This window comes from Candidatus Zymogenaceae bacterium (genome assembly GCA_016931225.1).
In the GTDB taxonomy this organism is placed as follows: Bacteria; Desulfobacterota; Zymogenia; order Zymogenales; family Zymogenaceae; genus JAFGFE01.
Genome location: JAFGFE010000040.1, coordinates 1 through 115,343, shown reverse-complemented (window position 1 = coordinate 115,343; position 115,343 = coordinate 1). Strand labels below are relative to the sequence as shown.

The 115,343-nt window shown below is 55.1% G+C and carries 102 protein-coding genes, 1 pseudogene and 1 riboswitch (1 of these 104 running past the window's edge); of the genes and pseudogenes, 68 read left to right on the top strand and 35 right to left on the bottom strand.

What is annotated here, in order from left to right; genetic code table 11:
- Together JW885_15955 and JW885_15950 are read left to right on the top strand one after the other, a co-directional pair.
- Positions 1-376: the 3' portion of a DUF192 domain-containing protein gene (locus tag JW885_15955; protein MBN1883662.1), read on the top strand. Its footprint begins 65 nt before the window's first position; the window shows 376 of its 441 coding nt (coding positions 66-441); the start codon falls outside the window, past its left edge; the stop codon is at positions 374-376.
- 165 nt (positions 377-541) lie between these two features.
- A pseudogene (locus JW885_15950) lies at positions 542-652 on the top strand (zinc-ribbon domain-containing protein).
- A gap of 362 nt (positions 653-1,014) precedes the next feature.
- Here the strand turns inward: JW885_15950 and JW885_15945 are convergent.
- Positions 1,015-1,299 (bottom strand): hypothetical protein, encoded by a 285-nt coding sequence (locus JW885_15945; GenBank protein MBN1883661.1) that lies wholly within the window; start codon positions 1,297-1,299, stop codon positions 1,015-1,017.
- Here JW885_15945 and JW885_15940 point away from each other — a divergent pair.
- Together JW885_15940 and JW885_15935 are read left to right on the top strand one after the other, a co-directional pair.
- The gene (locus JW885_15940) at positions 1,298-1,873 is read left to right on the top strand and encodes a tetratricopeptide repeat protein (protein MBN1883660.1); all 576 of its coding nucleotides are present in this window, start codon (positions 1,298-1,300) and stop codon (positions 1,871-1,873) included. The two genes, JW885_15945 and JW885_15940, sit on opposite strands and share 2 nt — an antisense overlap.
- 140 nt (positions 1,874-2,013) lie before the next feature.
- Complete coding sequence (locus tag JW885_15935; protein MBN1883659.1) at positions 2,014-2,388, top strand: PEGA domain-containing protein; 375 nt, start codon at positions 2,014-2,016, stop codon at positions 2,386-2,388.
- A 27-nt stretch (positions 2,389-2,415) separates the two neighbouring features.
- Here the strand turns inward: JW885_15935 and JW885_15930 are convergent, their stop codons facing one another.
- Positions 2,416-3,063, bottom strand: coding sequence for an HAD-IB family phosphatase (locus JW885_15930; GenBank protein MBN1883658.1), 648 nt, complete (start codon positions 3,061-3,063; stop codon positions 2,416-2,418).
- 167 nt (positions 3,064-3,230) lie between these two features.
- On the opposite strand from JW885_15930, the gene JW885_15925 reads away from it, so the two are divergent.
- The 5 genes from JW885_15925 to JW885_15905 all read left to right on the top strand — a co-directional run bounded on the left by JW885_15925 (position 3,231) and on the right by JW885_15905 (position 6,787).
- Positions 3,231-3,518 (top strand): hypothetical protein, encoded by a 288-nt coding sequence (locus JW885_15925; protein MBN1883657.1) that lies wholly within the window; start codon positions 3,231-3,233, stop codon positions 3,516-3,518.
- A gap of 90 nt (positions 3,519-3,608) precedes the next feature.
- A complete protein-coding gene (locus JW885_15920; GenBank protein MBN1883656.1) occupies positions 3,609-4,751 on the top strand; it encodes an acyl-CoA dehydrogenase family protein in 1,143 nt (380 codons plus the stop codon).
- 151 nt (positions 4,752-4,902) lie between these two features.
- Complete coding sequence (gene yidD / locus JW885_15915; protein MBN1883655.1) at positions 4,903-5,139, top strand: membrane protein insertion efficiency factor YidD; 237 nt, start codon at positions 4,903-4,905, stop codon at positions 5,137-5,139.
- Between the two features lie 169 nt (positions 5,140-5,308).
- Entirely contained in the window at positions 5,309-6,256 is a 948-nt protein-coding gene (locus JW885_15910; GenBank protein ID MBN1883654.1) for a TAXI family TRAP transporter solute-binding subunit, read from the top strand.
- A gap of 138 nt (positions 6,257-6,394) precedes the next feature.
- Positions 6,395-6,787 (top strand): hypothetical protein, encoded by a 393-nt coding sequence (locus JW885_15905; protein MBN1883653.1) that lies wholly within the window; start codon positions 6,395-6,397, stop codon positions 6,785-6,787.
- A 49-nt stretch (positions 6,788-6,836) separates the two neighbouring features.
- Here the strand turns inward: JW885_15905 and JW885_15900 are convergent, their stop codons facing one another.
- Positions 6,837-8,294 (bottom strand): hypothetical protein, encoded by a 1,458-nt coding sequence (locus JW885_15900; GenBank protein ID MBN1883652.1) that lies wholly within the window; start codon positions 8,292-8,294, stop codon positions 6,837-6,839.
- A 154-nt stretch (positions 8,295-8,448) separates the two neighbouring features.
- On the opposite strand from JW885_15900, the gene JW885_15895 reads away from it, so the two are divergent.
- Complete coding sequence (locus tag JW885_15895) at positions 8,449-9,465, top strand: endo alpha-1,4 polygalactosaminidase (GenBank protein MBN1883651.1); 1,017 nt, start codon at positions 8,449-8,451, stop codon at positions 9,463-9,465.
- 261 nt (positions 9,466-9,726) lie between these two features.
- Here JW885_15895 and JW885_15890 read toward each other — a convergent pair whose 3' ends face one another.
- Genes JW885_15890 through JW885_15880 form a run of 3 tightly spaced genes read right to left on the bottom strand, consistent with a single transcriptional unit; the run spans position 9,727 to position 13,316 of the window.
- The gene (locus JW885_15890) at positions 9,727-11,325 is read right to left on the bottom strand and encodes an acyl--CoA ligase (protein ID MBN1883650.1); all 1,599 of its coding nucleotides are present in this window, start codon (positions 11,323-11,325) and stop codon (positions 9,727-9,729) included.
- Positions 11,326-11,360: 35 nt separating this feature from the next.
- Positions 11,361-12,794, bottom strand: a complete 1,434-nt coding sequence (locus tag JW885_15885; GenBank protein ID MBN1883649.1) for a hypothetical protein — start codon at positions 12,792-12,794, stop codon at positions 11,361-11,363.
- A gap of 3 nt (positions 12,795-12,797) precedes the next feature.
- Positions 12,798-13,316, bottom strand: coding sequence for a PadR family transcriptional regulator (locus JW885_15880; protein MBN1883648.1), 519 nt, complete (start codon positions 13,314-13,316; stop codon positions 12,798-12,800).
- A gap of 269 nt (positions 13,317-13,585) precedes the next feature.
- On the opposite strand from JW885_15880, the gene JW885_15875 reads away from it, so the two are divergent.
- A complete protein-coding gene (locus JW885_15875) occupies positions 13,586-13,744 on the top strand; it encodes a hypothetical protein (GenBank protein MBN1883647.1) in 159 nt (52 codons plus the stop codon).
- A gap of 204 nt (positions 13,745-13,948) precedes the next feature.
- Here the strand turns inward: JW885_15875 and JW885_15870 are convergent, their stop codons facing one another.
- Complete coding sequence (locus JW885_15870) at positions 13,949-15,613, bottom strand: long-chain fatty acid--CoA ligase (GenBank protein MBN1883646.1); 1,665 nt, start codon at positions 15,611-15,613, stop codon at positions 13,949-13,951.
- Positions 15,614-16,245: 632 nt separating this feature from the next.
- The gene (locus JW885_15865) at positions 16,246-17,433 is read right to left on the bottom strand and encodes a M28 family peptidase (protein MBN1883645.1); all 1,188 of its coding nucleotides are present in this window, start codon (positions 17,431-17,433) and stop codon (positions 16,246-16,248) included.
- A gap of 198 nt (positions 17,434-17,631) precedes the next feature.
- Here JW885_15865 and JW885_15860 point away from each other — a divergent pair, with 198 nt between their 5' ends.
- The 4 genes from JW885_15860 to JW885_15845 all read left to right on the top strand — a co-directional run bounded on the left by JW885_15860 (position 17,632) and on the right by JW885_15845 (position 21,956).
- Complete coding sequence (locus JW885_15860; GenBank protein MBN1883644.1) at positions 17,632-18,987, top strand: MFS transporter; 1,356 nt, start codon at positions 17,632-17,634, stop codon at positions 18,985-18,987.
- A gap of 168 nt (positions 18,988-19,155) precedes the next feature.
- Positions 19,156-19,716 carry a hypothetical protein gene (locus tag JW885_15855; GenBank protein ID MBN1883643.1) on the top strand — a complete coding sequence of 187 codons (561 nt, stop codon included), beginning with the start codon at positions 19,156-19,158 and terminating at the stop codon, positions 19,714-19,716.
- Positions 19,717-19,750: 34 nt separating this feature from the next.
- Positions 19,751-21,154 carry a sulfatase gene (locus JW885_15850; protein MBN1883642.1) on the top strand — a complete coding sequence of 468 codons (1,404 nt, stop codon included), beginning with the start codon at positions 19,751-19,753 and terminating at the stop codon, positions 21,152-21,154.
- A gap of 181 nt (positions 21,155-21,335) precedes the next feature.
- Positions 21,336-21,956, top strand: a complete 621-nt coding sequence (locus tag JW885_15845) for a hypothetical protein (protein ID MBN1883641.1) — start codon at positions 21,336-21,338, stop codon at positions 21,954-21,956.
- Positions 21,957-22,088: 132 nt separating this feature from the next.
- Here the strand turns inward: JW885_15845 and JW885_15840 are convergent, their stop codons facing one another.
- Both JW885_15840 and JW885_15835 read right to left on the bottom strand, forming a co-directional pair.
- Complete coding sequence (locus JW885_15840) at positions 22,089-23,099, bottom strand: alcohol dehydrogenase catalytic domain-containing protein (GenBank protein ID MBN1883640.1); 1,011 nt, start codon at positions 23,097-23,099, stop codon at positions 22,089-22,091.
- A gap of 12 nt (positions 23,100-23,111) precedes the next feature.
- Positions 23,112-24,314, bottom strand: coding sequence for a zinc-binding dehydrogenase (locus tag JW885_15835; protein MBN1883639.1), 1,203 nt, complete (start codon positions 24,312-24,314; stop codon positions 23,112-23,114).
- A gap of 358 nt (positions 24,315-24,672) precedes the next feature.
- A riboswitch (molybdenum cofactor riboswitch) is annotated at positions 24,673-24,803 on the top strand.
- A 288-nt stretch (positions 24,804-25,091) separates the two neighbouring features.
- On the opposite strand from JW885_15835, the gene JW885_15830 reads away from it, so the two are divergent.
- The 11 genes from JW885_15830 to JW885_15780 all read left to right on the top strand — a co-directional run bounded on the left by JW885_15830 (position 25,092) and on the right by JW885_15780 (position 38,953).
- Entirely contained in the window at positions 25,092-26,702 is a 1,611-nt protein-coding gene (locus JW885_15830) for an aldehyde dehydrogenase family protein (protein ID MBN1883638.1), read from the top strand.
- Between the two features lie 444 nt (positions 26,703-27,146).
- On the top strand, positions 27,147-28,559 hold the full coding sequence (locus JW885_15825) for an amino acid permease (GenBank protein MBN1883637.1): 1,413 nt from the start codon (positions 27,147-27,149) through the stop codon (positions 28,557-28,559).
- 60 nt (positions 28,560-28,619) lie between these two features.
- Entirely contained in the window at positions 28,620-29,723 is a 1,104-nt protein-coding gene (locus tag JW885_15820) for a hypothetical protein (GenBank protein ID MBN1883636.1), read from the top strand.
- Between the two features lie 355 nt (positions 29,724-30,078).
- Positions 30,079-31,467, top strand: coding sequence for a sigma-54-dependent Fis family transcriptional regulator (locus JW885_15815; GenBank protein MBN1883635.1), 1,389 nt, complete (start codon positions 30,079-30,081; stop codon positions 31,465-31,467).
- Positions 31,468-31,607: 140 nt separating this feature from the next.
- Positions 31,608-32,375 carry a DUF5058 family protein gene (locus tag JW885_15810; GenBank protein ID MBN1883634.1) on the top strand — a complete coding sequence of 256 codons (768 nt, stop codon included), beginning with the start codon at positions 31,608-31,610 and terminating at the stop codon, positions 32,373-32,375.
- A gap of 3 nt (positions 32,376-32,378) precedes the next feature.
- Positions 32,379-33,116: a hypothetical protein gene (locus tag JW885_15805; GenBank protein MBN1883633.1), complete on the top strand. Its 738-nt coding sequence runs from the start codon at positions 32,379-32,381 to the stop codon at positions 33,114-33,116.
- Positions 33,117-33,131: 15 nt separating this feature from the next.
- Positions 33,132-34,394 carry an ArgE/DapE family deacylase gene (locus JW885_15800; GenBank protein ID MBN1883632.1) on the top strand — a complete coding sequence of 421 codons (1,263 nt, stop codon included), beginning with the start codon at positions 33,132-33,134 and terminating at the stop codon, positions 34,392-34,394.
- A 273-nt stretch (positions 34,395-34,667) separates the two neighbouring features.
- Positions 34,668-36,338 carry a hypothetical protein gene (locus JW885_15795; protein MBN1883631.1) on the top strand — a complete coding sequence of 557 codons (1,671 nt, stop codon included), beginning with the start codon at positions 34,668-34,670 and terminating at the stop codon, positions 36,336-36,338.
- Between the two features lies 1 nt (position 36,339).
- Positions 36,340-37,203: a hypothetical protein gene (locus JW885_15790; protein ID MBN1883630.1), complete on the top strand. Its 864-nt coding sequence runs from the start codon at positions 36,340-36,342 to the stop codon at positions 37,201-37,203.
- 245 nt (positions 37,204-37,448) lie between these two features.
- Positions 37,449-38,732, top strand: a complete 1,284-nt coding sequence (locus JW885_15785) for a hypothetical protein (protein ID MBN1883629.1) — start codon at positions 37,449-37,451, stop codon at positions 38,730-38,732.
- A gap of 71 nt (positions 38,733-38,803) precedes the next feature.
- Positions 38,804-38,953, top strand: a complete 150-nt coding sequence (locus JW885_15780) for a hypothetical protein (GenBank protein ID MBN1883628.1) — start codon at positions 38,804-38,806, stop codon at positions 38,951-38,953.
- A 105-nt stretch (positions 38,954-39,058) separates the two neighbouring features.
- On the opposite strand, the gene JW885_15775 is transcribed toward JW885_15780, so the two are convergent.
- Positions 39,059-39,199 carry a hypothetical protein gene (locus tag JW885_15775; protein ID MBN1883627.1) on the bottom strand — a complete coding sequence of 47 codons (141 nt, stop codon included), beginning with the start codon at positions 39,197-39,199 and terminating at the stop codon, positions 39,059-39,061.
- Between the two features lie 202 nt (positions 39,200-39,401).
- On the opposite strand from JW885_15775, the gene JW885_15770 reads away from it, so the two are divergent.
- From JW885_15770 to JW885_15755, 4 genes are all read left to right on the top strand, one after another.
- A complete protein-coding gene (locus JW885_15770) occupies positions 39,402-41,057 on the top strand; it encodes a hypothetical protein (protein MBN1883626.1) in 1,656 nt (551 codons plus the stop codon).
- A 2-nt stretch (positions 41,058-41,059) separates the two neighbouring features.
- Positions 41,060-42,415, top strand: a complete 1,356-nt coding sequence (locus JW885_15765; GenBank protein ID MBN1883625.1) for a hypothetical protein — start codon at positions 41,060-41,062, stop codon at positions 42,413-42,415.
- Between the two features lie 460 nt (positions 42,416-42,875).
- On the top strand, positions 42,876-46,700 hold the full coding sequence (locus JW885_15760; GenBank protein ID MBN1883624.1) for a PAS domain S-box protein: 3,825 nt from the start codon (positions 42,876-42,878) through the stop codon (positions 46,698-46,700).
- A 142-nt stretch (positions 46,701-46,842) separates the two neighbouring features.
- Positions 46,843-47,487 (top strand): isoprenylcysteine carboxylmethyltransferase family protein, encoded by a 645-nt coding sequence (locus JW885_15755; GenBank protein ID MBN1883623.1) that lies wholly within the window; start codon positions 46,843-46,845, stop codon positions 47,485-47,487.
- A 98-nt stretch (positions 47,488-47,585) separates the two neighbouring features.
- Here JW885_15755 and JW885_15750 read toward each other — a convergent pair whose 3' ends face one another.
- The 10 genes from JW885_15750 to JW885_15705 all read right to left on the bottom strand — a co-directional run bounded on the left by JW885_15750 (position 47,586) and on the right by JW885_15705 (position 58,357).
- Entirely contained in the window at positions 47,586-49,172 is a 1,587-nt protein-coding gene (locus JW885_15750) for a TerB family tellurite resistance protein (GenBank protein ID MBN1883622.1), read from the bottom strand.
- A 448-nt stretch (positions 49,173-49,620) separates the two neighbouring features.
- Positions 49,621-50,805: an acetyl-CoA C-acetyltransferase gene (locus tag JW885_15745; GenBank protein MBN1883621.1), complete on the bottom strand. Its 1,185-nt coding sequence runs from the start codon at positions 50,803-50,805 to the stop codon at positions 49,621-49,623.
- 186 nt (positions 50,806-50,991) lie between these two features.
- Complete coding sequence (meaB, locus tag JW885_15740; GenBank protein MBN1883620.1) at positions 50,992-51,942, bottom strand: methylmalonyl Co-A mutase-associated GTPase MeaB; 951 nt, start codon at positions 51,940-51,942, stop codon at positions 50,992-50,994.
- Positions 51,943-51,948: 6 nt separating this feature from the next.
- A complete protein-coding gene (locus JW885_15735) occupies positions 51,949-53,100 on the bottom strand; it encodes an acyl-CoA dehydrogenase family protein (protein ID MBN1883619.1) in 1,152 nt (383 codons plus the stop codon).
- A 30-nt stretch (positions 53,101-53,130) separates the two neighbouring features.
- Entirely contained in the window at positions 53,131-53,763 is a 633-nt protein-coding gene (locus JW885_15730) for an OB-fold domain-containing protein (protein MBN1883618.1), read from the bottom strand.
- Between the two features lie 18 nt (positions 53,764-53,781).
- Positions 53,782-54,993, bottom strand: a complete 1,212-nt coding sequence (locus JW885_15725; protein ID MBN1883617.1) for a thiolase domain-containing protein — start codon at positions 54,991-54,993, stop codon at positions 53,782-53,784.
- A gap of 40 nt (positions 54,994-55,033) precedes the next feature.
- Positions 55,034-55,444, bottom strand: coding sequence for a cobalamin B12-binding domain-containing protein (locus JW885_15720; protein ID MBN1883616.1), 411 nt, complete (start codon positions 55,442-55,444; stop codon positions 55,034-55,036).
- A 218-nt stretch (positions 55,445-55,662) separates the two neighbouring features.
- Positions 55,663-57,342 carry a methylmalonyl-CoA mutase family protein gene (locus tag JW885_15715; protein MBN1883615.1) on the bottom strand — a complete coding sequence of 560 codons (1,680 nt, stop codon included), beginning with the start codon at positions 57,340-57,342 and terminating at the stop codon, positions 55,663-55,665.
- Positions 57,343-57,452: 110 nt separating this feature from the next.
- On the bottom strand, positions 57,453-57,989 hold the full coding sequence (gene cobO, locus JW885_15710) for a cob(I)yrinic acid a,c-diamide adenosyltransferase (protein MBN1883614.1): 537 nt from the start codon (positions 57,987-57,989) through the stop codon (positions 57,453-57,455).
- Positions 57,986-58,357, bottom strand: coding sequence for a MerR family transcriptional regulator (locus JW885_15705; protein MBN1883613.1), 372 nt, complete (start codon positions 58,355-58,357; stop codon positions 57,986-57,988). Before JW885_15705 ends, cobO begins: the two co-directional genes overlap by 4 nt.
- Before the next feature lie 381 nt (positions 58,358-58,738).
- On the opposite strand from JW885_15705, the gene JW885_15700 reads away from it, so the two are divergent.
- Positions 58,739-58,927 carry a hypothetical protein gene (locus JW885_15700; GenBank protein ID MBN1883612.1) on the top strand — a complete coding sequence of 63 codons (189 nt, stop codon included), beginning with the start codon at positions 58,739-58,741 and terminating at the stop codon, positions 58,925-58,927.
- 17 nt (positions 58,928-58,944) lie between these two features.
- Positions 58,945-59,145, top strand: a complete 201-nt coding sequence (locus tag JW885_15695) for a DUF2065 domain-containing protein (GenBank protein ID MBN1883611.1) — start codon at positions 58,945-58,947, stop codon at positions 59,143-59,145.
- Between the two features lie 92 nt (positions 59,146-59,237).
- Here the strand turns inward: JW885_15695 and JW885_15690 are convergent, their stop codons facing one another.
- Complete coding sequence (locus JW885_15690) at positions 59,238-59,879, bottom strand: TetR/AcrR family transcriptional regulator (GenBank protein MBN1883610.1); 642 nt, start codon at positions 59,877-59,879, stop codon at positions 59,238-59,240.
- Positions 59,880-60,261: 382 nt separating this feature from the next.
- Between JW885_15690 and JW885_15685 the strand changes: the two genes are divergently transcribed.
- On the top strand, positions 60,262-60,960 hold the full coding sequence (locus JW885_15685; GenBank protein MBN1883609.1) for an MBL fold metallo-hydrolase: 699 nt from the start codon (positions 60,262-60,264) through the stop codon (positions 60,958-60,960).
- A 245-nt stretch (positions 60,961-61,205) separates the two neighbouring features.
- Here JW885_15685 and JW885_15680 read toward each other — a convergent pair whose 3' ends face one another.
- The gene (locus JW885_15680) at positions 61,206-64,169 is read right to left on the bottom strand and encodes a hypothetical protein (protein MBN1883608.1); all 2,964 of its coding nucleotides are present in this window, start codon (positions 64,167-64,169) and stop codon (positions 61,206-61,208) included.
- Positions 64,147-65,130, bottom strand: a complete 984-nt coding sequence (locus JW885_15675) for an SIR2 family protein (protein ID MBN1883607.1) — start codon at positions 65,128-65,130, stop codon at positions 64,147-64,149. Before JW885_15675 ends, JW885_15680 begins: the two co-directional genes overlap by 23 nt.
- A 343-nt stretch (positions 65,131-65,473) precedes the next feature.
- On the opposite strand from JW885_15675, the gene queA reads away from it, so the two are divergent.
- The 13 genes from queA to JW885_15610 all read left to right on the top strand — a co-directional run bounded on the left by queA (position 65,474) and on the right by JW885_15610 (position 77,883).
- On the top strand, positions 65,474-66,655 hold the full coding sequence (gene queA / locus JW885_15670; protein ID MBN1883606.1) for a tRNA preQ1(34) S-adenosylmethionine ribosyltransferase-isomerase QueA: 1,182 nt from the start codon (positions 65,474-65,476) through the stop codon (positions 66,653-66,655).
- 129 nt (positions 66,656-66,784) lie between these two features.
- A complete protein-coding gene (tgt, locus tag JW885_15665; GenBank protein ID MBN1883605.1) occupies positions 66,785-67,900 on the top strand; it encodes a tRNA guanosine(34) transglycosylase Tgt in 1,116 nt (371 codons plus the stop codon).
- Positions 67,897-68,244, top strand: coding sequence for a preprotein translocase subunit YajC (gene yajC, locus JW885_15660; protein ID MBN1883604.1), 348 nt, complete (start codon positions 67,897-67,899; stop codon positions 68,242-68,244). Before tgt ends, yajC begins: the two co-directional genes overlap by 4 nt.
- Before the next feature lie 208 nt (positions 68,245-68,452).
- Positions 68,453-70,105 (top strand): protein translocase subunit SecD, encoded by a 1,653-nt coding sequence (secD, locus tag JW885_15655; protein ID MBN1883603.1) that lies wholly within the window; start codon positions 68,453-68,455, stop codon positions 70,103-70,105.
- 13 nt (positions 70,106-70,118) lie between these two features.
- Positions 70,119-71,054, top strand: coding sequence for a protein translocase subunit SecF (secF, locus tag JW885_15650; GenBank protein MBN1883602.1), 936 nt, complete (start codon positions 70,119-70,121; stop codon positions 71,052-71,054).
- On the top strand, positions 70,997-71,743 hold the full coding sequence (locus tag JW885_15645) for a glycosyltransferase family 2 protein (GenBank protein ID MBN1883601.1): 747 nt from the start codon (positions 70,997-70,999) through the stop codon (positions 71,741-71,743). The genes secF and JW885_15645 overlap by 58 nt, the downstream gene beginning before the upstream one ends.
- Before the next feature lie 125 nt (positions 71,744-71,868).
- Positions 71,869-73,215 carry a radical SAM protein gene (locus JW885_15640; protein MBN1883600.1) on the top strand — a complete coding sequence of 449 codons (1,347 nt, stop codon included), beginning with the start codon at positions 71,869-71,871 and terminating at the stop codon, positions 73,213-73,215.
- Positions 73,202-74,059: a hypothetical protein gene (locus JW885_15635; protein MBN1883599.1), complete on the top strand. Its 858-nt coding sequence runs from the start codon at positions 73,202-73,204 to the stop codon at positions 74,057-74,059. The genes JW885_15640 and JW885_15635 overlap by 14 nt, the downstream gene beginning before the upstream one ends.
- A gap of 85 nt (positions 74,060-74,144) precedes the next feature.
- Complete coding sequence (locus JW885_15630; protein ID MBN1883598.1) at positions 74,145-74,591, top strand: hypothetical protein; 447 nt, start codon at positions 74,145-74,147, stop codon at positions 74,589-74,591.
- Between the two features lies 1 nt (position 74,592).
- Positions 74,593-75,456 carry a polysaccharide deacetylase family protein gene (locus tag JW885_15625; GenBank protein ID MBN1883597.1) on the top strand — a complete coding sequence of 288 codons (864 nt, stop codon included), beginning with the start codon at positions 74,593-74,595 and terminating at the stop codon, positions 75,454-75,456.
- Positions 75,440-76,126 (top strand): outer membrane lipoprotein carrier protein LolA, encoded by a 687-nt coding sequence (locus JW885_15620; protein ID MBN1883596.1) that lies wholly within the window; start codon positions 75,440-75,442, stop codon positions 76,124-76,126. Before JW885_15625 ends, JW885_15620 begins: the two co-directional genes overlap by 17 nt.
- Positions 76,127-76,350: 224 nt before the next feature.
- Complete coding sequence (locus JW885_15615) at positions 76,351-77,292, top strand: hypothetical protein (protein ID MBN1883595.1); 942 nt, start codon at positions 76,351-76,353, stop codon at positions 77,290-77,292.
- Positions 77,293-77,409: 117 nt separating this feature from the next.
- Entirely contained in the window at positions 77,410-77,883 is a 474-nt protein-coding gene (locus JW885_15610) for a hypothetical protein (GenBank protein ID MBN1883594.1), read from the top strand.
- A gap of 164 nt (positions 77,884-78,047) precedes the next feature.
- On the opposite strand, the gene JW885_15605 is transcribed toward JW885_15610, so the two are convergent.
- The 6 genes from JW885_15605 to JW885_15580 all read right to left on the bottom strand — a co-directional run bounded on the left by JW885_15605 (position 78,048) and on the right by JW885_15580 (position 87,132).
- The gene (locus tag JW885_15605; protein ID MBN1883593.1) at positions 78,048-78,689 is read right to left on the bottom strand and encodes a corrinoid protein; all 642 of its coding nucleotides are present in this window, start codon (positions 78,687-78,689) and stop codon (positions 78,048-78,050) included.
- Positions 78,690-78,785: 96 nt separating this feature from the next.
- Entirely contained in the window at positions 78,786-80,315 is a 1,530-nt protein-coding gene (locus tag JW885_15600; protein ID MBN1883592.1) for a trimethylamine methyltransferase family protein, read from the bottom strand.
- Positions 80,316-80,333: 18 nt separating this feature from the next.
- Positions 80,334-81,797, bottom strand: coding sequence for a trimethylamine methyltransferase family protein (locus JW885_15595; protein ID MBN1883591.1), 1,464 nt, complete (start codon positions 81,795-81,797; stop codon positions 80,334-80,336).
- 71 nt (positions 81,798-81,868) lie between these two features.
- Entirely contained in the window at positions 81,869-83,353 is a 1,485-nt protein-coding gene (locus JW885_15590; protein ID MBN1883590.1) for a cobalamin-dependent protein, read from the bottom strand.
- A gap of 1 nt (position 83,354) precedes the next feature.
- The gene (locus JW885_15585; protein MBN1883589.1) at positions 83,355-84,377 is read right to left on the bottom strand and encodes an alcohol dehydrogenase catalytic domain-containing protein; all 1,023 of its coding nucleotides are present in this window, start codon (positions 84,375-84,377) and stop codon (positions 83,355-83,357) included.
- 70 nt (positions 84,378-84,447) lie between these two features.
- Positions 84,448-87,132 (bottom strand): hypothetical protein, encoded by a 2,685-nt coding sequence (locus JW885_15580; protein MBN1883588.1) that lies wholly within the window; start codon positions 87,130-87,132, stop codon positions 84,448-84,450.
- 265 nt (positions 87,133-87,397) lie between these two features.
- On the opposite strand from JW885_15580, the gene ilvB reads away from it, so the two are divergent.
- The 5 genes from ilvB (at position 87,398) to zupT (ending at position 93,373) form a co-directional block, all read left to right on the top strand.
- Positions 87,398-89,050, top strand: coding sequence for a biosynthetic-type acetolactate synthase large subunit (gene ilvB / locus JW885_15575; protein MBN1883587.1), 1,653 nt, complete (start codon positions 87,398-87,400; stop codon positions 89,048-89,050).
- A gap of 17 nt (positions 89,051-89,067) precedes the next feature.
- A complete protein-coding gene (gene ilvN, locus JW885_15570; GenBank protein ID MBN1883586.1) occupies positions 89,068-89,586 on the top strand; it encodes an acetolactate synthase small subunit in 519 nt (172 codons plus the stop codon).
- Positions 89,587-89,625: 39 nt separating this feature from the next.
- Positions 89,626-90,189, top strand: coding sequence for an acetolactate synthase small subunit (gene ilvN / locus JW885_15565; protein ID MBN1883585.1), 564 nt, complete (start codon positions 89,626-89,628; stop codon positions 90,187-90,189).
- Between the two features lie 406 nt (positions 90,190-90,595).
- Positions 90,596-92,272 (top strand): long-chain fatty acid--CoA ligase, encoded by a 1,677-nt coding sequence (locus JW885_15560; protein ID MBN1883584.1) that lies wholly within the window; start codon positions 90,596-90,598, stop codon positions 92,270-92,272.
- A gap of 342 nt (positions 92,273-92,614) precedes the next feature.
- On the top strand, positions 92,615-93,373 hold the full coding sequence (gene zupT, locus JW885_15555; protein MBN1883583.1) for a zinc transporter ZupT: 759 nt from the start codon (positions 92,615-92,617) through the stop codon (positions 93,371-93,373).
- A gap of 22 nt (positions 93,374-93,395) precedes the next feature.
- Here zupT and JW885_15550 read toward each other — a convergent pair whose 3' ends face one another.
- The 4 genes from JW885_15550 to JW885_15535 all read right to left on the bottom strand — a co-directional run bounded on the left by JW885_15550 (position 93,396) and on the right by JW885_15535 (position 98,796).
- Positions 93,396-94,541: an SO_0444 family Cu/Zn efflux transporter gene (locus JW885_15550; protein ID MBN1883582.1), complete on the bottom strand. Its 1,146-nt coding sequence runs from the start codon at positions 94,539-94,541 to the stop codon at positions 93,396-93,398.
- 196 nt (positions 94,542-94,737) lie between these two features.
- Positions 94,738-96,702, bottom strand: a complete 1,965-nt coding sequence (locus JW885_15545; GenBank protein MBN1883581.1) for an aldehyde ferredoxin oxidoreductase family protein — start codon at positions 96,700-96,702, stop codon at positions 94,738-94,740.
- Positions 96,703-97,128: 426 nt separating this feature from the next.
- Positions 97,129-98,541: a hypothetical protein gene (locus tag JW885_15540; GenBank protein MBN1883580.1), complete on the bottom strand. Its 1,413-nt coding sequence runs from the start codon at positions 98,539-98,541 to the stop codon at positions 97,129-97,131.
- Between the two features lie 96 nt (positions 98,542-98,637).
- Entirely contained in the window at positions 98,638-98,796 is a 159-nt protein-coding gene (locus JW885_15535) for a hypothetical protein (GenBank protein MBN1883579.1), read from the bottom strand.
- 145 nt (positions 98,797-98,941) lie between these two features.
- Here JW885_15535 and JW885_15530 point away from each other — a divergent pair, with 145 nt between their 5' ends.
- From JW885_15530 to JW885_15475, 12 genes are all read left to right on the top strand, one after another.
- Complete coding sequence (locus JW885_15530) at positions 98,942-99,802, top strand: glycosyltransferase (protein MBN1883578.1); 861 nt, start codon at positions 98,942-98,944, stop codon at positions 99,800-99,802.
- Positions 99,780-100,796, top strand: coding sequence for a ParB-like nuclease domain-containing protein (locus JW885_15525; protein MBN1883577.1), 1,017 nt, complete (start codon positions 99,780-99,782; stop codon positions 100,794-100,796). The genes JW885_15530 and JW885_15525 overlap by 23 nt, the downstream gene beginning before the upstream one ends.
- Positions 100,797-100,803: 7 nt before the next feature.
- On the top strand, positions 100,804-101,901 hold the full coding sequence (locus tag JW885_15520) for a DNA photolyase (GenBank protein MBN1883576.1): 1,098 nt from the start codon (positions 100,804-100,806) through the stop codon (positions 101,899-101,901).
- Positions 101,888-102,259, top strand: coding sequence for a hypothetical protein (locus tag JW885_15515; protein MBN1883575.1), 372 nt, complete (start codon positions 101,888-101,890; stop codon positions 102,257-102,259). The genes JW885_15520 and JW885_15515 overlap by 14 nt, the downstream gene beginning before the upstream one ends.
- Positions 102,260-102,380: 121 nt before the next feature.
- A complete protein-coding gene (gene hypA / locus JW885_15510) occupies positions 102,381-102,728 on the top strand; it encodes a hydrogenase maturation nickel metallochaperone HypA (protein ID MBN1883574.1) in 348 nt (115 codons plus the stop codon).
- A 95-nt stretch (positions 102,729-102,823) separates the two neighbouring features.
- A complete protein-coding gene (gene hypB, locus JW885_15505) occupies positions 102,824-103,489 on the top strand; it encodes a hydrogenase nickel incorporation protein HypB (protein ID MBN1883573.1) in 666 nt (221 codons plus the stop codon).
- 2 nt (positions 103,490-103,491) lie between these two features.
- Positions 103,492-104,616 carry a 4Fe-4S binding protein gene (locus JW885_15500; GenBank protein MBN1883572.1) on the top strand — a complete coding sequence of 375 codons (1,125 nt, stop codon included), beginning with the start codon at positions 103,492-103,494 and terminating at the stop codon, positions 104,614-104,616.
- Positions 104,609-106,090 carry a CoA-binding protein gene (locus JW885_15495; protein MBN1883571.1) on the top strand — a complete coding sequence of 494 codons (1,482 nt, stop codon included), beginning with the start codon at positions 104,609-104,611 and terminating at the stop codon, positions 106,088-106,090. Before JW885_15500 ends, JW885_15495 begins: the two co-directional genes overlap by 8 nt.
- Before the next feature lie 81 nt (positions 106,091-106,171).
- Positions 106,172-107,704, top strand: coding sequence for a CoA-binding protein (locus JW885_15490; GenBank protein ID MBN1883570.1), 1,533 nt, complete (start codon positions 106,172-106,174; stop codon positions 107,702-107,704).
- A 24-nt stretch (positions 107,705-107,728) separates the two neighbouring features.
- Positions 107,729-108,040 carry a transcriptional regulator gene (locus JW885_15485; GenBank protein MBN1883569.1) on the top strand — a complete coding sequence of 104 codons (312 nt, stop codon included), beginning with the start codon at positions 107,729-107,731 and terminating at the stop codon, positions 108,038-108,040.
- 169 nt (positions 108,041-108,209) lie between these two features.
- Positions 108,210-108,725: a cache domain-containing protein gene (locus JW885_15480; GenBank protein MBN1883568.1), complete on the top strand. Its 516-nt coding sequence runs from the start codon at positions 108,210-108,212 to the stop codon at positions 108,723-108,725.
- A gap of 297 nt (positions 108,726-109,022) precedes the next feature.
- Entirely contained in the window at positions 109,023-109,451 is a 429-nt protein-coding gene (locus tag JW885_15475) for a hypothetical protein (protein ID MBN1883567.1), read from the top strand.
- A gap of 143 nt (positions 109,452-109,594) precedes the next feature.
- Here the strand turns inward: JW885_15475 and JW885_15470 are convergent, their stop codons facing one another.
- Positions 109,595-110,605 carry an NAD-dependent epimerase/dehydratase family protein gene (locus JW885_15470; GenBank protein MBN1883566.1) on the bottom strand — a complete coding sequence of 337 codons (1,011 nt, stop codon included), beginning with the start codon at positions 110,603-110,605 and terminating at the stop codon, positions 109,595-109,597.
- Positions 110,606-110,801: 196 nt separating this feature from the next.
- Here JW885_15470 and JW885_15465 point away from each other — a divergent pair, with 196 nt between their 5' ends.
- From JW885_15465 to JW885_15445, 5 genes are all read left to right on the top strand, one after another.
- Positions 110,802-112,013 carry a 6-phosphofructokinase gene (locus JW885_15465; GenBank protein MBN1883565.1) on the top strand — a complete coding sequence of 404 codons (1,212 nt, stop codon included), beginning with the start codon at positions 110,802-110,804 and terminating at the stop codon, positions 112,011-112,013.
- A 4-nt stretch (positions 112,014-112,017) separates the two neighbouring features.
- Positions 112,018-112,572, top strand: coding sequence for an isoprenylcysteine carboxylmethyltransferase family protein (locus JW885_15460; GenBank protein MBN1883564.1), 555 nt, complete (start codon positions 112,018-112,020; stop codon positions 112,570-112,572).
- A gap of 354 nt (positions 112,573-112,926) precedes the next feature.
- Entirely contained in the window at positions 112,927-113,217 is a 291-nt protein-coding gene (locus tag JW885_15455; GenBank protein ID MBN1883563.1) for a GIY-YIG nuclease family protein, read from the top strand.
- Between the two features lie 302 nt (positions 113,218-113,519).
- Positions 113,520-114,338, top strand: coding sequence for a hypothetical protein (locus JW885_15450; GenBank protein ID MBN1883562.1), 819 nt, complete (start codon positions 113,520-113,522; stop codon positions 114,336-114,338).
- Positions 114,339-114,344: 6 nt separating this feature from the next.
- Positions 114,345-115,283 (top strand): PQQ-like beta-propeller repeat protein, encoded by a 939-nt coding sequence (locus tag JW885_15445; protein ID MBN1883561.1) that lies wholly within the window; start codon positions 114,345-114,347, stop codon positions 115,281-115,283.
- Positions 115,284-115,343: the final 60 nt, after the last annotated feature.

Sequence of the window (115,343 nt, the reverse complement as noted above, 5' to 3'; positions counted from 1 at the left end):
CTCGTCGTGCTTCGGCCTCGAGACGGTGCGGCTTCGGGTGGGGGATGTGGAAATCACCGCCGAGGTGGCGGACAATTCCTCCGAGCGCTCGGTGGGTCTGATGTTTCGAAAGGAAATGGCCGACGATCACGGCATGCTCTTTGTCTACGATCTCCCCCGGCAGCTCGGCTTCTGGATGAAAAACACCTATATTCCCCTCTCCATTGCGTTTATCGACGCATCGGGAACGATCGTTTCTATCCAGGATATGCAGCCCCTGGATGACACCACCATCCACCGATCGCCGAAACCGGTTGTTTGGGCCCTGGAAATGAACCAGGGATGGTTTGCGGAGAACGGTGTTGACGTGGGGGATACGGTGCGCTTGATGGAGTAATGGGGGGAGGGGTGTGTGTGGATGTACTCGTGAGAAAATAGAATTGTGAGAGGAACGGTGTTTGAAACGTATGAGTAATTTGATATACTAACACAATATACGCGGGCGGACGTGTCCCGTTTCCGCATGTAGTTATACAGCGTTTTTTACACCCGGGAGGGAAGGATGTTCATATCCTGTTCCAAATGCAGGTTTTCCGCAGAGATCAGTGACGACCTGCTTCCGGAAAAGGGAAAGGCCAGGAATGTTTCCTGCCCGCAGTGCGGTCATATCTTTCTGGTCAGTCGCGACCATGGAGTCACGGAGATCCCCGAAGAGCGGATTCAAGACGAGCCTATAGAAGATATCGAGGAAATCGAGGAGGTGGTAGAAGCGGTGGAGGAACCGCAGGCCGGAGAGCAACCGGCAGTGCGGACTGAACCCAATGCGGAGCCGAAGGAGCAAGAACCCACACCCGCACCGAAAGAGTCCGCTGTACCGCCGAAACCCCCTGAAATGAAAAAAGCCGCCGGTCCACCGCCGAAACAACCTGTAGGGCCGACGCCGAAACAGCCTTCAAGCCCACCGTCAAAACAACCTTCTGAAACGACGCCGAAACAACCCTCAGAGGCGACACCAAAACAGCCTTCAATTCCGCCTCAATCGCCGCCGGCGGCGGCGAAGAGCACATCATCCGGATCACCAAATCGCACCCGTCCCGAACCACAGGCATCGGAACGACCGCAGGCGCCCCCGGGAAAGACTCCGGCGGCATCTTCTCCCCCGCAGTCGAAACCTGTGCCGGAAAAGACTCCGGCGACGTCTTCCGCACCCGCCGCCCGCCCCACACCGACACCGGCACGATCGTCCGGAGCCCGATCGTCTCCCGCACGTCCCACACCCCCAGCCGCCCAGGGGAACATCCCCGCCAGGTCGATTTCCATGCCCGTGACTGCGACTGAAGTGAAGAGCAACAACATGCGGGTCTTTATTGCGTCGATGATTATCGTAGCGCTGATCCTGCTTCCCGGATACATGATTCATTCACTCGTGAAGAACGGCAAGGCCAGAAATTCCTGGGAGCGGTATCTTGAATACACCGGTGTGGGCAACGACATCATGGGGCTGGTCGCCGTCACAGAGGCGATCGACATAGACGGCAGAAATGCCGAGTACTACTCCGCCCGAGCGGCGATCCTCAACGAGATGGAGGAGTACAATGAAGCACTGCTGGACGCGAATGAAGCCCTGAGGTTGGATCCCACTTTAAACGAGGCGTATTACAACCGGGGTATGGCGAGACTGGGCCTGGGGCAATACGATAACGCGATCGCCGAATTCGAGACGGTCCTTGGCAGCGATCCGGTCCATACAGGGGCAATATACGGCAGGGGCGAGGCATACTTTATGCTGGAGTTATACAACAAGGCTCTGGAGGACCTGGAAAAGGCCTGTAACCTAGGCATCCCCGAAGCCTGTGATCGTATCGATGAAATCCTGGAGATTCGAGGGGGGTGATAACCCTTTTTTATATCTGGGCATATGTCCCGAGAGTTATACATTTAATTAATTGAGATGCTCATTATTATTGACTTTATGAATGAACAATGTATAATCACCGAAAACTCCATTGTCACCTTTAGAGGAGGGTATGATTTATGAAAAGGTTTCTTGTTGCCGTCATTCTGGTAATGTTTTCTGTTTCCATCCTCGGTTGCTGGGGAATTAATACTATCACGATTATTTCAGAGCCGACCGGCTCAAAATTGTATGTGAATGGTGAATATGTCGGACAGACGCCCAGAAGCGTTCCGCAGAAATGGGATTCGTTTGGTGGGGACGCCACCGCCGTGAAGCTGACAAATGACGGCTATATTCCCTTTGAGCGGACCATTTTGCATAAAGAATTGAATGATATGTACTGGAGCGGTAATTTCGTCCGGGGATCCCAGTTTGGATATGGGAACACTTTCAATTTCAGCTTCAATCTGGAGCCCGATCCAAACTACGTGAAACCGGAGACGGAGGATTGATACCGAATTAATCGATCGTATCCGTATCTACAGCAGATTATTCAATGCAGCCGTCAGGGCCGCCACGTCCGCAGTAACGAGGACGTCGGCGGCCCGTTTCATTTTTTCAGATACACTCCCCCCCGATGCGAATCCAACTCCCATGCCGGCGGCCCTGAACATCGGGATGTCCGATTCGCCGTCGCCCACGGCGATAATTTCCGAAAGACGTATCCCCACGGACCGGGCGAACCGTCCCAGGGCCGCTCCCTTCCCGTCGTGTTCCACCCGTATTTCCACGTCTCCCGTCAGACGGCCGTTTTCCCATAACAGGTGGTTGGCGATAGAGAAGTCGACGGGATATCGTCGGGAAAACCGATCGGTCAGCAGTGTCAGCCCGGTGGAGATGAGACCGACCCGGAGTGAATGGTCCGTGAGGAACGAAAAGAGCTCATCGATATCTTTTCTAAGGGGGAGGCGATCGATGATGCGTTCCATCTCGCCTGTGTCGATCCCCGCCCACAGGCGGGCGTCCCGATCGCAGAATTCCCGGTAGGAGATGCGACCGGCCAGAAAATCGTCCTGGAAGTATTCTGCGTTATTCGTCCAGAGACCCAGCTCTTCGTGGATGAACTGCCAGACGCTCTTGTGGGTGGTGAGGACGCCGCAGACGTCGAGGGCCACTGCCCGGTACATACGCACTCCTCCCGGTTGTGGTGATCGGTTGTCAGATTATAGTGATGATCGACGGTAAAATCAAGAGGGGGGAATGTGCATCGCTTATTCTCCGGGCGGTTTTGGTTTGCCAGGCGACGATATTTTGTTATAATGGCGCTTGTTATGCACGATGGGGGAGGATGGTGATGAGAATGTATGCATATAGTGTAACGGTGATGCTGTGCCTGCTATTAGTGATAGGAGCGCACGGAGCGATGGGCGGGACGGATGATGTCGCCCCGAACACCGAAGATCGGGTGTCTCCCGGCGGCGTCATCGTAGGGGGGGTCACCGAGCTGGGGATGCTGGCCCTCGGTATCGTCTGGGAGGGTGTGCGGATCGTCCTGCCGGAGGGATGCCCTCTCAAGGAGCGGGAGATAGACGATCTGGTCGGCACACACCATTGTCCATACGATTCGATTGATCGCCGCTGAAAACGGACCCATGGATTTGGCTGTCGCGAAAGACGCTGTAAACAACGTATAATCCCATATACAACCAAAAATCATTTTCTGGAGGAACCGGTGCTGTACGAAATATCTGAAGAGCAGCGTATCATGCTCGATACCGTCAGGAGCTTCGGCGAGGAGCGCATCAAGCCAGTAGAGGAGGAGAACGACAAGGCGGGCCGATATCCAACGGATCTGGTCGGTGAGATGGCGAAGCTGGGATTGATGGGATCGGCCATTCCCGAGGAATACGGTGGAACGTTTCGCGACTTTTTTACCTTGGCGATTCTCTCTGAGGAAATCGCCAAGTACTCACCGTCTCTGGGGACAGTCATGGGGGCTTCGTCTCTCCTGTTCGGCAACAACCTGGCGAGAAACGGCACCGAAGAGCAGAAGAAAAAATACCTTCCCCTCGTGGCAAGCGGGGAGTGGATGGGCTGCATGGGTCTGACGGAGCCGGGGTCCGGGTCTGACGCCATGAGCGTATCCACCCGGGCGGAGAAAAAGGGGGATGAATATATCCTCAATGGAACCAAGACATTCATCAGCAACGCACCGGTGGCAGACGTGGCGCTGGTATACGCCACGGTTGACAAATCACAGGGACCCAAGGGGATATGCACCTTCATCGTCGAGCGGGACTTCGAGGGTTTTTCCACCGGCAAGGAGTTCGACAAGATGGGCCTTCGCTCTTCCCCCACAGGAGAGCTGGTGCTGGAGGACTGCCGGGTTCCGGCAGAGAACCTGGTGGGGGGAAGCGAGGGGCTGGGGGCCAAACAGATGACGAGCGGTCTCGACACGGAGCGGGTGGCGTGGTCGGCCCTGAGCCTGGGGCTGGCCCAGGGGGCGTTCGACGAGGCCCTGGCGTATTCCCAGGAGCGCTCCCAATTCGGATCCCCGATCTTCAACTTCCAGATGGTCCAGAAGCTCATCGCCGATATGGCCACGTCTCTGGAGGCGTCGAGGCTGCTCATCTATAACGCGGCGTCGATTCTGGACAAGGGGGGCAACGCACGGCTCGCGGCGTCGTATGCAAAACTCATGGCGTGCGACGAGTGCATGCGGATCACCACCGACGCGGTGCACGTCCACGGGGGATACGGATTCACGAAAGAGTTCCGGGTGGAGCGGATGATGCGGGACGCCAAGGTGTTTTCCATCGGCGCGGGTACTTCCGAGGTCCAACGGATGATCATCTGCCATTACCTGAGACGGTAGGGGGAGGGGGTTTTTTTTGAAAAAAACCGATTCCGGATACACGCCCGTGCCCGACGGGGGCGGCCCTCCCGGCGAGAAGGCGGCGCTTCGCCCGATCGATCTCATTGATGTGAAGAAGGGACGCCCCCTCGTCCTTCGGGTCGTCGATAATATCAGGCTCATCCCCATGGGGATGATACGCATCTATCAGCATACGATCTCACCGGACCACAGCCCGCTGATGACCCGGATTCTGCCCGGCGGTGTGTGCCGTTTTTATCCCAGTTGTTCCCAGTACACGTATGAAGCCATCGAAAAGTACGGCGTGATCAAGGGGTCAGTAATGGGCGCGTGGCGTATTCTCAGGTGTAATCCCTTCAATCCGGGTGGACACGACCCGGTGCCCTGAAAAAACGGAATTCGATTCGACCGAACCGATGGATTTATATCGGCGATATGCCCTTGTGGCGACACGGCATACGAGCGATTGGCGACCGATCGCCGGGTGAGGTATTCAATCGGGTGATATGTAGACATTGTTCTTATCGAAGGATTAATAGAGTATGGAGTGACGTACAATGAACATTTCCATGAAGGGAGTTCGTTTTAGTATCGTTTTTATCGTTATATTCGCATGTTCCTGTATGATTGCGTCGGCCCAGGACGGAGAAGATGTCCCGCTTCGGCTGGCGGTGGGGGAGGCGGGTTCGTTTTTCTGGCTGGCGGGGAAACAGTACGAGCCGCTGTGGGAGGAGGCCGGAGTGATGGTGGATGTCGTCACGTCCGGTGACGATACACAGAGCCTGACGATGCTGCTCGCGGGAGACGTTGATATGGCTCTGGTGCCGGGGCCGGTTCTGGATGTTGCGGCGGGTAACGAAACGGATACGTCGTCTGTGGTCGCCGTGGCCCCGGTGTGGCCCGGCACGGTGCATATCCTAATCACCAGAAAAAAGGAGAAGACGGGCACGATTTCGGACGTGAAAGGCAAGCGGATTTTTCAGGGTGACGAGGGGAGCTGGCAGCATACAATGGTGGACCTTCTGTTTGAAAGTGCGGGCATACGCACCAAGCGCCTCATGTCGGACATGACGATGCTGGAGCTCATCGACGTAATGGCCGATTTTATCAATACGCCTCTCGACGGTGCGGTGGTCCTGGGGGCTGTGCCGAATCCCTTGGTCGACGATATCCTCAGAAAGACCGGGCACGTGTATCACCTGATTCCCATCACCGGGGAGGAGACGGAACTGATAAAGGCGTCGGGGATGACGGTGTTTCCCCTGACGGTAGCCGAGGGGTTGTATCCCTACCAGCGGGAGGATTTCATAACCGCGGGATATCCCCAGTTTCTCGTCTCCCGAAGCGACCTGGACGAGGAGGCGGCCCGGACGGTGGCCGAGGTCCTTCTCTCCGGATTTCCGGAATCCGGGGGGAACATGCCGCGGCTCGACGCCTCCATCGGGCCATACGACCCAGATACATACATCGTTCCGCTGCATCCTGCGGTTCGGGACCTTTTTTAGGCGGACGGGAAGGGCATAACGAAACGGACCGGACGCCCCTTTCACACAGAGGGGGGCGTCCTTTCATTTTTTAACAGCGTCAGGGGAGAGTGACCGGACGGTGTCGGTCGGCATGGGGTTGGATGCCCGGGAGGATAGATGAATATGGTATCGACGGCCGCATGGATCGCCGCGGTGGAGCTTCTTGGACTGGCCTGCTTTCAGGCGGTATTGGCCTGTGGGGTTCCCCTGGGACGCCTCGCCTGGGGCGGCATGCACACGCGGTTTCCCATAGGTCTTCGCATTGCAAGCCTCGCGTCGGCGGCGATATGCGCCCTGGGGGCGTTATGTGTGCTTGAAAGGGCGGGTGTTGTCAGTATCTTTGATCGACCGGACGCGATTCGCGTTGTCGTCTGGGCGCTGACGGTCCTTTTTGGATTGAGTACGATCGGAAATCTTGCGTCGAAAAGCGTGTGGGAGAGGCGGGTGATGACACCGGTCGCGGCGACCCTGGCCCTCATGTGCTTGACGGTCTCCCTCGCCGCGGGATAACGGCACGACATCGCCGATATGCTCCGTTTACCCCTCCCGGCGTTGATACTCAGTCTTTCCTCTCGGTTATGAGATAGATTACCCCCTCCCGATAATCCAAAACGATAGGGACAGACTCGAGAAATTCCACCCCAAGTCCGCCCAGGACGTCCGGCAGGGTGGGGGAGACGTATCCACGGGTTGTAAGAGTCACACCCTCAAGAACCACACCACCCACGTTGATATCACCGACGAACACGTCGCCCTCCTGCTGTGGAAGGTCTTCGCCGGGGCCGGCATCCGCCAGGTAGCCGAATCCGTCGAAACCGGTGTCGATAATCCAGAAGCCGTACACCCCCCCCGCCGTTCCGGCCACCAGGGGGGTGGACCCCTCAACGGTGAGCCGGGTCTTCTTTCCGAAAGACGGCGGCGAAAACGATTCCCGATCAAAAAGCGTCACCTCACTATTCCCGGGATCGATCATCACAGGCCCCAAAAGGAGGAGCATCCCGCCGATGACGCCGTCGGCCCCGTCGGGGAGCGCATCAAAGAGGGGGGAGGCGCCGTCTGTGGTCAGAAGGGGAGTGTCGAAAGAGAGGTCGCCCAGCTTCAGGGAGACGGGCGGTGTCGCCCGAAGAAAGACCGTCTCGCCGTCGTGACGGTATGAGAAGACATCTCCCGAAGGGCCAGCCATGTTCGGTATCACCGGGAGGGTCTCCCAGGTTGTATCCAGCAGGAGATCGGAGGATTTGTTACCCGCCTTGACCGGTATGATCGGGCTCTTTCGGGTTGCGTTCAGTGATATCCGGACGGTCGTTGCCGGCGCCGGGGCGGATTCCGCCGGGAGGATGAAGTCGGAGGGCTGGAGGCCCGAATTGAAGAGGACCGAGCGTGTGCGAAGGGTCATCTCCGTATCGCCCCGAACATCGATGACGCCGGGAAACGTCACGCCTTCGAATGTGTCGTATTCGGAAAAAAATACAGTCAGGTTTTCCGTGCCGGTGCAGAGCGAAAAGCCGTCGATGAGATACGTCTCGGGATTGAATATGATATGTGTGCCGAAGTTGGCCCCGGTGTCCATAGTGAAGCCGGTGGGGGTGTCCTGTGAATCGGGGAGCAGCGGGATGGACATGTCCCGAATATACGCGTAGTTGAAGACGGCCGCCCGGGCCGCCAGCGCCTCCCGATCGAGACCCTCCGGTTCGATGACCTGTCCATCGGCGGTGACGAGCCGGGTCCCCTCGGTGGTGTGTATCGCCCGGATCTCGAAATGCTCGGTCGTAAGCACTTCCTCGTAGCAGTCCGGGTACATGCCCCGGATGGTCATCGTCGCAGGGAATCCCATGTATATTCCTTCCAGGGTGATGGTGAAGTCGTCGATGGACCAGACGACGCCCCGTCCCCCCAGGGCGCTGATGTGCCGGGCCATGACGGTATCCGGATCCAGGGCCCGGGCGGCCGGCGAGAGCGCCGATGCGGCAGTGATGGTTACAAGCACCAGAAGCGTCCTAAGAAATTTCCCCGGCATGATATCCCCCCGATGTGTGTGCTGACGATTGGAAAAAAACCGTTCCTCATCGCCCAAGAAGTGGTCTATACTGTGTACATACGGTTATGACACAGGAAGACGCCCGATGTCAAGACGGGATGGAAAGAGTACACCAAAATCGTGGAGGTGTGGAATGAAACAAGCCGCCCGTAGTGTGATGGTATGTGGGTTGCTCTGTGCAGTGTGCGCCGGACCCGCCCCCGCCCAGGAGACGCCTCCCATACCCCTTCATGAGGTGAAGAGCTGGGGCTATCAGCTTCAGGGGCTCGAATATCCGGAAAGATTGGGGCGTCTCGCGGCGGCCGGATTTGACATGGTGGTGGTGGAGCCGATGGCGACCATGGATGAATACGCGGGCTTCGACGCCCGGGGGATGGTAGATCGTCTCAAATCGACCCTCGCATCCCTCCCCGGATATCGCAGTGTGGTGCTGGCGTATGTGGATATCGGTCAGGCGGAGGAGTGGCGAAGCTACTTCGCCGACGACTGGACTCCCCCCACCTTTTTTCGAGGCGGCACGCCGGATTTCATGGTGGGCCGGGACCCGGACGGCTGGGCCGGCAACTACCCGGTGGCGTACTGGGATTTTCGGTGGAAGGAAATTGTGATATACGGCGCCGGAAGCGTCCTGGATCGGATCATTGAGCTCGGATTCGACGGCATATACCTGGACTGGGTGGAGGCCTACGACAATGAGTTGGTGGCGGGCCGCGCGGAAGACTTGCGATTGAACACCGCGGAAGAGATGGTGCGCTTCATCGGGGAGATCCGGGCGTACGCAAGGGGAAAAAACCCGGATTTTCTCGTGGTGCCCCAGAACGCCCCGTACCTGGTGGTGAATGCCGATGAGTATCTCGATGTGATAGACGCCGTGGCCGTTGAGGACCTCTCCTATTCCGGCGACGGCGATGTGGAGTGGGAGAGCAGGCGCTCCGGCGACATCGAGACCGAGCGGGGTATGTGTGAGTGGTGCCGGGAGGACATCGCCCGGGTGCTCACGATATACCGGGAAGCGGGGCTCCCGGTGTTCACCGTGGATTACTGTGTAGACTCGGAAAACGCAAGGGAGGCGATTCGTTACTCTCGTTCTCTCGGATTCGTCCCCTTCGTCTCCCGCACCCCCCTGGATCGCCTGCCGGATGAGATCTGATTTCGACCCGGACGTCGATACGTACCGATGAGATAGAAACCGCCACGGATAAAGCGAAAAAAGAAGCGGTACAGTTTTCTCTGTTTGTATGAAATGAAAAGAGGGGCCGGTTATGGCCCCTCTTTTTTTCCAAAAGCAGGTTTCCCGCCCTGACCGGTATGATCGGGCTCTTTCGGGTTGCGCTTAGTGATATCCGGACGGTCGTCGTCGGGTAACGGCACCCTCCCGATAATACTCATACTGGATCAGAAAATTCATAAGCTATTGCTTGAGTTCCTCATACAAAGTAGGTTTATGGATTTTGCCAAGGGCGGTCATGGGAAGCGTGTCACGGATGATAACCTCAGTCGGTACTTTGTAGTCGGCCAGGTGGTCGGCGCAGAGAGCTTTGAGAGCTTCAGGGTCAACTGTGCTCCCCGGTTTCCGCATAATAAAAGCCATGCCGGCCTCGCCCATCTTGGGATGGGGCACGCCCAATACCGCGGCCATGGCCACGGCCGGGTGCTGCATGAGTATGTCTTCTACTTCCTTGGGGTACACATTGAATCCGCCGCAGATATACATTTCCTTGTACCGCCCCACCAGGCTCAGGTACCCGTCCTTATCCAGAAAGCCCATGTCGCCGGTATAGAACCAACCATCTTTGTCAAAGGATTGAGCGGTCATGTCCGGTGCATTCAGGTAACGATCGATAAGAAGGTCGCCTCGAACGGCCACTTCACCCACCTCCCCGATCGTTTGAGGTTCATGGTTCGTGGGATCCACGATCGAAAGCTCTACGCCCTCGGGCGCACGACCCACGGTGTTGTCCAGTACCTTTTGAATCGGATCCTGCCGGGTGGTGTACGTACAGAATCCGGATACCTCGGTGGCCCCGTAACAGGCGAGGATCACGGCGCTGGTATTGTCGACCATGGCTTTGAGCAGATCCGGCGTAGCCGGAGATCCGCCGTATATCATCATTTTGACGCTATTCAGCTTATTCTTGTCGAAATTCGGCAGGCTGAAGAAAAGTGCGAAAACCGTGGGGACGCCGCCAAAGACGGTTATCCGGTGTTCGGCAATTATATCCAGACCCGCGGATGGATCAAAGACGTCGCAGAGCATCAGCCGCGCGCCCGAAGCCATCGTCCCCATGGCACACAGGGTGCCTCCACCCACATGATTGATGGGCAGCACGTTTAAAAGCAGGTCGTCGGTGACCAGTTCCATGGTTTTGGCCCAGGGCCGAAGCATGGCCATAATGCTCTTTTGGGTAAGCACCGCACCCTTGGGCCGTCCCGTGCTGCCCGAGGTGAAAATGATGAAATGGTCGGCCTCGGGCCGAACTTTTTGCCGGACGTCTTTCAGAAGCTTCTCGTCCGCCGGCGTTTCCAGGAGAGTGTCTAGATCCAGGGCCCCAGGGTGATTGGTGTGTCCCAGAAAAATAAAATGCTCGAGGCTGGGGATCTTATCGCGGATGCCCGCGAAAAAGTCTGCATAATTGATTCCAGCGAATTCGCTGATACAGACCATGAATCGGGGCTGGGCTTCGCCGACCATGTATACCACTTCATCCTGCTTATACCTAAAATTGAGCCCAACCACGCTGCATCCGATCTTTGCCGCCGCGAACCACACGAACAACCATTCGGGTCGGGTGGGCATGATCACGGCGATGCGGTCGTCCTTCGTGACCCCGAGTTTCAGCAGGGCCGTGGCCAGCCGGTCGGCGGTTTCGTTGAGTTCCTGATAGGTCCATGACGTGCCCCTGAACATCAGGGCCGTGTGGCCGGCAAGGTCGGCGGCCCGGTTTTCCAGCATGAGTGCCAGAGTGGATTCGGTCGCAAGTTTGTCGATATTGGGATTTGCGCTGCTCATCTCAAATACCTCCTGTGAGTGTTTACCGTGGGTTGTTAGTCGATACCGCACATGGCGCACACATTGTTTGTCATACGCAATAAGTCGTAATTTCGGGCAACTTCCAGGCGGCAGGTTTCGGGGGTGCCGCCGGCGCAGATGGCGCTTGAAATCAAATAGCCGGAAAAGCGCGAGGCGGTAAGATCCTGGATCAGGTACATCAGCCGCATGCGGTCGCTGGTGGGAGTTCCAGCCGCTCCGGCCAAATACTTATCGATAACAGGTTTTAATTCCGGGTTGCCGTATTCGGTCTCAATGGGCATGGTGGTGATAATGCCGCCGGCGATTTCCATGAGCATGCCCAAAAATTCCACAAGACGAAGCCTGGTATGATACAGGCCCGCATTGGCGATGGAAATGTCAGGAATGGGGATGCCGGACGGGTGAATGGAACCGTTGGCGATGGATCCCAGGGCGCAGCCAAATCCGATTTGTGAGGAGACCATCATGTCGTTGATCTTGCTTTTTATGTGGCTGGCTTTGCTCGTGCCGTTGTATCGGGCTGCCAAAGCTGCGGCCCCAGCGATAATGTCGATCCTCGCCGAGGTGCAGGTCCCTTTGGCCAGTCGGACGTAGGGTGAAAAGCAGGAAATAAGCTGCCTAGTGAATTCCCATTCGCCGCACATGAACACGTTTTCCCAGGGAATGAATACGTCTTCGAAAACGGTGAGCGATTCGGTAAACCCGATTTGCGTTGACACCGGGCTTTCAAATTGACGCTCGCCCACTGGTCCGGGCGCGGGCCGCGTAATGTAGGAAATGCCGGGCGTCTCCACGGGCGTCACAAAGGCCACGGCATAGTCGGCGTCCGCTTCGGAAAGTTCCCGACACGGCATGGCAAAGAAGAAGTGGGTCATGGGCGCGTTGGAGGTGTGCATCTTGGCCCCGCGAACCACAATGCCATTGGAGCGCTTTTCCACCACGCGTATGTGAAGGTCAGGGTCCGCCTGGGCGGCGGGGCCTTTGGATCGGTCGCCCTTTGGGTCCATGACGCCAAGGCAGTACCGCAAATCCTCGCGCTGAATCTTTTCGAAAAAACGGCGGAAGTTCTGGTGATACGGAGTGCCTTTGGCCTGGTCGATTTCCCAAGTGGTCGCCCACATCACCGAAAGGCCGATGCCCATGCACATGGTGCAAAAGTGTCGGGCATTGTAATGTTTCATGGTCCGAATCATGGCCTCCAATTCGGCCGGACTCTGGCGCAGATGGGTCCAGAATCCCACGGTTTCGTCAATCAGGGGTGAGGTGAAGGAAAAGTCTTGACGCGTTTCAGGATCGCTTTGAAAATCATAGAACTTGGCCATTTCCTTGATGGAAGTGGCAAACAGGGGATTATCCACAACGTTTCGCACCGTCTGTCCGGCGATGTGCACGCAGGGCGCCTGATGGCGTAAGGTTTCCACATATTCCTGTCCGGTTTTGATGCCCATAAGCTACTGTTGCCTCCTTTTCGAATATTCGGCCTTGTACCAGTCTGCCAACGATTTCAAAAAATGCAAAGCCGTACGGTACGCAAACTCGCCGTCTGTGTCGGCGTACTCTTTTACAGTGTCTTCCATTTCTTCAAGGGTGTTGATCTGCTCGTCGATCGAGCAAATTTCGCTTTGGAAGGCCTCGAGGACCTGGTCGTGGTTTAAAAAGCGGAAAAAAAACACTCGTTGTAAAAACGGCAGATGATAATCCATGGGCACGGCCGGTCCGGTGAGTTTCTCGGTCAGGTAGGCTTGACCGGCCGGGGTAATGCTGTATACATTCTTGCTGGGCTTGCCCACCTGGAAGACGACCTCTTTTTCTACCAAACCCTCGGCCTCCAGATTTTTCAACACAGGATAAATCTGATTCAGTCCCACCGCGTAATACAGCATGAGCTTGCCGAAAATCTGGTTGAGCCGGTAACCGGTTTTGGCTCCCGAGGACAAAAATCCCAGGATCATCAACTGCACGTCCGTCATCTTTTCCACCTCCTTCGCATTACTGATGCGAAAAACCGCTCATTAAACACACCTACGTATCCTCTCTTTTTTATCTTGCTGCAAAATATCAGAACAAAATATATTTGTCAAGAAGATATTTTATCATAAAATAGCTAATATTGTGGGGATTTTACTGATAACTCATTGTTCATATAAAAAAGGATGCGATGAGGACACGGGTCAGACGTCCACAGACTAACGGATCGGTGGAGCGCCTGAACCGGATTATCAAGGATGAGTTTTAAGAGGTGGCCTTTAGGAAGGAACTCTATCGGTCCCTTGAGGAGATACAAGTCGACCTAAACGGGTTCATGCAGTATTACAGTGAAGGGCGAACGAACCAGGGGAAGTACTGCCAGGGACGAACGCCTCGAAAGGCCTTTCTTGACGGCCTGGGGTCATATTGACAATGACTGCATAAAGAAACGGCAGCCGAAAAGGGCGTCGCGCGGCGAAGTAGCATTGTCTTTCAAAAGGACTTACCGTCAGCGCAATCCGCGGCTGCCGTATCTTATATAAAAACTAACTTGACTCTACATTTTTTGAAAAACCGCCTTCCGTACCTTCAGATGGACACCCGAGATATCCGGGTCTTCGGCATCCTCGTTGGGTTACTTTTCCGCTTTCAGGGATTCCTTCAGCTCCTTTTTGAGTATCTTTCCTATGGCAGACTTCGGGAGGTCCTCCCTGAATTCATACAGCTTCGGCACCTTGTAGGGCGCGAGATTCTCTCTGCAGTAGGCGTCCAGCTCTTCTTCGGTTATCGTCTCCCCCTGCTTGAGGACGACAAAGGCCTTGACCGTCTCCCCGCGATATTCGTGGGGCACGCCCAATACGCAGGCCTCCAGAATCTTCGGGTGCTCATAGAGTACCTCTTCGATGTCCCTCGGGAAGATGTTATAGCCGCCGGCGATAATCATCTCCTTTTTCCTGTCAACGATATACAGATAGCCGTCCTCGTCCATCTTCCCTATATCACCGGTGTAGAACCACCCGTCTCTGAACGAATTCTCGGTCTCTTCCGGGTTGTTGTAATAGCCCTGGCACAACTGGGGTCCGCGGAATATGATCTCCCCTTCCTCACCCAAGGGCAAGTCCTTTTCCCCGGTCTCAAGATCGACAATTCTTATGTCGGTATCCGGAAAAGGCACGCCGACGCTCCCGGGCTTGAGGGTTCCCCCCCACGGCGTGACGGTGATGAGGGTTGTGGATTCGGTCATGCCGTATCCCTCCACTATTGTCGCCCCTGTGGATTCTTTGAGAGTGTGTATCGTTTCCACGGGGAGCGGCGCCGCGCCGGAGAAAAATCCCTTGACGAACGAGAGATCGGTCTCTTGAAACTCGGGCAGGGCCAGAACTCCAACGAAGATGGTCGGCACCGCCAAAACGATCGAGGGCTTGTGCTTTCTTATCATATCCATGACTATCTGGGGCTCGGGACGGGGCACGAGGATGGCGTTCCAGCCGTTTATAATGCACACGTTCATTACCGCCGTGAAACCGGCCATGTGGAAGAAGGGGAAGATCGCAAGCTCCGATTCGGGTTGCTCCTTTACGTCGTAGAGCCACGTCTGCAGAATCTGGGTGATGCAAGAGATGTTCCTGTGGCTGATGCTTACCCCCTTTGCCAATCCCGTGGTGCCGCCTGAATAGGGTATCAGGGCAAGTTCATCGAGTTTCGAGGGATCGCCGGAGGATTTCGGAGAGCTCTCCTTCATGAGGTCCAAAAATTGGTAGTAGTCCGGCTGCTTTTCGTATTTGAAATACATCCCCTTCTTGACAAAGGGGTATAGCTGTTTTGTGGGAAAGGGGAGATAGTCGTTGATATGGGCCGTGATGACCGTCTGTATCTTTGTTTTTGATCTCATGCCAAGCGCCCTCGGCGCCAGGAGGTCGAGGGTGATGACCGCAGTCGTGCCGGAGCTGTTGAACTGATGTTCTATCTCCCGATCGGTATAGAGGGGATTGACCGGCACGGCCACCGCCCCGGCGCGCCAGATGCCGTAGTAGGAGATCACTATCTGCGGGATATTCGGCATCAAGAGGCCCACCCGGTCACCCGGCTTCACCCCCAGTTTTATGAGTGCGTTTGCAAAACGATTGGCAAGTCCGTCCAGTTCGGCGTAAGAGATCTTCTTACCGAGAAATGTGAGGGCGCATCTCTTTGGAAATCTTTTCGCCGTTCGGGAGAGGAACTCACTTATGGTGAGGTCCTCATAGTCGATGGATTTCGGAATACCAGGTACATAAGCCTTGTGCCAGAGACGGTCTTCCATTTTCTATGCCTCCTTGTTAAGAAATGGGATGATAGTACATGAGTTACCACCGTGATAGGATGCATGATGGATATCGAATCGTTTCACGCTCGTGTGTAAAGACTGGGAAAAAGGCGCATAGGTGTTTACTCGAACAATGTTTGAAAGGTCAGAAAAGGTATCCACCCGATTATCGTCACGTATCTTACGGTTTTTCGGACGAACCGTGAATAATCACCTCAATTTTTGTCATTTAAACCTAATTTTTATAATGTTTTACGAGTGTACATCTTATGGGAAGTATCCTCATTATTCAATAGAAAAAATGATAATGACGCCTGTCAGACGAAAACCTCCGGTTTCGGGCGACTTCGTCGTTGACGGCGGGAAGTGTTTTACGTGATGGATGTATTATTCGAATAAGAGAAAGAAGCGGTGCAGGTCTCGATGTTTGACTGAAATGGCTTGAAGTGAAACGGGGGGCCGGTTGTGGCCCCCCTTATTTTTCAAAGAGAAAGAAAGCTCCTCGTCTTTCTTGGTGCCTTGCATACAGCCAGAGTCCGCCCGAGAGGCAGTTCACTCCTGCCGCTCTTATAAGTTCGCTCCCCTTCGTCTCCCTCACCTCCCTGGACCGTCCGCCAAAGGGCGATTGATTACGCCGTGGGTATCGGCAGTCCCTCCTCCTCGGCGATCTTGATCGCCTCGATGCAGACCGACAGCGCCTTCTCAAGCTTCTCCTCGGACACGTTCTCCGGGACGTCCAGCGGGGAGTGCCAGTTTGGGAAGAGGCGGTATTCGTCCATGCCGAAGAGGCACGCGGAGTTCCCCCCGTCTTTTATCATTGCGTAGGAGTCGGTGCCGCCGAAATTAATGGTCACGGACTCGAGGGCTATCCCCGCCCTCTCCCCGGCGTGGCGGATCATATCGACCACCTCGGGGGTGTAGGAGGTGCCGCTGTTTCGCTCCCTGTCGATGACTGCAAGCTCCCCCGCACCCACCGTCTCTATGTTGATGTTGACGGCATCCTTGATGAGGTCACGGTTGTGGGCGGCGAAATAATGGGAGCCATAGAATCCGGATTCCTCGCTGCCGAAGGTGATGAGCATCACCTCGGTGTGCCGTGTCGGGTGTGCGGCCAGGTAATCGGCGATACCCGCCACCACCGCCACAGCGGAGAGGTTGTCGTTGGCGCCCAGGTTTTTCCGGCCGGTGACCACCATCGATCGGTAAAAGACCCCGACCGCGAAACCCAAAACACAGAGCGGATAGACGACGTCATACCAGCCGACGTGCAGGGGAAACCATGAGAATACGTCTCCGAAGAGTGCCCGCAGTATTCCCGCAGGGATCATCAGGGCGAACCCCGCCACGGTGACGGTCTCGATGATGTGGGCGTACGCCTTGTACGGCGGTGAGAGGATGGGCATCATGTCCGGTGAGTCGTGGTGTCCGGAAAAGATGAGTGTGTGCTTCTTTTCGCCCCCGGCCGGGACGACGCCGATGACGTTCTGGGTCGTCCCCTTCTTGAACATCCAGTCGATGACCTGATTTCCGATCTTTCTGGAAAGGAGGAACGACGCCAGTATCACGACGGTGAGGACTGCACTGACCGCCGGCGCGAAGGGATATATTACAATCACCGCCAGGAATGAGCCAATCATGAGGTTTGCGAATCCGGGAATGTAGTTCAGGCGGCAGGGAAGCTCCTGGATGGAGACACGGGCCCCGTGGCGTTCCAATTCCCGGGCGATGTGCCCCGCCGCGGCGGCCTCCCCCTCGCTTCCCGAGGTGCGGTAGCCGATATCCCGGATAATGTCGTCAATGATCGTTCGAAGCGCCATCATGTACCTCCGGCATGAGAGTGTGAATGCTTTCCACGAGAGACTATCGATTCGACTATGGCAGAAAGAAGGGTCACTGTCAAGAAATGGGGGGGGAAACGCGGGAGAAATGCTTTGACAAATCCTCCGCAATTGTTCAATATACACGCATATTTTTCTTTCGCCGGATAAAAACTCCAATTCGCCCCGGAGGAGACTATGAACATATCGAAACAGCCGCCTCCCGCCGCCGACAAGCCGGTCACAATCATGGAGATGATTCTCTACAACCTGGCGGGCTTCAGCTTCAACCTGTATGACACGATTCTCTACGCATGGCTTCCCTACTTCTACCTGCCGCCGGAGGGCTCGGAGCGCACGGCCCTCATCCCCCTGGCGGCCCTGGGTATCATCATGGCGGGCGGCCGGGTGCTGGACGCGCTGACCGACCCCCTGGTGGGGTACTGGTCCGATCATACCAATTCCCGATGGGGACGCAGGAAGCCCTTCATCTTCATCAGCAGCCCGATTCTGTTTCTGGCGTTCATCCTGGTATGGAGGCCGCCGGTGGCCGATACCAGCATCATCAACGCCGTGTACCTGGCGGTGGTGCTGTTCTTCTATTATATCTCGTACACCGGCATGCTGATCCCCTGGTTCGCCGTACTGCCGGAGATGAGTCCGGACAACACCGTCAGGACGAAAATCGCCTCCATCGGCGTGGCCATCGGCATCCTGGGGGCGCTGGTGGGCGGGGGCCTGTCCGGCCCGCTGTTCGAGTCTTTAGGAGAGCTCAAGATGGCCCTGGTGCTGGGGGTGTTCGGCCTGATCGCGGGCGAATTGACCCTCCTGGGCATCCATCAGCGTCACGAGATTGACCACAGCCAAGAGACGCCCCGGTTCTTCACCGTGGTAAAACAGGTCTTCGCGGACAGGCAGGTGCTCTCATTCGCGATCATGATCATGATGGTGCAGCTGACCTATCAGTTGATGCTGATGAACGTCCCGTATTTGACCACCGAGGTGCTGGGAAAGGATGAGGGCATGGCCTCGATGTTGATGGCGGAGGTAATCATCCTCATCGCCCTGTCAATGCCGTTCTGGTACTGGCTCTATGCGAAATTCCCGAAGCGGCGGGTCTTTCGTGGGGTGATCGTGACCATGATCGTCGGTTTCACCCTCTGTTTTTTCATCGGGGCGTTTCCGACTTCCATCGATCTCTTGATCCTGGCCATGCTGGTCTTTCCGGTGGCGGCCATCCCCATCGGCGGGGTGTTTCTGGGATCGCTCATTATCATCGCGGACCTCACCGATTACGACGAGCTGAAGACCGGCAAGCGCCAGGAGGCCATCTATTACGGCATCTACGGCATCGTCAGGAAGACCGGCTGGGCGCTCTGTTCTTTGATCCTCACCGGCGTTTTCGGCTGGCTGGGATACAGCGCCGAAAATCCCCTGGGGATTCGCGCCATCTGGATGGTCTGCGCTCTCTCATGCCTGATCGGACTGCTGGCGTTCATTCCCTACAAGCTGGGGGATTCCCAGGAGGAGACGAAACACATCATGGGAATCTGACGCGCGTGAAGAAAATGCTGACCTGAACGAACGGCCGGAGAGGGGACTCTTCGGCCGTTCTTTTTTCCCGGGGAGAAACTCACTTCTTGTCAAAGGTCCGGCAACCTGCTACAATCGACGGCATATATAATAAATATATACTATGTTTATAGTATCAGGAGGGTATACATGGAAACTCAACCGTGTTCGAAGCGTATTGTGCGTCCGGTGGCGGTGTTGTTTCTGATTGCGGCCGTTGCCTTTATCGGATTCAACGGCGCCGCCCGGATATCCAGCGGGGGCCTGTTTCACATCATAGCGGTGGTGTGCGGCGTGGTGCATATGATATGCGTGGTTTTCAGCGCAGCCATTATATACCCCATCGCCTATCGACGGGGGGTGGGCGCCGCGGAGCGAATTCTCGGATCCCTCTTCGTTCCCGTCGCCTGGATCATCAAGGAATTCATCGTCGTCACCGGGGTGTACGCCTTCTTCGAGGCCCTCTATTACACCCTGAATCCGGTGAACGTGTTCATCCTGTCGCTGGCGCTCCTGGAAATGGGTATCGCGGAGCTGTTCGGTCGAAGGAGGATCGAGAAGAATGTCCGCGGGTCGGCGGTGCCGGCGGTCGTGGCCGTTGTGGTGGCGCTGGGGATTCTTTCCTTCCTCTTCTGGGGCATCGGCGTCTATTCGTTCTACGCCTTCCAGGAGGGGTACAAGGCGATTTTCGGCTTTGGAGTCGGGGTGTAAGGGAGTCGTTCATACGATTTATGAGGTACATATCATGACACGGGATAAAGAGTCTTCATTCTTTAAAAGGCCGATGACCCGGCGCCAGGCCCTCAAGGTAATGGGAGCGGCTTCGGCGGCGGGATTGATGGGGGCCGGCATGCCCGACCTCCTAAAGGCACAACCAAGCGGGAAACGGCCGAACATTATATTCATCCTCAGCGACGATCATCGCTGGGATCACCTGAGCATCCTGGGCCATCCATTCATCGAGACGCCGAACCTGGACCGTCTCGCCGCCGAGGGGATCCTGTTCGAAAACGCCTTCGTGACGACGTCGCTCTGCAGCCCCTCCCGGGCCAGCTTCATTACCGGCACCTACGCCCACACCCACGGGGTCAAGAACAACATCACCCCCTGGAGCAACGACAACATCACCTTCATGGAGCTGTTGAAAAAAGTCGGTTACGACACCGCCTTTATCGGCAAATGGCACATGCCCGGCGATCTGCCGGACCTCCGGGGAGTGGATGAATTTACCACCTTCACCGTCCAGGGCGGACAGGGGAAATACTTCAACTGTCCCCTCATCGTCAATGGTGTGGAGGAGCCGTCGAAAAAACCCTATATCACCGAGGAGCTGACGGACCGGGCGATCGAATACCTGAAGAAGGGTCGGGAGAATCCCTTCTGCCTGATGCTCGCCCACAAGGCGGTGCACCACCAGTTCCTGCCGCCCCCGGAACTCGCCGATCACTATCACGATGTGGAGGTGAACTATCCGGATGAGATGAATCCCCTGGTGCTGTTCAAGGCCCAGAATCACCTGTTCGGCGTGTTCGGCTCGGTGGACATGCACTACAAAAACTACTGCGAGACCATCTATGCTCTGGACCAACAGATCGGCAGGGTGCTCGATACCCTGGACGAGATGGGCGTCGCCGATGACACGGTGGTGGTCTACGCCGGGGACAACGGCTATTTCTGGGGCGAGCACAACCAGATCGACAAGCGGTGGGCCTATGAGGAATCGATGCGGATTCCGTTTATCGTCCGTTACCCCCGGGGAATGACGGACGTCGGACGAAACGTCTCGAGCATGGTCCTGAACGTGGACCTTGCGCCGACGATTCTGGATCTGGCGGGAATCGACGTGCCCAGTTACATGGAGGGGAAAAGCTTCAGGCCCTATTTCACCAATCCCTACAGTCTGGGCAGGGAGGCCTGGCTCTATGAATACTACAAGGACTATCCCTATCGATATCCGCCGCACTACGCCGTCAGGACCGATACCCACAAATATATCGTATACGACGGCAGGAAGAAGTCGGAGATATTCGATCTGGTCGGTGACCCGAAGGAGATGAACAATCTCTACGGCACGCCCGAAGGGGAGTCACTGCTCCCCTTCCTGGAGGCGCGGCTCAACGGTTTCCTGAAGCAGTACGATCTGGTCTGACGGACGAAATATTTCGGACACTTTCGTGACCGGGGGAGGGCATGCGCCCGCCCCCGGTTTTTTATTATTCCCACGTCCCGCTCGATATTTGTGTGATATTCGGTTGGACAGAATAATAATTGTATGAGATGATATTTACATATTGCGAGTATCGCTGTGTTCCATGAATGATGGAGGATCCATGACCACGGACAGATTTATGACGAATACTGCCATACGCACGATGCTTCTGGGAGTTCGAGAGATCGTGGGAGAAAACGGCCTGAAGACCATTCTCAACCGTGCCGGCATACCGGTGCGCGCTGATGACCTGCCGCCGAACAATTTGGATATCAGTGAGGTAAAGATCAGCGACTGTGCGAAGTATGAGAACGCCATACGTGACATCTACGGCGAGAGGGGAGCCCGGGCCATCCTTTTCAACGTGGGCATCGCCCAGGCCCTGGCCGGCATTGAGGAGAACAGTGAGCTGGCGGAGGCCACCCTCAAGGCGTTTGAGGGAATGGAGAATACCGAGTGCATCCGAATCGTCCTCGCCACCGCGGCGGCGGGGGTGTCCGAGCAGATCGGGACGGAGATTATCGTGAGTGAGGACGGCGACGCGTTTTTTTACGAAGATACGGTATGTAATCACTGCTTCGGCATGAGCGTTGATCAACCCATCTGTCATATGGCGCGGGGATTTGTCTACGCCCTGGTGCGATGGGCGACCCGGAGCGACGATTACGAGGCGGTCCAGACCAAATGCGCCGGCATGGGCGATGAATCATGCGTCATCCGGGTACACCCCAGGATGTCCTAATCTGTACATCGGCCGTGCACCTGATATACCCGGTTTTTTATTGAAAGGACGCCCCGGATGGATATCATCCAGGGCGTTGTTGAATTCAGATCACAGAAATCCGACCATCATCGAAGATGTTTTCTCTTTCGGTTACGGATGCACCATGATCTTAATCGCTTCACCGGACTCGTACAGGTCGAATATACCCGGGGATTCGTCTAGGGGTATATGGTGCGAGATCAGCGATTCCAGCTCCAGCTTCGGCAAGAGGTTGATGGTCCGGGGGAAGGTATAGGGTGAAAAGAAGACACCTTTGATGGTCAGCTCCTTGGTGTACATGATAAAGGGGCTGACCGGAATGAGAAGATCCATGGGATAGACCGAAAACCAGAAGAGGGTCGATTTCATGCCGGTAATCGCCACAGCCTGGACCGCGGCTTCGGCATTGCCCGACGCCTCTATCACCACATCGAATGCCCGATTGTTTGTCTCCTCAAACGCCCTGGCCACCAGATCCTCTTTTGTAGGATCAACCGTCACGTCCGCCCCCAGCTTCTCGGCGATGGCCCGTTTTTTCTTATCCGGCTCGGATATGAGCACAAAGGCGGCCCCGGCCCGGATGGCAAGCTGCAGGAGAATCAGGCCGATGGGCCCCGCGCCGGTTATGGCAACGCTCATGCCCGGCTTGATCTCTGCCATGTCGATACAGTGGAGGCATACGCTCACCGGTTCGGCGAATGCCGCCGCGTCGAAACCGATACCCTCGGGCAGGACGAAAACCTGCTGGCGATCCGCCACCACATACTCGGACATGCCCCCGTTGGGCTTCCACAACTCGGCAAGCCGCTCGCAGTAGTGCTGTTGGCCGGTACGACAGCGGAAGCAGTCTCCGCAGTACCTCACCGGATTTGTGGTAACCACATCCCCCACATGTATATCATCCACCTTGGGGCCGACCTCCTCCACGGTGCCGGATAGCTCGTGGCCCGTATAGAAAGGAAATTCTCCGGGGAGGACGAGGTTTCCGGCATAGACAGAATGATCGGTGCCGCACATTCCGCAGCTTTTCACTTTAATCCTGACATCCCGGGGACCCACGTCGGCCACCGGAACGTCGGAGAGCGAGGCTTTTCGTATACCATCAAGCATCAACGCTTTCATATCATTCCTCCGTTATGGTGATATGTCCAAAACCGCCTTGATGACGCGTTCGGATTTAGATTTCACGAGTTTGAAGGCCTTTCGGTAATCGGACAGCGGGAATCGATGCGTGATGAAGCCGTCGAGGTTGATGGATCCATCGGTGATATATTCCATCGCCAGGTCGAACGAGCTTACGGTTCTCCCTCCAATGTGCTCCATGCCGTGGGCGTTGATCCCCCTGAGCGTGAGTTCCTGTTGCCAGATGGGGGTTTGATCAAAGGCGACGGGGCTGAGCTGGTTTCCGATCATCACGTAATCGCCCCCGGCCTTGAGCCACCGGAGGGAGTCGTGGATGGTTTTTGAGTAGCCGACGCAGTCGTATATCAGATCGAATCCGCCCATGATGACATTGTTTCCCAGGGGCCCCCGGTAGAGCTTGGCACCGGTAACGTCCGCCGCGGCGTCATAGGGATCGCCGGTGAGTATGTGGTCCGCCCCCAGCTTTTTCCCCAGTTCCCGCTTGAAATCGATTCTTTCCAGCAGGTAGATGATGGCGTCCGGCTCGAGGGCTCTGGCCGCCTGGCTGACGTTGAGGCCGATGGTGCCCGCGCCGATGACCAGTACCTTTTCTTGTGCCTTCGGCGGACGTGCGAGCGCCGCATGCAGGGACACGGCGACGGGCTCGATGAGAACCGCCTGGTCGTCGGTCAGGGCGTCGGGCACTTTCACAAGCTGGCTTTCGTGGGCGATAAACTGTTCGGTGAAGCCGGCGCCCAGGTTTTCGGGAAGGCTCCCCTCGGAGAAGTTCTCGCACAGGGTGTAATTACCCGCGGCGCAGTGGACACACGGCGGCTCGATTTCCTTCATGGAGCAGCAGGGGAGATAGCGCTGGAGGACAATCCGGTCTCCGACGGAGAGGGACGAGACTCCCGGCCCCATCTCGATGATTTCTCCCACCACCTCGTGTCCCATGAAGGCCCGGGGAACGCCGGGGAGGGCGGCCAGGGATATGCTGGGGCTTGCCGCCACGAAGAACATGGAGATATCCGCCCCGCAGATGCCGGTGTGTCTGCTTTTGACCCGCACCCACCTGGGTCCCGGCAGGTCCCGCCGGGGGATGTCACCGAAGGACACCGGCGACAGAGGGGAATAGTAGATAAACGGGAAGATGCCGGTAAGTGATTTGGTCAAAAGGATTTTCGGAACATTGACGTCGAAGTAGATGGATTTCATGATGGTCCTCGAATTTTATAACAGAGACAATCACATGGGGTGAGAGGGTGTGATGATGCAAATGTATGATCATCGTGCCCGAAAACATTGTAGAATCCGGGCCGTATTCCGTCAAGGATTTTCAGGGGCCGAAAGCGTTGGTATTCCGAAAAAACCTCCCTGACGTCTTGTCCATGTCGGCGGGTAGCGGTGCGTCAAATGATAGTCAATAAGAAAGCACAGTCTTTTTGTTACGGTCTATATGGATGAGTAAACACCAAAAAGCGGGATTTCATTATATCGAGCGTTATGTCGCGATACCGCCGTCAACGGAAAAAATTCATTGACAGACGTTGTTGCATCCTGCTATCATAACACGTAACATAGGATTCTCCGAGCCTCACCACCTGTCGATTTGATGTATTCAAGGTCCATGGTGGCTGGCCGATAGGGTATAACTGGAAACGGTTATGCCTCCCGTGTTTGGAAAGGAGGATTGTCGAGACGAGGGGATAGTCAATGACTTTTCATTGATGTATCTATGCATATCCTTGTGCCCTCCTGAATCTTTCCTTTCCGATCACATCATCTATCCGGGAACGTGCTCCAACATCGGGCGTGTTTGACCGCCGTCTCAGTCGACAGTCAAAGACTTTTCCGGCGGGGGATCCCTGTTTCGAAAAGAGGCACCTATACGCTGAAATTATTCATGCTGCAATATTTAGTACATTTATTAAAACAACAATATACTTATTGTATATAGCTTGACATTATTTTTTATAAAATATGGAGGATACCATGAGTACGAATGTCTTCATGCAGAGTGATGAAGTGAGTCGTCCGGGCGGAGATTTCGCCCTGTCAAAAAGCCCGACAACGGGGGAGGATATCGGCAGGTACGCACTTCATACTCCCGAAGATGTGAAGAAGGCGGTTATGAAGGCCCGGGAGGCGCAAAAGGGATGGGCCGAGCTTTCGGTCAAGGAGCGGGCCCGGGCGCTGTTCAAAATCAGGGACTACGTCATCGATAACGCAGAGGGGCTTGCCCAGATCATATACATGGACAACGGAAAGACCAGAACCGAGGCGATGGTCGCCGAGGTGTTCGGCACCGTGGCCCATATCGATTATCTGGCGAAAAACGCCAAACGGCTGCTCAAGGATTACAAGCTGAAAGCGTCGAACATCCTGCTCGCGTACAAGAAAAGTAAGATAATCCGGGTTCCCTATGGCGTAATCGGCATCATCTCGCCCTGGAATTATCCCTTTACCATCCCCATGGTTGAAATCGCCATGGCGCTGATGGCGGGGAATGCCGTAATTGTCAAAGTCGCCAGTGAAACCCTGGCCACCGGCAAGGCGATTGAATTATGCGTGAAGGCCGGCGGGCTGCCGGACGGCCTGTTTCACTATGTCAATCTGCCCGGTCGCGTGGCGGGAGACGCGTTTTTTGAGGCCGGGGTCGACAAGCTCTTTTTTACCGGGAGCGTCGGTGTCGGGAAGCATCTCATGGCAAAGGCCGCCGAGACACTGACTCCGGTATCCCTTGAGCTCGGCGGAAATGACCCGATGCTGGTATGCCCCGATGCCGATATCTATCGTGCCGCCGCCGGAGCCGTGTGGGCCGGGCTGACCAACTGCGGTCAGACGTGCGCGAGCGTGGAACGCATATACGTCCACAAGGACGTCTATGAGCCGTTTGTCGAAACCCTCTCCGAGATGGTGACTTCCCTCAGGGTGGGGCCGGATGAGGATTTCTCCACGGATATCTGTTCGATAACGACGAAGGATCAGATGGAGGTGGTGGAAAGACACATTCAGGACGCGGTCGAAAAGGGGGCGAGTATCCAGGCGCGGTCGAATCGTCCCGAGAACAGTTCCGGGAATTTCCTTTCCGCGGTGGTTCTCACCAACGTGAATCACGACATGATGGTGATGCGCGATGAGACCTTCGGGCCGGTCCTTGCGGTAATGAAGGTCGACGACATGGAAGAGGCTATCGAGCTGGCGAACGATTCCTATCTCGGATTAACGGCGTCGGTGTGGTCAAAAAGCAGAAAGAGGGCCATAGAGTATGCGCGTCGAATTCAGGCGGGCGTCATTATGGTCAACGATCATATGATGAGCAATGGACTGCCGGAAACACCCTGGGGCGGTTTTAAGGAGTCCGGAATCGGTCGGACTCATGGTGAGCTGGGATTCGCCGAAATGACCCAACCGGTATGTCTTGTGAATGATTATCTGGTCGGGGCGAAGCGGAACATGTGGTGGTTCCCCCAGGGGAAGAAAGTGTACGACGGTATCCTGGGCATGATGCATATGCTGTACTCGAAGAATATCCTTAAGCGGCTGGTGGGAATGATGAAGCTCAACAGGTTGTTTCTCCGGACGTTCACGAGAACGGACTGAGAGACGAGATAGAATATAATACGTTTACCATTACGGGCCGATACGGGATAAATCCGTATCGGCCTTTTTTTGGCCTTTGAAACGATGATAAGCCGGATATGGTCATTCGATCATTTTGAAAGTCGATTCGGTATACGTGTCATCAATGTTGGGCGTGCAGTGTTCCCCCTCCTTTTTCCGAAAGACGAGAAAAAACTGTTTTTTTTCTCATCGTATTCTGATAGGATGCACCTTGATTCTTCTGCTGGCTCTTCCCGAAATAAAACATGGATTCATGCGGCCTCTCGAGGGGTATGTACCAGGATAATGACCGAGAGATACCGTGTGGGAAGGACGATTGACCGGGCGGCCGGTAGTTTTGCAAGGGGCCGAAAACGGTCCTATGCGAAGCGGGTGGTCATGGTTCTTTATGCGATGACGTCAAAGTAGACAGGAGGAATGTGTATGGAACGAACCAATGTGGAAAGCTTTTTAAAAAAGGAGATCACCTTTCTGGGATTGGTGGCCTCGTTTGTGGCCATCAATATCGGCGGCGCGCTCTTTTCCCTGACAGTTGTGGCCGGAAGTAGCGCAGGCCCGTCGCTCCCCATCGCCATGCTAGTAGCCTCCGTCCCGGCCATACTGGCCCTGGTGCCCTACAGCATGTTCTCCACCGCCTGGCCCACGACCAGCTCCACCTATCGATATTCCCAGCTGCTCAGTCCGCCCCTGGCCTTCATCCACATGTTCACCCTGCTGTTGTGCATGCTCATCGGGGCGGAGCCGCTGTTCGCCCTGACATTCGGGGAATACTTCAACCTGCTGATGCCCGAGACCGCTCAGATCAATCCCGCCATCATCGGCATTATCGTGTTTACCCTATTTTATATCGTCAATCTGCTGGGCATCAAGTTCACCACGAGGCTCCAGATTTTTCTCTTTCTTACCATGATGGCGGCACTGGTGCTGTTTGTGATTTTTGGCATCGATGATGTAAAGACGGCCAATTTCTCGCCGTTGATGCCGAACGGAGCGATAGGCTTCGTGGGGGTTATCGGCATCCTCTTCACCTTCTGCGCCGGGGGTCTTTTCGTGATCGACCTGGGCGGCGAGGTGAAAAGAGCGGCCGCCACCTACCGCAGAGCCCTGATAACCGGCATGCTAACCGTCGTGATTATTTACGTGTTGATTCATGTCGTCACCGTCGGGGCGGTCAACTGGGAGGCCCTCAAGGAGCAGAGGACATTGATGAAGGTGGCGGAGAACTTCATGCCCGGATGGGCGGTGCTCTTTTTTATCATCGGCGGCGCCCTGGTGGCATGCGCCACAACCATCAACGGCATCTTTACCATCATCAGTCGGGGCATGATGGTCATCGCCGAGGAGGGGCTGTTCCCGGCGTTTCTGGGAAAGGTCAGCAAGCGGTTCGGCACCCCCCACTGGGCCCTGACCTTTATCTGGGCGGTCTGCTCTCTGTCGCTTTATATTCTTACGTCCCCGATGGCCAAAGAGATGGGTGGAAACCCGGTGTTTCTCTTCGGTGTAATAACAAACTTTGGCCTGATTATCTCCATCACGTTCGTCTGTATAGCCGGCGCCGTAGTTCCCTTTCAGATGAATAAAGTGTACGAAAAATCCGGTTTTAAAATATCCAAGAAGGTGGTGGCGTTCATCAGCGGGAGCGCCGTGTTTCTCAACGCCTTGATCTTGACATTACTATTGTTGGCATTGCAGAAAGCCATGGGGTATAAACCTGCAGTGATGCTGGGCGTGTTTGTGCTCATCGCGGTGATTACGTATTTAGTTTCTCGCTGGAATATGACCCGAAAGGGGCTGACACCGCCTGGAAAACCGACCATCCCCGATACGACCGAATAGCGACTGTATCAGACGGGCCGCTCCATGGAACAGGAGCGGCCGTCGCTTTGGAGAAAGACAATGAACGGACTATCCAGAATTATCGCGGCCCTGAAGCGGGAGATCCCGGATCGGGTGCCCCATCTTGAGCTGGCGTACAATGAGGGACCGATTCTCAACATCGCCCGGCACTTTACCGATGACCTCCCCTCCCTCGATTATTTTCAGCGGATGAATCCCGAGGACAAGATCAGGCTCTTCGAGGCCTTGCTTCTGGTAATCGAGCGGCTGGACGTGGACGGCCTGACGCTGCGCCTGTTTTCAGACGTCACCTTTATCGATGATCTCAGATATGTCGATGAGTGGGGGGTGACATACAAGCTCGATCCGAACGGCGAGGCCCTGGTGGTCAAGGGCGTTATCGAAAAAATGGAGGATCTCGACTCGTATCGTACCCCGGAGCCGAAGGAGACGGATCTTTTAGCACTCAGCTATTGCAACGCCCGGTTCAAGGGAGAGCGTGCGCTGGTGATGAGTCTCAGGTGTCCGTTCCGGTTGAGCTGGAATCTGGTGGGGGGAATGAACAAGCTTCTGGTGCTTTATCGAAGGAACCCGGAGATGGTTCATCGCATGGCCCGCATCGCCACCGATTACATTTTCAAGGAAATCGACCTGTCGGCGAAATTGGGCGCCGATGTCTTTTCCCTGGACGGCGACCTGGCGTTCGACAGCGGTACGTTCATGTCTCCCGACCAGTTCCGAGAGTTTCTCCTTCCCTATTATCGGGAGATCATCGATTACATTCATTCGAAGGATCTTTTGGTTTTCAAGCACTCCGACGGCAACGTGTGGGGGATCATCTATGACTGGATCGACGCGGGCTTCGAGGGCATTCATCCCTTCCAGCCCCAGTGCATGGATCTGGCCGAGTCCAAGGAAAAACTGGGAGATACGGTGTGCCTGATGGGGAATATCGACTGTATCGATACCCTGGTCAGCGGCTCGGAACAGGATGTGGAGGAAGAGGTGCGACAAGCCATCAAGACCGCTGGTCCCGGCGGGGGGTACATTCTGAGCTCTTCAAACACGATACATCCGGGCGTCAAGGCGGAGAATTATATCGCGATGGTGAAAGCCACCCATAAATACGGCGTCTATGACGGGGCGATACCCCGGACCGAGTAAGGGATTTCTCCGGTACGTGGTCTTCCTACCAATAATCAGGCGTAGGGGGGAGCATCATTACGATTCTGAAACGGAGCCGCTGTATCGATCGTACCGATCCGATCGGTCTGAGAGGCAGCATTGTTTTATTGACTATTTTTGTGATATATTAGATAAAAAGTATATAATAAATATATGAAGTGAGCTGACGAGGAACGGAGTCATGCCGAATAGTGCTTCCGGATGAGGGGTTGTATTGTTTTGCCGTGAACACTCTCGTAGATTTATATATCGTGTATCGAATCGCGTGACTTTGTTCAACTATGGACTCGACAACGGTTCGGCTTTTTTTATCCCTGAAGATTTATAAGGTTCGATGTCCATCACTCCAACCATACTCATCGTTGAAGACGATGAATCTTTTAACGCCTTACTGACCACAGTCCTGAAGGAAGAGGGCTTCCAGGTGTTCGGCGCCCATACCGGCGCCGAGGCCGTTTCCCTGTGTGATCAGGTCCAGCCGGATTTGATGCTTCTGGACATGCAACTTCCCGACATGAGCGGCATAGACGTGTTGACCACGACCCGGGAGTGGCCCGAGGCGCCCCATATCCTGGTCTTGACTGGACATGCGTCCATCGAAACCGCCATCCAATCGATGAAACTGGGAGCCGCCGATTACCTCACCAAACCCATCAACATAGAGGAGTTGATCCTGGCGATCAAAAAGAATCTCAGACATCTCCAACTGGTTCGGGAGGCGGAATTTCTCCGGGAGGTGGACCGGAAAAAATATAAATTCCACTACCTGGTGGGAAACTCGGAGAGGATGTCCGAGGTGTATCGGTTGGCGCTTTCGTCGGCACGATCCGATTCCAGCACAGTGCTCATCGAGGGGGAATCCGGCACCGGGAAGGAGTTCCTGGCCCGGTTCATACACAATCGCTCCGATCGCCAGAATGAATCTTTTGTGGAGATAAACTGCGCGGCGATACCGGAAAACCTGATTGAAACGGAGCTCTTTGGGTATGAGCCGGGTGCGTTTACAGACGCCAAGGTGCGAAAGAAGGGGCAGATTGAATTCGCTGCTGGCGGAACGCTCTTTCTCGATGAAATCGGGGAGCTTTCTTCTCAGCTCCAAGCGAAGCTTTTGAGGTTTCTCGATACCATGACCTATAAAAGGGTCGGCGGGACAAGAGACATTTCCATGGACGTGCGGGTGATCGCCGCCACAAACCGGAACCTCCAGCTTGCTGTGGAGCAGGGAAGCTTTAGAAGCGATCTCTACTTCCGCCTCAAGGTGATGCATATAACCCTGCCGAGCCTCAGGGAGCGACCCGAGGACATCGAACTGTTTGCCGCGGCCTTTTTGGAGGAGAGCGCGAAACGACTGAAAAAGCAGGTCAAGGGATTCGGTGACGGGGTCATAGAGCGGTTGATGGCCTACGGGTGGCCCGGCAACATTCGAGAGCTGAAGAATATTATCGAGAGTACGGTCATTGTCTGTGAGGGAACGACCGTTACCCTCAGGGACCTTGCTCTCAAGGTGCCTGCGGAAGACGGGCGCTCAAAGCTTGTGCCCGCGGAAATACCGGATTCAGGCGTGGATTATCGCTCGATCATCGATACCGTCTCCAGAAACCTCATTGAAACGGCGTTGGCCAGGGCCGGGGGAAACCGATCCCGGGCCGCACAGCTGCTTTCCATTCCGAGACAGGTGTTGATGTACCAGATGAAGAAGCTGGATATAGAAAGCCAGATGTAACGTTATTCCCGTATGAGAATCGAGTCTGTATGTAGAAGCCGGCACTCACCTTGTGAGGCCGGTTTTTTCATTGGTGTTTTTGTTCGTTTTGTGATACAAGGCGAAAAAGTTCTCATTATAATTCATTTTTGAGGTGATGTATGGATAATTATCTGGATATCGCCAACAGTCCGGGGATGTGGCTGGCATGTTCGGCGATTATTGTTGTGGTCTTTTTCCAGGCGGTTCGACTGACGGTTATATCATTACGTGCGGGACAAGAAATCGGTATGACCAAGCAACAATTGATGAGCGCGTTTCGGTCCGGCTTTACCACCGCACTGGTGCCCTCCATCGCCATCCTCCTGGGGCTGGCGCTTCTGATACCGAGGCTGGGGCTGCCCTTTCCCTGGATGCGGCTCTCGGTGATTGGTTCGGTGACCTATGAGCTGATGGCCGCCGGGTTTGCGGCCAGCGAGCTGGGCCTGGAGGGGCTTACGGGGGATTTCGACGCCGTCGCGTTTACCACTGCCGTCTGGGTCATGTCCATGGGAGCCATTGTGGGGCTGGTCGTGGTGGCCTTTTTTACCCCCAAAATCAAGAGTCTCAAGGATAAAGTGGCCGGGGGCGACGAGGGGTGGATGAAGGTCATGACCGCCGCCGCGTTTTTCGGAGCGGTGGGATACATGGTCGCCCAGCCGGTGGGAAAGATACTCGAGCGGCCGATCGCGAAGGCGACAATGATGGCGAATGCGTCGCCGTTGATGGCGCTCCTGGGTGGATTTTTCTGTATGGCGCTTCTGGGTATCATTATCCAGGTGGGCAAGCAGAACTGGCTCAAGGAGTGGGCCCTGGCCCTGGCGATCATCGGTGGCATGGCCGTCGCAGGCCTCGCCTTTTACTGGTTTGGAATCGGCGCGGGGGTATAAATAATGACTGATAAAACACAGATATTTCAGGAGCGTTTTCTCAATCCGGTCAAAAAGGCCGGTATGGTGACGATCATCATCGCCATGTTCTGCCTGTTTCTGCCGGGATTATATCTCTATTTCTTCCATGGTCTCCTCCCGCCGTTCGGCCCCTTCATCAAAGCGTTGATCGCCGTCTGGTCGTTCATGATAGTCATGGGGATTTTGGAGCCCATCGTCTATTACCCGATCCTCGGCTTCGGGGGTACCTACATGTCCTTCCTGGTGGGCAACATCCTGAACCTCAGGGTACCGGTATCCGCCACCGCACAGCAGGTGGTGGGAACCAGCGAGGGGACACCCGAGGCGGAGGTTGTCTCCACCATCGGCATCGCCGGCTCCATCATCGCAAGCGAGTTGGTGATGATCGTGGGAATCCTTGCGTTGCTCCCCCTGATAAACAGGATATCCGAGGCCACACTGGCGGCGGGGGATCCCGGTGCGCAGGTGTCGATGGGACTCATCGCCTTGGGAAAGGCCCTGGACCAGGTGCTGCCGGCGCTCTTCGGCGCGCTGGGCGGCGTATTCCTGTTCCGCGTTCCCAAGCTGGGCATCGTGCCGCTGGGTCTCGGATTTATCATCGCATTTATCAAAAGCGATCTCCCCTATTCGATCGTCATTCCGCTGATGGTCATTATTTCCATCCTTGCTGCGAGGATCATGTATAAGAAGGGCTGGGTCAAGGGCGAGGGGATGATGTAATAAAAGGAGGTTCTTGTGAGCTATCAGGAGGCATTTGCCGCAGTTGAGAAGAACGAGGAGTACATCGTCGAGCTTTTAAGAAAGCTGATCGCCGTGGACACCTCCGTCCCTCCAGGGGAAAACTACGAAGCGCTTATCGATCTGCTGGAGCCGGAATTTAAAAAATTCGGGTTCACAAACGAGCGGGTCGTCATGCCGGAAGACAAGGTGGCCCAGATGCCCTGGGACCTCTCAGGGCCTCGAACCAACCTGGTATCCACCCTCAAGGTGGGGGACAAACCGTTGGCGTCGGCCTATTCCCACATGGACGTGGTGCCGATACTCGACCAGGAATGGACCCAGGATCCCTTCGGCGGGGCGATCGTCGACGGCAAGCTCTACGGCAGGGGCACGGTGGATATGAAATACGCCTTTGCGTGTTTTTTGGGGGCCATGAAGGTGATCAACGAGATGGGCCTGGAACCGAATTACAGCCTCAATTTTCTCTCCTGCACCGATGAGGAGCTGGGGGTCTATCCCGGCGCCCGATATCTTGCAGAGAAGGGGTATTTTTCTCCGCACCTGTTATGGCTGGAGCTGGGGGCGATGGAGCCGATTATCACTATCGGCGCCGCGGGATCGATCCGCGTAGACGTCAAGGCGGTGGGCAAGAGCTGTCATTCCGGCATGAACTACCTGGGCATCAACGCCATTGAGGAGCTTATCCCGGTGCTCAATGAGCTGATCGGCCTGAAACAGGAGTCGGAGAAGCGGCTCTCCCGCATACCCACGTTTCCCCTGCCGGGAAATCCCTACGACAAGATGACCCCGATGTTCAACCTGAATATCATCAAGGCCGGGACAAAGGAGAATATTGTTCCCGAGGAGTGCGAGCTGACCATCAACCGGAGATACATCATCGATGAGGTATATGATGATGTCATCAAAGAGATCGAGGACGCCATCGCCCGGGGGAAGGAGAAGTCGAAGCTCCTGGACATCAAGGTGAACGTGGTGCACTCGTATCCCCCGGTGGAAGTCAACCCGGAGAGCTTCGCCATCAAGAAGATACAGGAGGCCATGAAGGCGGCTCAGGGGTATGAGTACTTCCTGCTGGGGGGGATCAGTGGCTCCACCGATCTCGGTTTCGTATCGGCCCACTTCGACCACAAGATCGACGTGGCCGGGTTCGGCGTCATCCGGGCGGCGAATATCCTCGCCCACGCCGCGGACGAGCATGTGTATATCGAGGATCTGCTGAGCATGACAAAGATCCTGGTGCATTACATCTGTTTTTAACACCCGGTTTTAAAAACTTTTTTCACAACGACCCGGGGGACGGTATGGTCCCCCGGGTTTTTTACCCCGCATCGTGACCATCCGGCGTTTCCCTACAGTAATCAATGACATGGCGCACCCCGCCCGCGGCGATTGAGCGGGCAGGGTAAAGTTGGGTCTCCGTTGACTTATAAAGTTATTACTCATTTTTTTCTTGACATTAGCAATAATTTGTATTTATGATAGCTCATCATTTGGCTCGATACCGAGCTTCTTCCCTCGGTGAGGCAGGCAATGAACCGATCATATGCCATACGCACATGCATCGCGATTCTGGCGGCTGTTCTGACCATCATTTCCGGACACTCATACCGCTCATACGCCGTCGACTGGGACGGCGGCGGGATCGATACCGTCTATCGCATGGATGTCAAAGCCCAGCGGATCTACGGAGACGCCGCGGAAACCACTCTGGACGTGGACGACGACCGGAAGTGGAATGTCCTGTATAATGAGACACTGGATCTCAAACTCAATCACAAAACAGACGGCGGTTTATCAGTTACCGGGGGTGTTAGTTTCAGACACACCGACGACAAAATCCTGATGACCAGAAATAAACATTTCGACATCCCGTCGGGAAACCTTAAAGTCAGTGGCGAGAGATGGTTCCTGGACCTGGGAAAGATATCCGCAACGTTTACTAATCACATTTTCCAAAACTCCTTTTTAGGAATCAAGGGGGAGTACAGCAACCCGGCGGGATCGAAGCTGATGCTCCTGGGGGGCGTCAACCGGGACAGCACCGTAGACAGATACGTACGGGCCTTCGGCGGCGTGCGGCTTTACGTCATTGCCGACCCCCGGCTGAAGCTGGGGGCGTCGTATGTTCACACGGAGATTACCAAGCTCTATTATGATTCCGACGAAACAGCGTATCGAAATGATGTGTTCTCTGTTGATGGGACGCTTTCTTTCCATAATGAACGGCTGGTGCTGGATGGTGAGATGGCGATGAGCTTCTACCTTGACGACATGCGTAATCCCCGCTCGGAGACGGTTCGGGATACGGCCCTTTGGGCGAACTTCTACTTTGAGCCTCTCAGGAATGAGCTCGGGATAATGCTTCGCGGTGAATATGTGGAGCCCGGTTTTGTTTCGACAATGGGCACGAGTGTCATCATGCGAAAGATGGCGGCGGTGGCTTTTGGCTATCAACCATCGGATCGATGGCTTTGCATGAGCTACTATCGTCTGTACCGCACCGGACCGGCCGATGCCCCGTCTGACTCCTATTCCGTCTATCATACAGATTTCGGATTGGTAATTCAATGCGAGATTCCACATTTCATCGATCCCGATTCGGACTTTACAGCTATGCTCGATATTTACTATCACGATGAAAGTGACACGAATGACCCCAAGAGCGTCAACAAGGAAACCTTGACCCTGATTCTCACCGCCGGCTATGATCTGGAGCACACCGATTATGAAGTCATATATACATATGAACAGATTCTGAACCACCTGTCCGACGGCATCGATTCAGAGACACACGATGTGAATTGCTCATGGAGCTATAAAAACACGGCATTCGGCCTCGATTATAAAATAGGGTGTGGGATGAATATGGAGTACAAAACCCGCCTTTGGCCGAATTCAACAAACACAGTAAACGATTTTGAACTGGGAGCGAGCTTTGGTGGAGAGGTGGTCTTCCGCAGATTGTACCCCCGCGAAATGACATTAGAGATCGAATGCTCCGGTACTGTATGGGATTACGGGGAAAAGGCGAATGTTCGGGATGGAGAAATGGTATTAAGGTTGACCAAAGTGCTGGTGAAACGAAGGGATCTGACGGCATCGATCGCCCTGGAATACACTGCGAACCACACATGGACCAGCGACGGTTCGGGTCGTTATGGCGAAAAGATCGGTATGATGTCATTCAACATGGAGTTCTAAAATGATGAGTATTTTAATAAAACAAAGATTTCGAAAAACGGCCGCAGTGACGGCACTTCTTGTTGTGATGTTTCTTGTCGCTGGATTTTCCTTAGCGTGGACCCCGGACGAAAACACTTCGGCCTCGGCGGAGATCCCGGACGAAGATGATGTAACCCCACCAGAACCCAAGTACAAAGACATTCCTGCCCGGGTTTGCGGCGAACCCAACGAACCTAAGGACGTCGTGTCGGTGAGTAAGTCCGGGGGGGATTGGGAAGATCTCTTTTGCCAGGATAGAGTATGGGGCGGGGAAAGTCTGGTGGGTGGCGGAGAGGGCGGGAAGAGCGGGGACAAGATATTTACCGGACCGGGTGGGAGTAGAGTCTCCCTGAGATGCAGGAAAACCGACACTCTTATCAGTCTATCCCACATGAGTTGGATTGAGATCAAGAAGCTCGCTAAGAAAACCGAGATTGATAAGGAAACAGCTAATGAAAAGAAAACAGCGGTGACGGAGCTGAAGCTGTATCGGGGAACTGTGGATATAAAAATAGGCAAAATCAAAAAAAGTGATATATCCACGGATCCGGATAACAGAAAATCCGGGATGCCCACAGAGTTGGTTGTAACCCTTGATAATCCGAAGAACAGGAAAAAATTCAACACAACGGTGAAGTATGTCTTGGAGGACGACTCCAAGAAGCCCGCCTCGCCCGAAGATGAAGTGCCTGCGGTGACGCTACCGGTGGGTAATTATGGTGAGGTCAAAGTGAAATTCGAAAAGGAAACCGAGGGACACGTGTCGTTCACATTGATAGAGCACCCGGGCAAGGATGATACGCTCGAGATGAAGATTTACGTGAGGAAAGAGGATACGGATTGAAGAAGAGAGATACAACAGCCAGTGAAACCGAAGAGGGATACGAAACGGCCGCCTTCCGGCTGACCGACAGGGACACGGGTCTTTCCCTTTCCTAACCGAGAGAACCGATACTCTTTATACGATACATGGTTTTCCCCCGATGAAGGAGATGCACGGTGCGGGGGGCCGGTTATTCCGACACCGGCGGTCATTAGAATCGACAGGCGGGGGATATGACAGGATGACATGTAACGCGAGGTTTAAAAATGATACGTATGATAACAAAGAAGAGATTTCTGAAGACGGCCGCAGGAGCGGTGCTTTTGATCATTATGTGTTTTATCGCCGGGATTTCCTTTTCGAAGGATGATGAAAATAATGCCAAATCATATTCGGTCAGCATTGAAGATATCTCCGGTGTTGTGTATGTGCAATATTCAGAGAAGAATGATTTAATAAAACTAAATTCCAAGGAGAATAAGATAACGAGAGGCGACCGCTTGTTTGTAACAAAGGGTGGAAAGATCACCCTGATATTTAAAGAGAAAAAAAAGAAAGAAAGCGACATCTTCATCACCAGAATCACTTTGTTTTCCGAGAGTGAACTGGAGATCAAGGAGCTCTCTGTAAAAACCAAGCCTGTAGAGGAAACCATAGATGGAAAAGAAACAGCGGTGACGGAGCTGGTTCTTTATAAGGGAAGTGTCGAAATAGTAAAAGGCGGCATGCCCGCGATAATAGGTGTAAGTCTTGATCCCAAAGAGGAAGATAGGCAGTTAAACGTGACGGTGAGTCACGTTGACGAGGGAGATTCCTCGTCCGGAGGTGCAGGAGAGGGTTCCTCGTCCGGAGATGCCGGAGTAGGCGCCTCGTCCGGAGGTGCAGGAGAGGGTTCCTCGTCCGGAGATGCGGGAGAAGGCTCCTCATCTGGAGATGCCGAAGAAGGCGCCTCACCCGGAGATGCCGCAGGAGGCCTCTGGAAAGGAACTGTTTCGTTGTTGACAGACGAAGACAAAAAAGACAAAGTCGAAGTAAGAATCGAAGGGGAGGCCGAGGAACACGTAACTTTTTCTCTGGAGGAGTCGTCGTACACGTTCGATACACTCAAGATAGTGTTTGGTAAGCAGAAGGATGAAACGACCCTCGACAGCAGAGGGGGAGCCGGAGGGGGAGAACTGGGAAAAAGTAAAGGGAGTCCGCAGTCTCCGGAGAAGATCGCTTCGGAACCACCGGGGGAGATCGCAGATTCATTTATCGGCAAGTTCATCGATGCCGTGGAGAATGGTAGAGAGACGGCCCTTTTTGGGATGATCGACCTCGACTACAGCGGCATCGGCGGCAGCCGGAACGGCCTTGTGGATATGGTGCGGGAATACTCCGACACATTGAGTATTAATTGGAGCATTGAAAGCAGCAATCGGACGGATGGCACGATTGTCGCCAGGATATCCTGGAGCAGCTCTGCCGGGAAGTCCGGGACAACCACCTTCTGGATGACCGACACAGACAGGCCTACCCTTACTCATGCTGATGGGGAGTGGTTTTTTTAATGCGGCGTGTGGTTTCCGTCTCGGTGTGATCTCTTGAGGCGGCGTCACTAACCTCTAACCTTGGCGGTTCCGTGTCGGTTCGCTTCGACAACACGATCGACGTGGCCGGGTTCGGCGTGGTCAGGGCGGCGAGAGTCCCCGCCTATGCCGCATGTGAGGATGTGTCTATCGAGACACTGCCGGGCATGACGAAGATGGCGGCGCACTCCATCTATTTATAGCATTCGCTTCCGATATCGCGTCTCGTGATCCGGGGGATGGTTCAGCGTCCGGATCTTTTTTATGAAGCGATTCGGGGGACGGTTTGGCTCCCCAGGTCTTTTTCATCACGCAAAGAGGAAAACGGTTCGGTCCTCCGGGTTTTCCCCCACCGCGAGTGTATCGCCTGAGTCCTGGAACTCCACCCGGGGTACCAAAATGTCTCCAACGGCGTCCTCATCGATCTTCACCTCGAAGTTATTCCGCATCGTGGATCACCCGGCGGTCTCCCGCATGAATCGGAGACAAATTAAAAACTGTATAAAACCATAATCCGACCGCTCAATCGTCCGGGAGAGGTAAGGCGAGGCCGTCGTTTCCATCGATCGCGACCGCCCACTTTCCGGTTGACAAGATCGGCTCCTTCTCTCCATAATGAAGCCCTGCTCTCATGGGTGATGCAGTGGGACAATGAGCCGATCGTATACTATATATATTTACATCGTGATGTTGGGGGTGTTCCTTGTTGTCGCCTCCGGGCACGCGTACGCCGTGGACTGGGACGGCGGGGGGATAGACGCCGTATATCGTGCGGAGATGTACGCCCAGCGGATGTACGGAAATCGTGCGGTCACCTCAATCGATGTGGACGACGACCGGAAGTGGAACGTCCTGTATGCCGAGCGCCTGAGCCTGAGTCTTTCCCATGCCACGGGCGGCGGTATTGAGGTTTCCGGGTTTATCGATGTCCGTCACACCGACGACAGAACCCTCATGATCGGCGATGAGCACGTCCGCCTGCTCGCGGGCACCGTCTCCGTTTCCGGCGAGGGGTGGTCCCTGGAGCTGGGGGATACCGCCGCATCGTTCACCAATTACACCTTCAATCGCGGCTTCTTCGGCGTTCGGGGGAAGTACGTTCATCCTTCCGGCCTGGAGCTGATCCTGTTGGGGGGTGTCAATCGGGACGGCCGCCTGGTCAGGTATGAGCGGGCCTTCGGTGGAGCACGGCTGGTGGCCGCCCCCGGACCCTGGGCGACGCTTGCTGCGTCGTACGTGCACGCGGAGATCACCAAGCTCTTTTATGATTCAACGGAAACCGCGTATCGAAACGATGTCTTCTCCATCGATGGGAGGTTTTCTTTCTGTGACGATCGGGTTGTGCTGGCCGGAGAGGGGGCGATGAGCTTGTATCATAACGACATGCGAAACCCCCGCTTGGAGACGGTTAGGGATACGGCCGTCTGGGCGGCCCTCTCCCTGGAGCCGGTTCAAGACGATCTCTCACTTCTTTTCGCCTATGAATATGTGGAGCCGGGTTTTCGTGCGGTGATGGGCACGCACGCCGTCGATCGGGAGACGGCGGCGGCGGGCTTCGACTATCGACCGAATGATCGGTGGCGCTGCATGGGGTACTGGCGCTTTTATCGCGACGGGCTGACCGGGGCGTCCCCGGTATCCTTTTCCACCCATCATATCGAAACAGAATGGGTGGTGGAATACCTGCCCCGGATCGGTACAGGCGGCGGGCGTCCCGGTCCGGTTTTCACGGCGGGTGTGTACTATCTCGACGCGCGCGCCACTGACGACCCGAAGAGCGTCGATGAGGAGACCTTCCGCCTGACCCTCGGCGCCGACTGCGACCGGGAGCACACCGAGTACGGGATCGAATATGTATATGAACACATCTCAAATCACATCACCGACGGCGTCGATCGGGAGAACCACGCCGTGGAATGCTCATGGAGCCATCACCACACGGCCTTCGGTTTTGATTATCGGATCGGGTGTGCAATGAGTGCGGGATACGAAATTCAGGGAGGCCCGTATCCGACGACCGATTTTAAGCTGGGTGCGGATGTTTGGGGAGAGGTGGTCTGCCGCAGGTTTTCCCCGTACGACACAACGCTCCTGGTTACCTGTTCCGGGTGTGTGGAGGATCGCCGGGAGCGGGCGAACGTCCGGCGGGGGGAGCTGTTCCTGATGCTTAGCCAGGTGCTGGTAAAGAAAGACGGTCTGACGGCATGGATCGCCCTGGAATACGAGGCGACCCACGATCGGGCCAGCGACGGCTCGGATCGATACGGTGAGAGGATCGGGAGAATGTCAATTAATATGGAGTTTTGAACATGATACGTATCATAACGACGCGGAGATTTTTAAAGACGACCGTGGGGGCGGCGCTTTTTGTTATGGTGTGTTTCGTCGCCGGTTTTTCCTCCTTGGGAGAGGAATCCCGGTCCGTTCCGGCCCGAGCCGTGGAGCTTTCCGGCTCTGTCAAGGTGAACTATGCTGGAGAGAATATCTGGAGAGAGCTCTTTCGCATGGAGAGGGTGCGGGACGCCGACCGCGTATTCACCGGGCCGGACGGTGAGGTTTCCCTGAAGTGCAAGGACGACACCCTCATCACTCTGTCTCCCATGAGCGGGGTGGAGATAGAGGAGCTTTCTGTGGTGACCCGGGACGGGGAGGAAACGGCGGTGACGGCGGTGATTCTTACCCAGGGGAGGGTGGACATAACCGCTCCCGCATCCGACCGGTACGAAAGCGAGATCACCCTCGCGGCGCCCGGCCTCCGCCTCGCATCTAAAGGCGACGGGCGCGCCTTCTCCGCGGCGGTGGAGTACGTCCCGGAGACCGAAGCCGTCGGCGTCGATTGGAGCGGAGGGGACGGGATCATGACGGTGTCGGTGGAGCATCCCGGTACCATCGAGATGACGTTTGGGGCGGACACCGCGGGGAACGTATCGTTCTCCCGGGAGGCGTCCCCGGATTCAGGGGAAGATTCGATTGTGCTGACGGTCGCCGTGCGCCCGATGGATGCGTCGATCGATGCGGTTATCGATCGGATCGTCATTGGGGATGATGGTCGGGTTATTCTTTCCGGAAGGACCGCCGGAAGCGGCGTTTCGATTTTCACAGGTGAAGGGGGGACGATTCCCGTCGAAGGCGAGGAGGGATCCTGGACCGCGGAACTGGTGTTCGAGGGCGGGGAATCCTTCTCGCCTGGGCCGATCGCCCTGGGATCTCCGGGAGATATGCCCGATATCCCCACCGGGGGGGAGAGAGAGGGCACCGAGACCTTTCGGGGGAGCGAAAAGCGCCCGAACTCTTCCTTCGAAGGGGAGCCGGGGCCTCCGATTGAAAGGAGAGACGTCTCGAGGATCGCCCGATCGTTTCTGGAGGACTTCATAGACGCCGTGGAGGAGGGTGATACGACGGCTCTTTCGGGTCTGATCGATTTTTCCTACAGCGGCATCGGCGGCAGTCGGTATGGTCTTATAGATATGGTGCGGGAATACTTTGAAACCGCCGATTTTTTGAGGATTACCTGGTCATTTGTGAGTATTGATCAGACGGAGGATACAATTATCACCACGATCTCCTGGAGCAGCTCTGCCGGTACGTCCGGAGTGAGCACCTTCTGGCTGTCCGACGGAGACAACCCCTCCCTTTCCCACGCCGAAGGGGACTGGTTTTTTTAATACGGCCGGTTATTTCCTTTCGGTTTCCCGGTGTGCGGTGCGGAGAGGCGTATATTCCGATGCCTGTACGGTCATGCCATACGTGAATACCCATCACGTTGGTCGGATTATCTCCGTGCATAGTATGCAATCGAGCATTCGCCGCGATAAAGCCGTTTTGTTATCATCCTAAACAAACATCTTCTCCGTGTAGTCTGTGCGGGGTACCCTCAGAAAGGAAAACTTCTCTGGTACGTCCTCATTCGGTGGTTGTAGGTGGGGAGGAGCCGAAGGGGTGGTACGCACACTGTTTTAGGTCATTGGAGAGATTTCCTGAGAACTATGACAAAGAGTGGAAAAATCGTGTGAAAATTCGTATAATTAATGTTATGACATATTCCGTGTGAAGGTAAGTTTTCCAAATTCCAACTGATGCCCCTGTAAATATTATATTGTATGATAATGAATCAATAAGAATATTATGAACAAAGAAATCAGCATCCTCCTTGAACCGGGAATGGCCAAGCAGTACCTTGATATTGCCGAGGTGATGATCGTGGTTCTGGACAGGGACGGGAAGGTGGTCCTGATAAACCGCAAGGGGGCATACATCCTGGAGTGGGACCAGGAGGACCTCATTGGAAGGGACTGGTTTACAACCTGCCTGACGGACCGGGAAAGGAACGAAGTCCGAACTGTTTTTGAGGAGATCGTCTCGGGATCGTCGGATTTCAAGAAGCAATTCGAAAGCATGGTGGTCACCAAAAACGGTGAACAGCGTCTCATATCCTGGCACAACAAGATACTCAGAGATTCCTTCGGCGCCGTTATCGGCACCCTCAGCTCCGGAGAGGACATTACCGAGAAACGAAGGGTGGAAAAAGAGCGGGAGCTTCTTTTTAATCATTCAGTGGATATGCTCTGCATCGCCGGTTTCGACGGGTATTTCAAACAGGTGAATCCCGCCTTTTCCCGGCAGTTGGGATGGACCGAAGAGGAATTGCTGTCCAGACCCTGGCTTTCCTTTGTTTATCCGGATGACCAGGACAAAACGATTCGCGTCGGTCAGGCCCTTCAAAAAGGTGATGTTATCAAAGACTTTCAGAACCGGTATACCGTAAAGGACGGTGGATGGCGGTGGATTTCATGGAATTCCTATCCGTTGCCCGACGAACAGCTCATCTTCGCCGTTGCCCGGGACATTACCGATATGCGGCTTGCCGAGCGGGAACTTCATAAAAGCGAGGAACGCTTCCATACAATGGCCAGGGTCATTCCGGTGATTTTCGGGATGTATTCTTCCCCGATTCAGAAGATCTTATATATCAGCGATGCATTTGAGCACATATACGGTGTTTCGGCGGAGGAGTTGTATAATGACGTCACGATTTGGTTTGAGATGATTCACGAGGAAGATCGTGAGCGGGTCGGCCGGATATTTGTGGAACACATCGACGAAGAATTTGAATTGGAATATCGCATTGTGCGGCGTGACGGCGGGATTCGCTGGATACACAATCATATCTATCCACTCAAAGAGGAAGGAGAGATCTCTCGGGTTGTCTGGTTCGGGAACGACATTACCGAAAGAGTGCTGGCCGATGAGGAGCTTCGTGCGTCGGAACGGAACTACCGGGAGATATTCAACGCGGGTAACGACGCCATGTTCATCCATGACGCCGATACCGGGGAAATATTTGATGTGAACCGCGCAACATGCGATCTCATCGGATTTACCCGGGAAGAAGTCCTGCAAATGAGTGTGGGTGGATTCAGCCCGGGCAATTATCCATATTCAGACAAAGAGGCGCTGGAATGGATTCACCGGGCGCGGGATGAGGGGCCGCAACACTTTGAATGGAGGGGCAAAACCCAATCCGGGGATCCGCTCTGGGTCGAGGTGGATCTCAAAAAGGCGATGATCGGTGGGCGGGAACGGGTCCTGTCGGTGACGCGGGACATCACCGATCGAAAAAAAGCGGAGGAAAAGCTCGCCAAAAGCGAGACGACGCTCAGGAGCATTCTCCAGGTTTCTCCCGTCGGTATCGGACTGGTGAAGGATCGGGTGATTCAATGGGTCAACGAGCAATTCTGCGATATGCTGGGGTACACGTCCGAGGAACTTCTGGGGCGGAATGCCCGAATGGTGTATGAAAGCGATGAAGAATTTAATTATGTTGGGAAGGAAAAATACGATCAGATAGCGAACTTCGGCAAGGGATCGGTGGAGACCCGATTGGTGAAGAAAGACGGCACGGCAATCGATGTCCTGCTGACCTCGTCTCCTTTTGATCCCGGTGACATTGAGAGCGGCGTGACGTTTACGGCCCTTGATATTACGGAGCGAAAACAGGCGGAGGCAGATCTCCTCAGGGCGCAGACGCTCCTTCGCTCGGTCATCGATCAGTCTCCGGTTCCCATAATGATAGCCGAGACAGACGGCACCCTCTTTGCCACAAACGACGCATGCCGAAAAATTCTGAAAGTGGATGATGTGCCGGACATCATGCCGGGCGTAAACATCTTCAATCTCGCCCGGTCCTGGACGGACTATGATGAACAGGGAAATGTTATACCGGTTGCGGAGCTTCATCTGGCCCGGGCGTTGAATGGGATCACAACTCCGGGTGAGGAGATCCGGGTGGTTAGAAAGGACGGTACCGAGCGCTGGGGAATGGTTCACGGCGTGCCCATCTATGATGGAAAGGGCGCAATCGTGGCGGGATTGGTCATCTTTCCCGACATCACCCAGGAAAAGATCGCGGAACAGGCACTGCTGGAAAGCGAAAGCAAGTTCCGCTCTCTGTTTGAGACGTCCATGGACGTTATTTCCATTACGACGGTGAACGGAAAATTTATTGATATCAATCCGGCCGGTGAGGAGGTTTTCGGATATACCCGGGAGGAGCTGCTCAACCTTGACCTGAGTGAGCTGTACTATAATCCGGAGGACAGAAAGAGATTTCAGGAGCTGATTCATGCGAAGGAGACGCTGAAGGACTTCGATGTGGTCATGAAGAAAAAAGATGGGACGCCGATAGATTGTCTGATAACCTCCCGGATTATGAAAGACGACATGGCAAATGTGTACGCATATCAAAACATTATAAAGGACATCAGTGACCGAAAAAAGCTTGAAGAACGGCTTCTGCATGCCCAGAAATTGGAGGCCATCGGCACCCTGGCCGGAGGCATCGCCCATGACTTTAATAACATCCTCACCACGATTCTCGGATACGCATCACTCCTCAAGAGCAAGGTGACTTCCGACGGAGACCTCTACGACGGCCTGGAGGTGATCGAGGAGTCGTCGTATCGTGCGGCGGACCTGACGGGTCAACTGCTGGCGTTTTCTAGAAAGGGGAGACTCGAAAAGAGGGTGGTCAGTATAAACATGTTGGTTATCGAGGTGTACAACCTGATCACAAAGACCTTCGACAAATCCATTGAAATCGAGCTCAAGACGGACAACGACCTGAATCCCATACAGGCGGATGAATCACAGATCAGCCAGTTGATTATGAACCTGGTGATCAATGCCCGGGACGCCATGCCCGAAGGAGGGAAGCTGACCATTACAACCGAACAGGTCGAGATTACTTCGAAACGCCCGGGAACGGCGGACCTGGAGCCGGACACCTACGCCCACATCATGGTCCGGGATACCGGGAAGGGTATGGATGAATACACAAAGGGCCGTATTTTCGAACCCTATTTCAGCACGAGGAAGGAAGTCGGGGGCACCGGCCTGGGTATGAGCGTCGTATACGGCATCGTGACCGGTCACGGCGGACAGATTACCGTCGCAAGCACGGAGGGCGAGGGTACCGAGATACACGTGTACCTGCCGGTGTCGGAGGACGCCAAACTGGAATTTAAAAAGAAAGCCGAATTGACGAAGATTACGGGCAAAGAGAGAGTATTGGTAATCGACGATGAAGAAAAAATCTTGAAGCTGCTTAAGAATATCCTGGAGGATGCGGGATATCAGGTATATACCGCTTCGTCGGGTCGGGAGGGCCTGGAACTGTTCACGAGAGAGGACATCGACATCGATCTTGTCATACTGGATATCATCATGCCCGAGATGAAGGGGGACGAGGTCATGGATAAGATCAGGGAGTTGTCTCCGGGTGTCAGGGTGCTGCTTGCCAGCGGGTACAGTGATCGCGATCAGCACATGAAGCTTCTGGAGTACGACGGCGTCGAGTTTGTCGGGAAGCCCTTCTTGGCCGAAAAACTCCTCTCCAAGGTGCGGGAATCCCTCGATCGAGGCGGCACGACGGACTCCGTTTGGAAGTCCTGAGCGGGGATCAGAGCCGGAGTCATCATGAAGTCCATCGGAAGTGAAAGATGTTTTATGTTCAGCCGGTTATACTGACGCATCCGTTCGAATACGTCAATAGCAAAACCGTATTTTAAAATGAAACACCCCTCAAAGGATGAGTATGAAGAACTATATGCCTCTTGTCATGTCGATCGTGTTGATCGGACTTATTGTGTTTTTAAGCATTCTCAGGCTTGGCGGGATATCCTTCCATGTCGCCTCCCTGAACGCCGATATCTTCTTTTCCATCCTCTATATCGCGTGGATACTGGTGGAAATGGGGGTGTCGAAGCGTGAGACGACCCAGGGCGATCGGACGAGGGATTACGGCACGTGCCTCTTATATGCCGTCGGCCAGGCGGTGCTGTTTCTTTCGGCCCTCTTGTATGCGCCCATTACGGAGTCGCTGACCCTCCCGCATGCGTTGGGTCTGGTGATATTTGTATCGGGAGTTTCCTTTCGCCAGTGGGCGATACGGAAACTGGGGAGATACTATTCCCATATCGTCAGAGAGGTGGAGGATCACCGGATCGTGAAATCGGGACCGTACCGGATCGTGAGACATCCGGCGTATCTGGGGATGATCGTCGCGAATATCGGGGTTGTAGTCTTCTTTTTCAACCTGGTGACACTCGCCCTTTTCCTCTTTCTTCTGACGCCGGCCATCATCCTCAGAATACTCATCGAAGAGCGGACGCTGTATCGGATGGACGGGTATGAAGCCTATGCGGTGGAGAAAAAGCGGCTGGTGCCGGGGATCTGGTAGAGGTGCCCGTCGTACAAACGATTCACAATGAACCGGAAGGGGTTGGCGGCGCGGCGGGTTATTATTGAGCTAATCTGTAAACTATAGAGTTTCTTAAGCTATAAATGAGCGCCCTTCTTCAGATTGCAGACATGGCATAAGAGTTGGATGTTTTCCGCGGTATTCGCACCGCCCTTTGAAAATGGGATTATGTGGTCGAATTCCAGACCTACATCACTATTGCAGATTACACATCGTCCCCCATCACGATGGTAAACGGCAACTTTGACATCCTGGGGTATGTGACGTGATCGTTCTCGTTCATTTTTATGTGCAACGAGGAAATTGTTTTTTCTGACAAGATACAATAATAATTCAAAAGTGATTTCCGGCTCTTTGACTCGATAATGTCCCCTGCCGGTACCTTGACGGTCTATGAAAATATGTTCGCCGTCATACGAGAGATTAAAAACACTCTTTAATGTAAATTTAAAACTTTTTTTTGTGCCGATAAAATATACTTTGCTGTTGGTAATCACCATTGTTCCATACAAGGAAGATTGTTGCCCCGGTGTTTTCTTGAAATGGCATTTTTCGGAAGAGTGAGCCAGTTCTGTGCTTTCCAACATGACGGGAACGTCATTGATGCCGGGTAAATCTCCTTCTCGGATATTTTGGAGCTGTTTGATTGTCTTTATTTCGCTATAGAAGTCATTCTTTACGTCGTCAGGCATGTTAAAGAGACGCACTACTCTTTTTATAGTGTTTTCCTCTTTTTTATCCAATTCTCCATCCTGTTTTGCGAATACGATCAGTTTCTTAATAAATTCTCTTGCTTCATCCTGAACTGACTCAACAGCCTCCTTCCATGACAGACTGTATGACTCTGCAACCTCTTTAAGCGCCTTGAGATTTTCCTCGTCGAACTCATCCTGTGAGATTTTATCGAGAAATGTATCTGCGAACATTTCCAGGGCTTTCGCCTTGATGTTGAGAAGATCATACTCAATGTAGTATCTCTCTTCTTTTTCAAAATGGAGCAGATCCATTGCTTTTCTGATGATGAGCTCCTCCTTGTCATTGAGAATATCATCTGCGGCCGCCGTTTTTACAAGGCTTTTAACGAAAATGAGAGCATCCGATCTTATCAGCGTCATCATATGTTTCCAGTCAAGGGCATATGTTTTTGCAAGTCTTTTGAGATATGCAATCTCTGTTTTCGTTAAAACACCGTCAGAGACAAATTCTTTGAATTTGTTTTTGAATAAACCGATTGCTTTTCTTTTCGTGTCCGATAGGGATTGCTCATACGTGCTTACATCCTCTAGGTTGACATGGAAGATTTTTGAAAGGCGCGAAACGTCATCCTGTTCCCGTTGATCGAGCAGGCCGTCATTCGAATAAGTCTGGATGATACTTTCTATAAATGCCCCGGCCTCCGCCGATACAAAGGATACCGCGGTTTCCCATTCAAGGTTGTTTCTTTTTGCAAAGTGTTTCAGATATTGGATTTCGAAATCGGAGAGAACATCGTCAGATACTGCTTCATAAAAAATCGTCTTGAATGCTTCAAGGGCTTTTGTCCGGTGATAGTATTCCTTCGCCTTATCTGTTAAGAGTAATTTTTCAACTATTTTCTTTTTCTCACGCATCTGCGCCATTGCGACGGTATGGAGCTTTTTGACATCTGAAGAGCTGTAATCCATAGTGGTTTCTGAGATTTTGTAATGACAGCTCTTACATATTTGTGCACCCGGCATATTTTCAAAACCGCACTCGGGACAGATTATAGTATTTCCATGCTTATTGAGATAAAAGTACTTTGTACACCGAGGGCATTTTACCATGATGCCTCGATCATCGAAGTTTCCACTTCGATGTGTGCCTTTTAATCCACAGTGTGGGCAACTAAATTCCATGATTAGCAGTTTGCTCCTGTACCTGTTACGGTACTACACCATGTATACTAACGAATTTTTAAAAAATATTCAATAAAGTATAAGAATATTGTTTTTAAATAATCTATTTTAAAAATAATATGCTGATTGTGATATATCAATGACCAATGGCGATAAAAAAATCCCCCCTGGGAATCAGGGGGGATTGAAAATTAGTGAGTTTTAAAACGTCGTGGGTTTTTTACAATTTTTCTTTCTACCTCTCGACGATCATGGCCGCGCCCATGCCGCCGCCGATGCACAGGGTCGCCAGGCCCCGTTTCGCGTCCCGCTTTTTCATGGCGTAGAGCAGGGTGGTCAGGATCCGGGCGCCGGAGGCGCCGATGGGATGCCCCAGGGCGATGGCCCCGCCGTTGACGTTGACACGATCCATAATCTTCTCCATGCCGAGATCCTTCACCACGGCAAGGGACTGGGAGGCGAAGGCCTCGTTGGCCTCGATGAGGTCCATGTCCTCGATCTTCAGCCCCGCCTTTTCCAGGGCTTTTCTGGTCGCCGGGATGGGGCCGGTGCCCATGATACTCGGGTCGACACCCGCCGACGCGTAAGAGATTATCTTCGCCATCGGCTTGATTTTCAGCGCCTTCGCCTTTTCGGCGCTCATGACGATAACCGCCGCAGAGCTGTCGTTGATGCCCGACGCGTTGCCGGCGGTTACGGTGCCGTCCTTTTTGAAGGCGGGTTTCAGCTTTGCCACGCTTTCCGCTGTGGAGCCGAGCCTGGGATGCTCGTCGGTGTCGAAAATTTTCGGGTCACCCTTTTTCTGGGGAATTTCCACCGGCACGATTTCATCCTTGAAAGCGCCGTCTTTTATGGCCTTTTCGGCCTTCAGCTGGCTCGCTAATCCGAATTCGTCCTGCTCCTCCCGAGACAGCTTCCACTGCTCGGCGATGTTTTCCGCAGTGATGCCCATGTGGTAGCCGTTGAATATCTCCCACAGACCGTCATGGATCATCATGTCCACCAGATCACCGTCGCCCATGCGGTAGCCCCACCGGGCGTTCGGGAGGGCGAAGGGGGCGGCCGACATGTTTTCGGTTCCGCCGGCCAGGATTATATCGGCGTCGCCCGCTTTGATGATCTGGGCCGCGAGAGATACTGCACGCAGCCCCGAGGCGCACACCTTGTTGATGGTGAGGGACGGTATTTCCTTGGGTATTCCGGTGTGAATGGCGATCTGACGGGCGACGTTCTGTCCCTGTCCCCCCTGGAGCACGCAACCGAATATCACCTCTTCTATATCGTCGTTTTTGATACCCGCACGGGTGATGGCTTCCGTGGCCGCGATGACGCCCAGTTTTACGGCGCTCACTCCCTTGAGCGTTCCTCCAAAGCTACCGACAGGTGTCCGCGCTGCTGATACTATAACAACCTCTCTCATTGATTCCTCCTCAATTGACACTGTACGTGTGTGTATTATTCGTTATCTATCGACGGCGAGCCCCTTACACGAGCAGGGACGTAACGCATCATAAAAAATAAGAGTGCTATTATATAAGAAACAGGCAGGGGGAGTAAATAAAAAAACCGGAAAAGTATCGGGTTTTCTCCGGGGAGAGCCGTTCGGCTATGTTTTCAGCAGTTTTTGGATGAGTGATTGCACCTCGCTGTACGGGTCGGTGTTCCGCCGGGAGACGGAGTCGAAGATTTTCTCCATGCCAACCATCCCCCCCCGGCTGGCGACGGCCGCCGTCAGAAGCGACTCCTTGAGGAGTTCCATCACCTCGAATTCCGCCCGCTTCCGCTTTTTTTCCTGCAATTGATCAGTCTGTAAAATATGGACGCGGTGGCTTTCAATGGCATCCATCAGGTTCTCCAGCCCCCGACCGCTCAGTGCCTCGGTTGTGACCACCGGCGGCCGAAAACCGTCTTGGATCCGGGTGTCCATATCCAACATCGTCTCCAAATCCCGGACGGCCCGGTCGGTCCCGTCCCGATCCGCCTTGTTGATGACAAAGATATCCCCCACCTCGAGGATCCCGGCCTTGATGGCCTGTATCTCATCGCCCATGCCCGGTGTGAGGACCACCACTGTGGTGTGGGCGGCACTGGCGATCTCCGTTTCATCCTGTCCCACCCCCACCGTCTCAACGATTACCGTGTCTTTGCCCATGGCGTCCAGGACGTTGACAATGTCGTTGGTGCTGCGGGAGATGCCGCCGAGGTGTCCTCTGGTGGCAACGGATCGGATGAAGACGCCCGGATCGGTGTAGTGCCTCTGCATGCGGATGCGATCGCCCAGGATGGCGCCGCCGGAGAAGGGACTAGTAGGATCCACCAGCACAAGACCGACGGTGGAGCCTCTCATCCTGATATGCTCGACGATTTGATCGACAAGGGTGGATTTTCCCGCACCGGGAAGGCCCGTGATACCCAAAAGGTGAGCCTTCCCGGTGTGGGGGTAGATGTTCATGAGCGCCTCGATATATCCGGGCATCTCGTCGTCGATATCCCGAATGAGACGGGCGGTCGTTCGAATATCACCGTCGAGGACGGCCTGTGTGCGTGGATCGGTCACCGTGTACTACTTGATTCCGAGAAGTCGTGAAATAACGATACGCTGTACCTCGCTGGTTCCCTCTCCGATTTCCAGGAGCTTCTGATCCCGGAAGAACCGCTCCACCGGATACTCCTTCATCAGGCCGTATCCGCCGTGGATCTGGACCGCCTCGGTGGCTACCCGCCTCATGACCTCGCTGCAATAGAGCTTGCCCATGGCGGCGATTTTCCCGAACGGGCGGTTGTTTTCCCTCAGCCAGCATGCCTTATACAGGAGGTTCCTGGCGGCCTCAATTTCCATGGCCATGTCGGCCAGTTTGAAGGCGTTGATCTGGAACGATCCGATGGGTCTGCCGAACTGCTCCCGCTCATTCGCGTAACGAAGCGCCTCTTCGAAGGCCCCCTGGGCGCCGCCCAGACCCATCGCGCCGATGGAGAGCCGACCGCCGTCGAGGGTGTAAAGCATCTGGTGAAAACCCTCGCCCCGATTCCCCAACAGGTTCTTTTCCGGAACCCGGACGTCATCGAAGTAGAGTTCGCCGGTATCCGACGCCCGCCACATCATCTTTTTCTTCATCGGCACCCTGGTGAAACCGGGGGTGTCGGTGGGGACGAGGATGCAGGAAACCTCTTTCTTTCCGTCCTCCCGCGTGCCTGTAATGGCCTGAACGATGCAGACGCCGGCAAGCTCCGAGGCGGAATTGGTGATGAATATCTTGGAGCCGTTGATGATCCACTCGCCGTTTTTGAGCGTTGCCGTGGTCTTCGAGGCGCCGGCATCGGAACCGGCGTTGGGCTCGGTGAGGCCGAAGGAGGCCAGACATTCCCCGGCGCAGAGCTTCGGAAGCCATTCTTCCTTCTGTTCATCATTGCCGAAATAGTATATCGGCCCGATGCCCAGGGAGTTGCCGGCAGCGATGGTCGCCGCCTGGGAACCGTCAACCCGGGCCAACTCCTCCACCGCGATGATGTAGGAGATGTAGCCCACATTCGAACCGCCGTATTTTTCCGACACGAACATGCCGAAAAGACCCAGCTCGGCCATCTTTTTGGTAAGCTCCACAGAGAACTCTGCTTTTTCATCTAGCTCCTCGGCCATCGGCTTGATGACCTCCTCCGAGAAGCTGCGGACGGTATCCCTGAGGATATTTTGGTCTTCAGTAAGATCGTAGTTCAACATAATGTTGTCCGTTGGTATGTGGAACGCTTATGCCGGTTCAAACCACATCGAGAGCAGCGGGTGGTTCACCGGTTCCTTTGTGTAGGCAACCTTTATGGGCATGCCGGTCTTTATCTTGGAGCGGTCGGTACCCCAGTTCCTGAGTTGATGGGTGAAGAGGCTGTCGGCCCCGTCCAGCTTGACCATCGCCAGGACGTAGGGCAGCTCCACCTTCATGAAGGCGGGCACGAACTCGCTGATGGAGTAGCTTTCAAGCGTGCCGGTGCCGGGAAGCTCTTTCCATGTGGTGATTTCCAGGCAGTCCGGACAGACCGGCCGGGGAATCGCCCAAACGAAGCCGCACTTGGGGCATTCGGTTGCGTAGAATTTCTTGTTTTCCAGCTCGATGAAAAATTTGGAGTACTTGCCCAGGCAGTGCCGATAGGTGATCTCCATCTTCCACTCGATGCGCATAATTTCACGAAAGTCCTTCCAGGGGTCCTGGTCGGCTCTATGAATCGGATCCCAGTGAAGCTTCGGTCCCACCGGGTCGTCGGCGGTGAATGTGTGCAGCTTCGTCCGCACCAGACCCCGATCGCCTTCCTTCAGATCGGGGACGTCGGGAAGCTTCGGATAGAGGGTTTTTTCCGGATCTTTAAATACACTTACGCCTTTAGCCATGATATATCATCTCCTCTCTTAGTCCACGCGACGGAAAATATTGACGGCCACGAAGGTGCCGGTGCCGCCGTGGGAGTCCATGCCGCCCTGTCCGTTATTGAGCGGGACCTGCCGCTGGGGATGGGCCTCCTCGCGGAGCTGTGTGAGAACCTCGATGCCCTGGTTTATGCCTGTGGCGCCCACTGGATGTCCCATGCCGATGAGACCGCCGGATGTGTTGATGGGCAGCTCGCCGCCCAGGTCGAAGTATCCCTCTTCATACAGGGGACCGCTCTGGCCGTATCCGCAGAGCCGCAAATCCTCACAGCTCACCAGCTCTACGCCGGAGTAGGCGTCGTGCACCTCGAAGCAGTCCAGCTCCTTGGCCGGATTCTTGATGCCCGCCATCTTGTAGGCCTGTTTGGAGGCGTTTTTCTTAGCCCTGAAGTGGGTGATGCCGGGATAGGGGAGGGGGCGGTCGGCCAGGCGCATGTAATCGCTCCCACAGCCGGTGCCCACGAACTCGATCCGCGGTTTTCTGTACCAGGACGTGGAGTGGGTTTTTGCCCATTCCTCGGTGGCGAAGATCAAACACGACGCCCCGTCGGAGAGGAGGCAGTTGTCAAGAAGCTTGTAGGGCGAGGTGATGAGCGGTGAGTTCATCACATCGTCCACGGTGATTCTCATGGGGCTTTGAGCGTATTCGTTGTATATGGCGTTTCGATGGTTCTTGACCGACGCCAGGGCGAACTGTTCTTCCTTGGTCCCGTATTTTTCCATGTGTGACAGCATCATCAGGGCGTAGTAGGCGATGTAGAAGCCCGCAACCTGGACCTCCCAGTCGGTGTCGGAAGCCAGGGCGATGAACTGCTGGGCCACATCCGAGGGAACGTGACGTCCCATGTTCTCGGTGCCGTAGATGATCATCGAATCGCACAGGCCCGCCTTGATATATGCGTATGCGTTACGAATGGCCAGCCCGCCGGTGCCGCCGCCTCCCTCGACCCGCACGTTGGGCTTGGGGCACATGCCGATGCAGTCGTGGAAGATGGCTCCCATTTTGAGCTGTTTGTCGAAGTGATCCGAGAAGTAGCTGGTGGTGGCGTGATCAATGTCGGCGATTTCCACGCCGGCGTCCGCCACTGCCTCCATGACCGCCTCGGTAACCCAGTCACGGATGTTGCCGTCAACCCGTTCGGCGGCCATTTTGGATATGCCGCCTCCCAGGACGAAAACCCTTCTGTCGCTCATACATAAACCTCCTCTTGGATGATTACGTTTCACATTACCGTTATTGATTGTCGCCTCTCGGCGTGATGTGCGTGTTGATCCACGTGATGATTGTATCCGTGGTGTCGCCTGGGAGAAAGATCTCTCCCACGCCCTGTTCCTTGAGGGTTTCGATGTCGTCCTCGGGGATGATGCCGCCGCCGAAGACCATGATGTCATCCGCGCCCTGTTCGGCGAGAAGCTCCATCACCTTCGTAAAAAGGTAGTTATGCGCGCCGGAGAGGACGGAAAGCCCGACGGCGTCCACGTCCTCCTGGATGGCCGCCGAGACGATCATCTCCGGGGTCTGGTGGAGTCCCGTATAGATCACCTCGATCCCGGCGTCCCTCAGCGCCCTCGCCACTACCTTGACGCCCCGATCGTGGCCGTCCAGGCCGGGCTTGCCCAAAAGAATTCTCAGCTTTCGTGCCATGTCGTCTTCTTTCGCTCCCTCATCTATGAGGTTGTGATATGGTTGCCTTCGGAAATCGGATGCGATTCCCGAATCGTTTCTTCACTTCGTCGTATCACCCGCACCGCTTGGAAAACAGATGCCGTCTCCGTCTCTCCCCCACTACAGGTGACCGGTTCTTCTCTTCCGCCGTTCCCCGTCGATCCATCGCCCTCACCGAGCGCGCGGGGTGTTATCTGTTACAGGTACCCCGGATCCCGGTATTCTCCGAAAACGCCCTTGAGGGTATCCACCATCTCCTGGAGGGTGGCGTAGGCCTTGACGGCGTTCAGGATGCGGGGCATGAGGTTTTCCGAATTCTCCGCGGCGTGTTTCAGCGCGCCGAGGGTATTGGCGACCTCTTCGGCGTTTCTTTCGCCAAGGACCTTTCCCAGGCGCTTTTTCTGTTCCTGTTCCACCTCATCGTCGATAACGAGGGTCTCGATGGGGAGGTCCTCGTCCATGACGTATTTATTGACCCCCACAAGGGTCTTTTCGCCGCTGTCGAGCTGCTTCTGGTAATGGTAGGCGGCATCGGAGATTTCCAGCTGGGGAAATCCCCGCTCGATGGCGGCGATGATGCCGCCCATGTCGTCGATCTTGTTGATGTAGTCGAAGGCCTCTTTCTCCATGCGGTTCGTGAGGGCCTCCACGAAATACGAGCCTCCCAGGGGATCGATGGTGTTGGCGATGCCGCTTTCCTCGGCGATGATCTGCTGGGTGCGTAACGCCACCGTCACTGAGTTCTCCGTGGGGAGCGCCAGGGTTTCGTCCAGGGAGTTGGTATGGAGGCTCTGGGTGCCCCCCATCACCGCCGCCATGGCCTGGATGGTGGTGCGGATGATGTTGTTCAGCGGCTGCTGGGCCGTCAGCGAGCACCCGGCCGTCTGGGTATGGAAGCGCAGCAGCTGGGAGCGGGGGTTGTCGGTTTTAAACCGCTCTTTGATTATCTTCGCCCACATGCGTCTTGCGGCCCGGTATTTCGCCACCTCCTCGAAGAAGTCGTTGTGGGCGTTGAAGAAAAATGAGAGCCGCGGGGCGAAGTCGTCGACGCTTATGCCGGCGTCGATGCCGGCCTGGACGTAGCCGATGCCGTCGGCCAGGGTGAAGGCCAGCTCCTGGACGGCGGTGGACCCGGCCTCCCGGATGTGATAACCGGAAATCGAGATGGTGTTCCACCTCGGCACCTTGTCCTTGGCGAAGGCAAGGAGGTCCGTGATGATGCGAAGAGACGGCCGGGGCGGGAATATCCAGGATTTCTGGGCGATGTATTCCTTGAGGATATCGTTCTGGATGGTGCCGCCGATTTTATCCGACGATACGCCCTGCTTTTCGGCCACGGCCACATACATGGCAAGGAGTATGGCCGCCGGGGCGTTGGTAGTCATGGACGTGGTGACCTTCTCCAGCGGGATGCCGTCGAACAGGTCCTCCATGTCCCGGAGGGTGTCGATGGCCACGCCGCACTTGCCGACCTCGCCCGAGCTTCTCGGGTCGTCGGAGCACACGCCCATGATGGTGGGCATGTGAAACGCCACCGAAAGACCCGTGGTCCCCTGGGACAAGAGATATTTGTATCGCTTGTTGGTATCGGAGGCGGTGGAGAACCCGGCGAACTGGCGCATGGTCCACAAGCGCCCCCGGTACATCGAGGGATACACACCCCGGGTGAAGGGATACTCCCCAGGAAAGCCGAGGTCGGTCATGTAGTCGAAGTCCTCGAGGTCCCAAGGACCGTAGAGTCGGTCGATCTTGGCGTCGCTGACGGTGGTAAAGCTGCGATTTTGCTCAGATGATTTTTTCAAAATCGGCGTTAGGGTTTTCTCCTCCCAGCGCTTCTTTTCCTTGGAAGGGTCGGTCCCCTTTTTTTTCTGTGTCATGGTGTCCTCTCCCGATGTCCGGTCACTCAGAGTGTCCACTCATTCGGGGCCGGGCAAAAAAGAAAAAACCGTATATGTATCTACTATGTATATGTAATCCGACTATTTTTCTATCGTTCTATGCCCACACGGGCGGGTACGCCCCGCTCGTAGGGGTGTTTGATCTCTTTCATTTCGGTAACCAGGTCCGCGCGATCGATGATCTCCCTTGGAGCGTAACGCCCGGTAAGGATCAGTTCCATACCGGGCGGTTTATCATCGATGACCTTCATGACGTCACTGAGGGATAGTAGGCCGAAATCCAGGGCCACATTCACCTCGTCCAGGATTACGATGTCGTACCGTCCGGCACAGATGACCTCCCGGGCCAGCTCCAGGGCCTTTTTAGCCATCTCCACGTCGACGGGGTCCGGATTTTCCTTGCTGACGAAGTCCGGCCGCCCCATCTGAGTGATGATGAGGCAGTCATCCGGGAGAGCCTTTGCCGCGCCCAGCTCGCCGTAGTAGATTTCTCCCTTCATAAACTGGATCATATAGCTTTTGAGCCCCTGTCCGCATGCCCTGAGGGCCAGCCCCAGGGCGGCGGTGGTTTTGCCCTTGCCGTTTCCGGTGTATACCTGCACCAGCCCGGTTTGTGATTCCTTCATGTCTCTTTTCTGATTTTGTCCCGCATCCGCTCCTGGAACTCGTCGATCTCTTTTCTGAGGGTGTCCAGCTCCTGGATGCGCCGATCCACCTCTTTTTTGTGCGTGTCGAGCTGTTCGATCAGGCGGGGGAACACCTTTGAATTTTTCCGGTGGATTTTATAGATATCCTCGAGCTCCTGCATGTCGGCCAGGGTCAGGCCCAGGAGTTTCAGCTTCATGATGAACCGGAGTCTCCGGAAGTCGTCGTCGGTGTAGATGCGCTTGCCGCCGCTGGTGCGCCGGACGGTGTCCAACAGGCCGATTTCCTCGTAGTAGCGGATGGTGCGGGGAGAGATGCCTAGCTTTTCCGCAAGCACGCTGATGGGCATGGTGCCGTCGGTTTCGGAAGTACTCACCGGTTTTCGAGACATACGGGATTCTTCTTTCAGCGATTCATCACTCCGGTATCCAAGATACCGGGTTTTTGTGTTCTGATGTGTGGGGTGTCCGGGATGTGTCGTGCTGTGCGGAGTGTTCTCTTGGCGTTTATTCAGGCCGCATGCGGGGTTCACCCCCTCGCTTGCGGCCCCCTCCCCTGCCAGGTTACGTAAACTGGCAAATCAGACGATAAAGTTTTATCAAAGCGGGGAATGGTTGTCAAGAAAAATAATGATTGATTATTCATTCATCCCGCTTTTTCGGGGTGTGAAAGGAGTCTCAGAGGATGAGAAATCCTGTTCTGGGGCCGGTGCGGGGCCGGGGCCGGTGGGGTGGGATGGGAGGTCCTGGGGGTGGATACGTTCGTGCGGCCGCGGGAGGTGTGGCGTCGGTTTTCCCTTGACGGCATGGGCGTGCGTTTCTATGATGGGATGGAGGGGACGGATAGGGTGGGGGATGTGAATTTGCCGGTGAAACGGGAGCGGGTGGGCGGGGGAGCTTTGCATCACGGAATGTCATAAAAAACGGGAGGCGCGGCATGAATTTTTCGCTGTTGGTGGTGGCCCTGGGGCTGTTGTTTATCATAGAGGGGATACCCTATTTCGCCTTCCCGGAGATGGTGAAACGGTTCATGGCCCAGGCACTGACCCTGCCGGACGGGGTGATACGGATCTTCGGCCTGGCGGCCCTGATGCTGGGGCTGCTCCTATTATTCCTGGGGACGAGGGTGATGGGATGAGGGGGAGATGAACAGGCGGGATTAGGCCGGTGTCAATTCAAGTCTTGCATGGGACCTTCTCACGCAAGGCGAGCCGTCAATACACCCCGTAACTACCGCAATGACAGATGTACAATATATCCGGAAAGGAGGCTGGTCAGTTCCAGGAGGACGGCGTTTTCATCTACCTCCTCGTCATCAAGGGCGATCTTGTGGATAACGCCCTCCAATGCATAGTAGATGACAAATGAAATGGACACGGCCCTCTTCTCGTCTATTCCAATCGCAAGCAGGTTTTCCGTTAACACGTCTCTTACCCGCATATCCATGATATGAAGTCGCCTATTTACCTCCTCGTCGGAAAGGGACATCTTTATGAATTCTTTCATAAAAAACGATGATTTCTTGTGTTCCTTAAATACAAGCCTCACGATATTCGTAAGGGTGGTGGAGATATCGGCATCCGTGATGGCCAAAAAATTCTGTATCCCTTCGGAAATTATCCGGTCGAACTCCATGAGGTAGTCGTCGAGGACGGCGAAAAAGATATCCTGTTTGTCGATGAAATACGCGTAAAACGTCCCGACGCTTAAACCGGCCGAATGTGCGATCTCGTCGGCGGTGATGTCGTGAAATCCATGTTTTGAAAAGATCTCTTTTCCGGTCTCAATGAGCTTTTGTTTTGTCTTGATGCCCCGATCCTGAACGGGATTCCTGGGGATTGTTTTTCTTTTGTTTTCCCTTTCGATATTCACCTTATCTCCTGTCCCGTCGAATGAAACGTTCTTTTTAGAAAACCAAGAATCCATGTATTAAATAATATAACAAATCCTGTGACACCGCACAAATAAAATGAGAAGAACCTCATATTACTCTTGACAATATGAGATACATCTCATATTATGGATGAAAGAAAAGTCGGCTCGCCGACGTCGGAGTCACATACAATTTCATGAGGGATTCAAAATGAAGGTACTGAACCGCAGGGACACGTTTTTGTCTGTTTCCTCTGGGTCTAAGGGATCAAAGCGCCGAGTGAGTTCAGATCGTATTTCTCTGACGGTTATATCGCTTCTGGTGTGCTTTTTCGTCCTTGTTGGTGGGGGAAATGCGGCTTGCGCAAAGGAGGCATCGACAATGCTGCCGGATGGCGTTCGCATGATGAAGCTTTCCTTCACCAATATATTTTTCATTCCATGTGACGGTGGATATCTCCAGATCGACACCAGCTACCCGGGGTATTACGAGGAGTATCTTGAGGAGCTGAAAAAACTGGGCATTGAACCTTCCGAGATCAAATATCTCCTTCTCACCCACCATCATGACGACCATTCCGGATTCGTGGTCGATCTTCTGGAAAAGAATCCGGAAACGATCCTGATAGTCCATAAAAACGCCCTGGAGGGGCTCTCCAGCGGGGCGTCGGTGGAGGACTCGAGACCCGTCAACACATGCGTCAAGATTCTTGTTGGTAAAATCTTTTCCCGTTTCCACAAATTCGTCTTCGCTCCCTGTACCCTGCGTGAAGGCGATATCGTTCTTGACGGAGAGGACGGCTCCTTGCTCCATTCCATCGGCATCGACGGGACTATTATCTATACTCCCGGGCATTCGAACGATTCGATTTCCATACTACTTTCCGACGGCAGCGCTTTTGTGGGAGATATCGCCATGGATTTCCTCAATATCTGTAATTGCCGGCATCTGCCTATTTATATTACAGACGTGGATGAAGTATATGAAAGCTGGGATAATCTCAAGGCGCATGGGGCAAAGACAATCTATACTTCCCACGGGAAACCGTTCGGTGTTGAAGAGCTCAACCCGGTGGAATAGACGTGTTGTTGTTGAATCCGGACGATATTCCCCGACGACCGGAAAGCCGCCGATCCCGAAGGCCCCGTGATCTCCCGTTATCGAGACGAGCCGAACCCTGCCGGACGGGGTGATACGGAGCTTCGCCCCGGCGGCGTTGGTGCTGGGGCTGTTGCTATTATTCCTGGGGACGAGGGTGATGGGATGAGGTTCTTGGACGAGACCAAGCAGTTGTCAGATCAAGTCTCAATTAGGAAATTAATTTTTCACGCAACCAATTTTCTAAACTCTTCAATAAAGCCTAAGCTTCCAAGATAATTTGTGAGATCAATAGCATCTTGTACTATTTCTTTATTTTTACAATTTAGAGCATTTTCCAAAATAATATATGCTTCTTTATACCAAGACTTTATATCCCAGAGATTTACTTCTCCTCTCGCTATCTCATTTAAGCATAGAAAAGTATCAACAGGAAATTCATCGGAGATTTCAGCAAGCTTTTTTACCACATCACGATTGAATTCTACCTTTCTTGAGATTTTGAGTGATTCGTAGAGCTTAGGTAGAACCCATGCATCTTCAAATTTCTTTGAAGTAAACCACCATCCGAAGCAAGACATTTCACTTATGAAGCTCTCTTTTTTTTCGGCATTATTTACAACAGAAAGTCTAAAAGTCCATAAATTTTTAAAACGATCTAGGATATCGCTCTCAATATCTTCGGGAGTATTGCTCAGATTTCGTCCTAAAAAATCTATCGTATGTTCTCTTAATGAGTTATCAGCCTTTTCCCAGAAATTTTTAAATAGGGAATCTTCTAAATCAAATAATCCTCTCCAATAATACGTCACGAGATGTTCTGCGAGTCTATCTCTATATATGGTGGAACTTCCATCTTTAGTCTCCTGAGTAGGGAGAATGTCAACAGCATCAGAATATTGTTTTTTGAGAATTACAAAAATATTGTTATAAGGTCTTGAATACTTAATATATGCTCCCCATGCGGCATGTAGGTACTTCCTATCTTTCTCATCATCTGGGAAGATTTTTAGAGCATTTTCTTTTGCCCAAGCTTCATCTAAAAGAACGAGCCAGGGAAACCATTGGCCATACACGGATCTAATTGTATATGAAGGATCATGTTGTATATCGAGATGTTTTTCAAGGACTTCTTTGACGCCGGACATTTCACTAAAGCCGTTTGCTAAGAGGCTTTCTGAGTTAGATCTTTTTTCAAAATCTCTTCTCAACCATAATGCAAAGCGGACCACAGCGTGCATTGCTACTCCGCGAGTCGTATTGATAGATAATGTCATGAAGTCCATTATTTCTGATTCATCATAATTTTTTTCTTCCTCCTTGTAAGGGGAAGGGTCTTCTGCAAGTAACTTGAGTAACCCCCATACCATGTTTCGTAGTTCGATTGGTATGGGATTTGTTTTTGAATCAAATCCATCATCTAAGAGCGATGCTATCCATCTTCTAGACCTCGACCAATCGGGATCTTTATCAAAGCTACCTCTATCAGGTATTTCCATCTCTCGTGGTTGTGAAGTTACCCACAGGCAAAAATTGAGAAGTTTAGGCCACTCAAAAGTCCTATCTTCTTTTAAAGCATCTCTAAGACCGATTATAATACCCTTGATACATGTTGGATCTTCCAGATTCTTTAACTTTTCCGTTTCTTCTACAAATTGTTCCGGTTTACTTTTTACAACATTTGAAAGTACCCGACTTAATCCCTCAGGTGAGGGACCTCCAAAATCACCCGGCCAATTCCAGTTGTTTATTTTTTCGACCATTTCGTCAATGGTCATTTTCTCTAATTCCTCTGTTGGTATAGGGCTGTTTGGTCCAAAAGAACCAATAGAAGTGTAAACAGCAAAATCCGGGTGCTCCGGTTTTGTATATTTTTCTACTAATTTTTCGTATTCTGACTTTCTTTTTCCTTTTAAATGGTTTTCAATTAATGCAAGCTTCTTTAGTTGCCACCTCTCTTTTTGTTTAATCAGCTCCTTTTCGTCTGGTTCTCTACCCATGAGGCTTTTAAAAATGTCTCTTAATTCATCGATGTCTGGGTTATCTATCCAACTAAAAATAGTTTTTTGTGTTTTAGGAGAGAGTTTATCAAATTGATTATCCAGGAGGCGAGCATACTCATGGAGAAATGCGATGTCATCGAAAAGGGAAATATTTGTTATTGCTTCAATTGCTCTGTTGGGTAGTAAGTCTGGATATTTATTCAGGAGGAATAGAACAATACGGTCAAATATCTGTGACTTTTTATCTTCAAGGTAGGATACAATCTCTTGAAATTTTGTACTATCGTAATCTATAAGAAAGATTGACATATCTCTTACAGCGTCAACCAGTACATCACCAAGGTCAGCATAGTTAGAATTTTGAGCATGATCTTCAATTGCTGGTCTCCAATGGTATGTAAATTCTTTATAGAAATTCCCGTCATCGTTGGTTTCAGACAATTCGATAAACTTTGTCAATTTAGAACATAAGATATTAATAATCTCAATCCCTATATTTTTAGTAAGATCCGGAAAGGCTATTCTAATAATTTCTGCATAGTGGAAAGAATCAAAGCGTGCCTGTGGGGTTAGATAGATAAGTTTATCTTCATTTTTTAGTTTTTCATCTTTTTTTGGATCTGGAAGTACTTCCAGAAGAGTATCTGCCAATTCTAGAGCGGTTTCAAAGTCTTCAAATTTAATTAGTTTATCTAGCAATTCTTGATATTTGTATACAAGGAATGAACCAAAATAACCCTGTCCTTTTATCCAGCCTGATTCTTTTTTTGCAATACTTCTTAACTCTCTTTTATTCTCTGGAGGTAATGCCAATGCGGAACTAATAAAATCAAAATGAACATTATAGTTATTTGTATCGGGAACAACCTCTAATATGATTTTAGTTACTATATCTGGAGCTCTTGATGCCATCTTGGCGAGGTATTGGGATTCAGGCCATATTGGGCAAAATATTGTTTTATTTTTGTCATCATAGATAGAGTCAGGTGCTCTATCAAACCTACCCACTATGACAAGTAATTCAAGCCAGTTGGAATTCTCACGTAAATCTTCATGTTCAAAAAAGTAGAAAATTGATGAGTCTTCTAATAGATAAGGTTCTACATCAATAGAAAAATTGCAGTCCATAGGGCCTTTTTCGATTGCTTTGTCTATTTTTCCTATTCTATCGAAGAACTCGTTCGGCACTTGGTAAGTCCTCGCTATTCTGAATATCTGATCTTGAAGATGTCAGAAAAGAGATTATTTCTAAGATTTCATAGATTTCGGTGTGTTTGCTTTTGTCTTCTGGATCATATCTTATTACTTCAATATCGATTTCTTTATATAAATCATTTTCTCTTTTTTCTTCTTCATAATCACGTTCTGGCTCCCCATTTTTTTCATTGCTATTATCATATCTAGTAGGTAATAAAATGTGTTTTTTAAATGTTTCACGGTCTGGATTGTTGCTTTTAAGAATATGTAATATTCTTTGAATATGACCAAATATTACTTTTAAGTCATCTTCTAGACGGTACCCTAAAAAAAGAATTGGATAGTTCAAAAGAATATTATATAGAAAATGCTTCAATGTACTCAAATCATCATAGTATGCTTTTTGATAATCGGTTTCAGAAAAAACTAATGATTCTGGTCTAAGTTCAATTTCTCGAGTATTTCTGTTGAATCTTCTTACTAAACCATGGATATAATAAATTGGTTTTCTGCTACCTTCAATTCTAGTTACTAAGTCAGGGTAATAGTGAATAGTGTTATTACTATCTAAGCCCACTATGCTTAATATTGGGTCGAAATTTGTTGTAATATATGCCACAAATTGAATTTTTGATAGATAAACATAGGCGGGTGGTATTTTCTCTGGATGTTTCCCAAAAATCTTTTTGATCTCTTCTAGATACAGATTTTCATTTTTTTTTCTACAGGCATCTATTTTCTTCAATTTTTCTTTGTCATCATCGTTTCTATTTAGTAAGGGAATTTGACATGATTGACATATAATATTTATTGAGTCTTCCCAACTCGGATATTCATCACCTGATAAACCAGAGCCAATCCATACAATATAATTACCACCTTGTATTTGTGGCCATAGTTCTTCGACGATCTCTCTAGGTTTTTTAATATCGGTAGTTGTTGGGTCAGGCATATAGTTCTTCAATTATACATAGTAGAGAATTCTTGAGTCTTGTTGTCCTTTTACTATCCGAGATGATCGTTAATCATAATGAATTACATAAATATAATAAGTATATAATAGGTTATCCGAAAGTAATATAACAGAAGAAGATCGAAAAAAGAAGTAGATTTTTTTCTTATCATCTTTCAAAAAGCTTGCTCTGTCTATTAAATGTAATTATTTTCTCCTTTATGTGAATAGCACTCCCCCATTATTCCCCTTGACATTGCCGCCGACATGTGATTTCATCATAAAGTTTACGTATCAATTACGTATCAACCCCGAATGGGCGGCGGGAGGCGAGCGGCCGGCGATGGACGTATCCGATTTCGACTACGAGCTGCCGGAGCGCCTCATCGCCCAGCGCCCGGCAAAAGACCGGACCGGCTCCCGGCTCCTGGTGCTGGAGAGAGCAACCGGACACGTCGCCCACCGGATGTTTTCGGACCTGCCGGAGTATCTCGGGAAAGACGACCTCCTGGTGGTCAACGACTCCCGGGTGGTGCCCGCCCGGGTGATCGGGAAAAAGGAGACCGGCGGCAGGGCCGAGCTGCTCTTTCTGCCCCACGGGGTGCAGGGGAAGCAGGAAGGGGAAGCGGGCGAGGGAACGGCGAACGATGAGACGGAAAGGATTCTCTCCGGCGGAACAGGGGACGAGGCGACCGACGGGGTGCAGGAAAAGACGAAGCCGGAACCGAATCAATATTTCGTCTTTCGCTGCCTGATGACCGGCAAGAACCTCCGACCCGGGGTGCGGATTCTCCTCCCCGGCGGGGTGGAGGCGGTCATCACCGGAAAGGACGACGAGGGATTTTCCATCCGAACGGAAATCCCGGGAGACCTGGCCGGCGGATTGGAGGCGTATCTCTCCCGATGGGGGAGCGCGCCGCTGCCGCCGTATATCCGGCGGGGTGATGCGGCGATCGACGGCTGGTCCGACGCCGATGATCAAAACAGGTACCAGACCGTCTATGCGGACCCTCCGGGCTCCGTTGCGGCGCCCACGGCGGGCCTCCACTTCGATGAGGTGATGCTCGCCCGGCTCGACGGGATGGGGATCGGGCGGGTCACGGTGACGCTGCATGTGGGGCCGGGGACGTTCCTCCCGGTCAGGACAGAGAGAGTGGAAGACCACCGGATGCACGCCGAGGTCTTTGATATATCGGAAGCCGCTGCAGACAAGATCAACGCAGCGCTGGATGCAGGAAGGCGGATCGTCGCCGTGGGCACCACCACCGTTCGCGCGCTGGAGGGAGTGGCGACACCCGACGGCCGTGTCCCGGCGGGAAGCGGCGGCACCCGGCTCTTCATCACCCCCGGGTTCGGATTTCGAATCACGGGCGCGATGGTGACAAACTTCCACCTGCCCCGCTCGACGCTTCTCATGCTCACGGCGGCCTTCGCGGGCCGCGATAAGATACTGGAGGCGTACCGGGAGGCGGTGAAAGAGGAGTACCGGTTTTACAGCTACGGCGACGCCATGCTGATCGTCTGAGGGGGCGTAAGAGGGGGAAGACGGAGAAAAGGCGGCGGGAGGTGAAGTCGGCACAATCCCCCGGATGAATACGGTGCAAAGAGCATATATAAATAATACACATAATACGTGCCGGCCGATTGTGCGCCGATGTTTTCATATACCGTTTTAGATACAAGCTCGGATACCGACGCCAGACGGGGAATGCTGGAAACGCCCCACGGCGCGGTGGAAACGCCGGTATTCATGCCGGTGGGCACCCAGGGGACGGTCAAGGCCATGAGCCCCGACCGTCTTGTTGAACTGGGCGCCGAGATCGTTCTTTCAAATACGTATCACCTGTACCTGAGACCGGGACACGACGTGGTCCGGGATATGGGGGGGCTGCATTCCTTCATGGGGTGGGACCGCCCCATCCTGACGGACAGCGGGGGGTTCCAGGTGTTCAGCCTGGGAGAGCTTCGCACCATCACCGAAGAGGGCGTGCGCTTCCAGTCTCACCTGGACGGCTCCCGGCACCTCCTGACACCGGAGAGCGCCGTGGAGATACAGAACGCCCTGGGGGCGGACATCATCATGTGTCTGGACGAATGCACGCCCTATCCCGCCACCCGGTTGGAGACCACGTCATCTCTCGAGCTGACGCTCCGGTGGGCCGAGCGATGCAAGCACGCCCATACGATTCCCGCCCAGGCGCTCTTCGGCATCGTCCAGGGGGGCATGTACGAAGACCTGCGACGCCGCTCGGCCCAAGAGACGGTTGAGCTTAACTTTCCCGGCTATGCGGTGGGGGGGCTTTCGGTGGGCGAGGCCAAGGGATTGATGTACGAGATGGCACACGTCGCCCTTGGGGAGCTCCCCCGGGAGAAGCCCCGATATATCATGGGCGTGGGGACCCCTGAGGACCTCGTGAACCTTTCAGCCCTGGGGGCCGACATGTTCGATTGCGTCATGCCTACGCGGAACGCCCGAAACGGAACGCTCTTTACCTCCCGGGGCAAGCTCGTGATAAAGAACGAGCGCTTCAAGCGGGACGAGCGACCGGTGGACGAGGACTGCGACTGCTATGCCTGTCGAACCTTTTCCCGGGCGTATCTCAGGCATTTATTTCACTCCGGGGAAATACTGGCGTCCATCGCCAACACCCTGCATAACCTGGCCTTCTATTTCAAGGTTATCGGGGATATCAGGCGGGCGATACGAACAGACACGATGAAAACGTTTCAGAAGGATTTTTTGGAAAAAATCACGGGAGAAGATACATGACATTCACTCTGTATTCAATCGCGGCGGCCCTGACGGCCATGTCACCCCCCGAGGGACAGGCGGAGGGCCCCCTGGGGAGCTTTGGCGCCTTTGTGCCGATCATCCTGATCTTCGTAATTTTCTACTTCCTGCTCATCCGCCCCCAGCAGAAGCGGCAGAAGGATCACCGGAACATGGTGGAAGCGCTCAAGAAGGGCGACCAGGTGGTCACCGCCGGCGGCATCCACGGCACCGTCACCTCCGTGGCGGAAAACCTGGCCACGGTTGAGGTGGCCCAGAACGTCAAGGTCAAGGTGACCAAGTCGTCCATCGCCGTAGTCAAGCGGGAAGATCAGCCGAGCTGATCGTAACGAGGCTGTCCTGTGGCGTTGCCTTCGACACCTCCGGGATGAATGTGAACGGACGACGACGAATCGGAGGATATCCGCTGCGTATCCCGCAGCCGGAGATTTCATGCCCGGGTTCCGGGAGGGGAGATACGAGGCACACCGGAAGTGACCGGCGGCGGTTTTTCCCATCCCTCGGAAGCCGGGGCGGAAAGAGAGAGAGAAGATGATCAAGGATTTACGCATCAGATTTGGCATTATCGCTGTGGTGGTGCTGGTTTCGGTGGCGTACCTCATACCCACCCTGATTGTGAAAGAAGACAGAACCCTTCCAAACTGGATGACCAATGGCATCGCCATGGGGGACGAACGGGTAAAGCTCCTTCCCTCCAAGACCCTGCACCTGGGGCTGGACCTGAAGGGGGGCATGCACCTGCTTCTGGGAGTGGATCTGGACGAGGCCCTGGCCAATTCCCTGGATCGGTTCTCCACCGAGGTGGGGGGGTACATGGATGACGAGGGGATTGCGTATAAAAAATCCGGACGGGAAGGTACGGAGCTGGTGGTCGTGCTGTCAAGCTCCGAGGATGAACAAGCCCTTAAGGATTATGTCTCCGAGCGATACCGGATGCTGACGGTCACCGAGTCCCGGACCATTGAAGAGGGCGGCATGGAGATCAGGTTCGTCTACCGGGAAAAAGACCTGGCCGAGTTCAACGACCGCACCGTCGAGCAGACCCTGGAGACCATCCGAAACCGGGTGGACGAGCTGGGCCTGACCGAGCCGGAAATTATCCGCCAGGGGGAATACGACATCCTGGTCCAGCTTCCCGGCGTGAGCGATATGGAGAGCGCCAAGGAGCTGATCAGGAAGGTGGCGCTTCTGGAGTTCAAGCTGGTGGTGGATGACGACGAGATGCTGTCTGAGGCCCTCAAGGGAAATATTCCCGAGGGGATGGAGCTCGTATACGAGAAGGTGAAGGACAGAGAAACCGGCGAGATCATGGATGAGGTTCCCTATCTCGTGGAAGAGGAAACCCAGATGACCGGCGAGGTCATCACCGACGCAACCATCGCGTTCGATTCCTCCAAGGCGGGAAGGCCCTACGTGCATATCGAATTCGACCGCCGGGGAGAGGCGCTGTTCGAAAAGGTCTCCGGCGACAATGTGGGGCGGCGGCTTGCCATCATACTGGACAACAACGTCTATTCCGCGCCGGTCATTAAATCCCGCATCACCGGCGGCGCGGCCATCATCGAGGGGAGCTTTCCCCTGGATGAGGCCAAGGAGCTGGCCATCGTGCTTCGGGCCGGCGCACTGCCGGCAACGCTGACGTTGTTGGAGGAGCGGACGGTGGGTCCCTCCCTCGGTACGGATTCCATCAGGATGGGATTTATGGCGACCCTGGTGGGCGGCGCCCTGGTGGTCATCTTCATGGCGCTCTACTACGGCGCATCGGGTTTGGTGGCGGATTTGGCCCTGTTTTTGAACATGGTTATCATCCTGGGCATCATGAGCGCCTTTCAGGCCACCCTGACGCTGCCGGGCATCGCCGGCATCGCCCTGACCATCGGTATGGCGGTTGATGCAAACGTCCTTGTGTTCGAACGGGTCAGAGAGGAGCTGCGCCTGGGGAAAACTCCCCGGGCGTCGATCGAGGGGGGGTATTCCAAGGCGTTTCTCACGATTCTTGACGCCAACGTCACGACCCTCATCGCAGCCCTCGTGCTGTTTCAGTTCGGCACCGGGCCGGTGAAGGGATTCGCCGTGACATTGAGTGTGGGTATCGTTACAAGCCTCTTTACCGCCATATTTGTGTCCCGGACCGTTTTCGAATTTGCGATGTCCCGCTTCAGGATCAAGCGGTTGAGCGTATAGAGGAGAATGACTTATGGAATTCATCAAACCGGACGTATCCTACGATATCATCGGAAAGCGTACGTACGCATATATCGTCTCGCTGGTCCTGATCGTCATCAGCATCGGCTCACTGGTGCTTCACGGCGGCCCGAACTACGGTATAGACTTCGCCGGGGGAAGCCTGATCCAGGTGCAGTTTTCCGAGGAAGTCACCCTTTCCGAGATAAAGGACATCCTGACGACGGCGGGTCTGAAGGACCCGGTAGTGCAGAGCTTCACCGGCGGCGAGAAGAATGAATACATCATCCGCGTGGTGGAGACTGACCTTGACGTGGCGACACTGTCGGAGATGGTCATGGAGAATCTCACGGATCACTTCGGAGAGGGATCCGTGGAGCTTCGCCGAGTGGAGATGGTGGGCCCGAGGGTGGGGGAGGACCTGAAACGAAAGGGACTTCTGGCCGTGGTCCTGGCGGTGGTCGGCATTCTCATCTACGTCTCCGTTCGCTTTGAGTTTCGCTACGCACTGGGCGCCGTGGCGGCCCTGGTTCACGATTCAATCATCACTCTGGGCGCCTTTTCCATCATGAACTACGAGGTGTCGCTTCCTATTATCGCGGCGATCCTCACGGTCATCGGGTATTCCATCAACGATACCATCGTGGTCTTCGACCGAATCCGGGAAAACCTGAGAAAGGCCAGGAAGGAGCCGGAAGAGGAGGTCATGAACCGCAGCATCAACGAGACCCTGTCCCGTACGATCATCACCTCCGGGGTGACGCTGCTGGCGGTATTGGCGCTCCTGTTCCTGGGCGGCGGGGTTATCCACGATTTCGCGTTCGCCCTGACGGTGGGCATCCTCGTGGGTACCTATTCGTCCATCTATGTGGCATCCCCGGTGGTACTGGCATGGAGCAAACTGTTTCCACACAAGGGCTCGGCTCACAGAAGGAAGCGAAGAAGATAGTCGTCCTTATACCGGCCCTCAACGCGGGGCCGACGATAGGGGATGTCGTCTCCGGCGCCCGGAAGCATATCCCGGACGTGCTGGTTGTCGATGACGGCTCCATTGATGAAACCGGACCTGTGGCACAAAAATGCGGCGCGCGGGTCGTCTCCCACAAGACCAGGATGGGAAAGGGAGCGGCTTTACGCACCGGATTTGCGGCCCTCACGGGCGACAAATCGCCCTTTGATATGCCCGACGGGATACTGACAATGGACGCCGACGGGCAGCATGACCCCGACGACATCCCGCGTCTGGTCTCGGCTTTCGAGGAAGGAAGGGGCGATCTGATCTTCGGCTCCCGGATGGGTCAGCGGGACAACATCCCCACATATCGACTCTGGCCGAATCTGGTGGGGAATTTTTTCCTGTCCCGGGCGTCCGGGAATCGGGTCGATGACAGCCAGTCCGGCATGCGGATCTACTCCCGCACGCTGCTTTCGACCATACGCCTTTCCGCCTCGCGGTTCGATCTGGAGGCGGAGGCGATAATCAGATCCGGGAAGGCCGGCTTTCGGTTCTGCTTTGTTCCGATCAGGGCGATTTATATGGAAGACCACACCAGTAATTTCAGACCGGTTCTCGACACGTTTCTGATCAGCATGATATATCTGAGAAGTATTTTCTGGCGACGGGGCGATGTCGGATGAAATTGACGCCCTTTTTCCTTGACGCTATTGATAATTCGTACTAAAATTTTATAGATAAGGCAACAGGGCCAAGAGTTCCGACAGGGCCTTTTTTATTCATGTGATTAACGGAAAACAGGCTCAGCATGTCTATATATGACGAGTTTAGACGATTTTTCCTCGTGCAGGTTCTGCATCACGGCCTGGGGGTGCTCTCTACGTTTTCCGATGAGAACCTCATCCGAACCACCTACTGGATGGAAAGAATCACCAAGCGGGATCATTATAAGCGCGCCATCACGATGATCCGCGAGATGTTCCGTAACGACCATCCCAGCTTCACCGTGTTCAAAAAAGTCCTTCGAGAAACCAGCCCCCGTCACCGCAAGGCCCTTGTCAAGGCGTTTATCATAAACCAGCTCCTCATCGGGAGCAACCGCAGAAAGAGCTTTTCCGAAACCCCCGGCGGCTTCTATCCTCCCGGGCTTATGGTTCTCTCTCCCACCATGCGCTGCAACCTCAACTGCTTCGGATGTTATGCCGGGAGCTACCGACGGGATGAGGAGCTTTCCTTCGACGTCCTGGATCGGGTCATCAACGAGGGCAAGGAGATCGGCATGTTCTTCGTGGTGGTTTCCGGGGGAGAGCCCTTTTTCCGGAAAGACCTGATGGACCTTTTCGAAAAGCATCATGACGTGGCATTTCAGGTATACACACACGGCGGGCTCCTGGATGAACCGTTAGTCCGGCGCATCGCCCGTGCGGGGAATATCCTGCCCGCCATCAGCATCGAGGGATTCGAGGAGGAGACGGATTTAAGAAGGGGCGAGGGGCATTATAAAAGGGTCATGGAGGCCATGCGTCTGCTCAGGGAGGATGGGGTCCTCTTCGGATTTTCAGCTACTGCCACAAGGATAAATACCGACCTGATTACCAGCGATGTGTTCGTCGATCACATGGTGGATATGGGCTGCACCATCGGGTGGTACTTCACCTATGTCCCCATCGGACGGGAGCCGAACCTTGAGCTGATGCAAACCCCCGAGCAGAGAGACAGACTACGTCGCTGGGTTCGCCATGTCCGAAACACCAAGCCCATACTGGTAGCGGATTTCTGGAACGACGGCCCGGTGGTGGGGGGCTGCATCGCGGCGGGAAGGAAATATTTTCATATCAACTCCCAGGGGGACGTGGAACCCTGCGTATTCTGTCACTTCGCCGAGCACAACATCAAGGACACGTCCCTGAAGGTGGCGCTTAACTCCAATTCGTTTTCATTTATCCGTTCCTGCCAGCAAAAAAACAGCAATCACCTTCGGCCCTGCATGATCATCGATCACCCGGAGGTCTTCCGGGAGGTTTCCTCGATGGACGGGGTCTACTTCACCCACGACGGGGCGGACAACGTCGTATCCGAGCTCTCAAATTTTCTCGATCAATATGCCAAGGATTATGCCGTATATGCCGAAAAGGCCTGGAATGAAGAGTACTGATCGTATTTTTCAGATCTACGCAATACCGGCGGTCCTTGTTCTCTTCCTCCTGGCTGTTTCCTGTACGACCATCACGCCGAACGCGAAGATCGCTCCGGAAGCCTTCGCACCCCGCATCACGCTCGAGGAAGCGCTGTCGCTCCGGGATGTCCTTGGCGGGATTGATACCCTCCGGGGCACGGTGCGGATAACGATGGATATGGGAGACGGGACGGCGCCCCGAAGCATCGCCGGGTACTTGGCGATCCACACCCCGGACGCCGTCCGCTTCACCTATATCGGACCCTTCGGTGTTGTGCTGTTTGAAGCGGTGGCGAACGGTGATGTGTTGACCCTGTTTTTACCCCAGCAAATGATCGCATATACCGCCGACACCGGCTCCAACGGGGAGGGGGCGGATCGTATCGATATTTCAAACATGCCTTTTTCCGATTTCTTCAATGCGTTGACGAAGGATGATGACGATTGTGTGTTTTTCCTGGAGCATCGAGAGAGGGAGACGACTCTCTACGGCATATCGCCTGTTCCCGGTGAATCCGACATGTCGTGGGAGATCACCGAGAAGGTTGTCATCGACCGGGAGACCATGCATCCTTTGATCCGGGAGCGATTTGCAGACGGCGTTTGTGTATCCCGGACGACCTATGAGGATTTCCAGGAGGTCGACGGTCTCCTGATTCCGGCGACGATTGTGATTACGGATCTTGTTCTGGGACAGACGATGTCCATCACCCTCAAGGGTCTCACAATCAATGAATCCATGACGGACGAGGTGTTCGAAACAACCCCGGAAGAACCCTGGACGATCATGCCCCTGGACCAGTTCAGCCCTCCCACATTCTGATCGATACTCCCTCCCCAGTGTGAACCGTTTTTAAAATGAGTGAACATAACATACAGAGAGCAGGAACGTTTTTGAAGGAGAAATTATGAGATATCTGCACCTGACGGCCGTCCTGGCGCTTATCTGTCTTGTCGCTCTTCCCGCGACGTACGCCTGGGGAGAGACCGTCTCGAAATCGAAAAGCCTGACCATGGAGAAATGGGAGACGATTGACATGGAGGTCGGCGGGCTGGTTCTCAAGGAGGTTCGATTCACCACCGATACCAAGGGGACCACCGGCAGGTTCGGCCTGAGCGCAACCAGCGGCCCCTACATGACATTTGTCGTCTACAATAATACCGCACACGAGATAGACTACGGCATCGCCGTGGCCCTTTTTGACAAGAACGGAAAGCTTGTCACCGCCGGCTCCTTCAGTCATACCGGAGAGCTGGATCCGGGCGAGCGGCACGAAGGCACCATCGTGTTCGGCGAGGTGAACCGCTGTTTCACCGAGGCGGTTAAATACCAGGTCGTTATGGAGACCTATTAGCGTGAAACGGGACGCCGAAACGCCGGGGTATCCCTCTCGCAATGCGGGCCCCGGCGTGTTCGTACTTCTGTGTGTCCTGACGATTAGTGCGGGTCTTTTGGATCGAAGCGAGGGAACCCGTTTCCTTGTTCTGGCGTCGCTTCTTCTCCTGATCCATTGGTGGGTGCTCGGCATCTTCTGGATCAGGGCTGCTCCCTTCGGAGGCGCCCTGTGCCGCCTTTCCGGGAGGGAGGACGTCGTCGCCCTGACGTTTGACGACGGGCCGCATCCCGACTATACCGGGATTGTGCTGGACGTTCTGGCGCGGCACGGTGCGAGGGCGACGTTTTTCGTGTCCGGCCGTATGGCGGACGAACACCCGGACATCATACGGCGTATCGTATCCGAGGGACATGAGATCGGCAACCACACCATGCACCACCGGCATCTCATTTCCCTTCAGCCCTTCAGAGAGCAACTGAAAGAGATCGAGGCGTGCCAGCGACTGCTGGTGGAACGGTTCAACATCACCCCACGCTGGTTTCGTCCCCCCATGGGGTACACAACCCAGGCGACCTTCCGGGCCGCCCGCCGCCTCGGTCTTATGGTTGCGGGGTGGCACGTGAAGGGCTGGGATACGTTTTTTACCGATCCGTGGCGTATTGTTCGTCACGTCAGCCGCCGGGTGAGGCCGGGATCGATCGTACTGCTTCACGACGGCACCACGCTGGCGAGGCCCTCGGACGGCGGAGGGAAAAAGCGGGTCTCCGCCAGGTTTCACCGAAACGCCACGATAACGGCGCTCGATGCCATCCTCAATGAGCTCTCCAAAAAAGGGCTTTCATCCGTAACCCTCACGGAGCTGGTATATGGACGTGAACAATAGCATGGGGCGCAAAACATTCCTCACAGCACTGCTTCTGATGGTGCTTGTGGTTCCCGCGGCCTATGGGGAGAGTGAGGCGGATACGGTACTCGCCGGGATGGAAAATTTCTGGAGCGGTGTGGAGACCTTCGGCGCAGATTTCCGACAGGAAAAGAGCCTTGCGCTCTTTTCCGATACTATACACTCAACGGGAACCCTGTTGTTTAAAAAACCGGAACGAATGCTGTGGCGATACGATCCCCCGGACGACACCGTTATGAGCATCTCTCCCGGGCAGGTGATGTTTTACTTCCCCGGTCTCAACCAGGCGCGGATCATCCATCTTTCGGGCGATGATAATACGATGGACCTTGCGCCCATGGGTTTCGGCATGGGAGGGGGAATGGATGAGATGAAGGATCGTTTCGACGTGACGATGAAGAAGGATGGGAAAACCATCGAGGTGACGTTCATCCCGAAAGAAAAAAACGACGGCAATGGGATGGAAAAGGTAGTCATCCGTATAGATGAAGAATATATGCCGATCGCCGTCGCCTTTTATGAGACCGGGGGCGACGTGACGGAGCTCGTTTTTTCGAATCAAAGAATCAATATATCGCTGGATGCGGATGCTTTTGACGTTCAACTCCCTCCGGGGACATCCATAGAGACCATCGGCGCCGGAGAATAACGGAGTAGGGGGGAGGTGCTCCCCTATCTCATGTTCACGGAGAAAAACGGGCCTTCCATCAAAAAAGGTCCGTTTTTTTTGTTTTTTTGAAAAAAAGACGGCGACAATCCCTCACACGGCATAAAAGGTGAAAAAAAGGGTTGACACGGGGCCTTAATATTATATATAATTTTGCAAAACTTATACTACATTTAATTTAATTTCGCAAAAAAGGAGTCGAGACCATGCGGTCGAAAACCGTTGCGCTGGCGATAGTATGCCTGCTCCTTGTGTCGTCCACGGCATTTGGATGGGATACGGAATATCATGTTCAAATGGTCAAAGACGCCATTGCCCTGTGTCCGTACGAGTTGCGTGTTTTTATGAGTACATACATTGAGGATGTGCTGAGGGGCGCCGTCGATCTGGATACGATACTTGCTACTCCGAGCGGATATGCCTTCAACTATAGAAAGCATTACTACATTCCCGAAGGGGATCGGGGGGACGCCCCGGACGAAGTCGAAAAGCTCGCCCTGAACGTAATGGAGCTTTTAATGGAGGATATCGACGAGAAGAATGTGATCGCCTATCGTATGGGAATGGTCAGTCATTATGTCGCCGATTCCATTCAGCCGAAGCGGTATATCGGCGTTGCCCCCCGATATCCGCTGGAATTTCTCATCTCCGAAAGCTACCTCACCGTTACGTACGATGGTTTTCATTCCATTGTGAATTACTCGGAAGACCTGAAGGGATTTGTCGATTACATCTGGTATAAGAGTCTGACCGATGATGATTACTATAATGCCGCCGTTAATTTCATCGTCGATACATGGACGACGATCTGGGGCAAGAGCGGTATACCCTTCGGTGAAATGGTTGTCGTCGGATCGAAGATACGACCGGAACCGGTGGAAGCTGTCGTCGAGGAGGAGGAAGCTCCATTCGAGCCGTCGGTCTATTTCGATCTTGAAAAGCTCGGTGAATCGGAAGTCTTCGACGAAACCACCATCGACCTGGAAAAATATACAACAACCGAGGAAGGTGTCACTCCCGAGGGAGGTATTCCCGGAGAGATTCCGGAGGTTCCGCCTGAAATTCCGCCCGAGATTCCACCCGAGGAACCGACCAACGGAGAGTCGGAAGGATCCCCGGAGGATAGCTCTTCGCCGCCCGATTTTTAAGATGGAGCGGGATCGGATAGAGAGTCTTTAGGGAAATCAACAGATAATGTACACGGTCTGTATCGTGCGGAGTTGTGGGAGGATATTTATATCTATAGATGATACTGAGGTGGATCGATGGTGTCATGGAGAAGCACCGATAGGATATTCAGGGCGTTTTTCCTCGGATGTATCGTCCTGATATGTACAGGATGTGCCGCGAACACGCCCTTTGTTGTGGACGAATACGATCAGGTCAATGAGGTCCTTACCGACCTGGAGCAAAATTACGAGGCTGAGAATACGGATGCCTTCATGAAAAGGGTCGGTCGGGATTATATGCTCGATTACTCGGCGTTGGAGCGGTCGGTCAACGAGGAGCTTGACGACTTTACCGGATTTGACATCGATCTGTATGTGGATCGGGTATCGATGGACGACGATACCGGTATGATCTTCGCCGAAACCCACTGGACCAAGCGGCGGATTTCGCTGAATACCGGAAGGGAATTCATGATAGAAGGGGAGACCGTATTCATCTTTCGCGCCCTCCCCGACGGGAACCTAATACTGAAGGGTATGAAGGGTGATCCGGTCTTCGGTAAACGGTGAGGATGCCCATGGAGTGAATAGAGAAAAAATCCTGACGGATTACCGGAGCGAAATACCTACCAATAAAAAACCCCCTCATGTCGAGGGGGTTTTTATTGTAAAATGCTTCGAAAGCATCACCCATCACCCGGGGCGGGCGATTGCCGTTGTTTCTATGAATGTCCTTACACGCCCAAGAGTCGCTTGACCAGCTCCACCCCGGCCTGGGCGTCTTCTCCGTACCCGTCGGCGCCGATCTCGTCGGCGAATTTCTGGTTGAGGGGAGAGCCGCCGATAATGAACTTGAATTGATCCCTCACGCCGTTTTCCGTGAATACGTCGATGACGTCCTTCATGGCGGGCATAGTGGTGGTCAGCATGGCGGACATGCCGATGATGTGAGGATTGGCCTCCTTGGCCTTGTCAAGGAAGGTCTGGGCCGGCACGTCGACGCCCAGGTCGATGATATCAAAGCCGTTGCCCTGCAGCAGTGCGGACACGATATTTTTTCCGATATCGTGGATATCGCCTGCCACCGTACCGAGCATGACGGTTCCCTTCGCCTGATAGTCCCCCTCCTGGAGCATCGGTTTGAGAAGCTTGAAGGAGTTATCGTACGCCTTCACGGACATGAGCACGTCGGGCAGAAAATAGTCCCCCTCCCGAAACAGCACGCCTACTTCATCCAGGGCGGGAAGGAGTCCGTCGTTCAGGATGGCGACGGCGCTCAGGCCCTCGTCCAGCGCCTTTTGTGTCAATTCTTCCGTCTCATCGATGTTCAGCTCGACGATTGCTTCCTTCAGCTCGTCCAGTATCTGTGCGGCCATATATATATCCTCCTTTACATATCCTGTGTCGGTTGTTAACGCTCAACGCGCGGCATATATACCTCATGATTTTTCATAAAGTCGATCCGATTGATATTACGCCTCCCACTCGGCGGCGAAGAAATCATCAACCGAGCGTTCCTCGACCGTTTTCACATACCGATCCAGCTCGGAGATGAGCTTCGGGTCCAGTTCCCGGGGCTGGTGGTCGGCGAGTATTTTTTTCGCCTTCTCTCTCGCCAGAATCGCCATGTCGCGCATTCCCTCCCGCTCCCAGACGTCTCTCTTGTCCAGGTTCGAGAGTTTTGTCATCAGGTGTTCCGTTCGGAAGTGCTGCTGGGTGTGCGGCTCCATAAGAAAATTGCCGTCCGGGCCGACGCGTTGGATCACATCCAGGGCGATGTGGGTCCCGTCCACGGTGACACCGCCTATGGCCCGCTCGATGGACGAGGCGAGCTCATCATCGATAAGGACAAGCTCGTGGGCGCCGGCGGTGGTGGATTCCAGGGTTCCGGCGCAGGTTATCAGGTTGACGCCGCCCATGGCCGCAAGCGTCATCGAGCGCATTCGCTCCGCGCCGCACTGGACGTCCATCGTCTTCGATTCCGTCGCCCCGGCCACGCCCCGGCAGGGGAGGTCGTAATGGTGGGCCATCTGCGCCAGAGAGGCGCTGATGATGCCGGTCTCCACCGATCCCAGGGCGGTGGTCCCCCGACGCATTTCCGAGATCGTCGAGACGGTGCCGTACATGACCGGGGTACCGGGATTCACCGCCTGGGCCATGACCACGTGCGAGAGGACCTCGGCGTTGTGCTGGGCGATGAGCCCCGCCAGGGTCACGGGCGCCGTGGTGCCGGCCATACACTCGGGCGAAAGCAGCGCCGGTTGCCCTGTTTCCGCCAGGATCATCAATCCCTCAAGCTGCATCTGTGCCGATGAGAGGGGGCTCTGAATGCTGACGATGACAAGATACGGATGCCTCTTTTCTATGGCCACACGGCCCCCAACCGCGATGGAGAGCATCTCCATCATGTCGGTGGTTGCCATGACGCCGAAGGCGCCCATGCCCGAGGACTTTCTGCAGTTGACAAACCAGTCCCTGAAGGTCTTGACATGCACGGTGTGCATTGGGATGTCGGTGGGGGTGATGTCGGTCTGGTTTGTGTGGATGTTCTCGGATGCATCGATGAGAATCATGTGGTTGAGGTTGTGTTGCCGGGTGGATTCCACATATTCACCTGAGATGAGGTCGTACATATTCACCGCGGTTCCGAGACCTCCGTAGATACGGGCCTCGGGGTTCATGGTCCACTGAAGCTGTGGGTCCGCGCCCGAGATGATAAATTCCCGGGGCGCCTTTCCTACGTGGTCCGATACGACCTTCGGCGGAAAGGAGACGACCTTCGTCCCCTCGTTTACCACACAGCCGATGTCCGCGAGAATGCCGCGTATCTTCTTCAGCTCCACCTTCACGCCCACCGTCTCGAGAATCTCCATGCTGGCGTCGTGAACGGCGAGTATGTCCTCATCGGTGAGGGGGCGATACGTTCGGATATTCATGTGTATTTCCTTTGTTTGCAATTCATATCGGACTCCATCAGGTATCGCACCGCGATCAGACCGCATTTGCGACTCCGGTCCGATCTATCCCTCCCATTCCGCCGCATAGAAGACGTCGAGGTCCCGCTCTTCAACCTTCTTGCAGAAATCATCCAGCTCCTTTTTCAGCTTCGGGTCTATGTCCCTGGGGGTGTGTTTCTTCAGGATGGTCTTGGTCCTCTCCCGGGCTCGATCGACCATCTCTTTCGATCCCTCCTTCTCCCAGATATCCCGTTTTTCCAGGGAGGCGAGCTTGGTCATGAAGTGCTCGGATCGAAACAACTTCTGGGTGTGGTCTTCCATCAGGTAGTTGCCGTCTGGGCCGATTCTCTCTATCACCTCTTTCGCCAGGCTCTCCTCGGTGACCTCGATTCCCCGAACCGCCCGCATGACGCTTCCGATGATCTCGTTGTCGACGACCGAAAGCTCCTGGGCGGTGGCGGTGGTGGATTCGATCATTCCCACACACGTGATGTAGTTGCCGCCGGCAAGAGCCGCGAGCAGCATGGATCGAGTCCGCTCGACGCCGCACTGGAGGTCCATCGTCTTGCTCTCGGTGCCGCCGGCGACCACCCGGCAGGGGATGTCGTAGAAATGAGCCATCTGGGCGGCGCCGGCGCTGATCATCCCGCATTCCACCGATCCCAGGGCCGAGGTGCCGCGGCGCATTTCCGCGATGGTCGAGACGCTCCCGTAGAGCACCGGACATCCCGGGTTGGCGGCCTGGGCCATGACCAGGTGCGCAAGGACCTCCGCGTTGTGCTGGACCATCAATCCCGCGAGTGTCACCGGGGCCGTGGTTCCCGCCATCGCCTCGGGCGATAAAATCACCGGCAGGCCGTATTCGCCGAATACCAGCATCCCCTCGAGCTGGATCTGTGCCGTGGAGAGGGGACTCTGAATGCTGACAATGCCCAGCATCGGGTGGGTTTTCTTCAGGTTTTCCCGTCCCCCCATGACCAGCGCCATCATCTCCGTCATGTCTTTACTGGGTAGAACCCCGTAGGCTCCCATGGAATAGGGCTTTGTGGCGTTGAGAGCCCAGCCCCGGATGGTTTCGGTGGTGATGGTCTGCATCGGAATGTCGGTAGGCCAGATGTCCATCTGGTTCACCACGATATTATCCAGGTAGTCCATGATAATGATATGATCGATGGTATCCTGAAGCGTGGTGGGCCGATACTCCCCGGTTTCGAGATCATATATATTTATCGCGGTGCTCAATCCGTTGAACATCTGCGCTTCCGGGTTGAGCACCCATGACTTCTCCGGATCGGGGCCGCTCAGGGTGAATTCCCGGGGGGCTTTCTTGATATGTTCCTCCACGACCTTGGGCGGGAACTTCACTATCTTTTCAGATTCATCGACCGAACAGCCGCAGTCCGCCAGAATCTCTCTGAGCTTTTTCAGATTCACCCGCACACCGGTTTTTTCCAGAATTTCCAGTGACGTATTGTGGATCGCCTGGATTTCCTTTTCATCATAGACCTGAAATTTTGAACTTTTCATGGGCATGCTCCGTTTAGCGGGATGGTTACACATTTTATGTTGATACATACCATTGCTTTTTCTCCCTGTCGTCAAAAATCAAAGGGACTCTCCGACGATCCCTTTGAGATTCTTCGCATGGCCTTGTATTTTATATATCCTGGCAGCAGTTTCAAGAGTTTTATGCGATCCAGGGGATTTTTTTTGATGATTTTTGTATAGGATTTCCAGCGCTGAGGATTTTTGTAAAACGCCGCCATCATGTTGGAAGAAGCCCGCTCCAGCGCCTCTTTAGTGATCGTATTCGGCACGAACACCATATTGACGGCGTTCATCAGCTCCCAGGTTTCGTCGAACTCGCCGTGTTCCCTGATCGTCTTGTAGTCTTCACAGCCGGGGTAGGGGGTATACTTTGAAAAATTGACGAAATCAAAGGGGAGCTCTGCAAGAAGGCGTCCGGTTTCTTCAAGACTCTGTTCGGTCTCCCCCGGAACACCGATCATGAAAAGGCCCTTGACCATGATTTGGGCATCATGCGTAAGAAGGACCGCCTCCTTGGCCCGATCCAGCGAGACCTTCTTTGAGAGATCGTCCAGGAGTTTCTGACTTCCCGACTCGATGCCGTAGTTGATCATCCAGGCCCCGGCGCGCTTCATTATCTCCAGGAGTTTTCGGTCCACCAGATCGACCCTGGCGTCACAGTTGAAGGTGATATCGAAGGGGAGGTTGATGATCGCCTCCAGCAATTCTTCGAGGTGCGCCCGGTTGCTGGTGAAATTATCGTCATAGAAGATGATATGTGAGATGTCGTAATCGGTTTTAAACTTTCGGATCTGTTCGATGATGTAGTCGATGCTGTGAAAGCGATATCGTTCTCCGAAAACCCCCCGGTCGCAGAAGGTGCAGCGGTAGGGACACCCTCTGCTCGAGACCAGGGTGACGGCCGTCCCCATCGGTGAATGAAGTATCGGCGGATGATAGGCGCTTGGAAATCTCTCGAACAGATCCACCGCCGGGGGCGGAAGCGCATCCAGGTCGTCGATGAGGGGTGGGCGCTCGTTCGATATGATTCGGGGTCCGTCCCGGTAGACCGCCCCCGGCACACTCCTCGGCGTCTTTCCGGACAGGAGGGTTCTGAAGAGCTCCAATGCCGTGGACTCCCCCTCGCCCAAAAATCCGTAATCGATTGCGGGGAAACGTGTGAGGGTTCGCTCCCAGGCGGCGGTCACGTGTGGCCCCCCCAGGACCGTCGCGACGTCGGGGTTGTGTTGTTTGATTTCTTCCGCGATGAGCGATGCGGCGTCGACGGTGGATGTGTATCCGGTCAGGCCCACCACCCGGGGACGGTGCGCCGTCGCCCAGGAGACCACCTCCCGTACCGACATTCCCAAAGCCTGGGCGTCGAGGATGGACACGGAGAGGCCGTTTCTTTTGAGCGTCGCCGCCAGTGAGGCGATGCCCAGCTGGGGGAGGGAATTGAGGAGGGGGCGGACGAACCGCGTTTCCGGCGTGAGCACCTCCGACGGTGGATTGATCAGCACCACCGCATCCCCGTTGTTTTTCGTCGAATGTACCATATTATTCGGTATGGGGCTCCACCACCACCTTGCCGTCGACCTCTCCCCGGCGTGCGGCCTCGAATATCTCCGGCATCTCATCCAAAGCCACGATGTCCGAGATGATGGCGCCGGCGGATTCCGGCTTTCGGGCTAAATACGACAGGGCGAGGCGGTTGTCCGCGGGCAGGGATGAAAAGGCGGGGAGTATGGAGACCTCCCGCATGATCATGGAAAGGGGATGGAGCGTCATCGGCTCGAAGCAGATGCCGGTGAGGGTCACCCGCCCCCCCGGTCTGACCAGCTCCACGGCGTCGGTCATGGCGTGGGGATTTCCGGTGCACTCGATGGCGACATCCGGCCCGAGGCCGCCGAAGGCGTCCCGGACGTTCTGGTAGTATCCGTCGTCCGTGGGGGAAAAGACGATCCCCGCCCCGAGGGATAGTGCCGTATTCAGCCGTTTATGAGACAGGTCCGCGACGCCCAGGGGCGAGGGGTTCACATCAGACGCCAGGAGCAGGGCGGACAGGCCGATGGGTCCCGCCCCCACTATCAGTGCGGACTGTCCCGATTTCAGCCCGGATGCGGCGATGGCATGGGCGGGCACGGCGAAGGTGTCGGTAAGGGAGGCGATCCTGAGCGTCATGCCTTCCGGCACGGCGTAGAGCATCGGCTCCGGGATGCACACGAAGTCCGCGAAGCCGCCGGGGAGGTAGCCGGTGCCGATGGATGTCTTTTTGAGGCACAGGTGGGTGTTTCCCATCAGGCAGACGGGGCACTCGCCGCAGCCCACCGGCCGGGGCGTCACCCGGTCGCCGACGGAGACGGACGTCACCCCCTCCCCGATCGTCTCCACGATTCCTGCGACCTCGTGGCCCATGATGAAGCCGTCGGCCACCGTATCCGCGTTGACCATCTCCGTGTCCGAACCGCAGATGCCCACGGAGAAGACCCGCACCAGGACTTCCCCCGGTTTCGGGACGGGCATATCCGTCTCAATCAGTTTCAACCGCTTGTTTTTCTTGTCATAGACGACTGCGCGCATTATGTCTCACCGCCATAGATATGTATTGAAAAAACCTGTTGTATCATCGATTATGCCGCCTCGTGCCGTCTCATCGACCGCACCGTATCAGAAGCTGTGATGCGGGTGTGACCGCTATCGGTTCGATAAAAGAGATCGATGTCCTTTCGGGCGTATCCTCGAAGGCCGCGTCCACGCGTCGTCCGCCGAGGGTCACGGATCCCCCCCCTCGATAATCAGGGGACAATAACAGCCTCTTTATCTCCAGTTCACCCCCCAGGGCGATAAGAAGAGCCGTCTTCCCCGATGCCGTGATCCGCTGGCGGTAGCTCCCCCAGGCTGTGCCCGTGGCCCAGAACGAGGCGAAGTTTTCCCGCTTGATTTTCGGGGCGAACCCGTACGTATGATCCGGCGCGTTGAAGGTGAAGCCGGAGAGCGCCGGTATCAGGCCGTAACTGGCCAGGGCCCGGACGTAGTGGCTGCCGCACTCCATTTCATTATAGGGATTTCTCATGCGCCCGTCGTAGCGGGCGCGCACGCCCTTCACGATGGAAAGCCCCTCGTCGATGAACCCTTCGGCGATGAGGTGGACCGCCACCTGGTACTCGATACCGGTCCATACCTCGTCGGAGTAGACGAACGGGTACGCGGGACGGCCGCCGTTCGGCCATGTGCACAACAAGAGCCCCGGCTCACCCTCCACGGCGAAGACCCGCTGACAGGAGGCGTGGCCGGTCAGGTCCCGCTTCCAGTTGTGGGTAAATATTGATGTGAGGGCCGTCCGGACATGATCCGAATCGAACAGGTACCCCAGGCCGAAGATAGTCGCCATGCACTGCCCGAGAAGCTGGTCGCTCAGGCATCCCGAACCGTACTGATATTTCGGCTCCATTCCCTCGGCGCCGTCCATTACATCCCCGCTCATGCTCACATCGGTCGTCACCGGGGAGAGGTCCTTTGCGTCGGGATCGACGATCTGGATGAAGTATTTCCCGTTAAACAGCATCTCGTCTGCTTTGCGTCCGCCGCTTTCCAAGAGCCGTCGGTATTCATTCGCGGCTGCGTCGTCGCCCACAGAGAGGGCCATCCGCACGGCGGCCGCCAGGGCCCCCAGGTACATCCCGGTGATCATGCCGTTGGGTCCGTAGAACTCGATGTCGTAGGTGTTGTGCTGAAGACCCTCCATCACGCCGTCCTTGTCTTTGTCCCAGTATTCCCAGGCGTATTCCAATGATTTCTTGACGGACGGCCACAGCTTTGCGAGCCAGTCTCGATCGCCCGAGAGGGCGTACTCCCGCCAGACCTGCATGATCACGCCCATCTGCCCGTCCGCCGCCGGGTGAAAGGCCTCCCCCACCCCGGCGGAGCCCCCCGCCGCGGTCGACTCCGCCATCTTCACCCCCAGAGGCACGGCGGTGCGAAAGGCCATGCGCCCATCGGGAAAGAGGTTGTACCGATAGGCCGTCTCCTTGAGGGAGCGCTCCAGGGAGGGGAACAGGAAGGCCAACGCCTGGGTGTAGTTCCAGACGTGGGAGCAAGACCCCTCGCAGCAGCCGTCCTGGGCGTGGCAGCCCTCGAAGTTGTAGAACTCACCATTCTCGAGCATGATACAGCTTGTAGAGCGGATGGTCGATATCTGGCTCGACACCGCGTCCAGCACGTACTCAGGCAGGGTCGAGGAGAAAAGGGCGTCGGTGAACTCGGCGGTTTTTTCGTACAATCGCCGATGATGCCGACCCAGGTATGCGGCGGCGGTGAGGGCGTCGGGAAATCGCTTGGCGTAGTAATTGGTCCATTTTGGTTTCTGACCGATATGCTCCGGGTCCGCGTTGTCTTCGGTGAGGTCCGGGCGCCAGTATGCCTCCATGGTGGGGAAGGACCAGGTCAGATACAGCGGCAGGGTGACGGATCCTCCCGGAGGTATGGTTGCGATCATCCCCAGGGTGCCCACGTCCCCCACCAGGGGCGGGTATATGCGGTCGGTCACCCGGCCGGTGGCGGAGACCTCGTTCCAAAACGCGGTGAGGTTGTCGTACCAGGCGCCCCGAACCCAGGCCCGGGTGTGGGTGAGGTCGGTGTGCGTCGTGAAGAGCCCCATGGATCCCCACCGGGGGCTCTCGGGCTTCTCTTTCCGGCTTGTCATGAAGAGGCCGCGCACACCGTCCTTTTCTGCGAATTCGGTATAGTTTGTGAAATCCCCGTCCACCGTGTTGTGGAGGTTTGAGAGCAGCGAAGCCTCCACCTCCCGGTCCGTCGGATTTTCGATGTGAAACAAAAACACCGCCCCGGGGATGGAGCTGTCGTCCACGTTGTGGGGTATCAGCGGGTTGTATGCGGTGACGGAAGGTACAACCGGCATGAGGGGGTCGGAAAAGGAGATCTCACAGAAGGGGTAGCGTCCCCGGAAACGGCAGTGCTGCATGTGGGGGAGGCCCGCCCCCGCAAGGCGGTTGGCGCCGAATCCAATGCCGGAAAAGTGGCCCGGCCCACTCCCGCCCAGGCCGCGGTTGGACCTTTGGGCCAGCACCCGGGTGACCGGCTCTTTCCCTCGCTCCTTCGCCCAGAGGGTGAAAAAGCAGAAGGTATTGATGGACCCCTTGTTCGGACGATTCTGAATTTCCCAGTCGATCAATCGCCCCCGTCCGGTGATGGAGAGCGTGCCGGTGCCGATACCGCCGATGGGGAAGGCCACCTCATCAAGGTGATGACCCTTCAGCGCTTTCGGTCCGCCGAATCGGCGGAGGTCCTTTTTCGAATAAGGTTCGGACGGCGTCATGGTGTGTTTCCCGCATCGAGTATGAAGAAATACTATACCATACTTGTACCCGACTGTGTACCGCTTCGAGACACGTGGAGCACTTTTTGAAGACGTACAGCGATTTGTGATGAGTCCTATACCCCGTTACCTGTTGTGGACTATTGACCATCGGTACGGAAAAAAACCTTGAAGTACAACTTCATATCAGATAGAATCGAAAAATCCTGTCGCCGTTTCTGATTGGGCAGGAACAAGACCATTCAACGTTGATGCGAAGGAACATATGAGCCCGAAACGAAAAAAACGGATGACCGGTGCCCGGATCCTCTACAACGTCCTGATGGAAGAGGGGGTTGATGTGATTTTCGGGTATCCGGGCGGCGCGAATCTTCCCTTTTACGATGTGCTGTGCGATTCAAATATCCGGCACATCCTCGTGCGCCACGAACAGGCGGCGGCCCACATGGCCGATGGATACGCACGGGCGTCCGGCAGGGTGGGGGTGTGTCTTGCCACCAGCGGTCCCGGGGCCACAAACCTGGTCACCGGCATTGCAACCGCCTATCTGGATTCATCGCCGATCGTGGCCATCACCGGACAGGTCGAGCGTCGATTCATCGGCACGGACGCGTTTCAGGAGGTGGACATCGTCGGCATCACCATCCCCATCACCAAGCATAATCAGCACATCATGACGGCTGGTGAAATAGTGCCGGCGGTGAAGACCGCGTTCTGGCTGGCGAAGGCGGGCCGCCCCGGTCCGGTGCTTTTGGACATCCCCCGGGATGTGCTTCTCGAGGAGGCGGTGTATGATCCGGATGTGGTGGTGACCCTGGAGGGGTATAATCCGATTATCTCCGGCCACAGCGGGCAGATCAAGCGGGCGGCGAAACTCCTTTCCGGAGCGAAGAATCCGGTCATCGTCGCCGGCGGCGGAGTGATTCGCTCCGGCGCAACCGATGAGCTGATTCGACTTTCCCAACTGCTGGGGGCGCCGGTACTGACGACCCTGATGGGGAAATCCGCCGTGCCCCCGGATTATCCCTACTATCTGGGGATGATCGGCATGCACGGGACCAGCCGGGCGATGGAGGCGGTGAAACGGGCGGACGTGATCGTGGCGGCGGGGGCCCGATTCGGCGACCGCGCGGTGCTGTCGTACGACGCGTTTGAGAAGATGGCGAAATTTATTCAGATCGATATCGATCCCGCGGAGATCGAGAAGACCGTGGAAGTCGATATCCCCATTGTGGGAGATGCGGGCAAGATTCTTGAGGAACTCAACAACCGGCTCGAAAAAGACCACGCGAACGACATCACCGCTAAGCCTCCGCCGACGGGTGAGCTGGAGCGATACGAACAGACCGAAACCATGGGTATCCCGGCGGCGATCGAACTCCTCTCAAAAAAGAACCTGGACGCCGTGGTGACCACCGATGTGGGAAGACACCAGATCTGGGCGGCGAAATATTATCAGAGCACCGGCCTCGATACGGGCATGTTCATCACCTCCGGAGGACTGGGGACGATGGGATTCGGCCTGCCCGCGTCCCTGGGCGCCAAGGTGGCCAGGCCGGATAAAAGAGTGATATTGATAACCGGAGACGGAAGCTTCATGATGAACATTCAGGAGCTTGCCACATCAAGCCACTACGACCTTCCGGTACTGGTGCTTTTGATGAACGATCACCATCTGGGGATGATACGCCAGCTTCAGGACGCCTTCTACGACGCGAAGTACATGGCGTGCGAGTTTCCGGAAAACGTGGATTTTGTGGCCGCGGCCCGGGCGATGGGGCTTGACGGCCGGCGGGTCACATCCATCGATCAGCTCGACGACGCCATTGAGGAAGGACTCAGGTCCAAGCACACCTTCGTGGTGGAGTGCCTGATCGACTCCCAGGAAAACATCCCGTATCGGACGTACGAGGACTGAAACAAGGAGCGGAGATCATGCAAAAGATCATCTCGATACTGGTGGAGGACAAGCCGGGCGTGCTCATGCGTATCGCCGGCCTTTTCTACAGGCGGGGGTTCAATATCGACGCCCTGAGCGTCGGCAATACGGAAATCCCCGGCAAGAGCCGCTTTACCATTACCGTCAACGGAGACGAGGCGGTATTAGAGCAGGTCAGAAAACAGGTCCAGAAGCTGGTGAATGTACACCGAACGGCGGAGCATGATATGGATAACTCCCAGCTTCGGGAATACGCCCTGATCAAGATACACTTCACCGAGGGAACGAAGACCGAGATCCTGCACCTAGTGGATTTTTTCGGCGGGAGGGTCATCGATATTTTCGAGGGAACGGCGATCGTGGAGATCGCCGAGGAACAGTCGCGCATTGACCTGTTGTTCGCCAGGCTCGAGCCCTACGGCATCCTCGAGTCCCTAAGGACCGGGAAGGTGTCGATGTTTCGCGGAAACCGCTCCCTCAACCAGCCGCCGAAACTGATCAAGGTTTCGGGATAAAAGGAGTATCACATTATCACATCGACGAAAAGAGAGAGTATGGACAAGAAACTGGAACGGGTACTGAGGATATACCCGAAGGAGGAGGAAAAGGAATATACCATCTTCATCTTGTGTGAGAACAAGCCGGGAGTGACCGCCAACGTCGCCAACCACATCAGCCGGCGGGGATTTAACATCACCTCCTTCATCGGCGCCAGCACCCGGACGAAGGATATCTACAAGATCATTATCAAGCTGATGGCGACCCCCACGGGCCTGAAAGGGGTGGTCAAGCAGATCGCCAAGCTCATTGATGTCCTGGAGGTACGGGAGTCCGAAAGCGAGGATTTTCTTGAATACGAGATGATCATGCTCAGGCTGAATCACAGCCCCGAAAAACACGGAGACATCTTTCAGGTGATCAACCACTATCACGGCGAGATCGTGGATCTTCACGACAACCGCATCACCATCGCCTTCAACGGCACGCCTGATAGGATTGAGACGATTTTATCGCTCTTGGAACATTTCGGCATCATAGATGTGGTCAGGTCCGGCATCGCCGTGATGAAGAAACACGAAAACAATAATTTTACCAATGATTCCGCGACACGGGAATGACCGCATGAGCGCCCGCCCGAATTTCGGCGTCGGTTTTTGATTATCACCTCGCCGGGTGTTCCATCATTCGGCCGTCGGGGTGTGACGCGGTCTTGTCCGACGGCAACAGGCCGCCCGAAACTCACGGCAGACGATTTTGCACAAAAGGCATAGGCCACACATCATGCCTCACCAATGTGCCCCGAGCCATTGGTCTTAAACGAGCCGTTGTTTCAGAGGACTCAGTCCCGAACCGAGGGGCACTTCCCGAGGCGCATCATGTATATCGACGGGTTTTTAGGAAGCGCCGTGGGCCGGACGCTTAAGGAGACGACGGCGTAAAAAAGGCAACAACCATACCGGACGGTCCGCACGACATATCTGTTCGATCGGATCGTTCATAATGTATTTTTCAGGGAGATTTCACATGGAAGAAAAAATCTGGTTCAAATCATACGCGGCGGGAGTGAAGCCGACCATCGAGTACGAAAAACTCACTCTCTCCGAGGCGCTGACCCGGTCGGCCGAGCGGTTCCCGAACAAGGTCGCCCTGAACTACATGGGCAGAAAAATTTCGTACCGTGAGCTTGATCGACTGGTCAATCGATTCGCCCGGGCGCTGCAGGACCTGGGGGTGAAGAAGGGGGACAAGGTGGCGCTGTGCCTTCCGAACCTGCCCCAGACGGTCATCGCGAACTACGCCACGTGGCGCGTCGGCGCCGTGACGGTACAGAACAACCCGCTCTACACCGAGCGGGAGCTGGCCCATCAACTCAATGATTCCGACGCCACGACTCTCGTGACCATGACGCTTCTTTTGCCGCGCATCGAGAAGATAAAAAAGGAAACGAAGCTCAAGCGCATCATCGGCTGTCACATCAATTCCTATCTGCCCTTTCCGAAAAAACAGCTCTTTCCCTTCGTCAAGAAGGAGATGTACAAAAAGGTCACGGAGACCGACGAAGTAAAGGTGTTCGCCGATATCATCGGCCGTTATTCGGCCGAGCCCTTTGAAGATCAAAGCAGGTGGGACGAGCTGGCGGCGCTCCTCTATACCGGCGGCACCACCGGCGTATCCAAGGGGGTCATGCTGCCCCATCAGAAATTAAGCAGCAACGTGCAGCAACTGGTGGAGTGGTTCAATGTCAGGGGGCCGGGTGAGGTCTCCATGGTGGGGACGTTTCCGATATTTCACTCCGCCGGATTCACCGCAATGCAGAACTTGAATATCTGGCAGGCCTGGGAGCATCACGTCATCCCGCGGCCGGATCCCCAGGGGATTATCGACATTCTCAAGAAAGAGAAAACGACCTGGCTTCCGGGAGTGCCCACGATTTTCGTGGGGCTCCTGAATAATCCCGAGTTTCGCAAGATGGACCTGTCGTTTATCGAGGGGTTCGTCTCCGGCGCCGCACCCCTGGCGATGGATACCATCAGGGACCTTGTGGATCTGACCGGCGCTACCATCTGCGAGATATACGGTCTGACGGAAGTTACCCTGGCGGCCGCGGGGGGTCCCTGGGGCGGTACCCTGAAGCCGGGCACCGTGGGTGTGCCGCTTCCCGATACGGACATAAAGATCGTCGAGGTGGAATCCGGAAAGAAGGAAGTGCCCATTGGTGAGGCTGGTGAAATCATCATCAAGGGACCCCAGGTGTTGGAGGGTTATTACAAGAAGCCGGAGGAGACCGAGAAGGTCCTGAAGGACGGGTGGTTCTATACTGGTGATATCGGCATCATGGACGAGGATGGATATATCACCATCGTCGATCGGAAAAAGGACATGATCATCGCCGGGGGATACAACATCTATCCCTTGGAGTTGGACGACATCCTCTTTGATCATCCGAAAATACTGGAAGCCTGCTGCATTGGAGTGCCGGATTCCTACCGGGGGGAGACGGTCAAGGCGTGCATCGTGGTAAAGGAGGGGGAAACCCTTACGGAGGCGGAGTTGATCGCTTACTGCAAGGAAAAAATGGCCGCGTATAAGGTTCCGAAGCTGGTGGAGTTTTTCGACGACCTGCCCAAGAGCACGGTGGGCAAGATACTGCGCCGAAAGCTGAAGGAGATGGAGATTGAAAAGGCCAAATCCGACGGGTGATCCGGATATCTTTTCGGAAAGCGTGACGTGAAGCAGAAGGGCGCAGGACATCATCCTGCGTCCTTTTTTCTTTATGATAATTGAGATTGTGTGACACGGAACAATGGGTCTGGTGGCGGAAACAGCCAAACCATCAAGATACAATACATTAAAATCATCATGGTTCGTCGAACACAAATAAGTTTTATGTTAAGCTGATATACAAAAATTTTGTCTCCGAAGGGGAGGGATGATATAATTTACAATACTGCGTAAACGCGCGGCGTATCACATCTTTGAGGCGGAGGGTACCCGTGCTGACACGATCAGGTAATGACACTATCGCATAAAAAGAGAGATACAATGAATCACACAGAATTTTGGACAGCTTTTCTTATTACAACGCTGGCCGGCCTTTCCACCGGGATAGGCAGCGTTATCTCCCTGTTCATCAGGGAGTTCAAGCACCGCTACCTCACAATCATGCTCGGGTTTTCGGCGGGCGTTATGATATATGTTTCGTTCGTAGAGCTTCTTGGAACGGCGATAGAGACCCTCGGTTTCATTCGCGGGAATGTATGGCTGTTTGCCGGCATCCTGTTTATATTTCTCATAGACGCCCTGATTCCCCATAACTACTTCGCGGAACGGGTGAAGGGGACGGAAGATGAACGACAGCTCATGTCCGCGGGCATCTTCACCGCCATGGGGCTTGCCATACACAATTTTCCCGAGGGAATCGGCGTAATGTTTTCGACCCTGGCGGACATAAACGTGGGCCTACCGCTGGCCATCGCCATCGCCGTTCACAACATACCCGAGGGGATCGCCGTCGCCATGCCGATCTATTACGCCACGAAGAACAGGAGGACAGCGTTTCTCTATTCGTTCGGGTCCGGTCTGTTCGAGCCGCTGGGGGCGATATGTGGCTACCTGATCCTCGCTCCGTTTCTGAATGATCACGTACTGGCGGCGACCCTTGCCGCAGTGGGGGGGATCATGATCTTCATCTCCTTCGATGAGCTTTTGCCCCTTTCCTTCAGACACGGTGAGGAACACGTGGCCCTGCTTGGGGTGCTGGGGGGTATGGCGGTAATGGCTGTCTCCCTGGGGTTGATGTGACCGATCGTGACGGGAAAAGAGATCAGTGGCCGTGGGGATGTGCCGTGTCGATTTTACATGCGGAGTCAGGAGAGCACGTGTCATCGCAGGATGAGCGTTTGGATACGAGCTTTCTATAGATGCCGACGGCAAGGAGAATTATCATCGCCGCCGCCAGAACACCCTTGACCGCCTCGGGGATGAATTCGGCCGAATCCCCGGCGTAGGCCCGGGGGGTGACGCCCAGGGTCGTGTAGAGATAATCTGTAAAAAGCCCCATGACGACGGCCACCACCGATATGGTGGTGACGTAGATAACCACGGCGCGCCTGCCCAGGTTTCCCGCCACCACCGAAAGAGAGGCGACGTTCGTGGCGGGCCCCGCCAAAAGAAACACCAGCGCCGCACCGGGACTGACCCCCGAAAGAACCAGAGCCGCGGCCAGGGGTGTGGAGGCCGTGGCGCAGATATATACGGGGATGCCCATCGCCAGCATGATGAGCATGGTCAGCACGCCCCCGCCCAGATAACGCTCCAAAAAGCCCGCAGGGGTGAGGGAGGTGAGGATTCCCGCGGCGACAATCCCGATCACGAACCATGGAGCGAAATCTTCAAACAGCTCACCAAAGGCGTATTTAATCGCCGCCCACATCTTTTCCCAAAACGAGTGGTGGTTTTTGTGCAGGTCTGCGGGGCAGTCCACACCACTGCAGCAGGCGTCCACCCGGCAGGTGATGTCGGGCCGTGCGGGCGCCTCCTGTGTTTCCGGCCCGCCGGAGACGACACCCAGGATGCCGGCGGTGATTGCGGACACGAACGCGGCGAGGGGCCTCATGATCGTCATGAGGGGATCCATGAGGGCATAGGTCACGGCGATGGAGTCCACCCCCGATTCCGGCGTCGAGATCAGAAACGACAGGACGGCGCCCCTGTTGGCCCCCTGCTTGGAAAGGGAGACCACCACCGGCAGAACGCCGCATGAGCAGAGCGGCAGGGGAATGCCGAATAGAGACGCGGCGAATACCGACCCAAATGTGTTTCCGGAGAGCCTTCGGTAGATGATTTCGGGATTGAGGAAGATATATAAAAGCCCGGCCAAAAATGTGCCGAAGAGAACGAAGGGCGCGGATTCTGTGAGAATCCACCAGATTTCACCAAGTATCTCGAGAATGATGTACCACATATCCATTGTATATCCCCATGCGGGGGATACCATTGAGTTAGCTATGCCTAACTCAATGGTATGGCACTCCCCTCCGATTGTCAAGTAATATTTTACAAGGAAAGTAGGAATTAATGGCGGGAGCGTCGGTTTTCTGTGCGGATATAAAAACGGCCCGTGATGTATCACGGGCCGTTTTTTCACTGCAAAGAAGAGGTTGCGTCTACAGGTTCAGCTTGTCCAGTCCCAACTCCTTTTTCTTGGCGTCGGTGGGGCCGCCGGTGGTGTAGTCCCATCCGACGATGTCGAAGAACGCCTTTTCGAGCTTGTCTATGTCTACGGTGTGACCCTTGTGGGGTCCACTGGTCAGGGGCGGATCGCCGATGCCCCGGGCATGAAGCTTCGAGTCTTTGGCCATAATGCCCTCCCGGACGTTGAAGGCCTTCCTGAGGCTCAAAATCCTCTCGCCGATTTTCAGGTATTCGTCCGCGGAGAAGTTCCAGCCGGTGGCGGCGTTGAGATATTCCACAGTGGGGACCGGTCCCGTCAGGGGGCCGAATTCGCACAGTCCGCATCCGTTGAGGACCTGCAGGTACCAGGACGTGGCGGTGTAGAGGTTGACCTTTTTCAGGTCCTTATCCTTGGCGCGCTTGACCATTTTCTTGGCCGCCGGGAAGATGTTTTTAACCTTCCAGACATATCCGTAGAGATAGCTGGAGATGGTATGTCGTCCCGGGGTGGGTTCGCACTGATATGCGATGGCGAAGCCCTCGTCATGCTTGGAATCGTGCATGGGGAGCTCCTGGCCGCCGGCATGGATCGCGTACTTGTAGGCGTCTCCGCCCAGCTCCGCGGCCGCCTTTTTCACGCCGTCCGCCAGCATGTCGCCGATGCCCTCCCGGTTGATGATCATCTCGGTGAGCTTTATGATGGTGTCCTTATCGCCCCAGGAGAGCTTCAGGCCGCCGGTGGCCTTTTCGTCCAGGATGTCGTTTTCGAAGCACTCGATGGCGAACGCCACGGCCCCGCCTGTGGAGATGGTGTCGATACCGGCGCGGTTGCACAGTTCATTGACTTCTATGATGGTGTCGAGGTCGTCATTGAGCACCAGCGCGCCGAAGGCGCACAGCGTTTCGTATTCGGGTTTGTGTCCCTCGGTGCCCTTGTATTTGCCGGTTTTCAGGTCGAAGACTCCTCCGCACCCCAGGGGACAGGACTGACAGTGGTACTTCTTCTTTTCGTGGGCGACGACCGCGTTGTCGGACAATTTGATGCTTTTCGTGTCGATTGGAAAATCGGTATATCCGACGCCGCTCCAGTTTTTCACCGGGCTGTCGCCGGTTTCGGAGGAAAAGGCGGTCAGGCCGGCGGTGCCGAATTGCTTGAAGATCTCCCTGACCGTGTGCGGCTCGGACGGAACCGACACGCCGGTGCGCACCATGATCTTGCTGAAGAAATTGAGCACCATGACCAGAAACTTGTCTACGGGATTTTCCTTGCGGTAGGTGTCCATGAACTTCTTGTTGACGGCCTTGAACTCATCGGGCTTGGCGACCGGGACCTTCATGGTTCCCTTGGCGGAGAACGCCTTGAGCTTCTTGCTGCCCATAACCGCGCCCAGGCCGGATCGCGCCGCAATGCGGCCGGCGTCGGTCACCACACCGGAGATCAGGGAGACCTTTTCCCCGGACTGACCGATGCAGGCGATCTGGATCCTCTTATCATTTAGTTTATCCCGGATCATGTCCTCGGTTTCCACCGTGTCCTTGCCCCACAGATCCTGAGCGTCGTTGAACTGGACCTCGTCGTCAACCAGGTGCACCCAGACCGGGTCCTTCGATGCGCCGGTAAAGAAAACGGCGTCGTATCCGGCCCGCTTTATTTCAAGAGAGAAATAGCCGCCGGAATTGGCGTCTCCCCAGCCGCCGGTGAGGGGGGATTTGCCCACCAACATGTAGCGTCCGCTGAACATGGCCCCGGTTCCGGTCAACAGCCCGGAACAGAAGCCAAGATACGCATCGGGTGAGAGCGGATCTATGCCCGCCTTCTGTTTCTGGGTCAGCACATAGGCGCCCAGTCCATATCCGGAAAGGAAGTTTTTGTAGACGTCCTCCCCCGGCTCAACCACTTCAAAACTTTTTTTTGAGAGGTCGACAATAAGATATTTACCCAAAAATCCGCCAGGCATGCGTATCCTCCTCTTTTGAATATCAAGAGTGAAAAGTATGAATCAAATAAAAAGAAAACCGATTCTCAATTACTCCTCGTTTCATATCACACCGCCGGTAATGTACTCCCCGTCATAAAAAAGGAAGCCCCCACCTGAAGCGAGATAACGCCCCCGGAAGGCTTCCTCCTTTGCAAACACGGCGGGGTGGCGGGTTACCTCGCTACCCTAACGGCCCGACCTTCCCATAAGGATGAACGGGCTCGGAAGATGTATATATCTGTATTGTTTATACCACATTTATTTCAGATGTAAAAGCGAAAATTCCCGTGAAAGCGACTCCTGAAAAAACCGCTTTTCTCTTTTCTCCGTCCTTGTCCTCTTTTTCCGTCTCCCTTCTCCTTCCCTCAGCCGTCTATTTCATCAACGTTTCCGGCCGGTGATCCCTCAATCCTGTTCGGGACATCGGATAATCTCGAGGTCTCGTTGGTAGTCGAAATCGTCGTCGTTGTCCTCGTCGTGACATTTCAGACAATCCTTCTCGGAATGGAGGTCCTTCATTTTCGTCTCCGGATTCCTCACATGAAGGCTTCCCGGGCCGTGGCAGGCCTCGCACTGGACGTTCAGATATTTCTCACCCTTCGTTATGTCGGTGAAACCGCCGTATTTTTTATACCCGGTGGTGTGACAGCTGATACAGTCCGGCTCGTACTGGCGCTTTTCCTCCTCCAGGGTGGGGTAGGCCCGGGAATGTTTCGTGGTCAGCCAGAAGGTGTAGATGGTTTTATGACAGGCGATGCACTTCTTGATCCCGACATACGTCGGATTGGCGTCCGGGTCCCATTCGGAGGACGTTCCGGCGTCGTCGGATTCCGTGCCGCCGTCGTCCGCGCCGGCATCGTCGTCTCCGGGGTCTTCAGGCGTTATTTTCTCCTTGATGGTGATCAGCCTGTTCATGTATCTATTCCCGATCGCCAGGACTGCCTCGTCATCGGGAATCTCGTCGCTCAGGGCAATGAGGGTCGGTGTCACGAAGTTCGGGTTATCCATCTCGCTTGCGGCTTCCATCTCACTGATCATCTCCTCGACCTTCTTCCGTTCAAGCTCGACGAGCTTCAGGCCGTAATCGACGTCCTCCCCCTCGGCCTTCTTCGCCAGAAAGTCCTGCTCGACCACGTCGAGCTGTTCCAGCTTCAGCTTCAGGTTCTGATACTCGATGGAGCCGATCCCCCCGCTGCCGGTCACGAAGAGATCGTAGGGGCGTTTTGGGCTCTGGATGTGTACATCCAGGCGCACGAGATATTTCCCCTGGTCGAAGCCCTGGGTGATGAGGGTGTGGTTGATCTTCGTCGGCTGGTAGTAATTGCCCCGGGGAAGATGCGCCGCGATGATCACGTCGATACCGTCGATCTTCTCCGCGATGATCTGGGCGTCGTCCATTCCGGTGTGGGCCAGCAGGATGATAAAATCCGCGGTATCGTCCAACTCCTTCAGGGCGTCCTTGATCGATTCCATCGGATCGAGCAGATCGATCCCCAGATCGTCCCTGCGGCTTTGAGTCAGTTCCACGCCCTCGCCCATGACCCCGATGATCCCGACCCGAAACCCGGCGACCTTCTTGACGATATACGGCTCGAAGAGGAGTTCTCCGCTTTCTGCATCCACGATGTTGGCCGAGACAAACGGGAACTCCGCCAGATCCCTCATCTCCAGGAGGTAATCGGTACCGTGCGCGAAATCCCGCTCGCCGGGGGCGAACGCAGTCCAGCCCATGGCGTTGTGGGATTCGATGAAACGCCTTCCCTGCAGGTCGTAGCTCTCATCAACGGTAGGCCCCAGATCATACTGGCGAAAGAGCATGTCTCCCGCATCCAGAAGGAGCAGGTCGTCCGTCTCCGAGGCGAGTCCCTTTACGTACGTTGCTTTCCTGGCAAGACCGCCAAGCTGGTTGCTTTTTCACCCACAGGGCTCGACCTCACCGAGCATATCGTTGGAATAGATAATGGTGAACGACGCAGCGTCCGGATCCTGGGGCCGTGTGCAATAGGTAACGGCCGACAGAACGAGCAGCAACGCAGCCATGATCATGAGATCTTTTGTGAATGTCCCCTTCATGAATACCCTCATTGATACAGATTATCTATTATATTTTACAGACCCTGTATTGTCAATACGTCTTAAAATATCGATACTGAATTTCCGAACCCTTGACACCGGCGGGAGGGGGGCGTAGTATCACTCTGTGGATGGAAAGACACATATTCCGCCGTTAAAGGATCCGGAGGATGATGTCGATGTCAGCGTCATCATCCCGACCCACAATAGGTTGTGGGCGCTTCCCGGGGCGATCGAGAGCGTGCAAGAACAACGGTTTACCCGGTGGGAGCTGATCGTGGTGGATGACGGTTCCACCGACGGGACCCGCGACTGGATTAAGCGGCACGCCCCCCGAGTACGGTATATCTATCAGGAGAACCGCGGCGTATCCGCCGCCCGAAACCGGGGGATTGCACAGGCAAACGGGCGATACATCGCCTTTCTCGACTCGGACGACCGATGGATGCCCGAGAAGCTGGCCCGGCAGGTTTCCGTGATGGAGGCCGAGGGGGCGGAGGTTTCCTATACCGACGAGATATGGATCAGAAACAAGAGAAGGGTGAATCCGAAAAAGCGGCATAAAAAATTTACCGGGGACATCTTCCTGCAATCGCTTCCCCTGGTGATCGTGAGCCCCTCGTCGGTGATGATTCAAAGGCTGGTGCTTTCCGATGTGGGCCTGTTCGACGAGATGCTCCTGGCGTGTGAGGATTACGATTTATGGCTCCGCATCACCAGCCGGTATCATGTGAGATACATCGACGAGGCGTTGATCGTCAAGACCGGCGGCCATGACGACCAGCTTTCCCACCGCTTTTGGGGTCTGGATATGCTGAGGCTGTATGCCCTGGAGAAGATACTCAATACGGAAAAACTCTCCCGCGAGCGGGCCCGGGCGGTGATGGAGGAAATCGTCAAAAAGGGGCGGGTGGTGCTCGGTGGGGCGAAGAAGCGGGGGAACGATCCCGCGGTTCGATATTACGAGGATATGGTGAACAGATATGAGCGACTGCTCGAAATATAACGGTGTTGTGGGGAATTTGGAGGTTTTCTCCGTCTCCCCCGACCTGATCGATCAGGAGGGACTGTTCGGCGCCCCGTGGGAACGCCTGCGGGGAGACGAGGCGGACGATCTTTTGGTCTCATCGATTCGACAATGCGGCGTCCGCGAGCCGATCAAGCTGATCACGGCCGCGGGCGTTGATGACAGGTATCACCTCGTCACCGGGAGGGGCCGCCTGCTGGCGGCCCGGGACCTGGGGCTGGAGGCGGTTCCCGCGATGCTCCTGGACACGGGCAGGGAAGACGCCGTCATCCGGGGACTCATGGAGCATTACCCGGACCGGCGCTATTCGGCGGCCCAGTGTGCCGTGCTTATGGATCGCTTGGTGAACGATATCGGCGTCGAGCGCTTCCGGCTGTTGAGTGGCGATGTGCCGGCGCTTTTGGGATTTTCGGCTCAGGAGCGGGTTCTGGATGATCTTCTGGCCGCGGCCGGCCTGGGTGTCGACATCCTGGGGCTGGCTCACGGGCGGGGCTATTCCCTGCGGATCCTCATGCGATGGGCGAGGTTCGATACCGCGGACCGAAGAGACATTGCGGAACTCCTGCGGCGGGTGCGGCTCGGCTCCGGTCCCGCGGACGAGGTCCTGGGCGTCTTGTGGGAGATGAAGGTGCGGGACGAGACGACGGTGAAAGACATCCTTGATTCTCACGAGTTGGTCCCGCTTCTCGACGGCGACGAGGGGGAGGTAATCCGCCGGGGCGAGGAGCTGCGGTCTCTCCTTCGGGGGCTCCGCTATCCTCGTTTCACCGCACAGAAAATGGAATTCGACCGGGCGGCGGCGTCCCTTCCCCTCCCGAAATCGGCGTCGATCGACCACCACCCCACCTTCGAGGGGGATGGAATCGGCTTTTCGTGTCGGTTTTATGACCCCGACGACATAGAGGAGGCGGCCCGGTTTCTCACAGAGGCCGCGGGGAGTGATGCGGTGAGGAAGCTCTTTTCGCTGGTGTAACATGGACATGGACCGACCTTGGCAACTCTACATCCTCGACGACGCCCGGGAGTATCCCCTGACGTCGCACATCGCCGGGAAGGTGGAATCCGCCCCCCGGTATGTGTCCGGAATTTCAGACGTACCGGAATTACCAAACACCAATGGGACGCTGATCCTGGCGGCCCACCGGGGACGGATCGTGAAACGGTGCCCCGGCACGAGACGACATATCTGCTGCAACTACCATGTCGTCAACCAGGTCCTGGGGTGCAGCCTTGGGTGCACCTACTGTATCCTTCAGGACTACCTGAACGTCCCCGGCACCCTGATCAACGTGAACATCGATGACACCTTCCAAGAGCTGGACCGGACGCTGGCCCGCCGGCGAAGGTACATATACCGGGTGGGGACCGGGGAGCTGGCGGACAGCTTCCACATGGACGAGCTGACCGACTTTTCCCGGCGGTTCGTGTTGTACGCCCGGAAAAAGAAGGGGATGATTTTCGAGCTGAAGACAAAGAACGACCGGATTGATCATATCCTCGATTTGGATCACGGGGGCGGGACGATCGTCTCCTGGTCCCTGAACGCCCGGTCCATCGCCCGCCGGGAGGAGAAAAACGCCCCTTCAATTGAGGCGCGGCTCAAGGCGGCGAAGCGCGTTGCGGAAGCCGGCTACTTCCTCGGTTTTCACTTCGATCCCCTGGTGGATTTCCCGGGGTGGCGGGAGGAATACCGGGATGTGGTTCGGATGATATTCGACGCCGTCGACCCGAGCCGCATCCTCTGGGTGAGCCTGGGGACGTTTCGCTGCCCTCCCGGGCTGATGCGCATCGTCAATCGGCGATATCCTGAAAGCGTGCTGCTGTCCGGCGAGAGCTTTCCGGGAGACGACGGCAAGCTCAGGTATCTGAAATCGATTCGCGTTGAGATGTATACACAGATGGTCAGGTGGCTGAAAGAGGTCGATCCCGACCTCTTCGTCTATCTCTGCATGGAGCGGCGCGACGTGTGGGAGCGGGTGTTCGGTCCCATCGGTCCGATCCCGAAAAACAACGCCGGGCTGGATCGCATGTTCCATGAATCCCTGGTCCGAAGGTGGGTGCCTTATGTCAAAGATTAAGGTTACTCTGACGAAAGGCAATACGGAGCCGCCGGCCCGATTGACGGTGACCGATCCGTTGCCCGACACCCCGGAATGGGACGCCCTGTGCAAGAAGTGCGGCAAGTGCTGTTTCGACAAGCTCGTCGACGAGGAGGACAATCTCATCGCCGCGACTCCCTGTGAGCATCTCGACCAGGAGACGGGCCTGTGCCTTGTGTATGAAGACCGTTTCACGGTCTGTCCGGAATGCATCAAGCTGACTCCGGAAAACCTCCCCACGTTCGACTGGCTCCCCGACGACTGCGGCTATGTCGAGCACTTCAGGCTGAGAGAGAAGGACATAAGGGAGGAGGATACGGAACATGCTTCCCGGTAAACGGACCATGGGGGCATTTCGTTGTTGCCATCGGGGGGATTTTCTATTATTCTAATAAGTTGCACGTTCGTTTTTTATGTATACAGGCGTGTCGGCATCGGGGCCGAGGGGAGGCGTATACGTGCATGAGCTTCCGGTCACAGAGGAAATCCTGAAGATCGCCCTGAATCACGGCGAGAAAAACGGGGCGCACAAAATCGTTCGCATTTACCTTTCCATCGGCGAGCTGACGGACCTGATCGACGAGTGGGTCCAGCGCTACTTCGACTACCTGGCGAAGGATTCCATGGCCCAAGACGCCAAGCTGATTATCGAGCGGATTCCCATCCGAGTCCTGTGCGATGAGTGTGGGGAGACCTTTGAGGTGGACAAAAAGATAATGGACTTTGCCTGTCCCGCCTGCGGGGAGAGAAGCGCGAAGTTATTGTCCGGTCGAGAGTTCACGGTAAAGAGCATCGAGATCATGTAAATTAAAGAACTGAAGATGACGCGAATTGCGCTCATCTTCGACGAAAATTGTAATTCACTGTAGCGAGAAATATAGGGAATAGGAGACAGTACACTATGCCGGTCAAGTTGGTAACCATCCAGGAAGACATACTCAAGGACAACAATGAGATGTCGAAAATGCTGAGGGCCCGCTATGCGGAAAGCGGGACCTTCGTGGTCAACCTGATGTCGTCCCCCGGGGCGGGGAAAACGTCCACCATCATCGAGACGGTCAAGCGATTGGGAGACGATATCAAGGCGGCGGTCATCGAGGGGGACGTCACCTCCACCGTGGACGCGGAAAAGATGGACGAGGTGGGCATCCCCGTGGTGCAGATAAACACCGGGGGCTCGTGTCATATCGATTCGGCGATGATCGAGCAGACGCTGGATACCTTCGACGCCACGCCCTTCGATCTGGTCATCGTGGAGAACGTGGGCAACCTCGTCTGCCCCGCTGAGTTCGAGGTGGGCGAAGACGTCCGGGTCATGATCCTCTCGGTCCCCGAGGGCCACGACAAGCCGAAAAAATATCCCCTCATGTTCACCGAGACAGAGGCGTGCATTCTGAACAAGATGGATCTTCTGCCCTATACCGATTTCGACATGGATGAGTTCGAAAAGTCGGTGAAATCTCTCAATCCGAAAACCACGATCTTCCCGGTTTCCATGAAAACCGGCGAGGGACTGGACCCCTGGGTGGCTTGGCTCAGAGAGCGCGTCCTGGCGAAAAAAGGCTGATCATGACACAGAATTCGTCCGTATACGCCCGGCTCAGGGATCGCCTGTCCGTAACACCCATGGGCGCCCCGCAGGGTGACGACTTTATCGAGATACTTGAGATGCTCTTTACCCCCGAGGAGGCGGAGTTTTCCCTGGTGCTTCCCTTTCTTCCGGCGCCGCTTTCGGACATCGCCCGGGCGGCGGGGATGTCCGTTCCCGACGCCCGACGCATACTGGACTCCATTGCAGACAAGGGTCTCGGCTTTCTGATAGACTATAACGAAGACTCCTACGGCATGCTCGCCGACGTGGTGCCGGGCATCTATGAATTTCCGATCATGAAAGGTACCCTGGATATCGACTACGATCGGCTCAAGGAGCTGTGGCGCCGATACCATATGAACGGCTGGGGCGGCGACGAAGAACCTCTGGGTGGGCCGATCCCCATGGGAAGAATCCTGCCGGTGGAGACGACCCTTGCATCGTCATCTGTGGTTCTTGACAGAGACTCCATCGAACATTATATACGCACCGCATCTCACCTGTCGGTGAGCCATTGTTCGTGCCGCACCACCATCGAGGGGTGTGACCGCCCCCGGGAGGTGTGCCTGGGCGTGGGCATCGGCGCGAAATTCCTGGCCGAGCGGGGCATCGCCCGGCTTATCGATGTCGACGAGGCCCTGGCCATCGTGGAGACCGCTCACAAGGCGGGGCTGGTCTCCGTATCGTCCAATTCAGAAAATCGGGTGTCGTTCATCTGTCACTGCTGCCCCTGCTGCTGCGGGCAGCTTGCGGTGGCCACCGTACACGGACGATATGATCTCCGGCCGGTGGGAAGCAATGTCGCCCTTTTGGACTCCGAATCGTGCACCGCCTGCGGCGTGTGCGAGGGGATCTGCCCCATGGATGCCGTTGCGGCGGACGACGGCGTCGTCGACCCGGATAGGTGCATTGGGTGCGGCCTGTGCGTCGAAGCCTGTCCCACAGGTGCGATTACCCTTGTCCCCAGGGATCCCGTCCCGGACGTCCCCGCCACCGTGTTCGAATGGAGTCAACGGGCCGTTGAAGCTAAGGGGACGTTGAATGAATACATAAAAGCGCTGACCGTACCCACAGAAACCGCAGATGAGACTACAGATGACTGATTACGAAATCCTCGACCGCATCATCCACCCGAAATCGATCGCCGTCGTGGGGGCGTCTCCCACGCCGGGGAAATACGGCTGGTTGTATCTCTTGGCCATCCAGAGTATGGGATATGCCGGGAATATTTACCCCATCAATAAAAAGGTTGAAGAAATCCGGGGCGTGAAAACCTATCCGAGCCTGGAGGACCTCCCAGAGGCGCCGGACCTGGCGGTCTTTACCATCCCCGCCCGTCACGTGCCCGAGGAGCTGGAGCGGGCCCGACGCCTGGGAGTGAAAGGCGCCGTCATTCAATCGGCGGGCTTTTCCGAGGACGGGGACGAGGGCGCCCGCCTGGAGGAGGAGATCAAAAAGATCTCGAAAAAGGGGATCCGGGTAATCGGCCCCAATTGCTTCGGCACCTATTCCCCAAAGACCGGGATCACGGTGATTCCGGGGTCTGACTTCTCCCGGGAGCCGGGCCCGGTGGGCTTTTTCGCCCAGAGCGGCGGTATGACGGCTGACCTGGGGCAGCTTGCCAGGAGCTACGGCGTTCGATTTTCGGCGATGGTAAGCTACGGAAACGGCGCGGACGTGACCGACCTCGATCTGCTTTCCTATTTCGCCCGGGACCCGGATACACACATCATCGCCGCGTATCTGGAGGGGGTTTCCGACGGAGAGAAGTTTTTTCGGCTGCTCAAGGAGACGGCCCCAAAAAAGCCCGTTGTCATTTGGAAGGGCGGCACAACGCCGGCGGGTCGCCGGGCGGTGATGAGCCATACCGGCTCTCTGGGGGGCGAAGAGCGGGTATGGGACGGCATCTTCGCCCAGACCGGGGCGGTGAGGGTGACGGATCTCTCCGAGATGATCGATACCCTGATGGCGTTCTCCCTTGTGTATCCAAAGGGCGGCAGACGGCTTGCCATGCTGGGAGGGGGCGGTGCCCTCTGCGTGGAGGCGTCTGATATCGCATATCATTATCAATTCACCTTCCCCTCCTTTTCCCAGGACGTTTCCGCCCGCATCGGATCGCACCTTTCGGCCACCGGCAGCAGCCCGGGAAATCCCGTGGACACCGGGAACCCGATGGTCCCCCCCGATGCGCTGCTCGACATCATGGAGGCGGCGGCGAACACGGGCGATATCGATACGATACTCCTTTCCCAGACCATGCAGCATATCCACGTGATCATGAGGCGAATCACCGAAAGCGAAGACACCCCCCTTTCTTCCTTCGCGTACTACCCACGGCTGGCCGAGGGAATCAAAAAACTCCGTTTGGAAACCGACGTCCCGATCGTCGGGGTGTTTCCCCGGACAAGCACCACTGAGGACGACCAGGACATGGAGCTGGAGCGTGAATGGCGCAGGGCGCGTTCGGCCTTTCTTTCCGCCGGCGCCCCGGTATACTCCACGGTGGTCCGGGCAATCGCCGCCCTGGATCGGGTGTGCCGGTACGTGGAATTCAAAAACGCCGTATCGGCGACGTAGCGGGTTCCCACTGTACCTCTTCCCTTTCGCTGTGGCCGGGGAACCGATAGAAACGTGCACATGTACAATTCGGAGGTTTCCATGAACGACCACGCGGTCCTCGACAGGATACTGCACCCGAAATCCCTGGCCCTGGTGGGGGCCTCAAACACCCCGGGGAAGTTCGGCTGGCTCTATCCCAAGGCCATATTCGATATCGGCTATTCCGGAAAATTTTATCCCATCAATAAAAATGCCGATGAGATATTCGGTCATAAAGTCTACCGTTCCCTGTTGGAGCTGCCGGAGACGCCGGACCTGATGGTGGTGACGGTGCCGGCAAAATACGTCAAAGGCTACCTGGAAGAAGCCCTCGAGATGGGGATACCGGGGGCGGTGGTGATGTCGTCCGGCTTTTCGGAGTTCTCCCGGGAGGGAGCCGGGATGGAGCGGGAGCTCTTTGCCATCGCGCAGCGGGGCATACGCATCATCGGACCCAACTGCTTCGGCATCTATTCCCCGAATGCGGGGATCACCGTCATCCCCGGCGCCGGTTTTTCGAGGGAGTCCGGCCCGGTCGGTTTTTTCTCCCAGAGCGGGGGCATGGTCTCCGACATCGGCCAGATGGCCCTGGGCAGGGGCATTCGCTTTTCGGTGGCGGTCAGCTACGGCAACGCCGTGGACGTGGACGAGGGAGCCATGCTCCAATACCTGGCGGACGACCCGGATACGAAGATCATCTCGGCGTATATCGAGGGCGTGAAGGACGGCCGGAGGTTCTTCGAGCTGCTGAGCGACACCGCGAAGAAGAAACCGGTGGTGATCTGGAAATCCGGTCTGACCGACGCCGGGGGGAGGGCCGCCCAAAGCCACACCGGCTCGATGGGCGGGGACAGGGAGATTTGGGAGGCGGTGTTCGCCCAGACCGGGGTCATCGGTGTCCGGGGGCTGGAGGAGATGCTGGATGTTTTAATGGTGCTGGCCTACATTCACCCGCTGGGCGGCAGGGACATCGCCATCGTGGGCGGCGGTGGCGGGCTGGCGGTGGAGTCCGCGGACCTCATCGACCTTGCGGGGCTCAATCTCCCTGTCTTTTCGGAGGAGACCGGACGGAAGATCGGCGCACTGCTCCAGGGGGCGGGGAGCAGCCCCACCAATCCGGTGGACGTGGGAAACCCGGTGGTGCACGCCTCCACCCTCGTTGAGATCATGAAGATCATAGCGGAAAAGGAGAAGGTGGATATCTTTTTCGTCATCCAGTTTCTGTTTCACATCTATATCCTCCTTCGGAGGATGTCCGGCCAGGAGGATGTGCCGCTTGAGAACTTCGCCACCTACCCGGCCCTGGCGGAAGGCATCAGGGAAATATGCGAGACATACAACCTGCCGGTCATCGGCGTCTTTCCGGAGACCGCCACATCAGAAAAACCCGACGAGGTGGAGCTGGAGCTGGAGTGGCGAAAGGCGCGGAGCGCGCTCCTGGAGGTGGGGGCGCCGGTGTATCCCTCCATGGAGCGGGCAGTGAACGCGGTGAGGAAGCTGACCGACTACCAGGACTTTCTCAGGCGGGTGACCGGAAAGCGGGACCTGGGTGACGGGAAGTGCCGCCTACCGCGCCCCCTGGAGCGGATTTAACGCATTGGCGGGAACGGAGGGATCGTGACGAAGGAGCCGAAAGAGCGGGGCGCCACCATCCGCCGGGAGATCATCGAGCTGATGGCCTTTCGTCCCGTCACGATCCGGGACATCTCCCGGGCGGTGGGTATCACGGAAAAGGACGCGGCGGCGCACCTGGAACACGCCCTGAAGTCGGTAAACCGGGAGGGGTACGCCGTGGAGGTGGACCCCGCCTGTTGTCGGCAGTGCGGATTCGTCTTCTCCGGCCGAAAAAAAACAAAGAAGCCTTCCCGCTGCCCCGAGTGCAAAGAGGGGAGCATCGAGCCCGCGGTCTATTTCATCAGAAAGCAATAATAGTCGGAAGTTCTGTGATCTCGTCGATCGACCGGAATGCGGCGCTCCGACGGTCCCGGGAGGCCGACAGGGCGAATGTGCGCTTTTTTTGTCTTCCCGATGGCACCGGTGCTATAATGGGACACGTCATGACTTTTATTACAGTAATAAAGTATTACAGGAGAGCGACATGATAAGGAAAACACAAGCGACGGCGGCGATCGTTCTGGCCGTGCTCTTGTGCGTATTCACGGCCGGGATAGGCTGTGCCCAGGAGGCGGTGACGCCCCGGGAGGTAATCGACACGGTGCGGGAGGCCGCGGAATACCTCGCCGCCAACGGCGACTCGGTCCTGGACGAATTCAACGATCCGAACGGCCCCTGGATCTACGGCGATACCTATGTGTTCGTGATGGACTGCGAAAACGACGTCTACGCCGCCCATCCCATGAGCGACATCGTGGGGAAAAGGATCGATGAGTTCGTCGACGCCAAGGGAAACCAATCGGGTATCGAGGAATGCGCCGCCGGGAATAATCCGGAAGGGGCCTGGGTGGAGCTGTTCTGGCACACGCTTGATTCCGACGAGATGACGAGGAAGGTCAATTACATCTATAAGCTGCCCGGCTCCACCTATACCCTGGCCTCGGGAATCTACAATTCCACCCTGACCATCGAGGAGCTGAACGCGATGGTGGCGGAATAGTTAAAAAAATATGTTTTACAGATCGGGAGTGGCGAGGGCCGCTCTTTTAAACGCGGCCGTGATGCGGGTGAAACAGCCCCATTCCCTGAAGAGATGACAATCTCCCAAACGGCGCCTCCCCTGATAAAAAATGGGGGAGTACCCATACGGCCCGCCCTACTATATGATTTCTTCATCCCCGGGCGTGTGTCTATGCTATAGGTACGAGTTCCTCCCGGACGACGGGGCGGCCGTACGGCGTGGGGGATGACGGGGGGGTGTCACATAAAGACAATTGATATACTGAAAGGAGTTGACATGAAGATTCCGACGATTCTCGGCCTGCTGGCGATCGGTATGCTCGCCGTCGGGACGATTGCCCTGGCGGGAGAGATGCGAATAGACTCGGCGGGTGGCTCTACGGCGGCCTACATAGACGACGGGGGTCGGGTGGAGAACGCCTCCCGCACCACCATCGGCTACATCAACTCGGACGGCCGAGTGGAGGACGCCTCACGATCAACCGTCGGCTACGTGGATTCCTCCGGCCGGGTGGAGGACGCCTCCCGCTCCACCATCGGCTACATCAACTCGGACGGTCGGGTGGAGAACGCCTCCCGCTCCACCATTGGCTACATCGAAAGCGGACGCATTGAAAACGCCTCCCGCAGCACCATATATACCTACTCGGGCCTCCCGAATTATCGGGTCCTGGGGGCGTACCTCTTCTTCTTCGGGGGATTTTAAGGGCGAAAGCACCCACGCCCCGGCGGCCGGGAGGGCGGCCTTCACCGTCCCGGCCGGTCATATTCGAATATAATACGCCCCGGGGTCGATGGGACACCGGGGCGGTATGTTTTTATCGAATGCCCTTTCGGGATGTTGGAGGATTACGCTTCGATGACACCCGTTTTCCTGAGGTGCTCGCCCACGCGTTTCATTCCCTCCGTAATGTCGATTCGGGGTGCGTAGCCCAGGATCTCCTTCGCCTTGTCGCACGAGACACCGGTCCGGGTGGTCAGGATGCCCACGCCCATCGGGGTCAACACCGGCTTTTTACCGAACGCCACATACAGGGCGTACATGATGAGGGCGAGGACCTTCGCCAGCGACGCGGGGATGTTTTTCGTTACCTTCGGAAACCCCGCCGTTTCGGCGAGGGTATTGAAATAGGTATTCCAGGTCAGGGCGTCCGGCGGCATCGAGCGGTCGTCCGTCACGATGAACACCTCCCCCGGGGCGCGATTATTGGTGAGGGTCAGCATGGTGGCGTCGATCAGATTATCGACATACACCAGCCAGCAGATCCCCCGACCGTCGCCGATGAGGGTCATCCGCCCCTCTTTCATCAGCTCCACGATTCTGAGTACCCAGTTGGGGGAGCCGGGGCCGTATACGGCGGGGGGCCTGAGGATCACGCCGGGGAAACCCTCCTCCCGGTGGCGCCGTAATATCTCCCGCTCGGCTATTCCCTTGCTGGTGCCGTAGTGTCCGCCGGTGTTGGAATAGGGGGTCGCCTCCGTGGTGATTTTCTCCCGCTTCATGCCGATGACGGCGTTGGAGCTCATGTATATGAATCGGGCCACGGATGCTGTGGCCGCGGCGTCCACCAGGGCCAGGGTGCCGTCCCGGTTGACCCGATAGAACTCCTTCTTCAGGCCGTAATCCCCCACCATCGCCGCCAGGTGAAAGACGTAGTCCACCCCCTCAAGCCCAGCGCGCAGCACGGAGGTGTCCAGCAGATCCCCGGTGACGACGGTGACGCGATCGCCGAAGAGGGATCTTGCCTTTTCCGGGTTTCTGGCCAGCACCCGGACCTCATGCCCCTCGCTGATGAGCCGCTCGGTTAAAGCCGCGCCGATAAACCCTGTGCCGCCGGTTACGAATGATACCTGTGTCATACAAAAATATTCCTGATTGAAAGAAAGGGCAAAAAAAGTCTCTTATATCACCGGTCGTGCCGTTTGTCAAATACTCATATTCGTCATATCCAACATCTTTTGGCCGATTGTTCATCTTGCCTTTTGGCCGGATTTATGATACGTCAATAGGCGGCGGTCATATATACCCGAACGAGAACGTCATCCCGGAGGAGACATGAAACAGATTACCGGAAGGGCGGTTATCGCCCAGGGCGGCGGTCCGACGGCGGTCATAAACCAGAGCCTTGTGGGCGCGGTGCTCCAGGCCAGGCGTTACCCCCACATTACCAATTTTTACGGCGCAGTCAACGGCGTGGAAGGGCTGATGAACGAGCGGTTCATCGACCTGACCCAGGCGTCCACCCATAATCTGGAGGTGGTTGCCCGGACACCGGCGGCGGGATTACTCTCCTCCCGCCACAAGCCGACGACTGACGACTGTGCGCGGATATTCGAGGTCCTCAAGGCCCACGGCATCAGATATTTTTTCTATATCGGCGGCAACGATTCCGCTGAGACCTGCAAGATCGTCAATCAGAACGCCAACGCCGCGGGATATGAGCTTCGAGTCATTCACATTCCCAAGACCATCGACAACGACCTTTTGGCGACGGACCACTGCCCCGGATACGGATCCGCGGCAAAGTTCGTGGCCCAGGCCTTTGCCGGGGTGAACCTGGACAACCGGAGCCTTCCCGGGGTGTATATCGGCGTGGTGATGGGGCGGCACGCCGGATTTCTGACGGCGGCCTCGATCTTCGCCCGCACCTACGACGACGACGGCCCGCACCTCATCTATCTGCCGGAGAAGGCCTTCGATCGGGACCGGTTCCTGGGTGACGTGGAGAATATCCTGAAAAAGTTCGGGCGGTGCGTGGTGGCGGTCTCCGAGGGGGTGTCCGACAAAAAGGGCGAGCCGATCATCACACAGCTTATGGACTCCGTCGAGCGGGACGCCCACGGCAACGTGCAGCTTTCCGGCCTGACCTCTCTGGGGGACGCCCTGGTCCAGACTGTCAAGAAGAAGCTCGCGGTGAAGCGGGTCAGGTCTGACACCTTTGGATATCTTCAGCGGTCGTTTCTGGGGTGCATCAGCTCCACCGACGCCCAGGAGGCGAGGGAGGTGGGCGAGTGGGCGCTGCAGTTCGCCACATGGCACAACGTGGACGGCTCGGTGATCATCGAGCGGGTCGGGGATTATGCCGTGCGATATCGCCTGGAAAAGCTGGACGCCGTAACCGGCGGCACCAAGGAGATGCCCCCGGAGTTCATCGAGGGGGACAACATGGTGACCGTGGACTTCAAGAACTACGCCCGGCCGCTGGTGGGATCTCTGCCTCCCCACGAACGCATTCACGCGCCGGAGGTGGAAAAAGTCATGGGGTGATACAATGGCTTCAGTAGCACGGCTGCTCAGGCATATCGCGGGATTCGCCGTGGGCGTCACCGTTTTTGCGGTGCTGATCCCCACGGGCCTCTTCTTCGCATCCCGCTGGCTGGACGGCATCCTTGGGTGCGCTCCCTTCGGCACACAATTAGCGCGAACGATACTCGGTGTTGTGTTTCTGTTGCCGGGCCTCATTTTTGTCGTCTGGTCCAATCTCTTCCTCGTCATCCGGGGAAGGGGCGGCCCCGCCGACGGATTCGGCGTGACGGTGAGCCCCCGGACGGAAAAACTGGTGGAGTCCGGCCCCTATCGCTACACGAGGAACCCGATGGTTTTCGGCGCCTATATGTGTTACATCGCGTGTATGCTCTTTCTCGGCTCTCCCATGGGGCTTCTAATCATGGCGGCCTTCATTCCTATGACGGTTTTGTATCTGAAGTGGGTGGAGGAGCCGCGATTGAAGAAGGATTTCGGCGAATCGTATGACGACTACCGCCGACGGGTGTCGATGATCGTGCCGATGCCGCCGAGACAAAGCGATGACCGGGTCGGAAACTGAGGTTCACGACCCGATTATCCCGCACCGAACCGTCGCGCATCTGCCCCCAGCTTATCCCGAGGAACAGTGGTGAGTCTGATGTCTTTCCTTTTCCGAACGGTACGTCCGGCTGTTCGGCTTTTCATTCAATTTTGTGTGGAGCATTGCCGTGGTTTTGGGAACCGGCATACAACTGCCTGCGGGGCCGACCTCACAGGTGGGGAAGCAGCGGGAATACACAGATGAGATAATGACTTTCTCCCGGGGTCTCCGATCGACTCGGAACATCCGGATGATACATCCCGTCCTCCCGGCGTGCTTTCCGACCCGGCGGATCATTTTCGGCAGGGGAAGTGCGGGGTGGGGGGAGACTTCGTGAGCGAAGATCCTTTAAAAGACGCGAGAGCCCCCTGGTGTGTATATCTCGTGGAATGCAGTGATGGCACGCTTTATTGCGGCGTCACCACCGATATCTCCCGGAGGCTTGCCGAGCACAACAGGGGGACGGCATCCCGCTATACCCGGGGGCGACGGCCCGTGGTCCTCGTCTCCCAGGCGCCGTGTCCCGATCGGGCGTCGGCCCTGGTCCTGGAGGCGGCGGTCAAGAGACTGCCGAGGGGGAAAAAGCGGAATTTTCTGGAGGCACACAATAAAAAGGGGAAGTGAAGCGGCACGGGAACAAACCAGCGATGAAATGGAAAGGTGAATCATGTTCCCCTGGAAGTAATGAAAAATACGTGAAATAGTACGTGGCAAGGCAGTACTGATAAAAAACCTTCTTTGGAGGAATGGGTACTACATATGATATTTCAATGTGAAGGGAAATTTGCGCAGCATGCATATATTTTTGTTAATATTGTATCCTGTTTGTGTTATGTTTCTTTCACACGCAAACTATGATTAACGGGGGTGATAAAAAACATATATAGGACCCCCGCGAGATAAAAAACCACATCAAGGTTTACCTGATGGATCAGAAACATATACCTGATAAGAAAAATATTGCTGCGTATGCCTTGGCCGGGCTCTCCCTGTTTTTCCATTTCAAACTTTCATTTAGTAATGTTAACTCAATCATCGTATTAATCGCGTTGCCGCTTTTCTTTTTTTCCACGTTGGGAAGCCTCAGGGCCAGGCTGGCGCTGATCGGTTTTCTCATGTTTTTGTGGGTTAACTCCTTTATATTACTGAAAGATTATTTTTCTTATTTAGTCTATGGTTTCCATAGTGTTACTTACTATACTACTATTCTTATAACGATATCGGCCGTTATCTTTTTATTTGTATCAACTGATATTGAGGAAACGGCATCTCGGTTTTCCGAAAATACACCCGTTATGCTGACGGCCATGTTGTTCATTTTAATATTTCTTTGGAAACTGATGCAATTGATTACACTCCCGATGCTCAGTTACGGGGAGCTCCTGGTAGATCTGGACGTGGAAGGCTTGTTTCCCGTGAAATATCCTTTTCTTGATTCAGTATTGGTCGTATTGAGTGTTTTTATTTCTCACACTCTCATGAGAAAGAAGGCCATTGGATATATTCTCGCTCCGAGTGTGCTCATAATGATAACATTGATCAACCTGTATCATGTTTTTTCCCAGGTATTTATCAGCGGAATGTATAAGGCATCAAATATCTATGGTGTTTTGTTGTATTACATTTTCCCGCTGGTGGCAACGGTACTTGTAATCTTTTTCTATTTCCAACCTGGAAGAGTACTGTGTGAGTATTTCAGAGTTAATATCGAGAATAAACAAAAGAGTAACGAAAGGGACAGCTAACATACCATGAGGAAGACACTTGTTCTCACCGCAATTGCAGCAGTGTGTATCGCGCTGGTTTTTATAGCGCACACCACAATTGTCAAGAGAAACAGCCCGGTGTCAGAGAAGTGGTGTTGGTGTTTTAAAACCTTTTTTTATTGCTCTCCTGTCGTGGCCGGCGACATGGTCTATGTAGCATATAGCACGTCTCGTGGATATGGGGAGAATTGTCTCTATGCCATAAATAGGGATTCGGGCGAGTTGGAATGGGAGTATTGTGAGGATGATGCTGAATACTTTTCCTCTCCTTCGGTGGCTGATGGCGTTGTGTATACAAGAAGGATGGGTAAATACTCTGATGACAGGGACTATCTGTATGCCGTAGACGCGGCAAACGGCACAATGAGATGGCGATTTGAGCTGGGAGATGTATTGGGAGAGATTTGTGCTTCGCCCACTGTCGTCGAAGGTATCGTGTATGTGAAGAGCACAGATACTCTCCTCTATGCCGTTGACGCACAAAACGGGGAACTATTGTGGCAGTTTGAAACAGAAGAATTTATTCGGTCTTCAGCTCCGGCGGCGGCGAACGGCGTGGTGTGTATTACAACGGATAATTATCTGTATGCGATTGACACGCAGAGCGGTGAGTTGAACTGGCAATACATGATAAGATGTTCCCCCCGGGAGTTATCCCTAACTGTGGCCGATGACGCGGTCTATATGGTGACAATAGAAGGGCGTTTTAATTCAATTGATAAAGGGCGTCTTTATGCAATTGATATTGTCAGCGGTGAGAAGAGGTGGGAGTATGAATGTGAGGTGTATGGGGAGTTGTTGGTAATTGATGCCCCACCATCTGTAGTGGATGGAATGGTCTTTTTAGGTGCTACTCACATTGATGGTGATTTTGGTGAATATGTTTATTTTGGTGTTATGTGCGGTAGTCACGAGTTGTGTTGACAGTTTGCCTTCCTGCAAGACGGTTCTACTATACTACGCTACGCTTTCCTCGGCTACCGT

Excerpts from the sequence above, each read along its gene's own strand:
- JW885_15940 (MBN1883660.1), top strand. The coding sequence starts at position 1,298 with ATGCCCGTGACTGCGACTGAAGTGAAGAGCAACAACATGCGGGTCTTT.
- JW885_15945 (MBN1883661.1), bottom strand. The coding sequence starts at position 1,299 with ATGGAAATCGACCTGGCGGGGATGTTCCCCTGGGCGGCTGGGGGTGTG.
- JW885_15935 (MBN1883659.1), top strand. The coding sequence starts at position 2,014 with ATGAAAAGGTTTCTTGTTGCCGTCATTCTGGTAATGTTTTCTGTTTCC.
- JW885_15930 (MBN1883658.1), bottom strand. The coding sequence starts at position 3,063 with ATGTACCGGGCAGTGGCCCTCGACGTCTGCGGCGTCCTCACCACCCAC.
- JW885_15925 (MBN1883657.1), top strand. The coding sequence starts at position 3,231 with ATGAGAATGTATGCATATAGTGTAACGGTGATGCTGTGCCTGCTATTA.
- JW885_15910 (MBN1883654.1), top strand. The coding sequence starts at position 5,309 with ATGAACATTTCCATGAAGGGAGTTCGTTTTAGTATCGTTTTTATCGTT.
- JW885_15905 (MBN1883653.1), top strand. The coding sequence starts at position 6,395 with ATGAATATGGTATCGACGGCCGCATGGATCGCCGCGGTGGAGCTTCTT.
- JW885_15900 (MBN1883652.1), bottom strand. The coding sequence starts at position 8,294 with ATGCCGGGGAAATTTCTTAGGACGCTTCTGGTGCTTGTAACCATCACT.
- JW885_15895 (MBN1883651.1), top strand. The coding sequence starts at position 8,449 with ATGAAACAAGCCGCCCGTAGTGTGATGGTATGTGGGTTGCTCTGTGCA.
- JW885_15890 (MBN1883650.1), bottom strand. The coding sequence starts at position 11,325 with ATGAGCAGCGCAAATCCCAATATCGACAAACTTGCGACCGAATCCACT.
- JW885_15885 (MBN1883649.1), bottom strand. The coding sequence starts at position 12,794 with ATGGGCATCAAAACCGGACAGGAATATGTGGAAACCTTACGCCATCAG.
- JW885_15880 (MBN1883648.1), bottom strand. The coding sequence starts at position 13,316 with ATGACGGACGTGCAGTTGATGATCCTGGGATTTTTGTCCTCGGGAGCC.
- JW885_15870 (MBN1883646.1), bottom strand. The coding sequence starts at position 15,613 with ATGGAAGACCGTCTCTGGCACAAGGCTTATGTACCTGGTATTCCGAAA.
- JW885_15865 (MBN1883645.1), bottom strand. The coding sequence starts at position 17,433 with ATGGCGCTTCGAACGATCATTGACGACATTATCCGGGATATCGGCTAC.
- JW885_15860 (MBN1883644.1), top strand. The coding sequence starts at position 17,632 with ATGAACATATCGAAACAGCCGCCTCCCGCCGCCGACAAGCCGGTCACA.
- JW885_15855 (MBN1883643.1), top strand. The coding sequence starts at position 19,156 with ATGGAAACTCAACCGTGTTCGAAGCGTATTGTGCGTCCGGTGGCGGTG.
- JW885_15850 (MBN1883642.1), top strand. The coding sequence starts at position 19,751 with ATGACACGGGATAAAGAGTCTTCATTCTTTAAAAGGCCGATGACCCGG.
- JW885_15845 (MBN1883641.1), top strand. The coding sequence starts at position 21,336 with ATGACCACGGACAGATTTATGACGAATACTGCCATACGCACGATGCTT.
- JW885_15840 (MBN1883640.1), bottom strand. The coding sequence starts at position 23,099 with ATGAAAGCGTTGATGCTTGATGGTATACGAAAAGCCTCGCTCTCCGAC.
- JW885_15835 (MBN1883639.1), bottom strand. The coding sequence starts at position 24,314 with ATGAAATCCATCTACTTCGACGTCAATGTTCCGAAAATCCTTTTGACC.
- JW885_15830 (MBN1883638.1), top strand. The coding sequence starts at position 25,092 with ATGAGTACGAATGTCTTCATGCAGAGTGATGAAGTGAGTCGTCCGGGC.
- JW885_15825 (MBN1883637.1), top strand. The coding sequence starts at position 27,147 with ATGGAACGAACCAATGTGGAAAGCTTTTTAAAAAAGGAGATCACCTTT.
- JW885_15820 (MBN1883636.1), top strand. The coding sequence starts at position 28,620 with ATGAACGGACTATCCAGAATTATCGCGGCCCTGAAGCGGGAGATCCCG.
- JW885_15815 (MBN1883635.1), top strand. The coding sequence starts at position 30,079 with ATGTCCATCACTCCAACCATACTCATCGTTGAAGACGATGAATCTTTT.
- JW885_15810 (MBN1883634.1), top strand. The coding sequence starts at position 31,608 with ATGGATAATTATCTGGATATCGCCAACAGTCCGGGGATGTGGCTGGCA.
- JW885_15805 (MBN1883633.1), top strand. The coding sequence starts at position 32,379 with ATGACTGATAAAACACAGATATTTCAGGAGCGTTTTCTCAATCCGGTC.
- JW885_15795 (MBN1883631.1), top strand. The coding sequence starts at position 34,668 with ATGAACCGATCATATGCCATACGCACATGCATCGCGATTCTGGCGGCT.
- JW885_15790 (MBN1883630.1), top strand. The coding sequence starts at position 36,340 with ATGATGAGTATTTTAATAAAACAAAGATTTCGAAAAACGGCCGCAGTG.
- JW885_15785 (MBN1883629.1), top strand. The coding sequence starts at position 37,449 with ATGATACGTATGATAACAAAGAAGAGATTTCTGAAGACGGCCGCAGGA.
- JW885_15775 (MBN1883627.1), bottom strand. The coding sequence starts at position 39,199 with ATGCGGAATAACTTCGAGGTGAAGATCGATGAGGACGCCGTTGGAGAC.
- JW885_15770 (MBN1883626.1), top strand. The coding sequence starts at position 39,402 with ATGAGCCGATCGTATACTATATATATTTACATCGTGATGTTGGGGGTG.
- JW885_15765 (MBN1883625.1), top strand. The coding sequence starts at position 41,060 with ATGATACGTATCATAACGACGCGGAGATTTTTAAAGACGACCGTGGGG.
- JW885_15760 (MBN1883624.1), top strand. The coding sequence starts at position 42,876 with ATGAACAAAGAAATCAGCATCCTCCTTGAACCGGGAATGGCCAAGCAG.
- JW885_15755 (MBN1883623.1), top strand. The coding sequence starts at position 46,843 with ATGAAGAACTATATGCCTCTTGTCATGTCGATCGTGTTGATCGGACTT.
- JW885_15750 (MBN1883622.1), bottom strand. The coding sequence starts at position 49,172 with ATGGATTACAGCTCTTCAGATGTCAAAAAGCTCCATACCGTCGCAATG.
- JW885_15745 (MBN1883621.1), bottom strand. The coding sequence starts at position 50,805 with ATGAGAGAGGTTGTTATAGTATCAGCAGCGCGGACACCTGTCGGTAGC.
- JW885_15730 (MBN1883618.1), bottom strand. The coding sequence starts at position 53,763 with ATGGCTAAAGGCGTAAGTGTATTTAAAGATCCGGAAAAAACCCTCTAT.
- JW885_15725 (MBN1883617.1), bottom strand. The coding sequence starts at position 54,993 with ATGAGCGACAGAAGGGTTTTCGTCCTGGGAGGCGGCATATCCAAAATG.
- JW885_15720 (MBN1883616.1), bottom strand. The coding sequence starts at position 55,444 with ATGGCACGAAAGCTGAGAATTCTTTTGGGCAAGCCCGGCCTGGACGGC.
- JW885_15715 (MBN1883615.1), bottom strand. The coding sequence starts at position 57,342 with ATGACACAGAAAAAAAAGGGGACCGACCCTTCCAAGGAAAAGAAGCGC.
- cobO (MBN1883614.1), bottom strand. The coding sequence starts at position 57,989 with ATGAAGGAATCACAAACCGGGCTGGTGCAGGTATACACCGGAAACGGC.
- JW885_15705 (MBN1883613.1), bottom strand. The coding sequence starts at position 58,357 with ATGCCCATCAGCGTGCTTGCGGAAAAGCTAGGCATCTCTCCCCGCACC.
- JW885_15695 (MBN1883611.1), top strand. The coding sequence starts at position 58,945 with ATGAATTTTTCGCTGTTGGTGGTGGCCCTGGGGCTGTTGTTTATCATA.
- JW885_15685 (MBN1883609.1), top strand. The coding sequence starts at position 60,262 with ATGCTGCCGGATGGCGTTCGCATGATGAAGCTTTCCTTCACCAATATA.
- JW885_15675 (MBN1883607.1), bottom strand. The coding sequence starts at position 65,130 with ATGCCTGACCCAACAACTACCGATATTAAAAAACCTAGAGAGATCGTC.
- queA (MBN1883606.1), top strand. The coding sequence starts at position 65,474 with ATGGACGTATCCGATTTCGACTACGAGCTGCCGGAGCGCCTCATCGCC.
- tgt (MBN1883605.1), top strand. The coding sequence starts at position 66,785 with ATGTTTTCATATACCGTTTTAGATACAAGCTCGGATACCGACGCCAGA.
- yajC (MBN1883604.1), top strand. The coding sequence starts at position 67,897 with ATGACATTCACTCTGTATTCAATCGCGGCGGCCCTGACGGCCATGTCA.
- secD (MBN1883603.1), top strand. The coding sequence starts at position 68,453 with ATGATCAAGGATTTACGCATCAGATTTGGCATTATCGCTGTGGTGGTG.
- secF (MBN1883602.1), top strand. The coding sequence starts at position 70,119 with ATGGAATTCATCAAACCGGACGTATCCTACGATATCATCGGAAAGCGT.
- JW885_15645 (MBN1883601.1), top strand. The coding sequence starts at position 70,997 with ATGGAGCAAACTGTTTCCACACAAGGGCTCGGCTCACAGAAGGAAGCG.
- JW885_15640 (MBN1883600.1), top strand. The coding sequence starts at position 71,869 with ATGTCTATATATGACGAGTTTAGACGATTTTTCCTCGTGCAGGTTCTG.
- JW885_15635 (MBN1883599.1), top strand. The coding sequence starts at position 73,202 with ATGAAGAGTACTGATCGTATTTTTCAGATCTACGCAATACCGGCGGTC.
- JW885_15630 (MBN1883598.1), top strand. The coding sequence starts at position 74,145 with ATGAGATATCTGCACCTGACGGCCGTCCTGGCGCTTATCTGTCTTGTC.
- JW885_15620 (MBN1883596.1), top strand. The coding sequence starts at position 75,440 with ATGGACGTGAACAATAGCATGGGGCGCAAAACATTCCTCACAGCACTG.
- JW885_15615 (MBN1883595.1), top strand. The coding sequence starts at position 76,351 with ATGCGGTCGAAAACCGTTGCGCTGGCGATAGTATGCCTGCTCCTTGTG.
- JW885_15610 (MBN1883594.1), top strand. The coding sequence starts at position 77,410 with ATGGTGTCATGGAGAAGCACCGATAGGATATTCAGGGCGTTTTTCCTC.
- JW885_15605 (MBN1883593.1), bottom strand. The coding sequence starts at position 78,689 with ATGGCCGCACAGATACTGGACGAGCTGAAGGAAGCAATCGTCGAGCTG.
- JW885_15600 (MBN1883592.1), bottom strand. The coding sequence starts at position 80,315 with ATGCGGTCTGATCGCGGTGCGATACCTGATGGAGTCCGATATGAATTG.
- JW885_15595 (MBN1883591.1), bottom strand. The coding sequence starts at position 81,797 with ATGAAAAGTTCAAAATTTCAGGTCTATGATGAAAAGGAAATCCAGGCG.
- JW885_15590 (MBN1883590.1), bottom strand. The coding sequence starts at position 83,353 with ATGGTACATTCGACGAAAAACAACGGGGATGCGGTGGTGCTGATCAAT.
- JW885_15585 (MBN1883589.1), bottom strand. The coding sequence starts at position 84,377 with ATGCGCGCAGTCGTCTATGACAAGAAAAACAAGCGGTTGAAACTGATT.
- JW885_15580 (MBN1883588.1), bottom strand. The coding sequence starts at position 87,132 with ATGACGCCGTCCGAACCTTATTCGAAAAAGGACCTCCGCCGATTCGGC.
- ilvB (MBN1883587.1), top strand. The coding sequence starts at position 87,398 with ATGAGCCCGAAACGAAAAAAACGGATGACCGGTGCCCGGATCCTCTAC.
- ilvN (MBN1883586.1), top strand. The coding sequence starts at position 89,068 with ATGCAAAAGATCATCTCGATACTGGTGGAGGACAAGCCGGGCGTGCTC.
- ilvN (MBN1883585.1), top strand. The coding sequence starts at position 89,626 with ATGGACAAGAAACTGGAACGGGTACTGAGGATATACCCGAAGGAGGAG.
- JW885_15560 (MBN1883584.1), top strand. The coding sequence starts at position 90,596 with ATGGAAGAAAAAATCTGGTTCAAATCATACGCGGCGGGAGTGAAGCCG.
- zupT (MBN1883583.1), top strand. The coding sequence starts at position 92,615 with ATGAATCACACAGAATTTTGGACAGCTTTTCTTATTACAACGCTGGCC.
- JW885_15550 (MBN1883582.1), bottom strand. The coding sequence starts at position 94,541 with ATGGATATGTGGTACATCATTCTCGAGATACTTGGTGAAATCTGGTGG.
- JW885_15545 (MBN1883581.1), bottom strand. The coding sequence starts at position 96,702 with ATGCCTGGCGGATTTTTGGGTAAATATCTTATTGTCGACCTCTCAAAA.
- JW885_15540 (MBN1883580.1), bottom strand. The coding sequence starts at position 98,541 with ATGCTCTTTCGCCAGTATGATCTGGGGCCTACCGTTGATGAGAGCTAC.
- JW885_15535 (MBN1883579.1), bottom strand. The coding sequence starts at position 98,796 with ATGAAGGGGACATTCACAAAAGATCTCATGATCATGGCTGCGTTGCTG.
- JW885_15525 (MBN1883577.1), top strand. The coding sequence starts at position 99,780 with ATGAGCGACTGCTCGAAATATAACGGTGTTGTGGGGAATTTGGAGGTT.
- JW885_15520 (MBN1883576.1), top strand. The coding sequence starts at position 100,804 with ATGGACCGACCTTGGCAACTCTACATCCTCGACGACGCCCGGGAGTAT.
- JW885_15515 (MBN1883575.1), top strand. The coding sequence starts at position 101,888 with ATGTCAAAGATTAAGGTTACTCTGACGAAAGGCAATACGGAGCCGCCG.
- hypB (MBN1883573.1), top strand. The coding sequence starts at position 102,824 with ATGCCGGTCAAGTTGGTAACCATCCAGGAAGACATACTCAAGGACAAC.
- JW885_15500 (MBN1883572.1), top strand. The coding sequence starts at position 103,492 with ATGACACAGAATTCGTCCGTATACGCCCGGCTCAGGGATCGCCTGTCC.
- JW885_15495 (MBN1883571.1), top strand. The coding sequence starts at position 104,609 with ATGACTGATTACGAAATCCTCGACCGCATCATCCACCCGAAATCGATC.
- JW885_15490 (MBN1883570.1), top strand. The coding sequence starts at position 106,172 with ATGAACGACCACGCGGTCCTCGACAGGATACTGCACCCGAAATCCCTG.
- JW885_15480 (MBN1883568.1), top strand. The coding sequence starts at position 108,210 with ATGATAAGGAAAACACAAGCGACGGCGGCGATCGTTCTGGCCGTGCTC.
- JW885_15475 (MBN1883567.1), top strand. The coding sequence starts at position 109,023 with ATGAAGATTCCGACGATTCTCGGCCTGCTGGCGATCGGTATGCTCGCC.
- JW885_15470 (MBN1883566.1), bottom strand. The coding sequence starts at position 110,605 with ATGACACAGGTATCATTCGTAACCGGCGGCACAGGGTTTATCGGCGCG.
- JW885_15465 (MBN1883565.1), top strand. The coding sequence starts at position 110,802 with ATGAAACAGATTACCGGAAGGGCGGTTATCGCCCAGGGCGGCGGTCCG.
- JW885_15460 (MBN1883564.1), top strand. The coding sequence starts at position 112,018 with ATGGCTTCAGTAGCACGGCTGCTCAGGCATATCGCGGGATTCGCCGTG.
- JW885_15450 (MBN1883562.1), top strand. The coding sequence starts at position 113,520 with ATGGATCAGAAACATATACCTGATAAGAAAAATATTGCTGCGTATGCC.
- JW885_15445 (MBN1883561.1), top strand. The coding sequence starts at position 114,345 with ATGAGGAAGACACTTGTTCTCACCGCAATTGCAGCAGTGTGTATCGCG.